This is a genomic window from Pseudomonas sp. NPDC087029 (assembly GCF_044745345.1).
GTDB lineage: Bacteria > Pseudomonadota > Gammaproteobacteria > Pseudomonadales > Pseudomonadaceae > Aquipseudomonas > Aquipseudomonas faucium.
The window spans coordinates 56,067-167,579 of record NZ_JBIVAB010000013.1 but is presented as its reverse complement, the minus strand read 5'-3'; the positions used below and the strand labels follow the sequence as shown (position 1 = coordinate 167,579).

General features: G+C 65.1%; 104 protein-coding genes and 1 pseudogene. 61 read left to right on the top strand and 44 right to left on the bottom strand.

Annotated features, from left to right (window positions below; translation table 11 throughout):
• Positions 1–200, bottom strand: a pseudogene (locus ACIPG5_RS19930) (muconate cycloisomerase); the annotation flags it as partial.
• A gap of 134 nt (positions 201–334) precedes the next feature.
• On the opposite strand from ACIPG5_RS19930, the gene ACIPG5_RS19925 reads away from it, so the two are divergent.
• The 3 genes from ACIPG5_RS19925 (at position 335) to dsdC (ending at position 3,562) form a co-directional block, all read left to right on the top strand.
• Complete coding sequence (locus ACIPG5_RS19925) at positions 335–1,231, top strand: LysR family transcriptional regulator (protein ID WP_176518165.1); 897 nt, start codon at positions 335–337, stop codon at positions 1,229–1,231.
• An 80-nt stretch (positions 1,232–1,311) separates the two neighbouring features.
• Positions 1,312–2,646, top strand: a complete 1,335-nt coding sequence (locus tag ACIPG5_RS19920; protein WP_401377415.1) for a D-serine ammonia-lyase — start codon at positions 1,312–1,314, stop codon at positions 2,644–2,646.
• Between the two features lie 4 nt (positions 2,647–2,650).
• Positions 2,651–3,562, top strand: coding sequence for a DNA-binding transcriptional regulator DsdC (dsdC, locus tag ACIPG5_RS19915; protein ID WP_401377413.1), 912 nt, complete (start codon positions 2,651–2,653; stop codon positions 3,560–3,562).
• Positions 3,563–3,566: 4 nt separating this feature from the next.
• Here the strand turns inward: dsdC and ACIPG5_RS19910 are convergent, their stop codons facing one another.
• Positions 3,567–4,469 carry a LysR family transcriptional regulator gene (locus ACIPG5_RS19910; RefSeq protein ID WP_176518168.1) on the bottom strand — a complete coding sequence of 301 codons (903 nt, stop codon included), beginning with the start codon at positions 4,467–4,469 and terminating at the stop codon, positions 3,567–3,569.
• Positions 4,470–4,593: 124 nt separating this feature from the next.
• Here ACIPG5_RS19910 and ACIPG5_RS19905 point away from each other — a divergent pair, with 124 nt between their 5' ends.
• Complete coding sequence (locus ACIPG5_RS19905) at positions 4,594–5,658, top strand: AbrB family transcriptional regulator (RefSeq protein ID WP_401377408.1); 1,065 nt, start codon at positions 4,594–4,596, stop codon at positions 5,656–5,658.
• Positions 5,659–5,954: 296 nt separating this feature from the next.
• Here ACIPG5_RS19905 and ACIPG5_RS19900 read toward each other — a convergent pair whose 3' ends face one another.
• Positions 5,955–6,434, bottom strand: coding sequence for a VOC family protein (locus ACIPG5_RS19900; RefSeq protein ID WP_286912767.1), 480 nt, complete (start codon positions 6,432–6,434; stop codon positions 5,955–5,957).
• Between the two features lie 234 nt (positions 6,435–6,668).
• Between ACIPG5_RS19900 and ACIPG5_RS19895 the strand changes: the two genes are divergently transcribed.
• Together ACIPG5_RS19895 and ACIPG5_RS19890 are read left to right on the top strand one after the other, a co-directional pair.
• Positions 6,669–7,898, top strand: a complete 1,230-nt coding sequence (locus ACIPG5_RS19895) for a hypothetical protein (protein ID WP_401377405.1) — start codon at positions 6,669–6,671, stop codon at positions 7,896–7,898.
• Positions 7,899–8,114: 216 nt separating this feature from the next.
• The gene (locus ACIPG5_RS19890) at positions 8,115–8,765 is read left to right on the top strand and encodes a TIGR04211 family SH3 domain-containing protein (protein ID WP_176514898.1); all 651 of its coding nucleotides are present in this window, start codon (positions 8,115–8,117) and stop codon (positions 8,763–8,765) included.
• A 67-nt stretch (positions 8,766–8,832) separates the two neighbouring features.
• Here ACIPG5_RS19890 and ACIPG5_RS19885 read toward each other — a convergent pair whose 3' ends face one another.
• Both ACIPG5_RS19885 and ACIPG5_RS19880 read right to left on the bottom strand, forming a co-directional pair.
• Positions 8,833–9,096 carry a hypothetical protein gene (locus ACIPG5_RS19885; RefSeq protein WP_176514900.1) on the bottom strand — a complete coding sequence of 88 codons (264 nt, stop codon included), beginning with the start codon at positions 9,094–9,096 and terminating at the stop codon, positions 8,833–8,835.
• Positions 9,097–9,169: 73 nt separating this feature from the next.
• Positions 9,170–10,084 (bottom strand): LysR family transcriptional regulator, encoded by a 915-nt coding sequence (locus ACIPG5_RS19880; RefSeq protein WP_401377401.1) that lies wholly within the window; start codon positions 10,082–10,084, stop codon positions 9,170–9,172.
• Positions 10,085–10,209: 125 nt separating this feature from the next.
• On the opposite strand from ACIPG5_RS19880, the gene ACIPG5_RS19875 reads away from it, so the two are divergent.
• Positions 10,210–10,944 carry an SDR family NAD(P)-dependent oxidoreductase gene (locus tag ACIPG5_RS19875; RefSeq protein WP_401377398.1) on the top strand — a complete coding sequence of 245 codons (735 nt, stop codon included), beginning with the start codon at positions 10,210–10,212 and terminating at the stop codon, positions 10,942–10,944.
• 18 nt (positions 10,945–10,962) lie between these two features.
• Positions 10,963–11,169 (top strand): 4-oxalocrotonate tautomerase family protein, encoded by a 207-nt coding sequence (locus ACIPG5_RS19870; protein ID WP_176514906.1) that lies wholly within the window; start codon positions 10,963–10,965, stop codon positions 11,167–11,169.
• Positions 11,170–11,284: 115 nt separating this feature from the next.
• Here ACIPG5_RS19870 and ACIPG5_RS19865 read toward each other — a convergent pair whose 3' ends face one another.
• Positions 11,285–12,166, bottom strand: a complete 882-nt coding sequence (locus ACIPG5_RS19865) for a LysR family transcriptional regulator (RefSeq protein ID WP_176514908.1) — start codon at positions 12,164–12,166, stop codon at positions 11,285–11,287.
• A 115-nt stretch (positions 12,167–12,281) separates the two neighbouring features.
• Between ACIPG5_RS19865 and argC the strand changes: the two genes are divergently transcribed.
• Entirely contained in the window at positions 12,282–13,220 is a 939-nt protein-coding gene (argC, locus tag ACIPG5_RS19860; protein ID WP_286912386.1) for an N-acetyl-gamma-glutamyl-phosphate reductase, read from the top strand.
• A gap of 81 nt (positions 13,221–13,301) precedes the next feature.
• Complete coding sequence (locus tag ACIPG5_RS19855; RefSeq protein WP_176514912.1) at positions 13,302–13,988, top strand: GNAT family N-acetyltransferase; 687 nt, start codon at positions 13,302–13,304, stop codon at positions 13,986–13,988.
• A 96-nt stretch (positions 13,989–14,084) separates the two neighbouring features.
• On the opposite strand, the gene ACIPG5_RS19850 is transcribed toward ACIPG5_RS19855, so the two are convergent.
• From ACIPG5_RS19850 to ACIPG5_RS19830, 5 genes are read right to left on the bottom strand one after another with little or no spacing between them, the layout of a single operon-like run.
• Positions 14,085–14,840 carry an ABC transporter permease gene (locus ACIPG5_RS19850; RefSeq protein ID WP_176514914.1) on the bottom strand — a complete coding sequence of 252 codons (756 nt, stop codon included), beginning with the start codon at positions 14,838–14,840 and terminating at the stop codon, positions 14,085–14,087.
• Complete coding sequence (locus ACIPG5_RS19845) at positions 14,840–16,045, bottom strand: ABC transporter substrate-binding protein (RefSeq protein ID WP_286912388.1); 1,206 nt, start codon at positions 16,043–16,045, stop codon at positions 14,840–14,842. Before ACIPG5_RS19845 ends, ACIPG5_RS19850 begins: the two co-directional genes overlap by 1 nt.
• Positions 16,032–16,853 carry an ABC transporter ATP-binding protein gene (locus ACIPG5_RS19840; RefSeq protein WP_236237886.1) on the bottom strand — a complete coding sequence of 274 codons (822 nt, stop codon included), beginning with the start codon at positions 16,851–16,853 and terminating at the stop codon, positions 16,032–16,034. The genes ACIPG5_RS19845 and ACIPG5_RS19840 overlap by 14 nt, the downstream gene beginning before the upstream one ends.
• Entirely contained in the window at positions 16,850–17,914 is a 1,065-nt protein-coding gene (locus ACIPG5_RS19835) for an acyl-CoA dehydrogenase family protein (RefSeq protein ID WP_176514919.1), read from the bottom strand. Before ACIPG5_RS19835 ends, ACIPG5_RS19840 begins: the two co-directional genes overlap by 4 nt.
• Before the next feature lie 47 nt (positions 17,915–17,961).
• Entirely contained in the window at positions 17,962–18,522 is a 561-nt protein-coding gene (locus ACIPG5_RS19830) for a carboxymuconolactone decarboxylase family protein (RefSeq protein ID WP_176514921.1), read from the bottom strand.
• A 102-nt stretch (positions 18,523–18,624) separates the two neighbouring features.
• Here ACIPG5_RS19830 and ACIPG5_RS19825 point away from each other — a divergent pair, with 102 nt between their 5' ends.
• Complete coding sequence (locus tag ACIPG5_RS19825; protein ID WP_176514923.1) at positions 18,625–19,536, top strand: AraC family transcriptional regulator; 912 nt, start codon at positions 18,625–18,627, stop codon at positions 19,534–19,536.
• Between the two features lie 79 nt (positions 19,537–19,615).
• Here ACIPG5_RS19825 and ACIPG5_RS19820 read toward each other — a convergent pair whose 3' ends face one another.
• Together ACIPG5_RS19820 and ACIPG5_RS19815 are read right to left on the bottom strand one after the other, a co-directional pair.
• Positions 19,616–20,134 (bottom strand): RrF2 family transcriptional regulator, encoded by a 519-nt coding sequence (locus tag ACIPG5_RS19820; RefSeq protein ID WP_401377389.1) that lies wholly within the window; start codon positions 20,132–20,134, stop codon positions 19,616–19,618.
• 82 nt (positions 20,135–20,216) lie between these two features.
• The gene (locus tag ACIPG5_RS19815) at positions 20,217–21,596 is read right to left on the bottom strand and encodes an NAD(P)-binding domain-containing protein (RefSeq protein WP_401377386.1); all 1,380 of its coding nucleotides are present in this window, start codon (positions 21,594–21,596) and stop codon (positions 20,217–20,219) included.
• 538 nt (positions 21,597–22,134) lie between these two features.
• On the opposite strand from ACIPG5_RS19815, the gene ACIPG5_RS19810 reads away from it, so the two are divergent.
• Both ACIPG5_RS19810 and ACIPG5_RS19805 read left to right on the top strand, forming a co-directional pair.
• On the top strand, positions 22,135–23,334 hold the full coding sequence (locus tag ACIPG5_RS19810) for an NAD(P)/FAD-dependent oxidoreductase (RefSeq protein ID WP_401377384.1): 1,200 nt from the start codon (positions 22,135–22,137) through the stop codon (positions 23,332–23,334).
• Positions 23,335–23,567: 233 nt separating this feature from the next.
• Entirely contained in the window at positions 23,568–25,193 is a 1,626-nt protein-coding gene (locus tag ACIPG5_RS19805; protein ID WP_401377381.1) for a methyl-accepting chemotaxis protein, read from the top strand.
• 101 nt (positions 25,194–25,294) lie between these two features.
• On the opposite strand, the gene ACIPG5_RS19800 is transcribed toward ACIPG5_RS19805, so the two are convergent.
• On the bottom strand, positions 25,295–26,701 hold the full coding sequence (locus ACIPG5_RS19800; protein ID WP_401377378.1) for a purine-cytosine permease family protein: 1,407 nt from the start codon (positions 26,699–26,701) through the stop codon (positions 25,295–25,297).
• A 317-nt stretch (positions 26,702–27,018) separates the two neighbouring features.
• Between ACIPG5_RS19800 and ACIPG5_RS19795 the strand changes: the two genes are divergently transcribed.
• From ACIPG5_RS19795 to ACIPG5_RS19750, 10 genes are all read left to right on the top strand, one after another.
• Positions 27,019–27,504: a flavin reductase family protein gene (locus ACIPG5_RS19795; protein WP_176514935.1), complete on the top strand. Its 486-nt coding sequence runs from the start codon at positions 27,019–27,021 to the stop codon at positions 27,502–27,504.
• Positions 27,505–27,570: 66 nt separating this feature from the next.
• Positions 27,571–28,614 (top strand): LLM class flavin-dependent oxidoreductase, encoded by a 1,044-nt coding sequence (locus ACIPG5_RS19790; protein ID WP_236238434.1) that lies wholly within the window; start codon positions 27,571–27,573, stop codon positions 28,612–28,614.
• 473 nt (positions 28,615–29,087) lie between these two features.
• Positions 29,088–29,684 (top strand): amino acid synthesis family protein, encoded by a 597-nt coding sequence (locus ACIPG5_RS19785; RefSeq protein WP_003256068.1) that lies wholly within the window; start codon positions 29,088–29,090, stop codon positions 29,682–29,684.
• 66 nt (positions 29,685–29,750) lie between these two features.
• Positions 29,751–30,584 (top strand): alpha/beta fold hydrolase, encoded by an 834-nt coding sequence (locus ACIPG5_RS19780; protein ID WP_236235691.1) that lies wholly within the window; start codon positions 29,751–29,753, stop codon positions 30,582–30,584.
• Positions 30,581–32,062, top strand: a complete 1,482-nt coding sequence (locus tag ACIPG5_RS19775; RefSeq protein ID WP_401377373.1) for an aldehyde dehydrogenase — start codon at positions 30,581–30,583, stop codon at positions 32,060–32,062. Before ACIPG5_RS19780 ends, ACIPG5_RS19775 begins: the two co-directional genes overlap by 4 nt.
• Before the next feature lie 13 nt (positions 32,063–32,075).
• Positions 32,076–32,561, top strand: coding sequence for a flavin reductase family protein (locus tag ACIPG5_RS19770; RefSeq protein ID WP_176514943.1), 486 nt, complete (start codon positions 32,076–32,078; stop codon positions 32,559–32,561).
• Positions 32,562–32,736: 175 nt separating this feature from the next.
• Entirely contained in the window at positions 32,737–33,126 is a 390-nt protein-coding gene (locus ACIPG5_RS19765; RefSeq protein ID WP_176514945.1) for a carboxymuconolactone decarboxylase family protein, read from the top strand.
• Between the two features lie 88 nt (positions 33,127–33,214).
• Positions 33,215–33,967 carry a GntR family transcriptional regulator gene (locus tag ACIPG5_RS19760; protein ID WP_176514947.1) on the top strand — a complete coding sequence of 251 codons (753 nt, stop codon included), beginning with the start codon at positions 33,215–33,217 and terminating at the stop codon, positions 33,965–33,967.
• Between the two features lie 2 nt (positions 33,968–33,969).
• Entirely contained in the window at positions 33,970–34,533 is a 564-nt protein-coding gene (locus ACIPG5_RS19755; RefSeq protein ID WP_176514949.1) for an NUDIX hydrolase, read from the top strand.
• A gap of 176 nt (positions 34,534–34,709) precedes the next feature.
• The gene (locus tag ACIPG5_RS19750) at positions 34,710–36,893 is read left to right on the top strand and encodes a response regulator (protein ID WP_401377368.1); all 2,184 of its coding nucleotides are present in this window, start codon (positions 34,710–34,712) and stop codon (positions 36,891–36,893) included.
• Between the two features lie 10 nt (positions 36,894–36,903).
• Here the strand turns inward: ACIPG5_RS19750 and ACIPG5_RS19745 are convergent, their stop codons facing one another.
• Entirely contained in the window at positions 36,904–37,518 is a 615-nt protein-coding gene (locus tag ACIPG5_RS19745) for a LysE family translocator (protein WP_401377365.1), read from the bottom strand.
• 112 nt (positions 37,519–37,630) lie between these two features.
• Between ACIPG5_RS19745 and ACIPG5_RS19740 the strand changes: the two genes are divergently transcribed.
• Positions 37,631–38,083, top strand: coding sequence for an Lrp/AsnC family transcriptional regulator (locus ACIPG5_RS19740; protein ID WP_236235686.1), 453 nt, complete (start codon positions 37,631–37,633; stop codon positions 38,081–38,083).
• Between the two features lie 39 nt (positions 38,084–38,122).
• Here the strand turns inward: ACIPG5_RS19740 and ACIPG5_RS19735 are convergent, their stop codons facing one another.
• The 4 genes from ACIPG5_RS19735 to ACIPG5_RS19720 all read right to left on the bottom strand — a co-directional run bounded on the left by ACIPG5_RS19735 (position 38,123) and on the right by ACIPG5_RS19720 (position 42,090).
• Positions 38,123–38,629 (bottom strand): DUF3304 domain-containing protein, encoded by a 507-nt coding sequence (locus tag ACIPG5_RS19735; protein WP_401377428.1) that lies wholly within the window; start codon positions 38,627–38,629, stop codon positions 38,123–38,125.
• A gap of 65 nt (positions 38,630–38,694) precedes the next feature.
• Positions 38,695–39,222, bottom strand: a complete 528-nt coding sequence (locus tag ACIPG5_RS19730) for a DUF3304 domain-containing protein (protein WP_401377362.1) — start codon at positions 39,220–39,222, stop codon at positions 38,695–38,697.
• On the bottom strand, positions 39,209–41,482 hold the full coding sequence (locus ACIPG5_RS19725; RefSeq protein WP_401377359.1) for a T6SS phospholipase effector Tle1-like catalytic domain-containing protein: 2,274 nt from the start codon (positions 41,480–41,482) through the stop codon (positions 39,209–39,211). The genes ACIPG5_RS19730 and ACIPG5_RS19725 overlap by 14 nt, the downstream gene beginning before the upstream one ends.
• 68 nt (positions 41,483–41,550) lie before the next feature.
• Positions 41,551–42,090, bottom strand: a complete 540-nt coding sequence (locus ACIPG5_RS19720; RefSeq protein WP_314616087.1) for a DUF3304 domain-containing protein — start codon at positions 42,088–42,090, stop codon at positions 41,551–41,553.
• Positions 42,091–42,643: 553 nt separating this feature from the next.
• Here ACIPG5_RS19720 and ACIPG5_RS19715 point away from each other — a divergent pair.
• The 3 genes from ACIPG5_RS19715 to ACIPG5_RS19705 all read left to right on the top strand — a co-directional run bounded on the left by ACIPG5_RS19715 (position 42,644) and on the right by ACIPG5_RS19705 (position 45,228).
• Positions 42,644–44,053: a cytosine permease gene (locus ACIPG5_RS19715; RefSeq protein WP_176514961.1), complete on the top strand. Its 1,410-nt coding sequence runs from the start codon at positions 42,644–42,646 to the stop codon at positions 44,051–44,053.
• An 88-nt stretch (positions 44,054–44,141) separates the two neighbouring features.
• The gene (locus ACIPG5_RS19710) at positions 44,142–44,792 is read left to right on the top strand and encodes an isochorismatase family protein (RefSeq protein ID WP_401377356.1); all 651 of its coding nucleotides are present in this window, start codon (positions 44,142–44,144) and stop codon (positions 44,790–44,792) included.
• Positions 44,793–44,955: 163 nt separating this feature from the next.
• Positions 44,956–45,228: a stress-induced protein gene (locus tag ACIPG5_RS19705; protein WP_286912416.1), complete on the top strand. Its 273-nt coding sequence runs from the start codon at positions 44,956–44,958 to the stop codon at positions 45,226–45,228.
• A gap of 31 nt (positions 45,229–45,259) precedes the next feature.
• On the opposite strand, the gene ACIPG5_RS19700 is transcribed toward ACIPG5_RS19705, so the two are convergent.
• On the bottom strand, positions 45,260–46,132 hold the full coding sequence (locus ACIPG5_RS19700) for a LysR family transcriptional regulator (protein ID WP_401377353.1): 873 nt from the start codon (positions 46,130–46,132) through the stop codon (positions 45,260–45,262).
• Between the two features lie 110 nt (positions 46,133–46,242).
• On the opposite strand from ACIPG5_RS19700, the gene ACIPG5_RS19695 reads away from it, so the two are divergent.
• Both ACIPG5_RS19695 and ppnN read left to right on the top strand, forming a co-directional pair.
• A complete protein-coding gene (locus ACIPG5_RS19695; protein ID WP_176514970.1) occupies positions 46,243–47,304 on the top strand; it encodes a YeiH family protein in 1,062 nt (353 codons plus the stop codon).
• Positions 47,305–47,354: 50 nt separating this feature from the next.
• Positions 47,355–48,728, top strand: coding sequence for a nucleotide 5'-monophosphate nucleosidase PpnN (gene ppnN / locus ACIPG5_RS19690; RefSeq protein WP_176514972.1), 1,374 nt, complete (start codon positions 47,355–47,357; stop codon positions 48,726–48,728).
• A 104-nt stretch (positions 48,729–48,832) separates the two neighbouring features.
• Here ppnN and ACIPG5_RS19685 read toward each other — a convergent pair whose 3' ends face one another.
• Together ACIPG5_RS19685 and pssA are read right to left on the bottom strand one after the other, a co-directional pair.
• On the bottom strand, positions 48,833–49,999 hold the full coding sequence (locus ACIPG5_RS19685; protein ID WP_176514974.1) for a GGDEF domain-containing protein: 1,167 nt from the start codon (positions 49,997–49,999) through the stop codon (positions 48,833–48,835).
• Positions 50,000–50,080: 81 nt separating this feature from the next.
• A complete protein-coding gene (gene pssA, locus ACIPG5_RS19680) occupies positions 50,081–51,394 on the bottom strand; it encodes a CDP-diacylglycerol--serine O-phosphatidyltransferase (RefSeq protein WP_401377425.1) in 1,314 nt (437 codons plus the stop codon).
• A 172-nt stretch (positions 51,395–51,566) separates the two neighbouring features.
• On the opposite strand from pssA, the gene ACIPG5_RS19675 reads away from it, so the two are divergent.
• The gene (locus tag ACIPG5_RS19675; RefSeq protein ID WP_236235681.1) at positions 51,567–52,559 is read left to right on the top strand and encodes a GlxA family transcriptional regulator; all 993 of its coding nucleotides are present in this window, start codon (positions 51,567–51,569) and stop codon (positions 52,557–52,559) included.
• Positions 52,560–52,641: 82 nt separating this feature from the next.
• Here ACIPG5_RS19675 and ACIPG5_RS19670 read toward each other — a convergent pair whose 3' ends face one another.
• The 3 genes from ACIPG5_RS19670 to katG form a co-directional block, all read right to left on the bottom strand.
• Positions 52,642–53,976, bottom strand: a complete 1,335-nt coding sequence (locus ACIPG5_RS19670; protein ID WP_236235680.1) for an MFS transporter — start codon at positions 53,974–53,976, stop codon at positions 52,642–52,644.
• A 111-nt stretch (positions 53,977–54,087) separates the two neighbouring features.
• Entirely contained in the window at positions 54,088–55,299 is a 1,212-nt protein-coding gene (locus tag ACIPG5_RS19665; protein ID WP_176514980.1) for a M24 family metallopeptidase, read from the bottom strand.
• Positions 55,300–55,538: 239 nt separating this feature from the next.
• On the bottom strand, positions 55,539–57,785 hold the full coding sequence (gene katG, locus ACIPG5_RS19660; protein WP_401377346.1) for a catalase/peroxidase HPI: 2,247 nt from the start codon (positions 57,783–57,785) through the stop codon (positions 55,539–55,541).
• A gap of 332 nt (positions 57,786–58,117) precedes the next feature.
• Here katG and ACIPG5_RS19655 point away from each other — a divergent pair, with 332 nt between their 5' ends.
• Both ACIPG5_RS19655 and ACIPG5_RS19650 read left to right on the top strand, forming a co-directional pair.
• Entirely contained in the window at positions 58,118–58,435 is a 318-nt protein-coding gene (locus tag ACIPG5_RS19655) for a DUF2388 domain-containing protein (RefSeq protein WP_176514983.1), read from the top strand.
• Between the two features lie 146 nt (positions 58,436–58,581).
• Entirely contained in the window at positions 58,582–59,814 is a 1,233-nt protein-coding gene (locus tag ACIPG5_RS19650) for a M20/M25/M40 family metallo-hydrolase (RefSeq protein WP_176514985.1), read from the top strand.
• A 68-nt stretch (positions 59,815–59,882) separates the two neighbouring features.
• On the opposite strand, the gene glcC is transcribed toward ACIPG5_RS19650, so the two are convergent.
• Positions 59,883–60,647 (bottom strand): transcriptional regulator GlcC, encoded by a 765-nt coding sequence (gene glcC, locus ACIPG5_RS19645; RefSeq protein ID WP_401377342.1) that lies wholly within the window; start codon positions 60,645–60,647, stop codon positions 59,883–59,885.
• A 182-nt stretch (positions 60,648–60,829) separates the two neighbouring features.
• Between glcC and glcD the strand changes: the two genes are divergently transcribed.
• Genes glcD through ACIPG5_RS19620 form a run of 5 tightly spaced genes read left to right on the top strand, consistent with a single transcriptional unit; the run spans position 60,830 to position 67,232 of the window.
• On the top strand, positions 60,830–62,329 hold the full coding sequence (gene glcD, locus ACIPG5_RS19640) for a glycolate oxidase subunit GlcD (RefSeq protein WP_176514989.1): 1,500 nt from the start codon (positions 60,830–60,832) through the stop codon (positions 62,327–62,329).
• A complete protein-coding gene (gene glcE, locus ACIPG5_RS19635; RefSeq protein WP_401377339.1) occupies positions 62,329–63,381 on the top strand; it encodes a glycolate oxidase subunit GlcE in 1,053 nt (350 codons plus the stop codon). The genes glcD and glcE overlap by 1 nt, the downstream gene beginning before the upstream one ends.
• Positions 63,382–63,390: 9 nt before the next feature.
• Entirely contained in the window at positions 63,391–64,626 is a 1,236-nt protein-coding gene (glcF, locus tag ACIPG5_RS19630) for a glycolate oxidase subunit GlcF (protein WP_401377336.1), read from the top strand.
• Positions 64,619–65,017, top strand: a complete 399-nt coding sequence (locus tag ACIPG5_RS19625; protein WP_176514996.1) for a heme-binding protein — start codon at positions 64,619–64,621, stop codon at positions 65,015–65,017. Before glcF ends, ACIPG5_RS19625 begins: the two co-directional genes overlap by 8 nt.
• Positions 65,018–65,066: 49 nt before the next feature.
• On the top strand, positions 65,067–67,232 hold the full coding sequence (locus ACIPG5_RS19620) for a malate synthase G (RefSeq protein WP_401377333.1): 2,166 nt from the start codon (positions 65,067–65,069) through the stop codon (positions 67,230–67,232).
• A 107-nt stretch (positions 67,233–67,339) separates the two neighbouring features.
• On the opposite strand, the gene ACIPG5_RS19615 is transcribed toward ACIPG5_RS19620, so the two are convergent.
• Entirely contained in the window at positions 67,340–67,921 is a 582-nt protein-coding gene (locus ACIPG5_RS19615; protein ID WP_236193476.1) for a flavin reductase family protein, read from the bottom strand.
• Between the two features lie 204 nt (positions 67,922–68,125).
• Between ACIPG5_RS19615 and ACIPG5_RS19610 the strand changes: the two genes are divergently transcribed.
• Positions 68,126–68,464 carry a hypothetical protein gene (locus ACIPG5_RS19610; protein ID WP_176516784.1) on the top strand — a complete coding sequence of 113 codons (339 nt, stop codon included), beginning with the start codon at positions 68,126–68,128 and terminating at the stop codon, positions 68,462–68,464.
• A 16-nt stretch (positions 68,465–68,480) separates the two neighbouring features.
• On the opposite strand, the gene ACIPG5_RS19605 is transcribed toward ACIPG5_RS19610, so the two are convergent.
• Positions 68,481–69,401 (bottom strand): LysR substrate-binding domain-containing protein, encoded by a 921-nt coding sequence (locus ACIPG5_RS19605; RefSeq protein ID WP_401377328.1) that lies wholly within the window; start codon positions 69,399–69,401, stop codon positions 68,481–68,483.
• A 160-nt stretch (positions 69,402–69,561) separates the two neighbouring features.
• Here ACIPG5_RS19605 and ACIPG5_RS19600 point away from each other — a divergent pair, with 160 nt between their 5' ends.
• The 7 genes from ACIPG5_RS19600 to ACIPG5_RS19570 all read left to right on the top strand — a co-directional run bounded on the left by ACIPG5_RS19600 (position 69,562) and on the right by ACIPG5_RS19570 (position 74,900).
• Entirely contained in the window at positions 69,562–70,344 is a 783-nt protein-coding gene (locus ACIPG5_RS19600) for a YqcI/YcgG family protein (protein WP_236235671.1), read from the top strand.
• A 2-nt stretch (positions 70,345–70,346) separates the two neighbouring features.
• Positions 70,347–70,976 carry a LysE family translocator gene (locus ACIPG5_RS19595; protein ID WP_286912435.1) on the top strand — a complete coding sequence of 210 codons (630 nt, stop codon included), beginning with the start codon at positions 70,347–70,349 and terminating at the stop codon, positions 70,974–70,976.
• Positions 70,977–71,001: 25 nt separating this feature from the next.
• Positions 71,002–72,096, top strand: a complete 1,095-nt coding sequence (locus ACIPG5_RS19590; RefSeq protein ID WP_176516778.1) for a hypothetical protein — start codon at positions 71,002–71,004, stop codon at positions 72,094–72,096.
• Positions 72,097–72,184: 88 nt separating this feature from the next.
• Entirely contained in the window at positions 72,185–72,889 is a 705-nt protein-coding gene (locus ACIPG5_RS19585) for a sel1 repeat family protein (RefSeq protein WP_176516777.1), read from the top strand.
• Between the two features lie 99 nt (positions 72,890–72,988).
• Positions 72,989–73,690: an AzlC family ABC transporter permease gene (locus tag ACIPG5_RS19580; protein WP_236235668.1), complete on the top strand. Its 702-nt coding sequence runs from the start codon at positions 72,989–72,991 to the stop codon at positions 73,688–73,690.
• Positions 73,687–74,001 (top strand): AzlD domain-containing protein, encoded by a 315-nt coding sequence (locus ACIPG5_RS19575; RefSeq protein ID WP_176516775.1) that lies wholly within the window; start codon positions 73,687–73,689, stop codon positions 73,999–74,001. The genes ACIPG5_RS19580 and ACIPG5_RS19575 overlap by 4 nt, the downstream gene beginning before the upstream one ends.
• Entirely contained in the window at positions 73,998–74,900 is a 903-nt protein-coding gene (locus ACIPG5_RS19570; protein ID WP_401377321.1) for an AraC family transcriptional regulator, read from the top strand. Before ACIPG5_RS19575 ends, ACIPG5_RS19570 begins: the two co-directional genes overlap by 4 nt.
• Here the strand turns inward: ACIPG5_RS19570 and dinB are convergent.
• From dinB to speD, 5 genes are read right to left on the bottom strand one after another with little or no spacing between them, the layout of a single operon-like run.
• On the bottom strand, positions 74,848–75,933 hold the full coding sequence (gene dinB, locus ACIPG5_RS19565; protein ID WP_401377318.1) for a DNA polymerase IV: 1,086 nt from the start codon (positions 75,931–75,933) through the stop codon (positions 74,848–74,850). The genes ACIPG5_RS19570 and dinB overlap by 53 nt on opposite strands.
• Entirely contained in the window at positions 75,926–77,923 is a 1,998-nt protein-coding gene (locus ACIPG5_RS19560; RefSeq protein ID WP_401377422.1) for an ornithine decarboxylase, read from the bottom strand. Before ACIPG5_RS19560 ends, dinB begins: the two co-directional genes overlap by 8 nt.
• A gap of 31 nt (positions 77,924–77,954) precedes the next feature.
• Positions 77,955–79,172, bottom strand: a complete 1,218-nt coding sequence (locus ACIPG5_RS19555) for an MFS transporter (protein WP_401377315.1) — start codon at positions 79,170–79,172, stop codon at positions 77,955–77,957.
• Positions 79,173–79,186: 14 nt separating this feature from the next.
• Entirely contained in the window at positions 79,187–80,593 is a 1,407-nt protein-coding gene (locus tag ACIPG5_RS19550) for a coproporphyrinogen-III oxidase family protein (RefSeq protein WP_401377312.1), read from the bottom strand.
• Positions 80,577–80,966: an adenosylmethionine decarboxylase gene (speD, locus tag ACIPG5_RS19545; protein ID WP_176516767.1), complete on the bottom strand. Its 390-nt coding sequence runs from the start codon at positions 80,964–80,966 to the stop codon at positions 80,577–80,579. The genes ACIPG5_RS19550 and speD overlap by 17 nt, the downstream gene beginning before the upstream one ends.
• A 513-nt stretch (positions 80,967–81,479) precedes the next feature.
• Here speD and ACIPG5_RS19540 point away from each other — a divergent pair.
• Positions 81,480–81,707: a hypothetical protein gene (locus ACIPG5_RS19540; protein WP_003250422.1), complete on the top strand. Its 228-nt coding sequence runs from the start codon at positions 81,480–81,482 to the stop codon at positions 81,705–81,707.
• A 44-nt stretch (positions 81,708–81,751) separates the two neighbouring features.
• On the opposite strand, the gene ACIPG5_RS19535 is transcribed toward ACIPG5_RS19540, so the two are convergent.
• The 5 genes from ACIPG5_RS19535 to ACIPG5_RS19515 form a co-directional block, all read right to left on the bottom strand.
• Entirely contained in the window at positions 81,752–82,231 is a 480-nt protein-coding gene (locus tag ACIPG5_RS19535; protein WP_176516766.1) for a copper chaperone PCu(A)C, read from the bottom strand.
• Positions 82,232–82,840, bottom strand: a complete 609-nt coding sequence (locus tag ACIPG5_RS19530) for an SCO family protein (protein WP_176516765.1) — start codon at positions 82,838–82,840, stop codon at positions 82,232–82,234.
• A 199-nt stretch (positions 82,841–83,039) separates the two neighbouring features.
• Positions 83,040–83,624, bottom strand: a complete 585-nt coding sequence (gene nfuA / locus ACIPG5_RS19525; RefSeq protein WP_176516764.1) for a Fe-S biogenesis protein NfuA — start codon at positions 83,622–83,624, stop codon at positions 83,040–83,042.
• A 58-nt stretch (positions 83,625–83,682) separates the two neighbouring features.
• A complete protein-coding gene (locus ACIPG5_RS19520) occupies positions 83,683–84,717 on the bottom strand; it encodes an acyltransferase family protein (RefSeq protein WP_401377307.1) in 1,035 nt (344 codons plus the stop codon).
• 179 nt (positions 84,718–84,896) lie between these two features.
• A complete protein-coding gene (locus ACIPG5_RS19515; RefSeq protein ID WP_314616045.1) occupies positions 84,897–87,197 on the bottom strand; it encodes a fatty acid cis/trans isomerase in 2,301 nt (766 codons plus the stop codon).
• Positions 87,198–87,363: 166 nt separating this feature from the next.
• Here ACIPG5_RS19515 and metH point away from each other — a divergent pair, with 166 nt between their 5' ends.
• Positions 87,364–91,071: a methionine synthase gene (gene metH, locus ACIPG5_RS19510; RefSeq protein WP_176516759.1), complete on the top strand. Its 3,708-nt coding sequence runs from the start codon at positions 87,364–87,366 to the stop codon at positions 91,069–91,071.
• Positions 91,072–91,227: 156 nt separating this feature from the next.
• Positions 91,228–91,446: a DUF2970 domain-containing protein gene (locus ACIPG5_RS19505; protein ID WP_012271636.1), complete on the top strand. Its 219-nt coding sequence runs from the start codon at positions 91,228–91,230 to the stop codon at positions 91,444–91,446.
• Between the two features lie 268 nt (positions 91,447–91,714).
• Here the strand turns inward: ACIPG5_RS19505 and ACIPG5_RS19500 are convergent, their stop codons facing one another.
• Positions 91,715–92,791: an ABC transporter substrate-binding protein gene (locus ACIPG5_RS19500; protein WP_401377303.1), complete on the bottom strand. Its 1,077-nt coding sequence runs from the start codon at positions 92,789–92,791 to the stop codon at positions 91,715–91,717.
• 211 nt (positions 92,792–93,002) lie between these two features.
• Between ACIPG5_RS19500 and ACIPG5_RS19495 the strand changes: the two genes are divergently transcribed.
• From ACIPG5_RS19495 to ACIPG5_RS19475, 5 genes are all read left to right on the top strand, one after another.
• Positions 93,003–94,655 carry a nitrite/sulfite reductase gene (locus ACIPG5_RS19495; RefSeq protein WP_401377300.1) on the top strand — a complete coding sequence of 551 codons (1,653 nt, stop codon included), beginning with the start codon at positions 93,003–93,005 and terminating at the stop codon, positions 94,653–94,655.
• Positions 94,639–95,133: a DUF934 domain-containing protein gene (locus ACIPG5_RS19490; RefSeq protein WP_176516753.1), complete on the top strand. Its 495-nt coding sequence runs from the start codon at positions 94,639–94,641 to the stop codon at positions 95,131–95,133. Before ACIPG5_RS19495 ends, ACIPG5_RS19490 begins: the two co-directional genes overlap by 17 nt.
• 118 nt (positions 95,134–95,251) lie before the next feature.
• Positions 95,252–96,829, top strand: coding sequence for a hypothetical protein (locus ACIPG5_RS19485; protein ID WP_401377297.1), 1,578 nt, complete (start codon positions 95,252–95,254; stop codon positions 96,827–96,829).
• Positions 96,830–97,011: 182 nt separating this feature from the next.
• Positions 97,012–97,815 carry a 2,5-didehydrogluconate reductase DkgB gene (dkgB, locus tag ACIPG5_RS19480; protein ID WP_401377294.1) on the top strand — a complete coding sequence of 268 codons (804 nt, stop codon included), beginning with the start codon at positions 97,012–97,014 and terminating at the stop codon, positions 97,813–97,815.
• A gap of 52 nt (positions 97,816–97,867) precedes the next feature.
• Positions 97,868–99,049, top strand: a complete 1,182-nt coding sequence (locus ACIPG5_RS19475) for an MFS transporter (RefSeq protein ID WP_401377291.1) — start codon at positions 97,868–97,870, stop codon at positions 99,047–99,049.
• A 30-nt stretch (positions 99,050–99,079) separates the two neighbouring features.
• Here the strand turns inward: ACIPG5_RS19475 and ACIPG5_RS19470 are convergent, their stop codons facing one another.
• Positions 99,080–99,553 (bottom strand): sn-glycerol-3-phosphate transporter, encoded by a 474-nt coding sequence (locus tag ACIPG5_RS19470; RefSeq protein ID WP_176516745.1) that lies wholly within the window; start codon positions 99,551–99,553, stop codon positions 99,080–99,082.
• A gap of 154 nt (positions 99,554–99,707) precedes the next feature.
• On the opposite strand from ACIPG5_RS19470, the gene ACIPG5_RS19465 reads away from it, so the two are divergent.
• From ACIPG5_RS19465 to ACIPG5_RS19455, 3 genes are all read left to right on the top strand, one after another.
• A complete protein-coding gene (locus ACIPG5_RS19465; protein ID WP_236193478.1) occupies positions 99,708–100,076 on the top strand; it encodes a hypothetical protein in 369 nt (122 codons plus the stop codon).
• Positions 100,063–100,797: a zeta toxin family protein gene (locus ACIPG5_RS19460; RefSeq protein ID WP_401377287.1), complete on the top strand. Its 735-nt coding sequence runs from the start codon at positions 100,063–100,065 to the stop codon at positions 100,795–100,797. The genes ACIPG5_RS19465 and ACIPG5_RS19460 overlap by 14 nt, the downstream gene beginning before the upstream one ends.
• Positions 100,798–100,921: 124 nt before the next feature.
• Complete coding sequence (locus ACIPG5_RS19455; protein ID WP_176516741.1) at positions 100,922–101,386, top strand: DUF1348 family protein; 465 nt, start codon at positions 100,922–100,924, stop codon at positions 101,384–101,386.
• Positions 101,387–101,392: 6 nt separating this feature from the next.
• Here ACIPG5_RS19455 and ACIPG5_RS19450 read toward each other — a convergent pair whose 3' ends face one another.
• Positions 101,393–102,748, bottom strand: coding sequence for an ATP-binding protein (locus ACIPG5_RS19450; protein ID WP_176516739.1), 1,356 nt, complete (start codon positions 102,746–102,748; stop codon positions 101,393–101,395).
• Positions 102,745–103,455, bottom strand: a complete 711-nt coding sequence (locus ACIPG5_RS19445; protein WP_401377283.1) for a response regulator — start codon at positions 103,453–103,455, stop codon at positions 102,745–102,747. Before ACIPG5_RS19445 ends, ACIPG5_RS19450 begins: the two co-directional genes overlap by 4 nt.
• A 219-nt stretch (positions 103,456–103,674) precedes the next feature.
• On the opposite strand from ACIPG5_RS19445, the gene ACIPG5_RS19440 reads away from it, so the two are divergent.
• From ACIPG5_RS19440 to ACIPG5_RS19420, 5 genes are all read left to right on the top strand, one after another.
• On the top strand, positions 103,675–103,920 hold the full coding sequence (locus tag ACIPG5_RS19440) for an MlaA family lipoprotein (protein WP_236193479.1): 246 nt from the start codon (positions 103,675–103,677) through the stop codon (positions 103,918–103,920).
• Positions 103,921–103,926: 6 nt separating this feature from the next.
• Complete coding sequence (locus ACIPG5_RS19435) at positions 103,927–104,163, top strand: hypothetical protein (RefSeq protein WP_176516733.1); 237 nt, start codon at positions 103,927–103,929, stop codon at positions 104,161–104,163.
• A gap of 235 nt (positions 104,164–104,398) precedes the next feature.
• A complete protein-coding gene (locus ACIPG5_RS19430; protein ID WP_176516731.1) occupies positions 104,399–105,634 on the top strand; it encodes an MFS transporter in 1,236 nt (411 codons plus the stop codon).
• Between the two features lie 36 nt (positions 105,635–105,670).
• Positions 105,671–106,444 (top strand): helix-turn-helix transcriptional regulator, encoded by a 774-nt coding sequence (locus tag ACIPG5_RS19425; protein ID WP_176516729.1) that lies wholly within the window; start codon positions 105,671–105,673, stop codon positions 106,442–106,444.
• A gap of 138 nt (positions 106,445–106,582) precedes the next feature.
• Positions 106,583–108,496 (top strand): tyrosine-protein phosphatase, encoded by a 1,914-nt coding sequence (locus ACIPG5_RS19420; protein WP_401377279.1) that lies wholly within the window; start codon positions 106,583–106,585, stop codon positions 108,494–108,496.
• 80 nt (positions 108,497–108,576) lie between these two features.
• Here ACIPG5_RS19420 and ACIPG5_RS19415 read toward each other — a convergent pair whose 3' ends face one another.
• Entirely contained in the window at positions 108,577–109,521 is a 945-nt protein-coding gene (locus ACIPG5_RS19415) for an AraC family transcriptional regulator (RefSeq protein ID WP_401377276.1), read from the bottom strand.
• A 162-nt stretch (positions 109,522–109,683) separates the two neighbouring features.
• Positions 109,684–111,441, bottom strand: a complete 1,758-nt coding sequence (locus ACIPG5_RS19410) for an FAD-dependent oxidoreductase (RefSeq protein WP_401377273.1) — start codon at positions 111,439–111,441, stop codon at positions 109,684–109,686.
• Positions 111,442–111,513: the final 72 nt, after the last annotated feature.

Below are 111,513 nucleotides of genomic sequence, written 5' to 3'. Positions count from 1 at the left end.
ATGCCCTCGGGGCTCTCGTAGCCGTAGGCCAGGCCGCCGATGGTGGTGGCCTCGCCGAGGCCTTCGATGCCGTCGCTGCATTGGAGGCGCAGAACTACCAAAGTCTGCTGCTGCATCGTATGCATGGCCAGCTTGTGCGGGCGGATGGTCGGCAGGTCGACGATGATCGCGTCGATACGCTCGATCAGGGCGTTTGTCATGGTTGGAAAGTCCCGTTAAATCGGGCTGCAGGGCGCAGATCCGATACTACATTTACTTGATTATTCAAGCATTGCGCGAGAACCTGAGGGCCGTCCAATATCAAATGAATCTCCCACCATACCCAGGAGGTCTCGTGGAGCTGCGCCACCTTCGCTACTTCAAGGTCCTGGCCGAAACCCTGAACTTCACCCGCGCCGCCGAGCTGCTGCACATGGCCCAGCCACCGCTGAGCCGGCAGATCGGCCAGCTCGAGGAACAGCTGGGTACCTTGCTGGTGGTGCGCGAGCGGCCGCTGCGCCTGACCGAGGCCGGGCGTTTCTTCCATGAGCAGACCTGCACCCTGCTGCAGCAGCTGGACAACATCAGCGAAAACACCCGGCGCATTGGCCAGGGCCAGCGCCAGTGGCTGGGCATCGGCTTTGCCCCCTCGACCCTGTACACCGTGCTGCCGGAGCTGATCCGCGAACTGCGCCAGGACAGCGAACTGGAGCTGGGCCTGAGCGAGATGACCACCCTGCAGCAGGTCGAGGCGCTGAAAAGCGGGCGCATCGACATCGCCTTCGGCCGCATCCGCATCGACGACCCGGCGATCCAGCAGCAGGTGCTGCGCGAAGACCCGCTGGTGGCCGTGCTGCCCAAGGGCCACGCCCTGGCCGGTGCGCCCCTGTCGCTGGCGCAGCTGGCGCGCGAGGCCTTCGTGCTCTACCCGGCCAACCCCAGGCCCAGCTATGCCGACCACATCCTCGCGCTGTTCGCCCACCACGGCATGAGCCTCAAGGTCAGCCAGTGGGCCAACGAGCTGCAGACCGCCATCGGCCTGGTTGCCGTGGGCCTTGGCGTGACCCTGGTGCCCGAATCGGTGCAGCAGCAGCACCGCACCGATATCGAATACGCAAGCCTGCTCGACACCGGCGCGGTCAGCCCGATCATCCTCAGCCGGCGCAAGGGCGACATGAGCCCGATGGTGCAGCGCTGCCTGGCGCTGATCGCCCAGCAGGCTGCACCTGACGCAGCATCATCCATGGCCTGAGCAGCCGTCGTTTGTCAGCCTTGGCGCAGTGTTTTCTAATGCCTGCGAACAACCCGACCCCAGCACAGGAAACGCCTGCGATGATTCACGGAAAAACCCTCGATGCATGGTGCGCCTCCCACCCGTTGATCGAAGACCTGGTCGCGCTGCGCGAAACCCAATGGTTCAACCCGGCCATCGCCCCGGCAGCCGAGGCCCTGGGCGACGTCGGCCTGGGCGCTGCCGATGTGCAGGCTGCCAGCGCCCGCCTGCAGCGCTTTGCGCCATACCTGGCCACGGTGTTTGCGGACACCGCCGCCAGCGCCGGGATCATCGAGTCGCCCTTGCGCGCGCTGCCCAACCTGCAGCGCACCCTGCTGCAGGAAGCCGGCCTTGAGCCCGCCGGCAAGCTGTGGCTCAAGGCCGACAGCGAGTTGCCGATTTCCGGCTCGATCAAGGCCCGTGGCGGTATCCACGAAGTGCTCAAGCATGCCGAGGACCTGGCCCTGGAGGCGGGCCTGATCACCCTGGGCAGCGACTACCGCGTGCTGGCCGAGGAACCGGCGCGGCAGTTCTTCAGCCAGTACAAGGTGGCGGTCGGCTCCACCGGCAACCTCGGCCTGTCGATCGGCATCATGAGCGCCAAGCTGGGCTTCCAGGCCACCGTGCACATGTCGGCCGATGCCCGCCAGTGGAAGAAGGACAAGCTGCGCGCCAACGGCGTGAGCGTGGTCGAGCATCCGTCCGACTACAGCGTGGCCGTGGCCCAGGGGCGCCAGCAGGCTGCGGGCGATCCGCTGTGCTACTTCGTCGATGACGAGAACTCGCCGCACCTGTTCCTCGGCTATGCCGTGGCGGCCGAGCGGCTGGCGCTGCAATTTCAGGCGCAAGGCATCGCGGTGGACGCCGAGCACCCGCTGTTCGTCTACCTGCCCTGCGGCGTGGGCGGCGGCCCTGGTGGCGTGGCCTTCGGCCTGAAGCTGGCGTTCGGCGACCACGTGCATTGCCTGTTCGCCGAGCCGACCCACTCGCCTTGCATGCTGCTGGGGGTGTACACCGGGCTGCACGACGAGGTGTGCGTGCAGGATTTTGCCATCGACAACGTCACCGCCGCCGACGGCCTGGCGGTGGGCCGCCCGTCCGGCTTCGTCGGCAAGGCCATGCAGCGTTTGCTCGATGGCTACTACACCGTCAGCGACGAACAGCTGTACCGCCTGCTGGTGCTGGCCCACGACCAGGAGCAGGCGCGCCTGGAGCCCTCGGCGCTGGCCGGTGTGCCGGGCATGCTGCGGGTGCTGCAGGCCGCCCCCTACCTTGAACGCATGGCGCTGACAGCGGCGCGCATGGCCAATGCCACGCACCTGGTCTGGGGCACCGGCGGCAGCATGGTGCCGGCCGAGGAATACGCCGCCTACCTGGCCAAGGGCCGGGGCTGAGCACATGCGCGAGCTCAGCGGTGCCCACCTGGCCAACCTGCATACCTTCCTGGTCGCGGCGCGGCACCTGAGCTTCGCCCGCGCCGCCGACGAACTGTGCCTGACGGCCAGTGCGGTCAGCCACCGCATCGCCCGGCTGGAGGCCGAGCTTGCGCTGAAACTGTTCCAGCGCCTGCCGCGCCAGGTGCTGCTGACCGAGGACGGCGAGCGCATCTACCGCAGCATGCAGCAGGCCATGGACACGTTGAGCGAAGCGCTGCAGGCGCGCTCGGACGAGCAGGTGGCCGGGCAACTGACCTTCCATGTACGGCCGTCGGTGGCGCAGTGCTGGCTGGTGCCCAAACTTGCCGACTTCAGCGCCCGCTACCCGGATATCCAGCTGGATGTGCGCGTGGGCAACGAGCGCATCGACTACCGCACGCGGCAGGTCGACCTGCTGCTGTGCTATTCGGATGGCGATCACCCAGGCCTGGTCAGCACCCGCCTGATGGCCGAACGCATTGCCCCGGTCTGCTCGGCGCACTACGCCCGGCAACAGGGCCTGAGCAACCGGCCAGACGCCCTGCGCGGCAGCACCCTGCTGCACGATGTGGCGGCCTGGGACAACGCCGCCTTCGATGCCGAGTGGCAGTTATGGCGGCGTGCGACCGGCTGGCCCGAGGTGCAGGCGGCGCGCTTTCTGACCTTCGACCGCTCCGACCTGTGCAGCCTGGCGGCCGTGCACCATGCCGGTATCGCCATGGGCCGCGAGCAGCTGGTGCGCGAACAGCTGGCCGATGGCCAACTGGTGCTCCCCTTCGGCGACTTCCTGACGGTGGGCAAGCACGGCTACTACCTGGTGCACCCGGCCCATGCACCCATGCCGCGGCGCCTGCAGGTGCTGATCGAATGGCTGCTGGGCATGGCCGCGCGCTGAGCCGTCAATCGCGCTCGAAGAAGCTGCGACCCTGCTCCTTCAACAACACGACCAAGGCCTGCGCCGCCGGCGACAGGTAGCCATCGGTGCGCACCGACACGGCCACGGTCCTGCGCATGGTGGTCTGCGGCAACGGCACTTCGCGCAACCACGATGCGCCCAGGCCATGCTCCAGGGTTTCCCGGGCGGCAAAACTCAGCAGCTGGGTGCGGGCGATCAGGCGCGGCAGCAGGGAAATCGCGTTGGTCTCGACCTGCACCTGCGGCGCCGGCAGCTGGTGCTCGATGAACACGTTGTCGATCCAGCGCCGGGCGGTCACGGTCGGGCCGGCCAGCACCCAGCGGTACTGGCACAGGTCCTTGAGGGCGATGGGGCCGGCGAACACCGGGTGTTCGGCGCTGGCCACCACCACCGCCTCGTCTTCGAGGATGGGGTGGCTGGTGAACTGCGGGTCGTCGGCGATCTGCGGCGCAATGATCACATCCAGCCGGCCGGCGCGCAGCGACTCCTTGAGCACATCGTCCTGGGCGATGGACAGCTTCAAGGTCACCTGCGGCGCCCGCTCCAGCAACGCCGCCGTGAGGTGCGCCAGCAAGTGGTCGGCCATGCTCGCCGCGCAGCCCAGGCGGATGTTGCCAACCAGCCCGTTGGCGAAGTCGCGCACCTCGCGCTCGGTTTCGGCGATGTTCAGCTGCAACTGCTTGCCACGGGCCAGCAGCAGCTTGCCGACATCGGTGAGCTTGATGCGCCTGCCATCACGCTGGAACAGGCGAGTGCCCAGCGACTCTTCCAGGCGCTGAATGCTCTTGGTCAGGGCCGGCTGGCTGCGGTTGAGGCGCTCGGCGGCGCGGCCCAGGTGGCCGAGTTCGGCGATGGTTTCGAAGTAGGTGAGGTCGCGCAGGTCCATGATCGATGAATTTCAGTTATGGATTTATCAAAAGTAGAAAATAGACTTGATCGATTGGCCCGTCGATAATTTTCTCCGCTGGCGCTGCCAGCCCCGCGTTATCGCTGCGCAAGGAGTATCGACATTGCCCAACGCCCTCTCCACCTGCTCCAGACCCTCTCTGCAATGGCTTGCCCTGTTGCTCTGCGCCGGCGCCGCCGGCCAGGCGCTGCATGCCCTGGCCGTGCCGGCAGGGTTGTTTCTCGGCCCGATGCTGGTGGCCATCGTCTTCGCCGTGTGCGGTGCGCGCCTGAGCCTGCATCGCCAGGTGTTCCGCTTCGGCCAGGGCTGCGTCGGGCTGCTGGTGGCCCACTCGGTGAGCTGGGCGGTGCTGGTGTCGATGGCCCAGTCCTGGCACCTGATGCTGCTGGCCACCTTGATTACCGTGCTGCTCAGTGCCTTGGTCGGCCTGGGCACCGTGCGCCTGGGCGGCATCCCCGGCAGCACCGCGGCGTGGGGCACGGCGCCGGGCGCGGCTTCGGCGATGGTGTCGATGGCCGAGGAGAACGGCGCTGACGGGCGCGTGGTGGCCACCATGCAGTACGTGCGGGTGGTGTGCGTGGTGATGGTCGGCTCGCTGGTCAGCCACCTGCTCGGCGCCACCCCTGGCGCTGCGCCTGCTGCCAGCGCTGCGCTGGCACCTGCTGCCACGCCCTGGCTGGATACCTTGCTCAGCCTGGCGGTGGTGCTGGTTGGGCTGCTGGTGGGCAAGCGCATGCCGGCGGGTGCGCTGCTGATGCCGCTGCTGCTGGGGGCGGCCTTGCAGTTGAGCGGGCTGCTGACCATCCACCTGCCGGAACCCTTGCTGGCGTTCGCCTATGCAGCGATTGGTTGCTACATCGGCTTGCGCTTCGACCGGCAGACGGTGCGCTATGTGTGGAAGCGGCTGCCGACCATGATTGCCGGGGCGTTGGCGCTGATCGTGCTGTGCGCGGTGTGCGCCTGGGGCCTGGCCTGGGCGATGGGGGTGGATTTTCTGTCGATGTACCTGGCCACCAGCCCGGGTGGGCTGGATGCCATGGCGATCATTGCGGTGGAGACCCATGCCGATGTGGGGCTGGTGCTGGCGATGCAGACGTTGCGGTTGTTCGGGGTGATTCTGACTGGGGCGTTTTGTGCTCGGCAGATCATTCGCTTGAGCAGGGTTTGAGGCGCTTGGCTTGAGCCTTTGGGTGTTCATGAGATCGAGCGCCGCCCGCGCGGCGCATCGCGGATAAATCCGCTCCCACATTTGTTGCAACGTACCTATGTCTGATAGGCCATGGTTGTCAGCCTTGTTTGTACGACGCGGTTTCTCGGCGGGCACCAAGAGCGGACAACCATGGCCTGACAGGCCATGGCACGTTGCAACAAATGTGGGAGCGGATTTATCCGCGATGCGCCGCGCGGGCGGCGCTCGATCTCAAGGCCCCCACCAAACCCCAGACGAGCCGCAAAAATCCCCACTCACCCACGCAACGCCGCCTCGATCGCCGCCACATCGATCTTGCCCATGTTCATCATCGCCTCGAACGCGCGCTTGGCTGCGGCCCGGTCCGGGTTGCCCAGCGCCTCGATGAGAATCCGTGGGCAGATCTGCCAGGAAATCCCCCACTTGTCCTTGCACCAGCCGCACACGCTGGCTTCGCCACCATTGCCGACGATGGCGTCCCACAAGCGGTCGGTTTCGGCCTGGTCCTCGGTGCTGACCTGAAACGAAAACGCCTCGCTGTGCTTGAACGTCGGGCCGCCATTGAGCCCCACGCAGGGGATGCCCATGACCGTGAACTCGACGGTGATCACATCGCCGGCCTTGCCCGAGGGGTAGTCGCTGGGCGCGGGGTGCGCGGCGATCACCCGGCTGTCGGGGAAGGTTTTGGCATAGAAGTTTGCCGCCTCTTCAGCGTCCTGGTTGAACCACAGGCAGATCGTGTTCTTGGCAGTCATGATCAAAGGCTCCAGGGATGAACAGTGAGCCTTTGAGTCTAGTGCCTGTGCCCGGGCAGGCGACGCCGAGGGCCTGCCCTTCGTCGCGTTCGCGGCGGCACATATTTCACGTTCGGAGAAGTACTACGATTTTCAGCGATTTATCCTACAGCCTAGCCACTTCACAGCATGCTCTGGCAGCCAGCATGATCCCTGACGTACTCAACAGGCGACTTTACGCAGGGAGAATCAGGTTTGTCCGAATTCGAAGCGAAGCTGCAACACCTCACCGCTGAACAGGTCGAGGCGTTGTACAGCGAATACATCAGCGGTGAAAAAATTGCCCTCTTGATCAAGCGTTACGACATCGACGTGGCGCCCAGCAGCCTGATCAAGACCTTCCCTCCCGTGCCCTGCCCCGCGCTGGCCTGCCCGTACTGCGAGGCCAGCCTGTTCGAACGGCGCAAGAGCAGGACGACCCACAGCTGGAACGAGAACCTGGCGTTCTGCAAGACCTGCGCGCACCGCCACTACTTCCCCGACCGCTCGCGCTGGCGCCGTGATTGCACCTGCCGGCCGTGCCTGGATGCGCGCGAAGCGGCGAGGCAGGCGCAGGCCGTCGACCAGCGCAAGCGGGTCAAGGCGCACTGGTCGCTGGCAAAACGCAAACCGCTGCTGCTGCACACCCTCTCGTTCACCCGCAAGCTGCAGTTGCTGGCCATGCTCGAAGTGCGCATGGACACCCAGCGCAATTGCCTGATGCCCGCAGAACAGGCTGGCCATGAGGCCCGGGTCAGCCCTTCGAAGGCCATGGACACCGAGATACTGCAGGTGCTGCACGAAGAATCGGTGCTGCTGGTCGACCCCGACTCGCCCCTGGATGCCTTCAGCAACGACCTGGCGCCCAAGGCCTGGCAGAAAAAGGTGCACTGGGTCGCCAATGTCAGCCTGGACGGCTATCAGCGCACGAACCTGGCGCAGCTGTACCGGGTGATGCACAAGGAGCTGTCGGCGGGCCCGCTGCCGCAGTGGCGGGTGCAGATCATCGCGCTGATCGAGGCGCTCTCGGCCGAGGAGGTCTACGCCCACCTCGCCACCCGCTGCACGGAACACGGGCTGCCCTTCGACACCCGGACAAAGGCCCTGGAGATGGCCGCCCAGTTGCTCATGGCGCACCCGGTGCGCCATGCCTGGCTGCTGGCCGACAGCGCCATACGCGGTGCGCTGACGTACATCACCCGCACCCACGTGACCAAGCGCCACGCCAGCAGCACGCTGGCCGCCAGCATGTTGTCGATGGGCGAACGGGCGCTGAGGCAGCAGTGGCAGTTCAACCTGCCGAACGAGGAAACGCTGGCGCCGCGCTCCAGCCTCAGCCAGCTGCTGTTCGACGTGCTGCTGCAGCAGGACGACCACGGCCTGGGGCGCAAGCTGGGTGACTACATCGCCGATCTGCCCCTTCACGCCGGCGCTTCGCGGCAGTGACGTTGCCCCGGGCAAGCCCACCGCGCCGAGCCGGGTGGGCGCTCGCCGGCCGAGGCGCTCTAGCTCGCCACTTGCAACATCCTGCAGACAATTCCTGCCTCCGTCAGTGAACCTGCCTACAAAAATACGGTCTTTCGCTGACGGTCAATTCACCGACCAGTTCGCCGGCCCGTGCCATCACCGGGCCTATATTTCCTGTTGCAGCGAAGACCCAACATGCCTGAATCCCGCCCAGCCTCCCTCGCCCTCCCAGCCCTGCGCGGCACCTTGCTCGCCGCCCTGGTGGCCCTCGCCGCCCCCGTGCATGCCGAAGAGCCGGCCAGCGATGCGCGCTGGGTCAGTGACAGCCTGAGCACCTACGTGCGCAGTGGCCCGACCGACGGCCACCGCATCGTCGGCACGCTCAAGTCCGGGCAGAAACTCACCCTGGTCGGCAGCCAGGGCAACTACAGCCAGGTGCGCGGGCAGAACGGCGACCTGGTGTGGATCCTCACCAGCGACCTGCAGTCGGTGCCAGGCCAGGGCGATCGCCTGCCGCAGCTGGACGCCCAGGTGGCCGACCTTTCCGGGCAGTTGAAGAGCATCGATGACAGTTGGAAGAACCGCGTGCAGGGCATGCAGGAAACCCTGGATTCGCGCAAGCAGCTGATCGATGAGCTGCAAGCGCGCAACAAGGCGCTCAACGAGCAGCTCGACCAGAGCCAGTCGAGCCTGCGCGATACCCAGGCGCGCCTGGGCGATGAGAACAAGCAGGTGATGATGCGTTACATGGTGTATGGCGGCAGCATTGCCGGGGCGGGGTTGCTGGCCGGGCTGATCTTGCCGGCGCTGACCCGGGGGCGCAAGAAAAGCGATCGGTGGTTCTGAGGCGCGCAAAACCCGATAACTTGCGCGCCCCACTGTGGGAGCGGGCTTGCCCGCTCCACAGCCTTGCCTACTTGTTGCGCGCCTTGTTGTAGATGGTCAAAGCCTGGTCAGCCGAGGCTTGGCACTGAGCCATGTCGCCTTTTTCGCGAGCCGCCTTGGCCGTTTTCAGGTGCTCTTTGAAGTCATGGGCCATGCCGCCATGCAGCGCTTGGCCACTGGCCTTGTGGATGTCTTCCAGGTTCTTGATCTTCGCGTCGCAATTGCTGGCAGGGTCAGCATGGGCGGCAACACTCAGCACAGAAGCAATCACCAGCAGTGTCATGGATTTCATGAAGCGTCCTCCTGGGAAATCGGAAAGTTCATCGAGAAACAGGGGCTCGATGCAGCAAAAAGCATAGCTGCGCTTAGCCCGAATGCCCCTCATCAACCAGAAAGTCGATGAACACCCGCACCCGCAACGGCATATGCCGCGCCTGCGGGTAGATCAGCATGAACGGCCGTGAAGTCCCGCCATACTCGGCAAGCACCTCCACCAACTCGCCGCTGTCCAGCGCATCCTGCACGGTGAAGCGGTACGCCTGCATCAGCCCGCCGCCATGGCGCACCAGGGTCGCCGTGGCGAGGAAGTCGCCCAGGCAGGTGAATCCGCCCTGGGTCTCGATTTCCCACTCGCGCCCTTCGCGGCGAAAACTCCACGGCGGGCGACGGCCCGTGCTGGCCAGCTCGAACTGGATGCACTCGTGCTGGGAAAGCTCTTCGGGCACCTGCGGCGTGCCCATGCGGGCCAGGTAGCCAGGGGTTGCCACCACCACCAGTTCGGCATCCTCCAGGCGCCGTGCCACCAACCGCGAGTCGGCCGGCTCGCGGCCACGGATGGCCAGGTCGAAGTGTTCTTCGGCGAAGTCCACGTTGCGGTTGCTGACATGCACGTCCACCTGCACCTGCGGGTAGAGCGCTCGAAAACGCGGCAGCAGCGGCAGCAGGCGATGGTGGGCGTAGGGCGTCGGCGCGCTGATGCGTAAGCGCCCGCTGGGCGCGGCCTGGCCCCCGGTGACCTGGCGTTCCGCCTCCACCAGCTGCCCGAGCGCCTGGCGGCACTGCTGGTAGTACGCCTGCCCCGCGTCGGACAGGCGCATCTGCCGGGTGGTGCGCACGAACAAGCGCACCCCCAGGCGCTCCTCCAGGCGCGCCACGCTGCGGCTCACCGCCGCCGGGGTGACACCCGCCTCGCTGGCGGCGGCGGTGAAGCTGCCGTGGTCGGCGGCAAGGCAGAACAGCTCCAGGCTGCCCAGTTGAAGGTCATCGAAATGGCGGGTCATGGTGGCTCGATTGATTACACGGTGTATCGATTGAAATGCCATCCACCTCATTTTTCAAGCGCTGGTTGCGACCTAAAGTGGTCACCACACCGAGCCGACCGGCTCATCTACCGGAGTACGCCAGCATGACCCAGCCAAGAACCGTCATCATCACCGGGGCCTCGAGCGGCCTTGGCTTCGCCCTCGCCGAGGCGTTTCTCGAGCGTGGCGACAACGTGGTCGGCAACGCCCGCAGCGAGGCACGCCTCGACCAAGCAGCCGCCCGCCTCGGCCAGCCCCAACGTTTCATCGGCGTGGCCGGTGACATCGCCCAGGCCGACACCGCACAGCGGTTGTTCGCCGCAGCGCTGGAACGCTTCGGTGGCGTCGACATCCTGATCAACAACGCCGGGATCTTCATTCCCAAGCCCTTTACCGAGTACAGCGAGGAGGACGTCGACGCCTTGGTCGGCACCAACCTCAAAGGCTTCTTCTACCCATCCCAGGCGGCGGCACGGATCATGGCCGCGCAAGGGCACGGGCATATCATCGCCATCACCGCCTCGGTTGCCCTGCAGCCGGACACCCGCGTACCGGCGCTGCTGCCGGTGCTGGTCAAGGGCGGCCTGAACCAGGCGGTCAAGGGCCTGGCCCTGGAGCTGGCGGCCCGCGGCGTGCAGGTCAACGCGGTGGCGCCTGGCATCATCGATACGCCGCTGCATGGCAGCAATGTCCAGGGCCTGGGCGCCTTGTCGCCCAGCGGCCGCACCGGCGCGCCGCAGGATGTGGTGGACGCCGTGCTGTACCTGACCGACGCACGCTTCGTCAGCGGCGTCATCCTGCCGGTGGACGGCGGCAGCACCGCCGGTACCTGGCACTGAACAGAGGAGATTGCAGCCATGCCATATGTTCATATCCGCGTGACTGAAGAAGGCGTCAGCGCCGAGCACAAGCGCCAGTTGATCGAAGGCACGACGCGGCTGCTGCAGGAAGTGCTGGGCAAGCCGCCGGCGAGCACCTTCGTGGTGATCGAAGAAGTGCCGACAGATAACTGGGGGGTTGGCGGCGAGACCGTGACGGCCGTGAGGCTGCGAGAGCGGGGTTGAGAACTGGGGCCGCTTGCGGCCCAATCGCCGGCAAGCCGGCTCCCACAGGGGATCGCGCCAGCTTTCAGTCCTTGTGGGAGCCGGCTTGCCGGCGATGGGCTGCACAGCAGCTCCCTTACTGGCGCAAGCGCTCCAGCGCCTCCAGCACATGCCCGGTGGCCTTCTCCACCTCCCCTTCCCTGCAAGCAATGCCCAGCTGCCGCCACAACCCCGGCCGCAACGGCCGGCGCAGCACCCGCCGGTCCAGCTCCGCCGCCTCGCCTTCCTGAGGCAGCAAGGTGGCGCCGTAACCGGCGCCCACCAGGCTCTTGATCGCATCGTTGTAGTTCAGCTCGATCCGCGCCTCGGGGTACAAGCCGGCGGCGGCGAACCATTCACCGATCACCCGCGACAGCTGGGTGCTGCCGTCATTGAGAATCAGCGCCCGCTGCCCCAGCCAGGCCGGGGTGACCTTGGCCGGCGGCTGCCAGTCGGCAGGCACGTAGGCCAGGATCGGGTCGCGCCGCCAGGGGGTGAGCCGCACGCCCTTGCCTGCCACTTGCGGCAAGGCCACCAGGCCGATGTCCAGGGCGCCTTCGCGCAGGCGCGCCAGCGACGCCTGGGAGGTCAGTACCTGCACTTGCACGTCGATGCCCGGGTGCGCCACCCGCAAGTGCTCCAGCGCCTTGGGCAGCAGGTGGGCAATGGCACCGGTCGAGGCGCCCAGGCGCACCCGGCCGGTAAGGCCCTGCACTTGCCGGCGCACTTCGTCCAGCGCCTGGTCGGCATCGGCCAGCAGGCGCCGGGCGCGGGCCAGCAGGGTGTCGCCGGTGGGCGTCGGGCGCACCTGGTTGCGGTTGCGGGTCAGCAACGGCGCCCCTACCCGCGCCTCGAGCTCGGCCACGTGCAGGCTGATGGTCGGGGGCGCCAGGTTGAGCTGGCGGGCGGCCTCGGCGAACGAGCCGAGGTCAGCGATGACGACCAGCGTGCGTAGGCGGTCGAGGCTGATTTCGCGCATGGAGGCAGGGTCCTGTTGGTTCAGAAAAGATGAACGTCAGCGTCATGATATTCAAATTTCCATTATCTGGGCGACAAGCGAGCATAGGCCATCTTCTTCGCACCGGACCCCGACCATGCACACCCCTGTAGTTTTCATCGATGGCGACCAAGGCACCACCGGCCTGCAGATCCACGCACGCCTGCACGGGCGTGACGACCTGCAGCTGCTGACCCTGCCCGAAGCCGAGCGCAAGGACCCGCAGCGGCGCAGCGACGCCATCAACAGCGCCGACATCGCCCTGCTCTGCCTGCCCGACGACGCTGCCCGCGACGCCGTGGCCGCCATCCGCAACCCTGCGGTGCGGGTGATCGATGCAAGCTCTGCGCACCGCACCACGCCAGGCTGGGTGTATGGCCTGCCGGAGCTCGATGCACAGCAAGCCGAGCGCATTGCCCAGGCCACCCGCGTCAGCAACCCCGGCTGCTACCCCACCGGCGCCATCGCCCTGTTGCGCCCGCTGGTCAACGCCGGCCTGCTGCCGGCCGACTACCCGCTGAGCATCCACGCCATCTCGGGTTACTCCGGCGGCGGCCGGGCGGCGGTCGAGCGCCATGAGCAGGGGGGCGACGAAACGGCGCCGACCCTGCAGATGTATGGCCTGGAACTGGCCCACAAGCATGTGCCGGAAATCGAGCTGCACGCCGGGCTGTCGGCGCGCCCGGTGTTCCTGCCAGGGTATGCCGCCTACCGCCAGGGCATCGTGCTGAGCATCCCGCTGCAATTGCGCCTGCTGCCGGGCGTCAGCGCCGAGCAGCTGCAGGCCTGCCTGCAGCGTCACTACCAGGGTGCCCGCCATGTGCAGGTCATGCCCCTGCACCAGCACGGCGCGGCCACCGCCCTGGACCCCGAGGCCCTGAACGACAGCAACGACCTGCGCCTGGCGCTGTACGCCAACCCCGAGCACGGCCAGGTGCTGCTGACGGCGGTGTTCGACAACCTCGGCAAAGGCGCCTCGGGCGCGGCGGTGCAGAACCTCGACCTGATGCTCGCGGGCCTGCAGGCAAGAGGCTGACACGGCAAAAAGGGTTTAGACTGTGCACCCCGCGCCACCCCGGCGCGGGGTGATCCACCTGCAGCCGGAGCCCGCCCCCCGATGTTCATCCTGAGCCGCCTCGACAGCGTGCCGCCCGAATCTTTCCAGAACCAGATCCGTGAGCTGGTGATCCACCACGTCGGCGACCTGAGCAGCGTTGCCATACGTGCCGACAACCCGCTGTATCCGCTGTACCAGTACGGCGTCGGCATGGAGGTGCATCAGTACCTGCAGGCCATGGACGGCACCCGCGGGCTGGCCGTGCAACTGACCCTGGCGCTGGATGCCGAAGCGCCGGACCAGCTGCTCGGCTTCGCCCTTACCCTGCCCGCCCAGGACAACCCCCAAGCCTGTGCCCTGGCCTTCCTTGCCGTGGTGCCCGAGCGCCGCCGCGAGGGTGTCGCCCGCGCCCTGCTGGGCGATGTGCAGGCACGCTTTGCCAGCGTCGAGCTGAATGCCTTTGCGCACCAGGTGCCGTGGTTCGAGGCCATGGGCATGCAGGTGGTGGCGGCCAGCGGGCCGCAGGTGTTGATGAGCAGTACCGGGGTGGCCAGCGGGGCGTTGATCGGGCGCTTGGACATTGCGCCGATCTACCAGGCCCAGGAGGTGCATCAGATTCACACCTACCTGCTCAATCAGCAGGGTGAAGAGGCGATGATCGAGGCCGAGCAGCAGCGCGATGAGCGCCTGGATGAGTTGGCCGTGCAGGCGCGCGAGTGTGTGAGGCAGCGCAAGACCGTGCATTGAGCCGAGCGCCCTATCGCCGGCAAGCCGGCTCCCACAGGATGCTCACCGCCCTCGATGTGGGAGCCGGCTTGCCGGCGATAGGGCCACACTGGCCCGTCAGGCATGCACCCAGCGCCGATGCAGCCCACGCGCCAGGGCATCGAGCATGAACCCCAGCACGCCGATCAGCAGCACCATGGCCATCAGCTCCGAGTACGCCAGCCGGTCGCGGGTATCCAGAATGAAATACCCCAGCCCCGCACTCACCCCCAGCATCTCGCACGGCACCAGCACGATCCACAAGATGCCGATCGCCAGGCGCACCCCCGTCAGCACATGCCCGATCACCCCGGGCACGATCACCTTGCACAAGGTTTCCCAGCGCGTGGCGCTGAGGCTGCGGCTCAGCTGCAGCCAGCGCGGGTCCAGCTGGCGCACGCCGGCGGCGGTGTTGAGCAGGATCGGCCACAACGCCGCGAAGGCCAGCAGGAAGTAGATCGGCTGGTCGCCCACCCCCATCAGCATCACCACCACCGGCATCCACGACAGCGGCGAAATCATCCGCAGGAACTGAAATGCCGGGGTGGTCGCCGCTTCCAGGTGTCGGTAGCTGCCCACCAGCAAACCCAGTGGCACACCGATCAGCAAGGCCAGCAGCAAGCCAATCAGGATGCGCTTGAGGCTGACCCAGACGTGCCCGTAGACCTCGCCCTGCCCCAGCAACTCGACCAGGCTGGCCAGGGTGGCCTGGGGCGAGAAGCGCGCCGACAGCCCGTCGGCCTCGCCGAATACCGCCACCCCAGCCCACCACAGCAGCAACAAACCCAGCAGGCCGGCCAAACCCAGGCCGGCATGTACGACGTGCTTGCGCATCAGACCACGAACTCCTCGCTGCGCTCGAAGTTGTCGGCAATGCCGAACACCGACGGCCCGCCGACGGCGGCGATGGCGTTGCGCACGAAGCGGTCATCGACCAGGTCGCGTGCGGTCTGCGCAGGGTCCAGGGCGGCCAGGAAGCCGTTGTCGCCTTCGATCAGGGTGTGCTTCAGGCGCTTGACCAGCTCCTCGGTGTAGCTGGGGAACGGGTACGGCTGGAAGTCGATGCGCTTCTCGTCCCATTGCTGGTGGCGGATGGCGCCGCTGGCGATGTAGCCGGCGCGGTCCTCGGCAGCCGGCGCCAGCACCTTGGCCAGCACCGCCGGGTCGTGCGGGGTGTACTTGTTGGGGCCGGCCTTGGACAGCAGCGCGGCGGCTTCGGCGCGGTGATCGCGGGTCCAGTGCTGGGCCTTGACGATGGCGTTGACCACTTTTTGCGACCACTCGGGACGGTTGTTCAGGTCATGCTCGTGCATGAACACCACGCAGCAGGCATGGTTGCGCCACACATCGCCGGTAAAGCGCTGCACGCGGCCGACCTTGAGGTTCTCGGCCAGGGCGTTGAACGGCTCGGCGACGATGTAGCCGGCAATGCGCTTGCTGGCCAGGGCCGGCGGCATGTCCGAGGGCGGCAGCACCAGCAGGTTGACCTCGTTGGCCGCCAGTTGCGCGTTGGCGGGCTTGGACACCGGCGTCAGGCCGTTGTCGTTGAGCATCTGCTGCAGCACCACGTTGTGGATCGAATACCAGAACGGGATGGCCACGGTCTTGCCGCCCAGCTGCTTCATTTCGGTGATGTCCGGCGCCACGGTCAGCCCTGAGCCGCCGACGTGGTTCCACGCCACCACCTTGGCCGGCACCTTGCTGCCATAACGCGCCCACACGGTCATCGGCGACAGCAGGTGAATAACGTTGACCTGCCCGGAGATGAACGCCTCGATCACCTGCGCCCAGCTGCGCAGCAGTACCGGGCGCTCGGCCTTGATGCCTTCGGCCTCGAACAGGCCATTGTTGTGCGCCACCAGCAACGGCGTTGCATCGGTGATCGGCAGGTAGCCGATGCGCACCGGCGCGTCAGGCTCGGCGGCGGCGCGCGCCTGCAGGCTCGACAGCAGCGGCACGGCACCGGCGGCGGTGAGCATGGCGCTGAGCTTGAGAAAATCACGACGCGAGGTGGTGGAACAGCAGTCATCCATGCACATGGACAGGCTCCGAAGGCAACGAGGTGGGGGAAGGCTCGGCTGTGCGGCTGGCCCGCCGTAGGGTTTTCAGAATCTCGATGCGCAGCGCGCCCAGCTCCTCGACCCGCTGCGCACGCGGCTGTGGCAGGTCGATGGGCCATTGGCCGAGGATGTGCGCTGGGTGGTCACCCAGTAGCAGCACCCGGTCGGACAACAGCAGGGCTTCGTCGATATCGTGGGTGATCAGCACCGCGGCCGTGTTGTGCGTGGCGATCAGTTGCAGCAGCAGTTGCTGCATGTCGGCGCGGGTCACTTCGTCCAGCGCGCCGAACGGCTCGTCGAGCAGCAGCACTTCAGGCTGGCGCGCCAGGCAGCGGGCCAGCGCGGTGCGCTGGGCCATGCCGCCGGACAGCTGCGCCGGGTACTGGTTGCGCGCATGGGCCAGGCCCACGGCGCTGATCGCATGGTCGATGCGCGCGCGGCGCTCGGCCGCGGCGAGCTTGGGCTGGCGGGCGAAGTCCAGGCCGAAGGCGACGTTCTTTTCCAGGCTCAGCCAGGGCAGCAGGCTGGGGTCCTGGAAGGCCACCGCCAGGCGCGGGTGCGGGCCTTGCAGGGCTTCACCGTGCAGGGTCACGCTGCCGCTGCGCGGCTGCTGCAAACCTGCCAGCACCCGCAGCAGGCTGGACTTGCCGACCCCACTGGGGCCCAGGATGGTGACCACCTCCCCGGGCGCCAGTTGCAGGTCGAAGCGCGCCAGCACTTCCTGCCAGCCGCCCTCGCGCGGGTAGCCCAGGCTGATGTCGCGGGCTTGGAGTAACGCGTGGCTCATGCGGCGGTCGCCTGGCGGTGCAGTTCGGCGCGCAGTTGCACCAGGCTCGGGGTGACGATCGGCACGAACGCCGACTCGCGCCAGCGGCGCGCAAAGCCTGCGCCGAATTCATCGAGGTAGGCCTTGCCGCCACTGGCCTGCAGCTCCAGTTGCACCGCGTCGGCGGCGCTTTCGGCGAGGGTGATGCGCAGCTTGAACAGCGCCGCCGGCTGGCTTTGGAAGCGCCCGTCGAGCAGGCCCTGCTTGAGCTCGGCCACGGTGTTTTCCAGGCGCTCTTTCAGGACCTGGCGGTGCTCTTCGAGGAACGACAGGCGCCCGTGCAGGTGCGCGTGCACTTCATCCAGCGAACGGCGCGCCAGGCCGATGGCCATGCCGCACTGCAGCGCGAGGAACGCCGGGCGCACCTTGGGCAGGAATTCGCGGGCGTTTTCATGCAGCAGCCAGTCGCGGCTCAAGGCCACCTGATGGAACGCCAGGGCTGCAGTGTTGCTCGACTGCAGGCCCATCAGCTGCAGGTCGTCGGAGCGCTCAAGGCCTGCGCTTTGCGAGGGGATCGCCAGCACGAACGGCGCACCGCCGGCGTCATCCTCGATGGCCGCGGCCACTACGAAGCCGCTCTTGCGCAGGTTGGTCACCCAGTGCAGGCGCCCTTCCAGGGCCCAGCCGTCGGCCTCGGGGCGGGCGCGCACTTGCAGCGCCTCGATGCCGGAGAGGAACTTCATGGCATTGGACAACCCGGTTGCACCGGCCAGCTCGCCGGTCAGCAGGCCCGGCAGCAGGCGCTCGCGCAAGGCCTGGTTGGGGCTTTGCAGCAGGTACTCGATAAAGGCGCGCTGGCCCCAGCAAACGAAGGCGCTGGCCAGCGAGCGGCTGGCGATGGCCGCGATGGCTTCGACGGCGTCGGTCACCGCACCGCCACTGCCACCCAGCGCCGGATCGACGCCAACGCGCAGCAACTGCGACTCGGCAATCTGCGCCAGCACCTGCTGGGGGTCGCACTGGCCCTGGTCGATGGCCTCGGCATTGGCATCCAGCCACTTGGCAAATGCAGCATCAAGCATATCCCTACTCCTTTTGGTAACGCAGGCGCCACGGCGCCTTGCGCGGTTTATGCAGAAGGCTGCCAGCGGTACTTGCTCAGCTCGTCGTTGAGCGGCGTCTGGGCGAACACATTAGCAAAGTTGCACAAGGTTGCGAGGCTCACGCCGAGAATCACTTCCAGGGCGTTGCCCTCGGTGAAACCGGCCTCGCGGAAGGCGTTATAGGTGGCTTCGCTGACGTTGCCGCGGGTGGCGATGACTTCGCGGGCGAACTCGGCCAGGGTCTCGTAGCGCGCATCGGGCAGCTCGCCACGGGCGCGCAGGGCATCGACCACGTCCTGTGGCAGCTTGGCCTTGTTCAGCGCCACGGCGGTGTGGCCGGCCACGCAGAAGTCGCAACCGTGCTGGGTGGCGGCAATCAGCTGGACCACTTCGCGCTCGGCCAGGGTCAGCTCGGCCTTGCCATTCAATGCCGACACGGTGACGTAGGTTTCCAGCGCAGCCGGAGCGTTGGCCAGCACGCCCAGCAGGTTGGGGATGAAGCCGGAATTCTTCTGGGCGTTCTCGAGGAACGGGCGGGCCGCTTCCGGGGCGCTCTGCAGAGTGTGTAGAGTAATGCGCGAGGACATGGAGTGGTCTCCTTCGGTGTGTGTGCATACAGTCTGTTGGTTATAAGAAATACCCTCCATATTCGTCAGTCGCCTTTCCTTGCTCCTGAGTCTTTACATTAGATGATTTCGTCCAGCCCACTTGTCGATTGGTTATTAGAGGGCCTAGAGCTCGATGCCAGCCTGTTCCACGTCGGCCGCTACTGCGGCGGCTGGCATGCCAGCACCCAGGGCATGGGCCGGGCCAGTTTTCACCTGGTGGTGCAGGGGCATTGCTGGCTGCATGTCGATGGCCAGGCCGAGGCCGAGCGGCTGGAGGCCGGGGACGCGGTGTTTCTGCTGCGCGACATGGGCTATCGGCTGTCCAGCGACCAGGACCCGCTGAGCGCCTGCGCCCAGCCGCGCCAGGTGATGCAGGCGCTCGATAGCCAGGCGGCGGACGGCGTGGGGCTGGTGTGCGGGTTCTTTCACTTTCGCCCGGGGTTGTCGTCGTTGATCGTCGAGGGGCTGGCCGACCGTATCCTGTTGCGCGCCGATGAGCCTGCCGGGCACGCGGCGCGGGCGCTGTTCCAGTTGATCCTGGACGAATGCCAGCGCCTGCCGGCGCCTTCGCAGACCTTGCTGGAGCGGCTGACGCACTTGTTGTTCCTGTATGTGCTGCGCCAGCAGGTGCATGCCGGGCGTTCCCTGGGCGGTTTGGTGGCGCTGGCCCGGCAGCCGGCATTTGCCGGGTTGCTGGAGCGGCTGATCGAGGAGCCCGGGCAGGCCTGGACGCTGGAGAGCATGGCGGCGGTCACGGGGTTGTCGCGCTCGGCGTTTTTCAAGCGCTTCAACGAACTGGCCGGGCAGTCGCCGGGGCAGGTGCTGCTGGCGCTGCGCATGCGCCATGCCTGCCAGTTGCTGCAGGCGGGCAACACCGTGGAGCAGGTGGGCGCGCAGGTGGGGTATCAGTCGGTGGCGGCGTTTACCCGGGCGTTTGCCAAGGCGGTGGGGGTGCAACCGGGGGCGTATCGGCGCCAGCACGAGGGGCGCTGAAGGTCTGCTGCCTGTGAGGGCCCTATCGCCGGCAAGCCGGCTCCCACAGGTACTTCGCAGATTTGCGGGGCTGCGCAGGTCAAGCCTGGCTCGCCGGGATACGCCGCTCGCCCATCCACTCACCGACCTGCCGGCCAAACTCCACCGGGGCCTTGCGCCCGACGCGGCGGGCCAGGTCGAGAATGGTCTGCTGGGCCAGGGCGTCTTCCATGCGCTTCTGCGCCCCCTGCATCACCGCGTGGATCGCGCAGGTGCCTTCGGTCGCCCAGCCCGGCGCCGAACCCTCGAACAGCGAGCAGCGTTCGCGAATCTCGCGGCAGTCGAAGATCTTCTTCGGCCCGTCGATGGCGTTGACGATGTCCAGCACGGTGATTTCGTCCGACGGCCGGGCCAGGCGAAAGCCGCCGCGCACGCCTTCGGTGGCCACCACCAGCTTGGCGCGCGCCAGCTTGGTGAACACCTTGGCCAGGTATTCCTGGGGCACGCCTTGCAGCTCGGCAAGATCACGCACGCTGGACTCGCGCGTGTCACCGCGCTCGTCCACGAGGTAGAGCAGGCAATGGATGCCGTATTCGACGCCAGCACTGTAAAGCGACATTTCAATCTCCGACCAACTTTGTCGCAAATAATACGCCGGTCGCGCCGGGTCGCCAACCTCGCCGTGCTGCAACCGCGGGCGGTTACCGGCGCAGAGCCTTGACCTGGGCTTGCTTGCCGTCCGTTTCGCGCAGGTATTCCTGCAGCGAGTCGTCCATCGCCTGCAGCCAGCGGGTGTGGTGGGGCACCGCCTGGGTGCCGGTGATCACCGAGCGGTAGGACTTGTCGCGATAACCCATGATGTCGTGCTTCTTGTCCTGCTTCCATTGCAGGAAGATGCGATTGACCGCGTCGATGTCGAAGCTTGGGTAGTCGGTCTGCTCGATCAGGTGGCAGATGTAGCGGCCCTGGAATTCATACATCGAGGCCGTGGTCTGCAGGCCCTCCTCGTCCTCGCGCCAGCGCTTGCTGTCGGCTTGCATGGCCGCCTTGGCCGGTAGCTCGATGCGCCCGAGCATGTAGTCGCGGGCGAACCAGGCCTGGGCGTCGAACAGGTTGAAGCTGTACCACAGGTCCTGCATGCCCAGGTACAGCAACTGCGGGTTGCGCTCCCAGACCACGCCCTGGTACAGGCCCGCAGGCCACAGGCGGTTGTTGGTCTTGAGGGTCAGCTCATCGGGCAGGAACGGGAAGTGATGCTGGTAGCCGGTGCACAGGATGATGGCGTCCACGCGCTTGTGCGAGCCATCGGCGAAGTACGCCAGGTCATTCTCCACCCGCACCAGCTGCGGGCGCTCTTCCCAGCCTTTGGGCCATTTGTAGCCCATCGGCTGGGTGCGAAACGCCGTGGTGATCGAGCGCGCACCGTACTTGTAGCACTGCGAGCCGATGTCTTCGGCCGAGTAGCTGCTGCCAACGATGAGCAGGTCCTGGCCCTTGAATTCCACCGCTTCGCGAAAATCGTGGGCGTGCAGGATGCGCCCGGTGAAGCGCTCGAAGCCTGCGAATTCCGGCACGTGCGGCGTAGAGAAGTGGCCGCTGGCGACCACCACGTAATCGAACACCTGCTCGATGCTGGCCCCTGTGCCGTAGTCGTGGGCGCTGACGGTGAACGTGCGCGTCTGCTCATCGAAGCTGACGTGCTTGACCACGGTGTTGAAGCGGATGAAATCGCGCACCCCAGCTTTCTGCACACGGCCTTGGATGTAGTCCCACAGCACCTCGCGCGGCGGATACGAGGAAATCGGCCGGCCGAAATGTTCATCGAAGCTGTAGTCGGCGAACTCCAGGCACTCCTTGGGGCCGTTGGACCACAAGTAGCGGTACATGCTGCCGTGCACCGGCTCGCCATGCTGGTCGAGCCCGGTGCGCCAGGTGTAGTTCCACATGCCGCCCCAGTCGGCCTGCTTTTCGAAGCAGACGATGTGCGGCATGGGGGCGCCCTGGGCATGGGCGGACTGGAAGGCACGCAGTTGCGCAAGGCCGGACGGGCCGGCACCGATGATAGCTACACGAAGAGTCATAGTGATTCCTGAACAGTTGAACGCTGAAAAAGATGCAAAGGCTCCCCAACCCCAAACGGCAAATGGCCGGGGGTGGTGGAATTCAGGCGTTACGGCGCAGGTGGAGGGACGGGGCGTTTGCGCATCTGGCTGAGCAGGATGTTGGCGGGCGGAATCGACAACACGTGGAACAGGCTGGAAAGCGGGGAGAGGGGCATGGGGGTGGGCCCGTATCCATCAGCACAGGGTGCGTAATGGGGGCCTGAGGGGCGCAAGATACGTGTGATCTCGTACATGGGGGCTGAAATGGCCTCTTTTCTTTGTGGTTTCCTTTTTATCTATAACGGATGGGGGGGGTGAGATCAAGGCTTGCGCCCCGCCGCCCTGCCCGCCTGCGAAGCAGAAATTGCCTACAGCCCACCGATCAGTTGCCTGCACGGTACGAAGAAAAAACTTGCAAAGAGAAACTACGACCAATAGAGTCGTAGTTATTCGAGAGACACCTGCCGTGTGATCGAAGCCTTCTTCATTCCCTGTACGACATCTGCGGAGCAGCTGCATGAAATCCAACATCCTGATCATCGGTGCCGGTTTCGCCGGCGTATGGAGCGCCCTGAGTGCCGCGCGCCTGCTCGACCAGGCCCAGCGCGACGACCTGAGCATCAGCGTGCTCGCGCCACAGCCGGAGCTGCACATTCGCCCCCGCCTCTACGAAGCCAACGCGCACACCTTGAAGGCGCCCGTGGGCGAGCTGTTCGAGGCCGTTGGCGTGCGTTTCATCAGCGGCAGCGCCGAGGCCATCGACGCCGACGCCCGCAGCGTGCGCTACATCGACAGCCACGGCCAGCCACAGCAAATCAGCTATGACCGGCTGATCCTGGCCGCCGGCAGCCAGGTTGCACGCCCGGCAGTCCCGGGCCTTGCCGAGCACACCTTCGATGTCGACCAGATGGCGTCGGCCGTGCGCCTTGAGCAGCACCTGGCGAGCCTGGCCGCCCTGCCCGACTCGCCTGCACGCAACACCGTGGTGGTGTGTGGCGGTGGCTTCACCGGCATCGAAACCGCCACTGAAATGCCCGCACGCCTGCGCGCCGTGCTGGGAGACAGCGCTGTGCGGGTGTTGCTGGTCGACCGTGGCGCCAGTGTTGGCGCGGCCTTGGGCGCGGGGATCAAGCCATCGATCGTCGCCGCCTCCAAGCATGCAGGCGTCGAGTGGCTGACCGGCAGGTCGGTGGTTGCGGTCGATGCCGGTGGCGTCACCCTGGACAATGGCGACTACATCGCCAGCAAGACCGTGATCTGGACCGTCGGCGTCAAAGCCAGCCCGCTGACTGCGCAGGTTGCCGGCGAGCGCGACGCGTTCGGCCGGCTCAAGGTCGATGACCACCTCAAGGTGGTGGGCCAGCCGCATATCTACGCCACCGGCGATACCGCCTGGGCGGCCGTGGACGAGGTCGGCAACCACGCCCTGATGACCTGCCAGCACGCCATCCCCATGGGCCGCCACAGTGGCAACAACGCCATGGCCGACCTGCTCGGCGTGCAGCCGGTGGTGTACCGCCAGCCCAAGTACGTCACCTGCCTGGACCTCGGTGACTGGGGCGCGGCCTACAGTGAAGGCTGGGAGCGCGAACTGAAGCTGCATGGCCAGGAAGGCAAGGACCTGAAACGCCAGATCAACACCGTCTGGATCTACCCGCCAGCCGCCGACCGCGCCGTGGCGCTGGCAGCGGCAGACCCGCAGATCGCCATCGTTTAAGCGCAATATCCTGGCATATCCGTCAAGTAATGACGGATATGCCTTTTTATGTCCTTTTATTGAATAACTGGTCAATCATGATGGCCATATGGCATCATCTAAATCAAAAAGCATGCACGAGGGTGAGACACACACTTAAATCCGCAGCGCATCGAGAGCCCGGCATCCCCCGCTGACCCGGCCTCCCGCCCATGCTCTTGACGCCCTGCACGCCAACGTCAAGGAGCAATTCCATGCAACTCCGGAATATGAAGATCGGCATTCGCGCTGCCAGCGTATTCGCCCTGTTGGGCGTACTGGTCCTGTCCATGGGCCTTATCGCACTGTATGAAACCCGCCAGATGGACAAGGCCACCGACGAAATCCGCATCACCTGGATCCCGGCCGTGGTCGCCCTCAGTGAAATCGGCAGCAACCTCGGCCGCGCCCGTGCGGTCACCCTGCGCGCCGCGCTGGATGACGACGCCAGCGAACGGGCACGCAGCATCGAGATGCTCAACGGCATCAAGGCCCAGCTCGAAGAGGGCCTGAAGGACTACGAAGACACCATCATCGCCGCCGATGACCGCGCCCTGTTCGACGCCTTCAACAGCGCTCGGCAGCAGTATTTCGGCCTGCAGGCCAAGGTGCTGCAGGACCTTGCCGCCGGCCGCGAGGCCGAGGCCAGGCACCAGATCACCGGCCCGCTGTCGCAGCACGCCGACAGCATGATGAAGGCCATGAGCGCACTGATCGCCTACAACGGCAAAGGCGCCGAAGGGGCGTCCGAGCGCAGCAGCCATGTGGCCGAACAGGCCTTTGTCGCCGTCATCGGCTCGCTGCTGGTGATCATGCTCGCCCTGGCCAGCATCGCCATCCTGCTCACCCGCAGCATCGTGGTGCCGCTGGCCGACGCGGTGGCCGTGGCCGAACGGGTGGCCACCGGCGACCTGACCCAGGACATCCAGGTCAGCGGCCGCGACGAACCGGCCATGCTGTTGCGCGCGCTGAGCCGCATGCAGGCCAGCCTGCGTGACACCATCCGCAAGATCGCCGCCTCCTCCGACCAGCTGGCCTCGGCCTCCGAAGAGCTGCACACGGTCACCGAAGACACCAGCCGCGGCCTGCACCAGCAAAGCGCGGAAATCGACCAGGCAGCCACTGCCGTCAACCAGATGACCGCTGCCGTGGAAGAGGTGGCGAACAACGCGGTCAGCACCGCCGACGCCTCCCAGGGCGCCGACCGCACCACCCGTGACGGGCGTGACCAGGTCAACCAGGCACTGGCTTCGCTGCAGCACCTGGTCACGGATGTGACCGGCACCTCTGCCGAAATCGAACAGCTGGCCAGCAACGCCAACGAGATCAGCCGCGTGCTCGATGTGATCGGCGCCATTGCCGGGCAGACCAACCTGCTGGCCTTGAACGCCGCCATCGAGGCGGCGCGGGCCGGCGAAGCGGGCCGTGGCTTTGCCGTGGTGGCCGATGAAGTGCGCGCCCTCGCCCACCGCACCCAACAGTCGACGGCGGAGATCGAGCAGATGATCGCCGGGATCCAGAACGGTACCGAGCGGGCGGTGACGGCCATGCACAGCAGCCAGGGGCGCGCCACCGGCACGCTGGAAGTGGCCGAGGGTGCCGGGCAGGCGCTGGAGGTGATTGCCGAGGCGATCGCCTCGATCAACCAGCGCAACCTGGTGATTGCCAGTGCCTCGGAGCAGCAGGCGCAGGTGGCGCGGGAGGTGGATCGCAACCTGGTCAACATTCGTGACCTGGCGATGCAGACGTCGGCGGGGGCCAATCAGACCAGTGCGGCGGCGCAGGACTTGTCGCGCCTGGCGGTGGACCTGAATGGGATGGTGGCGCAGTTCAAGGTCTGAGCTGAAACAGCTGGGGCCGCCTTGCGGCCCATCGCGGGCAAGCCCGCTCCTGTAGGAGCGGATTCATCCGCGATGGGCTGCAAAGCAGCCCCTTTCACGCATCACTCGTTGACACTGACCGCCCGCACCAGCTTCTCGGCAGCCTTGCCCCGGGTAGCCAGGCAGTAGTACAGCGGCACCGTCACCACCAAGCCGAACAGCCACGACAGGTCAGCCCCTTCGACGATGTTCGAATACGGCCCCACGTACAGCGACGTATTGGCAAACGGCAGCTGCACCAGGATCCCGCAGGCATAGGCAATGATCGCGTGATGGTTGAAGCGCCCATAAATGCCGCCATCGGCGCTGAAGATCGAAGCGATGTCGTACTGCCCCTTCTTGATCAGGTAGAAGTCGATCAGGTTGATCGACGCCCATGGCACCAGCACCAGCAGCAGCGCCAGGATCAGCCCGATGAACTGGCCGATGAAGCCCGCCGAGGCATTCAGCGCGACCATGCAGCACGCCAGCAGAATCACCGATGCCAGGATCACCCGCACCTTGATGCTCGGCGTCCACTGGGCGACGAAGGTCTGGATGGCGGTGACGATCGACAGCACCGCGCCATACAGGTTGAGGGCGTTGTGGCTGATGATGTTGAGCAGGAACAGCACCATCAAAATCGGCCCCAGCCAGCCGGTGGCCTGCTTGACCGCATCCATCGCGTCGGTGCCCTGCGGCACGCACAGCACCGCCACGGCACCGAAGCTGAAGCACAGGATGGTGCCCAGGGTGGCGCCAAAGTAAGTCGCCCAGAACGGCCTGGCGATGCCCACTTCCTTGGGCAGGTAGCGCGAATAGTCGGAGGTGTAGGGCGAGAAGCTGATCTGCCAGATGGTGCCCAGCGACACCGTGGCGATGAAGCCCGACAGGTTGAACGCGCCGCGGCTGAAGAAGTCGGCCGGCAGTGGCTGCACGAACATCATGATGAAGCCGGCCAGCAATGCCGAGCCCATCACCCAGGTGCCGATGCGGTTGAGGATATGAATGAAGCGGTAGCCGATCACGCCGATGGCCGTGGCGCTCAGGGCACCGATGACGATGGCGCCCGGCATCGGCACGCTGGGCGCGATGCCATGGATGGTCTTGCCCGCCAGGACGATGTTGGAAATGAAGAAGCCGACATAGATCAGCGCGGTGAAGAACACGATCAGCAGCGCGCCATACCGGCCGAACTGGCCCCGGCTCTGCACCATCTGCGGAATGCCCAGCTGCGGTCCCTGCGCAGAGGCCAGGGCGATGACCACGCCCCCCAGAAGGTGACCCAGCACGATGGCGATCAGGCCCCACAACAGGTTCAGGTGGAACACCTGCACCACCATGGCGCCGGTGACGATGGGCAGTGGCGCGATGTTGGTACTGAACCAGAGGGTGAACAGGTCGCGCGCCTTCCCATGGCGCTCGGCAGGTGGAACGTAATCGACCGTGTGATTCTCGACAAACTGGTGTTGCGATGACGGTTGGGACATGGTTTTCAGCTCGAAAGGTCGTTTTTATCTTTGTAAGGAAACCGCATCTAGGCGGCCTCTCAGCTGCGGACCATATTATGGTATTCCAAACTTTTGACAACACTGCTGCGGTCTAAAAATCGCCAACTGATCCGGTTCAGCAGCCGGGGCCAAGGCCCGTCGCTTTGGTCAAAGCCCCTGTTCATGCGGCTTTGCGCCATTCATCGTGAATTTTCGCGTTGGCGAAATTCCGCTTGCAAATCGAGTATTACGGTATACCATCAGACACATCAACGATAAAAACCGCGGACCACCGCAGCCCTTTCGAGGTACTCGCCATGATCGACGCAACCGTCTACAAGAACGTCCTGGGCTCCTTCCCGTCCGGCGTCACCGTCATCACTACCCTGGACGACGACGGCTCGATCGTCGGCCTCACCGCCAGCGCCTTCTCCTCCCTGTCGATGGACCCGCCGCTGGTGCTGTTCTGCCCCAACTACAGCTCCGACTCCTACCCGGTGCTGATCAAGCACAAGCGTTTCGCCATCCACCTGCTCTCTGGCGAACAGCAGGCCGAAGCCTATGCCTTCGCGAAAAAGGGCAAGGACAAGGCCAGCGGCATCGCCTGGACCTTGAGCGCACTGGGCAACCCCATCCTGGCCGGTGCCACCGCCGTGATCGAATGCGAGCTGTGGCGCGAGTACGAAGGTGGCGACCACGCCATCATGGTCGGCAAGGTGCACAACCTGATCGTCCCCGAGCAGGCGCCACGGCCGATGGTGTACTGCCGCGGCAAGATGGCCAGCCTGCCCGCCTTTGCCTGATACGCCCAGCTTTATTACTGACGCCTGGCGCGCCAGGCGAGACTTCCAAGCTTTGAGGAAAGCCCCATGAAATTTTCGTTGTTCGTGCACATGGAACGTTGGGATGAACAGGTCAGCCACCGCCAGCTGTTCGAAGACCTGACCGAACTGACCCTGATGGCCGAGAACGGCGGTTTCAGCACCGTGTGGATTGGCGAACACCACGCCATGGAATACACCATTTCGCCAAGCCCGATGCCCCTGCTGGCCTACCTGGCCGCGCGCACCGAGACCATTCGCCTGGGTGCCGGCACCATCATCGCGCCGTTCTGGAACCCGATCCGGGTGGCCGGCGAATGCGCCCTGCTCGACGTCATCAGCAACGGCCGCATGGAAGTGGGCCTGGCCCGCGGCGCCTACCAGTTCGAGTTCGACCGCATGGCCAATGGCATGCCGGCCACCGACGGCGGCAAGGCCCTGCGCGAGATGGTCCCGGCGGTGCGCCAGCTGTGGCAAGGCGACTACGCCCACGAAGGCGAAGTCTACAACTTCCCCACCTCCACCAGCGTGCCCAAGCCGGTGCAAAAAGGCATGCCGCCGATGTGGATCGCCGCCCGCGACCCGGATTCGCACAACTTCGCGGTGAAGAACGGTTGCAACGTGATGGTCACCCCGCTGATGAAAGGCGACGAAGAAGTGCTGGACCTGAAGAACAAGTTCCAGGCCGCGCTCGACAACAACCCCGAGGTGCCGCGCCCGCAACTGATGGTGCTGCGCCACACCCACGTGCACAGCCCGGCCGACCCGGACGGCTGGAAGATCGGTGCCCAGGCCATTTCGCGCTTCTACCGCACCTTCGATGCCTGGTTCGGCAACAAGACCACCCCGGTCAACGGCTTCCTGGAGCCGAGCCCGGAGTCGAAGTTCGCCGAGGTGCCGGCCTTCGCCCTGGAGAACATCCGCAAGAACACCATGATCGGCACCCCCGAAGAGATCATCGCGCGCATCAAGTACTACCAGGAACTGGGCGTCGACGAATTCAGCTTCTGGTGCGACAACAGCCTGCCCCACGCCGAGAAGAAGAAGTCGCTGGAGCTGTTCATCAAGGAAGTGGTGCCGGCGTTCGCCTGAATTCCCATTGCCTGAACCTGTTGCGGGACAAGCCCGCTCCCGGCGGCCCGCGTGGCCCTCGCGAGCGGGCGTTTTTTTGGGGCTCGTCGGGGTGGATTCGGCGCCAAGCAGATCGAGCGCCGCCCGCGCGGCGCATCGCGGATAAATCCGCTCCTACATTTGTTGCAACGTGCCTAAGCCTGATAGGCCATGGTTGTCAGCCTTGGTGGCACGACGCGATTTCTCGGCGGGTGCCAAAAGCGGACAACCATGGCCTGACAGACCGTGGCACGTTGCAACAAATGTAGGAGCGGATTTATCCGCGATGCGCCGCACGGGCGGCGCTGGATCTCAAGAGCGACACATCTCTCAAGCCCTGCACTCCCCACCTTTCGTCCCCCTCCCAAGAGAAATTTCAGCCCCCCTCTTGCACAACAAATATTATGGTATACCATCAGACAACAAGAGCTGATAACCCTCACCAGGAGCCCCCCATGAGTTTCGAAATCCGCAAGATCGTCACCTACTCCGAAGAGACCCGCATCGAAGGCGGCAAGGCCACCGACAAGCCGGTGACCATGGTCGGCCTGGCCGTCGTGATCAAGAACCCATGGGCCGGTCGCGGTTTCGTTGAAGATCTGAAGCCGGAAATCCGCGCCAACTGCTCCGAGCTCGGTGCCCTGATGGTCGAGCGCCTGACCGCCGCCATCGGCGGTGCCGACAAGATCGAAGCCTATGGCAAGGCAGCCGTGGTCGGCGCCGATGGCGAAATCGAGCACGCCTCCGCCGTGATCCACACCCTGCGTTTCGGCAACCACTACCGCGAAGCCGTGCAGGCCAAGAGCTACCTGAGCTTCACCAACAAGCGCGGCGGCCCGGGCACCTCGATCCAGATCCCGATGATGCAGAAGGACGACGAAGGCCTGCGCTCGCACTACATCACCCTGGAAATGCAGATCGAAGACGCCCCGCGTGCCGACGAAATCGTCGTGGTACTGGGCGCTGCCGACGGCGGCCGCCTGCACCCGCGCATCGGCAACCGCTACATCGACCTGGAAGAACTGGCGGCCGAAAAGGCCAACGCTCAATAACAACAACCAAGACGGGCCGGGGCGTTGCGTGCAAGCGCCACGCCCGACCTTCAAGGAGCGCCCTCCATGATTCAGCCTGTCGCTGAACGTACACCGGCCGGCACCAGTTACCTGGTCCAGGGCCAGGGCCAACCCGTGGTGCTGATCCACGGCGTGGGCCTGAACAAGGAAATGTGGGGCGGGCAGTTCGTGGGCCTGGCCAACGACTACCGCGTCATCGCCTACGACATGCTCGGCCACGGCCACAGCGCCTTGCCAGCGGCCGACATCGGCCTGGAAGGCTACGCCGCGCAACTGGCTGAACTGCTCGACCACCTGCAGATCGCCCAGGCCACCGTGATCGGCTTCTCCATGGGCGGCCTGGTGGCACGCGCCTTTGCCCTGCACTACCCACAGCGCCTGGCTGCGCTGGTGGTGCTCAACAGCGTGTTCAACCGCACGCCAGAGCAGAGCGCCGGGGTGATCGCCCGCGCCGCGCAAGCGGCCGAACAGGGCCCCGACGCCAACGTCGACGCCGCCCTGGACCGCTGGTTCAGCCGTGAATACAAGGCGGCCAACCCCGCGCAGGTCGCCGCGATCCGCCAGGTGCTGGCAAGCAACGACCCGCAGGGCTACCACACCACCTATTCGCTGTTCGCCACCCAAGACATGTACCGCGCAGGCGACCTGGGCAGCATCCAGGTGCCGACGCTGATCGCCACCGGCGAACTCGACGCCGGCTCCACCCCGGCCATGACCCGCCAGCTTGCCGCCAGCATTCCCGGCGCGCAGAGCGTGGTGCTGGCCGAGCAACGGCATATGATGCCGGTAGAGGCACCACGGGAAGTCAACAAGATGCTGCTGGACTTCCTCAGCCAAGCCCGCACCCTCACCGAATCCGCCAAGGGGATTGTTGCATGACCCTCGTTCGTTTCCAGATGTGCATCGACGGCCAATGGCTCGATGCCCACAGCGGCAAGACCTTCGACAGCCTCAACCCGGCTACCGCCCAGGCCTGGGCGCAACTGCCCGACGCCGACGAAACCGACGTCGAGCTGGCCGTGCAGGCCGCCCAGCGCGCCTTCGACAGCCCGGCCTGGCGCAGCATCACCGCCACCGCGCGCGGCAAGCTGCTGCGCCGCCTGGGTGACCTGATCGCCGAGAACAAGGAACACCTGGCCCAGCTCGAAAGCCGTGACAACGGCAAGCTGATCCGCGAAACCCGCGGCCAGGTCGGTTACCTGCCGGAGTTCTTCCACTACACCGCAGGCCTTGCCGACAAGCTCGAAGGCGGCACCCTGCCGCTGGACAAGCCCGACCTGTTCGCCTACACGGTGCACGAACCGATCGGCGTGGTAGCCGGGATCATCCCCTGGAACAGCCCGCTGTACCTGACCGCGATCAAGCTGGCCCCGGCCCTGGCGGCAGGCAACACCATCGTGCTCAAGCCGTCCGAACATGCCTCGGCGACCATCCTCGAACTGGCGCGCCTGGCCCATGAAGCCGGCTTCCCGCCGGGTGTGGTCAACGTGGTCACCGGCTACGGCCCAAGCACCGGCGCGGCCCTGACCCGCCACCCGCTGGTGCGCAAGATCGCCTTCACCGGCGGCGCCGCCACCGCCCGCCACGTGGTGCGCAGCAGCGCCGAGAACTTCGCCAAGCTGTCGCTGGAGCTGGGCGGCAAGTCGCCGAACATCATCTTCGCCGACGCCGACCTTGACAGCGCCATCAACGGCGCCGTGGCCGGCATCTATGCCGCTTCCGGGCAGAGCTGCGTGGCCGGCTCGCGCCTGCTGGTGCAAGACGAGATCTTCGACGAGTTCGTCGCCCGCCTGATCGAGCGCGCCAAGCGCATCCGCATCGGCAACCCGCAGGACGACGCCAGCGAAATGGGGCCGATGGCCACCGCCCAGCAACTGGCCGTGGTCGAAGGCCTGGTGGCGGCGGCCAAGGCCGAAGGCGCCAAGCTGCACCTGGGCGGCAAGCGTGCCGAGGTCGAAGGGGATGGCTGGTTCTACGAGCCGACCCTGTTCGAGTGTGACAGCAACTCGATGAGCATCATGCAGGAAGAAGTGTTCGGCCCGGTCGCGGCGGTGATCCGCTTCAAGACCGAGGAGCAGGCCCTGGCCATGGCCAACGATTCGCAGTTCGGCCTGGCGGCCGGCATCTGGACCCGCGACCTGGGCCGTGCCCACCGCCTGGCCCGCGATGTGCGCTCGGGGATCATCTGGGTCAACACCTACCGCGCAGTGTCGGCCATGGCGCCGATCGGCGGCTTCAAGAACAGCGGCTACGGCCGTGAAAGCGGCATCGATTCGGTGCTGGCCTATACCGAGCTGAAGACCGTGTGGATCAACCTGTCCACCGCGCCGATGCCCGACCCGTTCGTGATGCGTTGAGAGGTAGCACAAGATGATCGAACCCGGCATCTACAAAGACGTGATGGGCTCCTTCCCGTCCGGCGTCACGGTGGTCACCACCCTGGACGCCGACGGCGGCATCGTCGGCATCACCGCCAGCGCCTTCAGCGCGCTGTCGATCGAGCCGGCGCTGGTGCTGTTCTGCCCCAACTACGCCTCCGACACCTACCCGATCCTGCGTGACAGCAAGCAGTTCGCCATCCACCTGCTGTCCGCCGACCAGACCGCCGAGGCCTATGCCTTCGCCGGCAAGGGCAAGGACAAGGCCAAGGGCATCGACTGGCACCTGAGCGAGCTGGGCAACCCGCTGCTGGCCAAGGCCACGGCGATCATCGAGTGCGAACTGTGGCGCGAGTACGACGGCGGTGACCACGCGATCATCGTCGGGGCGGTGAAGAACCTGGTGCTGCCGGCCGACCCGGCGACACCGATGGTCTACCACAAGGGCAAGCTGGGCGCCCTGCCGCCCTTGGGTTGATGTTGAGAGGGGCTGCTTTGCAGCCCAATCGCCGGCAAGCCGGCTCCTACAGGTTTTGTGGGAGCCGGCTTGCCGGCGATCGGGCCGCGCAGCGGCCCCGTGCCACCCCCTTTCCAGGGGCCGCGCTACCCCTCACCACTCGGTTGCGGCCCCTGTTTTTATTCGGAGCGATGCCATGAGCAACGAAAAGTACGAAAAAGGCCTGAAGATCCGCACCCAGGTGCTGGGCGAGGACTACGTCAACCGCTCCATGCAGAACGCCGACGACTTCACCAAGCCCTTGCAGGAACTGGTCACCGAGTACTGCTGGGGCCACGTCTGGGGCCGCGAAGGCTTGTCGCTCAAAGAGCGCAGCATGATAAACTTGGCAATGATTTCCGCGCTCAACAGGCCCCACGAGCTCAAATTGCACATTCGCGGCGCATTGCGTAATGGCCTGAGCCGTGAACAGATTCGCGAGATCCTGCTCCAGGTCGGTATTTATTGCGGCGTGCCCGCGGCGGTGGACAGTTTCCGCCTGGCCCGCGAAGCGTTCGCCGAAGCCGACACGGAGTCAACCCGTTAACAACGGGCTGTTCGAACCACTGCAAGGAGTGCCCAGGTTCGGGGTGCTCCGTGATGTTGGCGCAACAGCCTCATAAAGAGCGCACCTGATGAAACGCCAGCCACTCGACGACAGCTTCAAGGTCAACCGTAACCCCGTTACCCTGCGTGAAATCGTGCTCGACAAGCTGCGGGGCGCGATCATGAACTTCCACCTGCTGCCGGGCGACCGCCTGGTCGAGCGCGACCTCTGCGACCGCCTCGGCGTCAGCCGCACCTCGGTGCGCGAAGCCCTGCGCCACCTGGAGTCCGAAGGGCTGGTGGAGTTCGCCGACGCCAAGGGCCCGCGCGTGGCCATCATCACCCTGGAAGATGCCCGCGACATCTACGAGCTGCGCTGCGTGCTCGAAGGTTTGATCGTGCAGCTGTTCACCCTCAACGCCAAGGCCAAGGACATCCGCGCCCTGGAGCGGGCGCTGGAGGTCAACCGCGAGGCGCTCGAGGAAGGCGAGCTGCAACAGGTGCTGGATTCGGTGCAGGGCTTCTACGACGTGCTTCTGGAAGGCTCCGGCAACCAGGTCGCGGCGCAGCAGCTGCGCCAGTTGCAGGCACGCATCAGCTACCTGCGCGCCACCTCGGTGTCGCAGGAGAACCGCCGCGGCGCCAGCAACCGCGAAATGGAAAAGATCGTCGAGGCGATCAAGAGCGGCGACCCGCTGGCCGCCCACCAGGCCTCGGTCGATCACGTGCGCGCCGCCGCCAAGGTGGCCCTGGACTACCTGCGCCAGAAGCAGGACGACAACGCCAAGGTGCGCGAAATCGTCGAGCCCCTGGTCCTCAAAGAACCACGCATAGGCCGCTGAACATGCCCACCGCCCCGCGCTACTGTCCGCACTGCACCACGGAACTGGCCCGGGGCGTTCCCACCGGCGACACCCACGAGCGCCTGCACTGCCCCGGCTGCGGCTACATCCACTACATCAACCCGAAGATCATCGCCGGCTGCATCATCGAGCGCGAGGGCAAGTACCTGCTGTGCCAGCGCGCCATCCCGCCGCGCCCCGGCACCTGGACCTTGCCGGCCGGGTTCATGGAAGCGGGTGAAACCACCGAGCAGGCGGCCCTGCGCGAGGTGTGGGAGGAAAGTGGCGTGCGCGGAGAGATCGTCTCGCCGTATTCGATCTTCAGCGTGCCGACCATCTCCGAGGTGTACATCATCTTCCGCGCCATCGCCACCGAAGAGACCGGGCAGTACGGGCCGGAAACCCTGGCCTACAAGTTCTTCGCGCCCGATGAGATCCCTTGGGACGAGATCTACTACCCGGCGATCCGGCAGATCCTCGAGCGCTACATTCTCGAGCGCCAGGCGGGGGTGTATGGCATCTACATGGGCAACGACGATACCGGCAAGGTGCATTTCATCCGCTGAGCCTGGGATGGCCCTATCGCCGGCAAGCCGGCTCCCACAGGTAACCCACTGCCCTCAGGCCTGTGCATCACCTGTGGGAGCCGGCTTGCCGGCGATGAGGCCAGGCACAATCCCCTCGCCAATTCGCCATTCTCAGTGCACCCTTGTCATCCCGGTCTAAAGGAATGGCAAAACACATGGCGAAATGGCTAGAGGGCGGCGGGCAGATGGCCGAGCGCATCCGCCAGCACGATTGGAGCAACACCCCCCTTGGCCCCCTGGAGGCCTGGCCCGACGCACTGAAACTTTCGGTCGCCCTGTGCCTGGGCTCGCGCTTCCCCCAGGCGGTGCTCTGGGGCCCCGAGCTGATTACCCTGTACAACGACGCCTTCACCCCGATCCTGGGCCGCAAGCCGCTGGCCCTGGGCCGCCCGTTCAGCGACGTGTGGCAGGAAGCCTGGGGCGAAATCGCCGAGATGGCCGCGCGCGCCATGGCCGGCGAAGCGGTGTACATCGAAGACTTCCCGCTGGTCATCGACCGCAACGGCGGCCCCGAACGCGCCTACTTCACCTTCTGCTACAGCCCGATACGGGGCGTCGACGGCCGCGTGCTGGGCATGCTCGACACGGTCACCGAAACCACCACCAACGTGGTCAACAGCCAGCGCCTGAGCTTTCTCGACAGCCTGAGCCGCGAAGTGGCCAACGCCACCGACCCCGAGCGGATCATGGCCATCACCACGGCCATGCTGGTGGAGCACCTGCAGCTGTCCAGCTGCGCCTATGCAGTGATGGACGCCGACCAGGATGGCTTCAACATCTGCGGCGATGCGGTGGCGCCTGGCTCGCCCCGGCTGATCGGGCAGTACCGCCTGGCCGATTTCGGCCGCCTGGCCGTCAGCCGCCTGCGCGCGGGCGAGGCGCTGGTGATCAACGACAACCTCAGCGAACTGCCCCGCGAAGAAGCCGCGACCTTCCAGGCCATCGGCATTACCGCGACCATCTGCATGCCGCTGATCAAGGATGGGCGCCTGACCGCGCTGATGGCCATCCACGACAAGGCGCCGCGGGTGTGGACTGGCTACGAGCTGCGCATGATCCGCGAAGTGACCGAGCGTTGCTGGTCGCATATCCAGCGGGTGCAGGCCCACGCCGAGGTGCGCGAGGCGATGGCGGCCCTGGAAGTGCTCAATGCCACCCTGGAGCAGCGCGTCGAAGAGCGCACGACCCAGCTGCTGCACACCGAAGCCGTGCTGCGCCAGGCGCAGAAGCTCGAAGCCATCGGCCAGTTGACCGGCGGCGTGGCCCATGACTTCAACAACCTGCTGACCATCATCCGTTCGTCGCTGCACTTTCTGCAGCGCCCCGGCCTCGACGAAGGCCGCCGCGAGCGTTACCTCAAGACCATGGCCGACAGCGTCGACCGCGGCGCCAAGCTGACCGGCCAGTTGCTCGCCTTCGCCCGCAAGCAGGCCTTGAGCCCGCAAGTGTTCGAGGCCGGGCCGCGCCTGCAGGCCATGGCCGACATGCTCGACACCGCCACCGGCGCGAGGATCCAGGTGGAGCTGCAGCTGCCCACGCAGCCTTGCCATATCCGCGCCGACCTCGGCCAGCTCGAAACCTCGGTGATCAACCTGATGCTCAATGGCCGCGATGCCATGGCCGGCGAAGGCACCTTGCGCCTGCGCCTGCAGGCCGGCCAGCGCATGCCTGGCCTGCGCGGGCAGCCGGCGCCAGGCGGGGTATTTGCCGCCATTTCGGTGACCGACACTGGCGTGGGTATCGCCGCCGGGCTGCTGGAACGCATCTTCGATCCGTTCTTCACCACCAAGGCGCCTGGTGAGGGCACCGGCCTGGGCCTGTCCCAGGTGTTCGGTTTCGCCAAGCAGTCCGGCGGCGACATCGAGGTGGCCAGCGTCGAGGGCCAGGGCACCACCTTCACCCTGTACCTGCCGCAAGAGGCGCCGCCTGCCGCAGCCGAGGCTGGCGCTGCGCTGCCCGCCGCGCCCCATGCGGCAGGTGCACGGCGGCGGATATTGGTGGTGGAGGACAACCCCGACCTGGGCACCTTCACCACGCACATCCTGCAAGATCACGGCTACCAGGTCAGCTGGGCGCACTCGGCCGAAGACGCCCTGGCCCAGTTGGCCGGCCCGGCGGGCGAATTCGATGCGGTGTTTTCCGACGTGGTGATGCCGGGCATGGGCGGCCTGGCACTGGCCCGCGAACTGCGCCGCCAGCGGCCGCAGCTGCCGGTGATCCTGACCTCGGGTTACAGCGAGGCGATCGCCGAGGGCGGCCACGACGGCTTTGCCTTCCTGGCCAAACCCTATTCGGCGGAGCAGGTGTGCCAGATGCTGGCCAAGGTGCTGGGTAGGTGAGCGATTGCCGTCAGCGCATTTGCCCGATGATCAACCCCGTGGCCACCAGTATCATCGCCAACCCCGACACCCTGCCTACCAGCTTCGCCGCCCCCGGCCGGGTGCTGAGCACCGCCTTGGCGCCATAGCCCACCAGCGAATAGATCACCAGCGAGCTGCACAGGTGCACCAGCCCCAGCAACAGGATCTGCAACGGCACCGGCCAGCTGGATTGCGGGTCGGTGAACTGCGGCAGCAAGGCCAGGAACAACAAGAACACCTTGGGGTTGAGCCCGCTGACGCAAAAGCCCTTGAAGGCCCAGCGCGACCCCGTTTCCCCGGCACCGCCCTGCCCCGCCTCGGGCAATGCCGGGCTCAGCAGCAGGTTGCCGCCCAGCCACAGCAGGTAGGTGCTGCCAGCCAGGGTCAGCAAGGTCAACGCCAGCGGGTGCCCGGCCAGCAGGCTGCCGACCCCCGCCGCCACCACCAGGGTGGCCAGAAAATGCCCCGACAGCATCCCCGCCACCGCCGGCATCACCCAGCGCCCGCGCATGCCCGCCGAGATGGCGTAGGCCCAGTCGGCGCCGGGGGTAATCACGAACAACAAGGACACGGCCCAGAACGCCGTCAGCACACTGATCGCCACTTCACGTCTTCCTTCACAAGGTTTGCGGTTGCTGGAAAGCGTAAAGATTTCGCCTGAGGATTTTCTTCCGTATATTTCCCCGAAACCTCTATTTACTGGAAGATTCTCCCCAATGGACCGCACAGACAGGAAGATCCTTGCCGAGCTGCAAAAAGATGGTCGCCTGTCGGTGACCGAGTTGGCCGACCGCGTGGGCCTGAGCCTGTCGCCGTGCCACCGGCGGCTCAAGGCGCTGGAAGAGAGCGGCGCCATCCTCGGCTACCACGCCCGCCTGGCGCCGAGCGCGCTGGGGCTCAATTTCGCCGCGTTAGTGTTCGTCACCCTGCGCGAAGTGACCCGGCAGCCGGTGGCGGACTTCGAGGCGGCCGTCAGCGCAATACCGCAGATCGTCGAGGCGCAGCGGCTGTTTGGCGACCCGGATTACCTGCTGCATGTGGTGGCCAAGGACTTGCCGGCGTTTCAGAAGCTGTATGACGAGCAGTTGACCAGCATTCCCAATGTGAAGCGGCTGAGTTCGACGCTGGTGATGAAAGAGGTGATTCAGGACCGCATGCTGCCGATGTAGGCTTTTCGACCGGTCCCAACAGTTGTGACGAGCGAGCTGTCATTTGGGGCAAGACCGTGGCTCCGGCATTTCGAGCGGGGCCTTGATCGGGTATTCAGGGCTACCGTAGGCGTAGCAGGAGGTAGTGACCTGTACGTCGTCACAGGGCAGGAAGTGCACTGTGAGGCCGCAAACTTTTTGGCCGGTATAGTCTGGCACTGGAACTAGTTTGCTGTGCTGACGTTTTTGGGCTCTCGCAGCATCTCGCCAAGCAAAGTATTTTTCGCGATCCGCAAACCCCGGAAAACCTGCAGAACTCCACACTCCTGTTTCACATTCTATCTGCACATTCATGCCTGGATACCACTGCTCAGGGGCGATGAAACAACAGCCCCCACCGCCCCCTTGGTATGCCCCGATGATGTCGATACCCGAGCGCCCATCCACACTGAACCTATTGATCGCCCAGTGGGTGTGGTTAATCGCTTCGATAGTGCTGGCCTGCACATGCGAAACAGTCCAAACGATAGAGGCGAGCAACAGCGCTGCACGCCCAGTAAGCGACATGACTGCATCGGTTTTGCACATCGGTTGATCTGATACAGGTACTGTGGAGCAAGCGTGCCTCTTGTTCATTTCGGGCATGACTTCGACTCCGGCATCTCTAGCGGGGCCTTGATCGGGTATTCAGGGCTACCGTAGGCGTAGCAGGAGGTAGTGACCTGTACGTCGTCACAGGGCAGGAAGTGCACTGTGAGGCCGCAAACTTTTTGGCCGGTATAGTCTGGCACTGGAACTAGTTTGCTGTGCTGACGTTTTTGGGCGCGAATTGCCCGAATCCAAGCAAGGTACTTCGCATGGTCTGCATAACCGGGAAACCCTTCCCAACTCCACACTCCAGTTTCCCAGTCGATACGCACAGTCATGCCGGGCTTCCAATGCTCAGGGACAATGTAGCAACAGCCCCCACCGCCCCCTTGGTATGCCCCGATGATGTCGATACCCGAGCGCCCATCCACACTGAACCTATTGATCGCCCAATGGGTGTGGTTAATCGCTTCAATAGTGCTGGCCTGCAGATGCGAAACAGTCAAAACATTGGTGGTCAAAAGCAGTGCTGTCAGCCAGGTTAGCCTCACGCTTGCATTAGCTTTGACCATCGTGGCCTCCCCCTGATTCGGCATAGTGCGCGGCCCACATATCGGCGATATCCCGTTGGATTCGTGCAGCGCGTTCCGCGTCCAGCGGATTCAGGTTGATATCGGCACGGGCTATGGATGCATCGCTATCAATCGCTTCGACCGGCACTGTCATCAGTGCCAAATCCCTGCGATTGGCATCACCGAAAAACACCATGCGCTCAGTGAAATAGCTGCCAAGTGGTTCGCGACCGCCCGCAATGGCCATGTTCAAGTAGGTGTCGTTGAGCGATGCATGGAGGAACCAGGCGCGCGAATCGTGAACATGATCGTCGAACAATGCCCGCAGCAGCCCTGCAGGCTGATCACGGTTGCGCGCTTCGTCCACCTCGCCTCGCAGAGATTCCGTGGTGTGGTTCTGCTGGCCTGCGGGTGGTGGGAACAATTGGCTGACCTTGGCTCTGCCACCCGCTTTCATCCGCTTGTGCTCGGCAAGGCATTGCTCAAGTGACGAGCTGCTCAGCCAATAGATGATCAAGGCCGGTCGATAAACCTTGTTTGCACGCCTGAAAAAGAGCAGGTAGGGGTCACTCTCCAGGTTGCGGTAGATTCGGCCGAACTCCTGGGCGGCTTCACGGAGTTGGGTCTTGGACTTGTCGGGGTCGTAGGACGGGATGCCCGGCTCCGAGGGTAACTTCGGAGCCCCACGGCGTTCGCGGTCTTGCTGGAGGGCACGGCGATTCATGACTTGTGCTTGTTTATTGTCACGGTCGACCTTGCCACGTGCACGCGCCTCCGGGGTCGCGTGCTCATCCGTTGCCCGGAGATAGAAATCAGTGTCTTTCAGGCTTTCGAAGGCGTAACGGTCGATACGCCAGGCGGTTAGCCAATCCATCTGGGTGCGCAAGGCATCTTCAAGGGAGATCTTCGCGGGCGCTGGTTGATAACTTTCAGATCGCTCGGACAGCGAAAACCTCGATTCAAGTTGCGCCCCTAAAGTTAACTGACGCCATGCATTGAAGCGACTGATGATTAACGGTGATACGAACAAATCATGCGCTGCTTCTGGTGCCAATGCCCTCCAATGATGATACTCGCTTTTCAACGCACTATTAGGAACCTTCAAAGGCGCACCATGGGCATATGCATCTGCATACATGTCTTGCAAGGCGATTTGCGATAGTAAAAGACCATCTCCGTCTTCGTTGTCCTGACTCCACGCCTTTCCCTGATCCCCAGGTACATACCCTCCTCCCTGATCACTATGCACCCCCGGGTAAATAACCTCGACACTATTATCCGGATAAGTCCCATCCTCCCGTCGAATCGACTCCAGCGGAAAACTCAGCCGCTGCTCATGGCTGGCGACGATATGCAGACACCGCTTGACCAATGCCCCACGGGGCAGCTCCTGGCTACCATCCCCCCACCCCATATGCCCATTGGCGACCGGTACCAGATCGGCCAGGCCAACCGATACAACGGTATCCAGCAGGCCCAGGTAATCCACACTGACCGGCAGCCTGGAACCTTCGATCGGCAGTGCCGGCGCCGCCTCATCGGCCACCAACAGCTCGTTCAACCAGCTGACGAAAGCCCGAGCCGCCGCGGCGCCCCGGGAGAAGCCGTAGACATACAGCTTGATGCCCACCAGCTTGGGATGTCCCGGCGATGGCTGCGCCAGCGCAAGGCGTAAGGGCTGCTCTATCGCCTTGAGCTGCTCGCGGAACACCTTGCGCCGGTAGCTGCGCCCCAGGATCCATTCGGTCCCGCGCCAGGTCCCCATGGCTTCGACCGCTGCCATCAGCTGGGCATTGTCCAGCCTGGGCAGATTCAACGAGCGGCGCAGGGCATCGATGACCATCAGCAGCGCCCAGTTGATCCGACGCTCCCCGCCCTGCGCAAACGCCAAGCCAGCCGTGTTGTAGTCCAGATCGCCAACTTCTGGGAATGGCGTCCCCACTCCAGGCATGTAGTACTTGTAGTACTGGCCATAGCCAATACCCGAGGCATCGGTCAGCCCACTTGCCAGGGGATTATGCGCGGTGCCCCCAGCGTGACCGGCGCCAATGGTGGCGCGAAACAGTCGAGCGATATTGGTGGGATGCGCCACTGTCGACTCGTACAGATCATGATTGAGGTTGTTGCCGGTGCCGTCGAAGAACAAGCTGATATGCAAGGTCTTGCAACATGGGGGCATGACTCGAAAGCCCGCAGCCAGCGACAAGTCATCCTGCAGCTTACGCTCCAGTTCGGTTTGCTGGCGCAGGTTCTGATTCACCTGCCGAGCACTTGGAGATAGGCGCCCTTCAAGCGGGAACGAGGGTGGGAAGCAGACGGGAGACTTGCTTATTTTGGGCATGACGGTGGCTCCGGCAGTTGGAGAGGTGCTTTGACTGGGTACTCAGGGCTGCCGTAGGCATGGCATGAAGTAGTGACCTGAACTTCATCACAAGGCAGGAAATGAACCGTGAGGCCGCAGGCCCCTTCGCCGGTGTAGTCAGGCACTGAAACAATCTTGCTGTGTTGCCGCTTTTGGAGTTCACCGGCGTCAACCCAAGCTTGAAACTTCGATTCATCAGCGAAACCCGGAAAGCCTGCTGAACTCCAGACTCCTGTTTCCCAGTCGATCCGAACATTCATATCTTGCTGCCATCGCTCAGGGACGATATAGCAACACCCTCCACCCCCTCCTTGATAAGCCCCAATGATGTCGACACCCGAACGCCCATCCACACTGAAGCGGTTGATCGCCCAGTGGGTGTGATTAATGGCTTCGATAGTGCTGGCGTGACTCGTTTGACCTAACAATGTGCCGGCGAAACTGGTCAGAAAAAAGATTGAGCAGGCGACAGGCCGGCGATCATGAAATAGCGGCAAGTTGAACATCGTGGCGCTCCACACCGGGAAGTCAGGCACCATGACGCACGTTGCCGATGTGAGCTAGACGCTGGGAAAAATAGAGAACCGTCCTACATTGACGGTGCTGTAGGCCTACAAAAAGATCGTACAAACAGCAGCTCTGACATGACTTTCAATAGCCCTACGAGATCAACTAAGGCTGCATTGAGGGCAGTTTCTATTCGATAGAACACTTTACCGATCGAGCGCCGACAAGCCGTTTTCTCATGGCAGGGCCTCAACAGACACCCATTTCCCCTGCCCCGCAATCGCGCACCACGCACCATCCCGGCACATCCGTTTGGATCCATTCCCACCCCAACCGCCCAAGCTCGGGCCTTGCCGCCCGATGGCCCGCTCCTTGCAACCACTCGTCCCTTAACCTTTTGTCAGCCTTAGCTTTTTTAACGTTTATGGGCACATATTTACTTATTTCTCCTAACCCCCGCACCCCGCATCATCGCTCCAACAAGAACGCGTCGCCCATCGCCGGCACGTACCCGGGCAGCCCTCGTTGCCCAACCTTGCCTTGGAGTCAGTCATGACCAGTGCAGCCAACTCGGCACCCCTCATAGAAAAACACACGATCGGCTACGTGCCCCCGCAAGACCGCCATGGAAAGGTAAGGGATCTGTTCACACTGTGGTTCGGCGGCAATATCGCGCCGCTACCCATCGTCACCGGCGCGCTGGGCGTGCAGCTGTTTCACCTGAACCTGGTGTGGGGCATCGTCGCCATCCTGGTCGGCCACCTGGTCGGCGGGGTGCTGATGGCCTTGCACTCGGCCCAGGGCCCGCAGATGGGCATCCCGCAGATGATCCAGAGCCGCGCCCAGTTCGGCTCGCTCGGCGCGCTGCTGGTGGTGGTGATCGCCGGGGTGATGTACATCGGCTTCTTCGCCTCCAACATCGTGCTGGCCGGCAAGTCGCTGCATGGCGTGGTCGATTCGGTGCCGGTACCGGTCGGTATCGTCGTCGGCGCGCTGGGCTCGGGGATCATCGGCATCATCGGCTACCGCTTCATCCACGTGCTCAACCGCATCGGCACCTGGGTGCTGGGCATCGGGATCGTGGTCGGCTTCGGCTACATCTTCAGCCACGTGCAAAGTGACGACTTCCTCACCCGCGGCGGCTTCAACCTGGCCGGCTGGCTGGCCACCGTGTCGCTGGCGGCGCTGTGGCAGATCGCCTTCGCCCCCTATGTGTCGGACTACTCGCGCTACCTGCCGGCCGACGTGAAGGTCTCCTCGACCTTCTGGACCACCTACCTGGGCTCGGCCCTGGGTTCGAGCCTGTCGTTCATCTTCGGCGCCGTGGCGGTGCTGGCGATCCCGGCCGGCATGGACACCATGGACGCGGTCAAGCTGGCCACTGGCACCCTCGGCCCGATCATGCTGGTGCTGTTCCTGCTCAGCGTGATCAGCCACAACGCCCTCAACCTGTATGGCGCGGTGCTGTCGATCATCACCCTGATCCAGACCTTCGCCTACCGCTGGATCCCCACCGCCAAGAGCCGTGCGGTGCTGTCGCTGGTGGTGCTGGCGGGCTGCTGCGTGGTGGCGGTGTGCGCCTCGGCGGACTTCATCGGCCACTTCGTCGACATGGTGCTGGTGCTGCTGGTGGTGCTGGTGCCGTGGACGGCGATCAACCTGATCGACTTCTACGTGATCCACAAGGGCGACTACGACATCCAGTCAATCTTCAAGGTCGACGGCGGTATCTACGGCCGCTACAACCCGCAGGCGCTGATCGCCTACGCGGTGGGCATCGTGGTGCAGATCCCGTTCATGAACACGCCGCTGTACGTAGGGCCGATTTCCGCGCACATCAACGGCGCCGACCTGTCCTGGTTGGTGGGCCTGGTGATTACCTCGCCGCTGTACTGGTGGCTGGCCAGCCGCGACAGTGCCTATCGTCGCCGGCAGATGAGTGCCAAGATGGCGGCAGCCTAAGCCGTTGGGCCGCCAGGTGCATGCCTCGAGCATCGGGCCGTGGTCGAGACCCTCGGCATGCACCTGACAACCCTGCGAGGTATGCCCCATGAAGATCGCCAGTTTCGATGTCGACGCGCAAAACGGTTTCACCGCCAACGCCCCACAGGAACTGCCGGTACCAGAAGGCAACGAAATCGCGCCCGACCTCAATGCCATGGCCCAGCGCGCCGACCTGCGCCTGGGCAGCAAGGACGCCCACCCGGCCAACGCCGCGTGGGTGGTCGCGCAAGCGGGGCAGATGCTGCAACCGTTGGGCCTGGCCAACGCCGACCTGACCTGGGTCAGCCACTGCGTGCCCGGCACGCCTGGCTTCGAGCTGCTGCAAGGTCTGCCCGCCCCCATCGACTATGACTTCTTCGTGTGGAAAGGCGTCGAGCCCGACCTGCACCCCTATGGCGCCTGCTACCACGACCTCGCCGAGCGCCGTTCGACGGGCGTGATCGAGTTTCTCAAGGTGCAGCAGGTGGGCGCGGTGATCGTCGGCGGCCTGGCCCTGGACTACTGCGTCAAGACCACCGCCCGCCAATTGCGCCAGGCCGGTTTCCAGGTGCTGCTGTACCTGCCGGCCTGCCGCGCCCTGACCCAGGAAGGCGCCATCGCCGCGTGCGGCGCCCTGGCCGCCGAGGGCGTGATCCTGTGCGGCGACGAGATGGCGCTCGATCACCAGGTCGCCCAGTTCAGGCAAGCCCACCCCTGAGCCCCGCCTGTTAGCCAAGCGGCATTTACGACGCAACACGTCCAGCTGCCAATACTTTCGTGCACCCCGTCCGGTAATACGAAAGTACTGGGAGCAACCCGAAGGCCACCAGCGTCGGAAGTGAACACAGCCTTTCTGTGTGAATTTCACGAGGTGCAAGATCATGGCTAACGACCAAGGCAAAGGCGGACAACAAGGCACCAGCAATCCTCAGCAGACCCCGGAGCACGTCACCAACGACCCAGGCCAGAAAGGTGGCCAGATGCCGGACGATCAATGGAAAAACGATCAGCAGCGCTCCGGTGGCGGCGCGCAACGTGGCGCAACGGGAGGCCATGGCGCCGGCAGCAAGTCGGAGGGTGAACGTGAGCAAGGCATGGACACGCCGCAGCTCGATGAGGACGACGACAGCGGCAAAAGCGACGAAAACCGTTGATTGCAGCTGGCCAGGGCAAGGGACTGCCCTGCTACACCCGGCACAGTTCGACGAACCGCGCCGCGGCCCGCGAAGGGGTCGCGGCATGCGGCAAGAGGATCGAGAAGTGCCTGACCAACGGCTCGGGCGCAATGTGCAACATCCGCAGCGCACCATCCTCGTGCCTGATCGACATCGCCGACACGAAGCCGATGCCCATTCCCGCCCTTACCGCTTCTTTCACCCCTTCCACCCCGGCGATCTCCAGCGCCACGCGCATCGCCACGCCGTGGCGGGCGAACGCCCGCTCGATGATCTGCCTCACCCCCGAACCGCTCTCGCGCAGCACCAGCGGGTAGCTGCCGAGTGCCTCAAGGGTCTGTTGCTCGTTCACCAGCAGCGGATGGCCGCTGGGCACGATGGCGACGATCTCATCCTCGCGCCAGGGCGTCACCCCCGTACCTAAAGGCAGCTCCTGCCCGGGCGGGCCTTCGATCAGGGCGATATCGACGCTGCCCAGGTTGGCGACGATCTCCGCCGTGTTGCCGTGGGTGGTGCTGACCAGGATGTCCGGGTAGCGGGCATGGAAGTCGGCGATCAGGTACGGCAGCAGGTAACTGGCCGGGGTGGTGCTGGCACCGATGCGCAAGGTGCCGCGCTCCAGGCCGCGCATGGCCTCGCGCAGGGCCTGGGCTTGGCGGAAGGTGTCGCGCAGGCGTTCGGCATGGGCCAGCAACTGCTCACCGGCCGCCGTCAGGCGCACGCCGCGGCCGGCGCGCTGGTACAGCGGCTCGCCGAAGGCTTCCTGCAGCAACTTGAGCTGGCCCGACACAGCCGGCTGCGACAGATGCAGGGCCTGGGCCGCATGGCTGATGTTGCCGTGCTCGGCAACGGTGGCGAAGGTTATCAGCTGTTCCGGGGTCATGATTTAAAAGTATCAGCTAAACGGATATTTCACATCCTAAATTACGATTTTTTATAAGCTTATAACCGGATTAACGTAGGCCATATCGAAACATGTCCCGGAGGACTCACATGGCCACGGTTCCGTCCAACCCCGCGTTTGCGCCCACCCTCTCCACCCGAGGGCAGCTCAACGGCATCCTGTTCGTCGCGTTGTTCGCCATCGCCGTCACCCAGCTGGCGTCGTTGCCGGCCATCGCCAACCTGGGCATCAGCCCGCTGATCGTCGGCATCGTCGCCGGCGCCTTCTACGGCAACGTGCTGCGTGATGGCGTGCCGGCCAGCTGGGCGGCGGGCATCAACTTCTCGGCGCGCAAACTGCTGCGCATCGCCGTGGCCTTCTTCGGCCTGCGGGTGAGCCTGCAGGAAATCGCCGAAGTGGGCTGGTCGGGCCTGACGGTGTCGCTTCTGGTGGTCGCCAGCACCCTTCTGATCGGCCTGTGGGTCGGCATGAAACTGTTCAAGCTGGACCGCGACACCGCCCTGCTGACCGCTGCCGGCAGCGCCATCTGCGGCGCCGCCGCGGTGCTGGCCTTCGAGTCGGCGCTGCGCAGCGCGCCGCACAAGAGCGCCATGGCGGTGGGCAGCGTGGTGCTGTTCGGCACCCTGTCGATGTTCATCTTCCCGCTGGCGATCAACGCCGGCTGGCTGCCGCTGGACACCGTCAGCGCCGGCCTGTTCCTCGGCGGCACCGTGCACGAGGTGGCCCAGGTGGTGGGCGCGGCCAGCAACATCAGCCCCGAAGCCACGCACATCGCCACCATCGTCAAGATGACCCGGGTAATGCTGCTGGTGCCGGTGCTGCTGGTGGTGGGTGTGTGGATCAGCCGTGCGCGCCAGCCAGGCCAAGGCCAGGGCAAAGGCCGCATCGCCCTGCCCTGGTTCGCCTTCGGCTTCCTCGGCCTGGTGCTGGTGAACTCGCTGCAGATCCTGCCGGGCAACGTCACCGGGGTGATCAACAGCCTCGACACCTTCGCCCTGACCATGGCCATGACCGCCCTGGGCATGGAGACGCGCTACAGCCAGATCCGCCAGGCAGGGCCGCGTGCACTGGCTACCGGGGCGATCCTCAACCTCTGGCTGCTGGGCGGTGGGCTGGCGATTACGCTGGGTGTGCAAAAGCTCTTCGCATGACTTATGGTGGTGACAGAGAAGGATGTTTTACCTGCACAGGAAAGACTTAGATGCCCCAACGCCATGTCATCAATGCATCCGTCAGCCCCAAAGGCAGCCTGGAGACGCTGTCGCAACGTGAAGTCCAGCAACTGAGCGAAGTCGGTACCGGTAGCCTCTACACCCTGTTCCGCCAGTGCGCCCTCGCCATCCTCAACACTGGCGCGCATGTCGACAATGCCAAGACCATCCTCGAAGCCTACAAGGACTTCGAGGTGCGCATCCACCAACAAGACCGCGGCGTGCGCCTGGAGCTGCTGAATGCTCCGGCGGACGCCTTCGTCGATGGCGAAATGATCGCCAGCACCCGCGAAATGCTGTTCAGCGCCCTGCGCGACATCGTCTACACCGAAAGCGAGCTGGCCAGCCAGCGCATCGACCTGGAAAGCTCCCAGGGCATCACCGACTACGTCTTCCACCTGCTGCGCAACGCCCGCACCCTGCGCCCGGGCGTGGAGCCGAAGATGGTGGTGTGCTGGGGCGGCCACTCGATCAGCACCGAGGAATACCAGTACACCAAGAAGGTCGGCCACGAACTGGGCCTGCGCAAGCTGGACATCTGCACCGGCTGCGGCCCGGGCGTGATGAAGGGCCCGATGAAGGGCGCAACCATCGCCCACGCCAAGCAGCGCATGCACGGCAGCCGCTACCTGGGCCTGACCGAACCGGGCATCATCGCCGCCGAGGCGCCCAACCCGATCGTCAACGAACTGGTGATCCTGCCGGACATCGAAAAGCGCCTGGAAGCCTTCGTGCGTGTCGGCCACGGCATCATCATCTTCCCGGGCGGCGCCGGCACCGCCGAGGAATTCCTCTACCTGCTGGGCATCCTCATGCACCCGGACAACCGCGACCTGCCCTTCCCGGTGGTGCTCACCGGGCCGCGCAGCGCCGAGCCGTTCCTGCTGCAGCTGCATGCCTTCGTCGGCGCCACCCTGGGCGAGGCTGCCCAGCGCCACTACCAGATCATCATCGACGACCCGGCCGAAGTGGCCCGGCAGATGGTCGAGGGGCTCAAGGAGGTCAAGCAGTTCCGCCGCGAGCGCAACGACGCCTTCCACTTCAACTGGCTGCTGAAGATCGACGAGGGCTTCCAGCACCCGTTCGACCCGACCCACGCCAACATGGCCGAACTGGCATTGCGCCGCGAACTGCCGCCGCATGAACTGGCGGCCAACCTGCGCCGGGCGTTTTCCGGGATTGTCGCGGGCAACGTCAAGGACAAGGGCATCCGCCTGATCGAGGAACACGGGCCGTACCAGATCCGCGGTGACAGTGCGGTGCTGGAGCCGCTGGGGCGCCTGTTGCAGGCGTTTGTCGACCAGCACCGGATGAAGTTGCCTGGTGGGGCGGCATATGTGCCTTGCTATCAGGTCGTGACCTGAGTCTTGAGGGCTGCCTTGCAGCCCTATCGCCGGCAAGCCGGCTCCCACATTGAAAGCTGCGCTGTACCTGTGGGAGCCGGCTTGCCGGCGATGAGGCCAGCCCGCTAGCGGCCCGAACTCACCATCGTGCGGTCCACCAGCCGAATGCTGTCCCGCCCCCCGCGCTTGGACTGATACAGCGCCACATCCCCCTGCTCGATCAACGCCGCCAGGCTCGCCGGCGGCTGGTCGAACACATTGGCACCGATACTCAAGGTAACCGCTTGCGGCGTCGGCACGGCCTGCTCGGCAAAGGCCTGGAACGCCTGGCGCAACTGCCCGCCCAGCGCCACCACCTGCTCGGTGCTGGCATCGCTGAGCAAGATGACGAACTCATCCCCGCCCAGCCGCGCCGCCAGCGAGCGCTCCGGCAGCACCGCGCGGATCATCTCGGCCAGCGCCACCAGCAGCCGGTCGCCGGCGGCATGGCCATGCAGGTCGTTGACCAGCTTGAAGTTGTCGATATCGATCAGCAGCAGCGCCCCAGGCCGGGCCGCGCTGACTTCCTTGCACAGGTGCGTGGCCCGTACTTCCAGGGCGCGGCGGTTGTACAGCGCGGTCAAGGGGTCGCGTGCAGCCAGGCGGGCGATACGTTCCTCGCGCCGGTAACGCACGGTACCGGTCATCGACAAGGCGATCAGCATGATCGCCATCGCCCCTTCGACCAGGGAAATCTGGATGATCAGGCCGCCGAAGGTCGCCAGGTCGATCAGGGTGCCGGGGGTGATCGCGATGACCGCCTTGGCCACATAGAACAGGCCATGGATCAGCAGCACATAGCGCAACTGCACCGCGCCCACGCTCAACGACTTGCCGTGCGGGCGCAGCAGGAAGCTGGCCTGGAGCGTCAGCAGCGCCACCAGGAGCGAGTTGACCATCAGCATGACCTTGGACCACTGCGGCCCCGCCGGCAGCAGCAGCAAGGCGAACCACACCGGCACGATCAGCAGCCAGGCCCGTGACAAGCGCGCCTGGGTAAAGCGCAACACGCCCATCAGGAAAAACCCGTGCGCCACCACCAGCAAGCCGTTGGCGAACCAGATGCCGATCAGCAACAGGCCGATGCCGCGCAGCAGGGCCAGGGTCGAACCGACGGTGATGGTGGCGAACCCCGCGCTCCAGAACAGCAGCGAGGGTTCGCGGACACTGCGCCATTCGATCGCCAGGTACAGGGCAGCGGCGGCTGCCAGGGCGATGGTGATGGTCAGCATCGTGGGTGGGTCGAGCGCCATGAAGGGTTTGGCCTATCTGGTTAACGTGGAAAACGCCAGATTGTATTCCTTTGCCATGACTTTTCAGAGAGGTGCAACGCTTCAAAGTACCCGTTTGATCAATGGCTCCAGGCGGCTGTAGCGCAAGCGTCGAAGGAACTTGCGCACTTCCTTGGGATGCTCGGCCTTCACCCCCAGGTCGTGGGCCGAGGCGATCTGCGGTGCATGCCGGCGGATGCCCTCAAGCTCCTCGGCGCGCGGCGCCAGCCACTGGCCCTGTGGGTCGTCGATCAGCAGGCCGTTTTCCAGGTCCAGGTTGAAGCCACGGGGGTTGAGGTTGTTGCCGGTGAGCAGCGAATAACGCTGGTCGACCCATATCCCCTTGGCATGGAAGGTGTGGCCCGGGTCGTTCCAGATGCGCACCACCAGCTGCCCGCTGGTGATGGCCGCGTGGCGGCGACGGGCGAAGGCGCGCAAGTTGTCCTCATAGAGGTACGGCAAGGCGCCGCTGGCACTGAACGGCTCGCCCGGGGCGATATAGAAGTCGTTGGCGGTACGGTCGCCGACGATCAGTTCGACCTGCACGCCGCGATCCAGGGCGTGGTCCAGCTCGCGCATCACCACCCGCGGCGGGTTGAAGTACGGCGTGCTGATGACCATCTGCGTACGCGCCGCCGCCAGCAGCGCACAGACGGCCCGGTTGAGCGGGTTGCCGCGGCCCACGCCCAGCAGTGGCACCACCCGCAGGCCCTGCCCTGGCACGGGCGCCGGGGCGTCATAGGCCATGCGCCGCAGGCGTGCGCGCAGGCGGCGGATGTCGCCACGCAGGTTGCGCGTGGAAGGTGGCTCGGGCAGGTCCAGGCGCGGCGTGGCGGTGTCGTGCAGCAGGCGCTGCACCAGGCCGACCATGGCGTCGGCCAGCGGCGCGCTGTCGAACAGGTGGTAGCGGTCCAGGCGGTAGCGGTCGAAGCGGTGCAGGTAGACGTTGTTGAGGCTCGCGCCGGTGTAGATCACGCAGTCGTCGATGACGCTGCCTTTAAGGTGCAGCACGCCAAACAGCTCGCGGGTTTGCACCGGCACCCCGTGGATCGCCACGTCCAGCCCGCGCAATTGGCGCTGGGCCTGGTACCAGGCGGCGTTGCCCGGCTGGCGCCCGGCGCCCAAGAGGCCACGGCGGGCGCGGAACCAGTCGACCACCACGACGATTTGCAGCTCTGGCCGGGCGGCCTTGGCCTGGTACAGGGCATCGAGCACTTCCTGCCCGGCCTCGTCTTCCTGCAGGTACAGCGCGACGATGACGATGCGCCGGGTCGCGGCGGCAATCCGCTCGAGCAGGCACGTGCGGTAGGCCGCGGCGTCGGGCAGCACCTGGATCGCGTCCGGGGCGATGGCGAAGCCTGGCAGCGCCGCCAGCATGGAATCGGGGTTCACGTAGGTCACCTTCTGTCTGCAATCAGGTCCATTCCTGGCCGCTGCCTGCGGGGTGTAAGATCGACCCGGCAACGACCCATAACAACAAGAAACATGCGAGGCCTGTTTTCCCACTGCCCCTGACGAATTCAGCCTCAGCTTGCACAGGAAGATCGCAATGGTCCACCCCGCTTCTGCCATCCTAACGCCTTCGCGCACCAAGACCTTCGGTTTTCTGGTTTTGCCCAACTTCACCACCATCGGCCTGGCCTCGGCGGTCGAGACCCTGCGCATGGCCAACCTGGCCGCCCGGCGCACCTTGTACCGCACCGTGCTGCTGTCCACCAGCCAGGCGCCGGTGATGGCCAGCAATGGCATGCGCATCTTGCCCGACCACGGCATCGCCGACGCCCCGGCGCTGGATGCCTTGTTCGTGGTGGGCGCCAACCCGATCGACCGCAGCCGCGGCACCCGGCCGCTGACCGACTGGCTGCGCCAGCTGGCCCGCCAGCAGGTGCCGCTGGGTGGTATCTGCACCGGCAGCTACCTGCTGGCCAAGGCCGACCTGCTCAAGGGATACCGCTGCACCATCCACTGGGAGGACATCCAGGCGTTGCAGGAGCACTTTCCCGGCATCGTCATCTCCAGCCAGCTGTTCGAACTGGACCGCGACCGCTACACCTGCTCCGGCGGCGTGGCGGCCATGGACATGATGCTGCAGCTGGTCGCCCGCGAGGCCGGCGGCCAGGACATTGCCGCCAAGGCCGCCGAGCTGCTGCTGTGCGACCGCGTGCGTGGCGAGCGCGAGCGCCAGCGGGTGCCGCTGCGCACCTTGCTGGGCAGCGCCCAGCCGAAGTTGAGCCAGGTGGTGGCGATCATGGAGGCCAACCTGGAGGAGCCTTTGGGGCTCGAAGAGCTGGCCAGCCTCAACGAAGTGACCGTGCGCCAGCTGGAGCGCCTGTTCCACAAGTACCTGCAGCGCACGCCCAGCCAGTATTACCTGGAGCTGCGCCTGTCGCGGGCGCGGGAGCTGTTGCTGCGCAGCGATGTGCAGGTGCGCGAGGTGGCGCTGGCGTGCGGGTTCAGCTCGCCGGCGCACTTTTCCAAGAGTTACAGCCGGTTCTTTGGCTTGTCGCCTCTGGGGGAGCGACGCCAGGCGTCCTTGCATTGATTGCGCTGGCCCCCACACCGATCGGGTCAACCCTGAAGATCGATGTGGGAGCCGGCTTGCCGGCGATGGGGCCAGTACTGGCTCAGTCCTTCAATGCCCCATGCGCCGTCTCCCGGCACATCAACATCGCCACCAGCGCCACCAGGGCCGCCGCCAGCAGGTACCCCGCCGGCGCCAGCTTGCTGCCGGTGGCCTGGATCAGCCAGGTGGCGATGAACGGCGCCGTGCCGCCAAACAAGGCATTGGCCAGGTTGAAGCTCAAGGCGAAGCCGCTGAAACGCACCCGGGTCGGGAAGATCTCCGCCAGCAGGCACGGCAAGGTGCCGTCGTTCATCGCCAGCATCGCGCCGAACAGGATCTGGATGGCCAGGATCACCAGCAGCGGCTGCCCATCGAGCAACTTGAACAGCGGCACGGTCAGCCCCAGGAACAGCAGCGAGGCGATCACCAGCATGGTCTTGCGCCCGAACTGGTCCGACAGCCGCCCCATCAGGAAAATCAGGCCGATATAGGTAGCCAGCGACACCGTCGAGGCAATGAACGAGTCACGCTCGCTCATGCCCATTTCGGTCGACAGGTAGGTGGGCATGTAGCTGAGCAGCAGGTAGAAGGCCACGGCATTCAGGCAGGTGACGCCAATGCCGATGCCCAGGCTGCGCCGGTGCCGTGTCAGCAGTTCGCGGATCGGTGCCGGGGTCATGCACGCCTTGCTTTCCAGGCGCTGCTCCATCTCCAGGAACTTCGGCGTGTCCTGCAGGCTCATGCGGATGTAGCGCCCGACCAGGCCGAACGGCGCGGCCAACAGGAACGGCAGGCGCCAGCCCCAGCTGTGCAGGTCTTCGCTGCTGAGCAGTTCATGCAGCACGGCGACGAACGCCGCGCCGAACAACAGCCCCGCCGCCGTGCTCGCCGGCACGATGCTGGTGTACAGGCCACGCCGCCCGGGCGGCGCGTATTCGGCGAGAAACGCCGAGGCGCCAGCATACTCGCCCGAGGCGGAAAAGCCCTGCACCAGGCGGATCAGCAACAACAGGCACGGGGCCCACAGGCCGATCTGCGCATGGCCAGGCAACAGGCCGATGCAGAAGGTCGAGATCGACATGATCAGGATCGACAGCGACAGCGCGTTGCGCCGGCCATGGCGGTCGCCGAAGTGGCCCCAGACCACGCCGCCCAGGGGGCGGACCAGAAATGACAGGGCGAACACCGCGAACGTCGCCAGAAGGCCGGTGGTCTTGTCGGTTTGCGGGAAGAAGGTGGCGGCGATGATGGTGGCGAGGTAGCCGTAGGCGGCGTAGTCGAACCATTCGACGAAGTTGCCCATGAAGCTGGCCCGGGCGGCCTTGCGCAAGGCCTGGCGTTCGGCGCTCGGGGTGGCGCCTTCGAGGGTGGGAGCGTTAAGGGTGGTGCTGGACATGACGGGTACCCTCTGATTGTTCTAATTGGAGGCAGGGTCTGGTGGTCATTCGGTGGTTTCTTGTTATGTCTGTGCCGGCCTCGCACAACGAGACCGGCACCGCACCGCGGCTTATTTGCGGATGATGTTGTGCTCCGGGCCATACGGGAACTGGGTGATGTTCTCGGCACCCGTCTCGTTGACGATGAGGATGTCGTGCTCGCGGTAGCCGCCCGCCCCCGGCCGCCCTTCGGGCAGCATGATCATCGGCTCGATCGACACCACCATGCCCGGCTCCAGCACCGTGTCGATGTCCTCGCGCAGCTCCAGCCCCGCCTCGCGGCCGTAGTAGTGGCTGAGGGTGCCGAACGAGTGGCCGTAGCCGAAGGTGCGGTACTGCAGCAGGTCGTGGCGCAGGAAGATCTCGTTCAGCTCGCGGGCGATGTCGCTGCAGCGCATGCCCGGGCGCACCAGCTTGAGCCCCGCCTCGTGCACCTCGACGTTGGCCTGCCACAGGCGCAGGTGGTCGTCCGGGCAGTGGTCGAGGAACAGCGTGCGCTCAAGGGCTGTGTAGTAGCCGGCGATCATCGGGAAGCAGTTGAGGCTGAGGATGTCGCCCTTGTTGACCTTGCGGCTGGTGACCGGGTTGTGCGCGCCGTCGGTGTTGAGGCCGGACTGGAACCAGGTCCAGGTGTCCATCAGTTCGCCGTCGGGGAAGCTGCGGGCGATTTCACGGACCATCGCCTGGGTGGCATGCAGCGCCACCTCGTACTCCGGCACCTGGTCACGCAGCGCCTCAACCACGGCCGCACCGCCGATATCGGCAACGCGGGCGCCGTGGCGGATCAACGCCTGCTCCTCGGCAGACTTGATCATGCGCATGCGCATGCACGGCGCGCCGATGTCCAGCAGCTCGGCCCGTGGGTAGCAGGCCGCGAGCTTGCTGTGGTTCTGCAGGTTCAGGTGGTCGAATTCGACGCCGATGCGCGAGGCCAGCGGCAGTGCCTGCTGGATGGCGACGAAGTAGTTGTCGCGCTGCCAGTCGGTGTAGACGATGTTGTCGGTACCGACCGTGCGCCGCCAGGGCTGGCCACCGTCGATGTTGGCGCTGATCGAGACCACCTTGTCCTGGGTCACCACCAGGGCGTAGGGGCGGCCGAACGAGCAGTAGAGGAAGTCGCTGTAGTAGTTGACGTTGTGGTAGGAGGTGAAGATCGCCGCTTCGATGTCCTGCTCGGCCATGTAGGCACGCAGGCGGGCATGGCGGGCGGCGTATTCCTGTGCGGAAAAGGTCGGCTTGACCTTGTCGCCGTTGCGGATCTTCAGGGTCTGGGGCATTTGCATGGTCGGTGTTCCTTGTCGTTGTGAGCACGCTGTTCAGGCCGGCCGCCTGGGAAGCATTGCAACAGAACCAACGAGGACGCTTTTGTATCTATCCGACCTGGAATTGGCGCGATGGCACCGAAGGCGGGGCAGCTGCGCTGCCCAATCGCCGGCAAGCCGGCTCCCACAGGGACCGCACCATGGTCAATGTGGGAGCCGGCTTGCCGGCGAAAGGGCTGCAAGGCAGCCCTGATGCACAGTTACTTCAGATCGAACCGATCCAGCTCCATGACTTTCACCCAAGCCGCCACGAAGTCCCTGACGAACTTGGCCTGGCCATCGCTGCTGCCATACACCTCGCTCAACGCCCGCAACTGCGCATGCGAGCCAAACACCAGGTCGACCCGGCTGCCCGTCCACTTCACCTGCCCGGTCTTGCGGTCACGGCCTTCGAAGGTTTCGTTGTCGGCCGAGGTCGGCTTCCACTCCACGCCCATGTCCAGCAGGTTGCGGAAGAAGTCGTTGCTCAGGGTGCCTGGCCTGTCGGTGAACACGCCGTGCTTGCTACCGCCATGGTTGGCGCCCAGCACGCGCAGGCCACCGATCAGCGCGGTCAGCTCGGGTGCGGTCAGGGTCAGCAACTGCGCCTTGTCCAGCAGCAGCTTCTCGGCCTTGACGCTGTAGCGGGCCTTGCTGAAGTTGCGGAAACCATCGGCCAGCGGCTCCAGCACGGCGAACGACTCGACATCGGTCTGCGCCTGGGAGGCATCCACACGGCCCGGGCGGAAGCCCACGCTGCCAGTGAAGCCGGCCTCCTTGGCGGCCTTTTCCACGGCGGCGGTACCAGCCAGCACGATCAAATCGGCCAGGGACACCTTGTTGCCACCCTCGGCGCGGATTTTCTCCAGTGCCGCCAGCACCTTGTCCGTGCCCTGGTTGGCCGCCCAGCCTTTCTGCGGCTCCAGGCGCAAGCGCCCGCCATTGGCACCGCCGCGCTTGTCGGAGCCGCGGAAGGTCGAGGCTGCGGCCCAGGCAGTGGACACCAGCTCGCCCACGGAAAGGCCCAAAGCCAGGACCTTGGCCTTGAGTGCGGCAATGTCCTGCTCGCCCAGCGCTGGCTGGTCGGCCTTGGGCAGCGGGTCTTGCCAGAGCAGTTCCTCGTTGGGCATTTCCGGCCCCAGGTAGCGCGCCAGCGGGCCCATGTCGCGGTGGATCAGCTTGTACCAGGCACGGGCGAAAGCGTCGGCCAACTGCTCGGGGTTGTCCTTGAAGCGCCGGGCGATCGGCTCGTAGATCGGGTCGAAGCGCAGCGCCAGGTCGGAGGTGAGCATGGACGGCGCATGCTTCTTGGCCGGGTCATGGGCATCCGGCACGGTGCCTGCGCCCTTGCCCTCCTTCGGCCGCCACTGGTTGGCGCCGGCCGGGCTCTTGGTCAGTTCCCACTCGAAGTTGAACAGGTTGTTGAGGTACTCGTTGCTCCATTTCGTCGGGGTCGAGGTCCAGGTCACTTCCAGGCCGCTGGTGATGGTGTCGCCACCCTTGCCGGTGCCGAACTTGTTGGCCCAGCCCAGGCCCTGCTGCTCCAGGCCCGCCGCTTCCGGCTCGGCGCCGACGTTATCGGCGGGGCCGGCGCCGTGGGTCTTGCCGAAGGCGTGGCCACCGGCGATCAGCGCCACGGTCTCTTCGTCGTTCATGGCCATGCGGCCGAAGGTTTCGCGGATGTCCTTGCCCGAGGCCACCGGGTCGGGGTTGCCTTCCGGGCCTTCGGGGTTCACGTAGATCAGCCCCATCTGCACGGCGGCCAGTGGGTTTTCCAGGTTGCGCTCGGCCTGCAGGTCACGGCTCTGTTCTTCGCCGTGCTTGGCAGGTTCGGCCACCAGGTCACCCTGGCCGGGGGCTTCGGTCGGGCCCTGGTCCTTGCCATAGCGGGTGTCGCCGCCCAGCCAGACCTTTTCCGAACCCCAGTACACGTCTTCGTCCGGTTCCCACACGTCGGCGCGCCCGCCGGAGAAGCCGAAGGTCTTGAAGCCCATGGATTCCAGGGCGACGTTGCCGGTGAGCACGATCAGGTCGGCCCAGGAGATCTTGTTGCCGTACTTCTGCTTGATCGGCCACAGCAGGCGCCGGGCCTTGTCCAGGCTGACGTTGTCGGGCCAGCTGTTGAGCGGGGCGAAGCGCTGCTGGCCGGAGCCGGCGCCGCCGCGGCCGTCGCCGATGCGATAGGTGCCGGCGCTGTGCCAGGCCATGCGGATGAACAGCGGGCCGTAGTGCCCGAAGTCGGCCGGCCACCAGTCCTGGGAGTCGGTCATCAGGGCGGTGAGGTCGCGCTTCAGGGCCTGGAAGTCGAGGCTCTTGAAGGCCTTGGCGTAGTCGAAGTCCGGGTCGGGACTGGACTTGGCAGAATGCTGGTGGAGGATTCTCAGGTTGAGCTGGTCAGGCCACCAGTCACGGTTGGTGGTGCCGCCACCTGCGGTTTGATGGAACGGGCATTTCGATTCGTTCGACATCTGCGGTTACCTTTGGGTCGGTTATCCAGATTTCCGGTCTATGCCAGGTGTTCTTTCCAGCCGAGCACATGGGCTCATGCCTACCCCTTATCAGGTCTGGTCGGTCACGTTCCGACACGGGGGCGCACGCACTTGCTGCGGGGCCAGGGGAAAGACTAGTCGAGCTTGGGCAGACTTCTAATAGAGTGGCTATTGGGGGGCGATAGGCTGGCTCTACGGCTGCCACGATCCATTGCCGGGAGCAGATGCCTAGGGAACTACCACCACTGTCCCGCTTTCTTACATTCTGAGTGGTACTTTCCTTTGGGCTTCACGCTACTGGAGAACACGACATGCGCCGCATAATCCTTGCCCCTGCCCTGCTGCTGTTGTTGCCTGCCGGTGTTGCCCTGGCCGGCGTCGATGCAGGCGACGTCGCCACCTCAGCGGGTGTTTCCGCCTCGCTGTACTCGACCTTCAAGGATCACAAACTGATCATCCCGGCCCGAGACGACCTTTCCGCGTTCGTCGCCAGCAACGGTGCCATCCGTGGCGCCTACGTGGAATCGGCGCTGGAACAAGTGCGCAAGCAGCACCCTGGCCTGCAGGCCAGCGACGAAGAATTGGCCAAGGCCATCCTGTCCCAGGAAGACCCGGTGGCCAATCACTAGGGCCCACTCGCGGGCGAGCCTATGCCTGCTGCATGCGCAGGCGCCGGGCTCGCCCGCGAAGGGCCGCCATCTTCTACACGGTATTGCCCCACACGGCTGTAGCCAGGAACCCGGCTCGGCCGTTCACGTAAAACAAGGAAGACTACATGCCATTGCTCCGCCCTCCCCACGCCATCGCCATGGCGCTGTTGCTCGCCTGTAGCCAGGCAAATGCCGCCGACGCCTCCCCCGAAGCCTTGCTCAAACAGGCCCAAGGTGAGCAGCCGGCTTACCTGGACACCCTCAAGGCGCTGGTCTCGGTGGACACCGGCACCGGTACCGAGCCAGGCCTGACCCAGGTCAGCGCCGAGCTGGTCAAGCGCCTCAAGGCCCTGGGCGCCGAGGTGCAGACCCACCCTGCCACGCCTTCGGTGGGCGACAACATCGTCGGCACCTTCAAGGGCACGGGCAGCAAGGACTTCCTGCTGATGGTGCACTACGACACGGTGTTCGTCCCCGGCACCGTGGCCAAGCGCCCCTTCCGGGTCGACGGCCCGCGCGCCTATGGCCCGGGGGTTGCCGACGCCAAGGGCGGGGTGGCGATGATCCTGCACGCGGTGAAGCTATTGCAGGACCAACAATTCAAGGGTTACCGCACCCTGACCGTGCTGTTCAACCCGGACGAGGAAATGGGCTCGGCGGGCTCCCGGCAGATCATTGCCGAGTTGGCCCGCAAGCATGACTACGTGTTCTCCTACGAGCCACCTGACAAGGACGCGGTCACCGTCGCCACCAATGGCATCAACCGCCTCAAGCTCGAGGTCAAGGGCCGCGCCTCCCATGCCGGCTCCGCGCCCGAGGAAGGCCGCAACGCCCTGACCGAACTGGCCCACCAGATTCTCCAGCTCAAGGACCTGGGCGATGCGAGCAAAGGCACCACGGTGAACTGGACCCTGGCCAAGGCGGGTGAAAAGGCCAATATCATCCCGGCATTGGCCACGGCCGAAGCCGACATGCGCTATTCGGATCTAAGCGAAACCGAGCGGGTGCAGGCCGATGCCCAGCGCATCGTGAAGACGCCGCTGGTGGCCGATACCCAGGCCACGGTCACCGTGGAAAAGGGCCGCCCGCCCCTGGCGCGCAACGAGGCCTCGACCAAGCTCGCGCAAACGGCGCAGCAGCTGTATGGCGAGGTTGGCCACAAGATCGAGCCGATCGCCATGCGCTTCGGCACCGATGCCGGCTATGCCTATGTGCCGGGCAGCGACAAGCCAGCGGTGCTGGAAACCATGGGCGTGGTAGGGGCTGGGTTGCATGGTGATGATGAGTACATCGAACTGGCCAGCATTGCGCCGCGGCTGTATCTGACGGTGGCGATGATTCAGCACCTGGCCAAGTGATGCAGTGCCTGGGCGGGCCCTATCGCCGGCAAGCCGGCTCCCACAAATGTAGCCCGCGATAGGGCCCTTCAGCCCCACCCGTCCATGCGCATCGTTGCCCGCACCAGGCGCTGCTCTTCCTGCTCGATCTCGCGCAGGCTGTCGCGAATGCCGTTGATGTGCTCGCGCGCCGCGCGCTGCGCCTGCTCGGGCAACTGCTCCATCACCGCGTGATACAAGCGGGCATGCTGGCGGTCGATCTGGCGCTTCTGCGGTGGCCGGCAATACAGGTTGTTCACCGACGCGAACACCGTGCTCAAGGTCAGGTCGCTGAGCGACTGCAAGGTGTGCACCAGCACCGGGTTGTGCGAGGCCTCGCTGATCGCCCGGTGGAACGCATGGTCGCGCCGGGCATGCTCGCGTGGGTCCAGCGCCTCGCCTGCGGCATGGGCCGCGAGCATGTCTTCGTAGCGCCGACGGATCAGCAGCCGGTCCACGTCGGTGGCGCGCAATGCCGCCAGGCGCGCCGATTCGGCTTCGAGCAAGGCGCGCACTTCGAGCAGGTCGAACAGCGTGCGCGGTTGCGAGCTGAACAGGTGCATCAGCGGCGTGGCGCCCGGCTGCCCGGTCAGGTCGGCGACGAACGAGCCGCGCCCTTGCTCGGTGTCGATGATGCCGCGCCCGCGCAGGATGCGCAGGCCCTCGCGCAACGCCGAGCGCGAGCAGCCGAGTTTGTCCACCAGGCGCCGCTCCGATGGCAATGCCTGGCCCACCTTCAGCACGCCCTCGACGATCAGCCGTTCGACCCGTTCGGCCACCTGGTCCGCGACCTTGGCTTTGCCTTCCGCACCCATCAGCACTCTCCAACTGGTAGGACCACTGCTGCAATGCCACCCAATGTAGCCGTTCAATGCCGCGAATGAATAGCGTCATATCGAGAAACTGGTAGGACCAGTTGCCAACCCCCTCGACCTGGCAGCCCACCCCGGCGCAGGCTGCGAGCAGAGGCAAACAACAACAAGAATCGAGTGAGCCCATGAACATTCTGTACGACGAACGCGTCGACGGTGCGTTGCCGGCCGTGGACCTGCCGAGTTTGCTGCAGGCGCTGCGTGATGCCCTGCCAGATCTTGAAATTCTGCACCGCGCAGAAGACCTCAAGCCCTACGAGTGCGATGGCCTCTCCGCCTACCGCACAGTGCCAATGCTGGTGGTGCTGCCCGAGCGCCTGGAGCAGGTGCAGACGCTGCTCAAGCTCTGCCACCAGCGCGGCGTGCCGGTGGTGGCCCGTGGCGCCGGCACCGGGCTGTCCGGTGGTGCACTGCCACTGGCCAAAGGCATCCTGCTGGTGATGGCGCGCTTCAACCGCATTCTCGAGGTCAACCCCCAAGGCCGTTTCGCCCGGGTGCAGCCGGGCGTGCGCAACCTGGCGATTTCCCAGGCCGCCGCGCCCTTTGGCCTGTACTACGCACCCGACCCCTCCTCGCAGATCGCCTGCTCGATCGGCGGCAACGTCGCTGAAAATGCGGGCGGCGTGCACTGCCTGAAGTACGGCCTGACCGTGCACAACCTGCTCAAGGTCGAGATCCTCAGCGTCGAAGGCGAACGCCTGACCCTGGGCAGCGACGCCCTCGACAGCCCGGGCTTCGACCTGCTGGCACTGTTCACCGGCTCCGAGGGCATGCTCGGCATCGTCACCGAAGTGACCGTGAAACTGCTGCCCAAGCCCCAGGTGGCGCGGGTGCTGCTGGCCAGCTTCGACAGTGTCGAGGACGCCGGCCGGGCGGTGGCCGAGATCATCGCCGCCGGCATCATCCCCGGCGGCCTGGAAATGATGGACAACCTGGCGATTCGCGCCGCCGAAGACTTCATCCACGCCGGCTACCCGGTGGACGCCGCGGCCATCCTGCTGTGCGAGCTCGATGGCGTGGAGGCCGACGTGCAGGACGATTGCGAGCGAGTGGCGGCGGTGCTGCAGCAGGCCGGCGCGCGCGAGGTACGCCTGGCCTGCGATGAAGCCGAACGCGTGCGCTTCTGGGCCGGGCGCAAGAACGCCTTCCCGGCGGTGGGGCGGATTTCGCCGGACTACTACTGCATGGATGGCACCATCCCGCGCCGCGAGCTGCCACGGGTGCTCAAGGGCATCAGCGCGCTTTCCGAGGAATACGGCCTGCGCGTGGCCAACGTGTTCCACGCCGGCGACGGCAACATGCACCCGCTGATCCTGTTCGATGCCAACCTGCCCGGCGAGCTGGAGCGCGCCGAAGCCATCGGTGGGCGCATCCTCGAACTGTGCGTGGCGGTGGGCGGCAGCATCACCGGCGAGCACGGCGTGGGGCGCGAGAAGATCAACCAGATGTGCGCCCAGTTCAACAGCGACGAAATCACCCTGTTCCATGCCGTGAAGGCCGCCTTCGATCCGCAAGGGCTGCTCAACCCGGGCAAGAACATCCCCACCCTGCACCGCTGCGCCGAATTCGGCGCCCTGCACGTGCACCACGGGCAGCTGCCCTTCCCCGAACTGGAGCGCTTCTGATGAGCCTGGACCGCGACATCAGCCAGGACCTGCTGGAGCAGGTCAACCAGGCCCTGAACCTGGGCACGCCACTGCGCATCCAGGGCAGCAACAGCAAGGCCATGCTCGGCTGCCCGGTGGCCGGCGAAGTGGTCGATACCCGCCGCCACCGCGGCATCGTCAGCTACGACCCCACCGAACTGGTGCTCACCGCCCGCGCCGGCACGCCGTTGCTGGAGATCGAGGCAGCCCTGCACGAGGCCGGGCAGATGCTGCCTTGCGAGCCACCGCACCTGGGCCCCGAGGCGACCCTTGGCGGCATGGTGGCGGCAGGCTTGTCCGGGCCACGCCGGCCCTGGGCCGGCGCGGTGCGCGATTACGTGCTGGGCACGCGGGTCATCACCGGCCACGGCAAGCTGCTGCGCTTTGGCGGCGAGGTGATGAAGAACGTCGCCGGCTACGACGTGTCGCGCTTGATGGCCGGCAGTTTCGGCTGCCTCGGGCTGCTGACCGAGGTGTCGCTCAAGGTGCTGCCACGCCCCCGCCAATGCCTGAGCCTGCGCCTGGAAATGGACCGCCACCACGCCCTGGCCGAACTCGCCGAATGGGGCCAGCAGCCGTTGCCGATCAGCGCCGCCTGCCACGACGGCCAAGCCCTCTACCTGCGCCTGGAAGGCGGCGAAGGCTCGGTGCAGTCGGCCCGCCAGCGCCTGGGTGGCGAGGTGCTCGACAGCCGCTTCTGGAGTGACCTGCGTGAACAGCGCCTGGCCTTTTTTGCTGACCCGGCGCCACTGTGGCGGCTGTCGCTGCCCATCGCCACGGCCGAGCTGGACCTGCCCGGCCAGCAACTGATCGACTGGGGCGGCGCGCAGCGCTGGCTGAAGGCGAACGCGCCGGCGCAGCACATCCGCGAGCAGGTGGCCAAGGCCGGCGGCCACGCCACCGGCTACGCCCCAGGCGAGGCCAGCAGCGCCCCCCTGCCCGCCGCGCTGATGCGCTACCACCGCGCGCTCAAGCAGCAACTGGACCCCCAGGGCCTATTCAACCCTGGCCGCTTTTACCCCGACCTGTGAGGCCCCGCCATGCAAACCAACCTGAGCGATAGCGCCAAGGGCCTGGCCCGAGCCGAGGAGGCCGAAAGCATCCTGCGCAGCTGCGTGCACTGCGGCTTCTGCACCGCCACCTGCCCCACCTACCAGCTGCTCGGCGATGAGCTGGACGGGCCGCGCGGGCGCATCTACCTGATCAAGCAGGTGCTCGAAGGCGCGCCGGTCAGCGCCAGCACGCAACTGCACCTGGACCGCTGCCTGACTTGCCGCAACTGCGAAACCACCTGCCCGTCGGGGGTGAAATACCATGACCTGCTGGACATCGGCCGCGCCGTGGTCGAGCAGCAGGTGACCCGCCCGCTCGGCCAGCGCCTGCTGCGCCAGGGCCTGCGCGCCGTGGTCCCGCGCCCGGCGTTGTTCAAGGCCCTGGCCCGCACCGGGCAAGCCCTGCGCCCGGTGCTACCGGCTACCCTGAAGAACAAGCTGCCGGCCCAGGTGGCTGCCCCCGGCGAACGCCCGACGCCGCGCCACCCACGCCGGGTGCTGCTGCTCGAAGGCTGCGTGCAACCTGCCCTGTCGCCCAACACCAATGCCGCAGCGGCGCGCCTGCTGGACCGGCTGGGCATCAGCGTGGAGCCTGCGCGCGAAGCGGGCTGCTGCGGCGCGGTGGACTACCACCTCAATGCCCAGGCGCAGGGCCTGCAACGTGCAAGGCGCAACATCGACGCCTGGTGGCCGGCGATCGAGGCCGGGGCCGAGGCCATCGTGCAGACCGCCAGCGGTTGCGGCGCCTTCGTGCGCGACTATGGCCACCTGCTGGAAAACGACCCGCACTACGCCGCCAAGGCCGCTCGTGTCAGCGCGCTGTCACGCGACCTGGTGGAAGTGCTGCGCGACGAGCCGGTCGAGCAACTGGGCCTGTGCGCCGAGCAGCGCCTGGCCTTCCACTGCCCGTGCACCCTGCAACATGCCCTCAAGCTCGGCGGCCAGGTGGAGAGCCTGCTGACGCGCCTGGGCTTCACCCTCACCGCAGTGCCGGACGGGCACCTGTGCTGCGGCTCCGCCGGCACCTATTCGCTGACCCAGCCGGCGCTGTCGCGGCAGTTGCGCGACAACCGCCTGAACGCGCTGGAAAGCGGCAAACCGCAAGTGATCGCCACCGCCAACATCGGCTGCCAGACCCACCTGGGCGGTGCCGGGCGCACGCCGGTGCGGCACTGGGTTGAAATCGTCGAAGCAGCCTTGAACCAGGAGAACCGCCATGCATAACAAGCCCGTGATCGGCCAGGACGAGGTGGCCCGGGTAATCGCCGCCGCCCGCCAGGAGGCCGAGGCGCAAACGTGGAGCGTGACCATCGCCGTGGTCGACGACGGTGGCCACCCGCTGGGCCTGCTGCGCCTGGACGGCTGCGCCCCGGCCAGCGCCTACATCGCCGTGGAAAAGGCCCGCAGCGCCGCGCTCGGGCGCAAGGAAACCCGCGATTACGAACAGATGGTCAACAACGGGCGCACCGCGTTCGTCACCGCCCCGCTGCTCACCAGCCTGGAAGGCGGCGTGCCCCTGCGCATCGATGGCCAGGTGGTGGGCGCCATCGGCGTGTCCGGGGTCAAGCCCGAGCAGGATGCCCAGGTGGCCAAGGCGGGCGCCGGGGCTTTGTGATCGGCAGTGCCGGCCTTTTTTTAAAATGAACATGAACAGCGAGACACCCATGAACCCACTCAAGGTCGCCCCCATTCTGCAGCGCTTCATCGAAGACGAAGTGCTGCCCGGCACAAGTATCGACGCCACAGCCTTCTGGCAAGGCTTCGCCAGCCTGGTCCACGACCTCGCCCCGCGCAACCGTGAACTGCTGGCCGAACGCGAACGCCTGCAAACCGAGCTGGACAGCTGGCATCGCCAGCACCCCGGGCCAATCGCCGACATGCCCGCCTACCAAGCCTTCCTGCGCAGCATCGGCTACCTGGTCGACAGCCCCGAAGGCGTGCAAATCAGCACCGCCAACGTCGACCGCGAAATCGCCGAGCAGGCCGGCCCGCAGCTGGTGGTACCGCTGAGCAACGCCCGCTATGCCCTCAATGCCGCCAACGCCCGCTGGGGTTCGTTGTATGACGCGCTGTACGGCACCGACGCGATCGCCGACAGCGACGGCGCCGAGCGCGGGCAAGGCTACAACCCGCGCCGCGGTGCCAAGGTGATCGCCTTCGGGCGGCAGTTCCTCGACCAGGCCGCGCCGCTGGCGGGCGCTTCCCATGCCGATGTCGCGGCCTATGCGATCGAGCAAGGCGCACTGCGCGTCACGCTCAAGGATGGCCGCCAGGTCGGCCTGCAAAGCGCTGCGCAATTGCGCGGTTACCAGGGTGAGCCGAAGCAGCCCACCGCCATCCTCCTGCAACACCACCGGCTGCACTTCGAAATCCAGATCGACGCCAGCAGCGCGATCGGCCAAAGCGACCTGGCCGGGGTCAAGGACATCCTCCTGGAGGCCGCGCTGACCACCATCATCGACTGCGAAGACTCGGTGGCGGCCGTGGATGCCGAGGACAAGGTCAACGTCTACCGCAACTGGTTTGGCCTGATGAAGGGTGACCTCAGCGAGCAGGTCAGCAAAGGCGGCAAGACCTTCACCCGGGCACTGGCCGAGGACCGCCAGTACCAGGGTAGCGATGGCCAGCCACTGACCCTGCCGGGGCGCTCGCTGCTGTTCATCCGCAACGTCGGCCACCTGATGACCAACCCGGCGATCCACGACCGTGACGGCCACGAAATCCCCGAAGGCATTCTCGACGCGGTGGTCACCAGCCTGATCGGCCTGCACGACCTCAAGCGCCGCGGCAATTCGCGCCAGGGCAGCCTGTACATCGTCAAGCCGAAGATGCACGGCCCGGCCGAAGTGGCCTTCGCCGACCAGCTGTTCGGCCGCGTCGAAGACTTGCTGGGCCTGCCCCGCCATACCCTGAAGATGGGCATCATGGACGAAGAGCGGCGCACCAGTATCAACCTGCAGGCGTGCATCGCCAGTGCCTCGGCGCGGGTGGTGTTCATCAACACGGGCTTTCTCGACCGTACCGGCGACGAGATGCACAGCGCCATGCAGGCTGGCGCCATGCTGCGCAAGGGCGACATGAAGCACAGCGCCTGGATCCAGGCCTACGAACGCAACAACGTGCTGGTGGGCCTGGCCTGCGGCCTGCGCGGCAAGGCGCAGATCGGCAAAGGCATGTGGGCCATGCCCGACCTGATGGCCGCCATGCTCGAGCAGAAAATCGCCCAGCCCAAGGCCGGCGCCAACACCGCCTGGGTGCCCTCGCCCACGGCCGCGACCCTGCATGCGCTGCACTACCACCAGGTGGATGTGGCGGCGGTGCAGCAGGCCCTGGAGCAAGCCGACCCGGCCGCCGAGCGCGAGGCGTTGCTGCATGGCCTGCTGAGCATCCCGGTCAGCCCGGACCGGCCGTGGAGCGCAGCGGACATCCAGGCCGAGCTGGACAACAACTGCCAGGGCATCCTGGGTTATGTGGTGCGCTGGGTGGAGCAAGGGGTGGGCTGCTCCAAGGTGCCCGATATCCATGACGTGGGCCTGATGGAAGACCGCGCCACCCTGCGCATCTCCGCCCAGCACATCGCCAACTGGTTGCTGCATGGGGTGGTGACGGCAGATCAGGTAGAGGCGACGCTGCAGCGGATGGCCAAGGTGGTCGACCAGCAGAATGCCGGCGATGCGGCCTACCGGCCGATGGCCGGGGACTTTGCCGGGTCGTATGCGTACCGGGCGGCGCAGGCGCTGGTGTTCGAAGGGCGGCAGCAGCCGAGCGGGTATACCGAGCCGCTGCTGCATGGGTGGCGGTTGCGGTTCAAGCAGCAGGTTTTGGGGTGAAGCACTGAGGGGCCGCTGCGCGGCCCCATCGCCGGCAAGCCGGCTCCCACAGATGCCCCGCAGCACTCCCTGTGGGAGCCGGCTTGCCGGCGATGGGGCCGGCAGGTTCAGCCCTGCGCGTCGACCACCACCGCCTCGCCGATCGCGTAGAAATGCCCACCGGCCACATAGTGCAGGCTGCGCCACTGCGGGTCGGCATGCTCATAGGCCCAGTGGCCGTCCTTGAACACCCGGTCATCCGCCCACGCCGCCACCACTTCGCCTATGAACAGGTCGTAGGTGCTCTGGTTGTGCGGCTCGTCGATCACCCGGCACATCAGCCACGCTGAGCAGCCTTCCACCAACGGCGCCGCATGCCCTTCCACCCGTGCCAGCTCGACGCCGATGCGGGCCAGCTTGTCGGGCTGGTCGAGCAGGCTGCGGGTACCGACCTGATGGGTCAGCTGCGCCTGGGCCGCGGTGGGCACCTGCAGCGCGAACCCGCCACTGCCTTCGACCAGCTGCCGGGTGCGGGTGCCCTTGTCCAGCACCACGGTGACCTTGGGCGGGTCGAAGTCCAGCGCGCAGGCCCAGGCCGCGGCCATCACGTTGTCCACGCCCTGGTGGCTGGCCGATACCAGCACGGTCGGGCCGTGGTTGAGCAGGCGGTAGGCCTTTTTCAGGTCGACGGCTTGGAAGTGGCTGTTCATCGAAGTCCTCAGGTCAGGGTGCACAGGAGCGGGCAATTGTGCAGTATCAGCAGGGCTGGAAGCATCCTTTCAGCACCTTCAGATATTTCCTACGCACCGCTCGGAAGTTTCTTAATTGCCGCCGCCCTCTGCGGAAAACACCATCGCCCCTGGACCGCGCCAGCTACAGCCCGGCGCCCGCGCTCGATCGACAGGAGGCTCCGCATGCACCCGCACCTCAGCACCACCGCCGAACTGCGCAAGACCCTGCGTGAACTCATGGCCCACAAGGTCAGCAACCCGGACGACGACCCGCACCTCTCGGGGGTGTTGTTTTTCTGCGTGACCGATGAGCGCACGCGCCAACTGGTCGAGCGCATCGAGCTGCTGGCCAGCGAGGCGTTCTTCGACCCCTGCGGGCGCGCCATCGCCCAGCAGATGCGCGCGGCAGCCATCGAGGGGGTGTGCATCAAGCAGAAGCGCAAGGCGAGCGTCGAGGAAACGGTGATCCGCATCGCCCTGCTCGACAAGGGCTACATCACCGTCAGCAGCGCACGCCTGTGAGGCCTGGCGGGCGGCTTCAGCCGTACAGGTAGTCGATGTCCTTGTAGGCCAGCGCCGGCACCTGGCCGAGCAGGAAGTCGCGCAACTTGTGCATCTGCCGGGCCTTGGGGCTGGATTTGAGCCAGGTCATGTAATAGCCATCGCCGGTGGAAACGGCATGCTTGAACGGCGTGACCAGGCGCCCGGCGCCAAGGTCGGCGGTGGCCAGCACCAGGTCGACCACGGAAATGCCCAGGCCCTGCTGGGCCGCCGAGATGCCCTGGTCGAGGGTGTCGAACACCTGGCCCTGGTGGATGCTGATGTCCAGCGCATCCATGCGCGCCAGCCAGCGGCGCCAGTCGCGGCGGTCCGGCGACGGGTGCAGGAACTCGCAGTGGCGCAGGTCCGCCAGCTCCGGCTGGGCGCGCGGCATGTAGTCGGGGTGGCACACCGGGATCAGCCACTCATCGAACAGCTTGAAGCTTTCGACGTCGGCCGGAAAACGCCCGTTGGCCAGCAGGATCGCGCAGTCGTAGGGCTCGGAATAGAAGTCCACGGTGTCGATGTCCATCCACACGCTCGACAACTGCACGCTGCAGGCATCGTCGGCCTTCTTGAAGGCATCCAGGGCCCGCAGCAACCAGCGCACGGTGAGCGTGGAAGGCGCCTTGAGGCGCAGGCCGTAGCGGTCCTGGCGCAGCAGCGCACAGGCATTTTCGATGATCTTGAAGCCGACCTTGAGCTCTTGGGACAGCACCCGGCCGTGTTCGGTCAGGCTCAGCTTGGGGCCGCGGCGCTCGAACAGGTCGCAGCCGAACATGGCTTCGAGGGTCTTGATGTGATGGCTGACCGCGCCCTGGGTCAGCGCCAGCTCTTCGGCCGCCCGGGTGAACGACCCATAACGCGAAGCGACCTCGAAGGCGCGTAGCGCGTGCAAAGCCTGGATTCGTTCCGACATGAAGCCCCCGAAGCATGAGTAAGACTAATAGTAGGTCATAGTTCCACGCGTTTTACAACGTTAAGTGCGTCTCAGAAAATGCAGGTAAATAACAAAGATAAGCCAACAACCTGCCTGCATATGACTGGAACTTTCTATTAATTAAACGCCTGGGGATATCATGTTTACGGGTTATGGAAATTGCTTACGCCTGGATGCGCTAGAGCTGACCGCCGAACATGAGCGGAACACGCATCACTGGACTTACCAGACACTACAACACTTTCGCAGCATTCTCGCCAACCCCGAGTTTCCGTGCCTGTTCGGGCGCAAGGCGGTCAATGGCGCCACCTGCCACATCCTCTTCGCCCGCGCCGAGCAACTGGCCGACGACATTGCCCAGGGCCTGGCCGACTACGTGCGCCACATCGCCCCGGTACCGGTCAAGCAACGCATCGGCAGCCCGCTGGTGGTGTTTCTCGAAACCCCCAGCGACATCACCCTTGCCGAACAACAGGCACTGGCCTGGAAGGTGCTGCGCGGCGTGCACGCGCGCGACCCGCAGCCCTGGCCACCGTCGATTCCCACCGACCCGGACGACAACGGCTGGTCATTCTGCTACGCCGGCATGCCGCTGTTCATCAACATGAACTTCCCCGGCCACCGGCAGATGAAAAGCCGCAATCTGGGCAAGCACATCACCTTCGTCATCAACCCGCGGGAAAACTTCGACGAGGTGGCCAACGCCGGCACCGAAAGCGGCCAGCGCATCCGTGCGCGCATTCGCGACCGCGTGCGCCACTACAACGACGGCGTCATGCCGGACAGCCTGGGCTTCTTCGGCGACGACGACAACTTCGAATGGAAGCAATACCAACTGCAGGAAGCAGGCTCGCTCAAGCCCTCGCGCTGCCCCTTTCATGCCCACGCCCACGCCACACCTGACACACTGATCGAGAACTGACCGTGAATACCGCACTCACCCTCACCTACGCACTGACTGTCCTGCTGCTGATCGCCACCCCGGGCCCGGTGGTGGCACTGATCGTCAACACCGCCGCCGCTTCCGGCTCGCGCAAGGCCATTTTCACCGCCGTCGGCACCAACTGGGCGTCGTTGGTGCTGATCGGTGCCGCCGCCTGGGTCATCCTCACCAGCGCGGCCATCGACAAGGCCTGGCTCAGCGGCATGAGCCTGCTCGGTTGCCTGTTCATCGGCTACATCGCCGTGGGCACCTTGCGCGAATGCCTGCAGGCGCCGGCCGCCAGCGAAACCGCCGAGCCCGCGCCCAAGGCCGGCCGCGGCGGCCTCTGGCAAGGCTTCATGGTGGGGATCTCCAACCCCAAGGACATCATCTTCTTCATCGCCTTCTTCCCGCAGTTCATCCAGATCACCGAATCGTTCGGCAAGAGCATGGTGGTGCTGTCGCTGCTGTGGGTGTTCATCGATTTCGCCGTGCTCAGCCTGTACATCTTCGCCATCGGCAAGATCAGCTCGCCACGCAGCAACCGCATCATTTCCCTGGCCTCGGGCGTTGCCCTGCTGCTGATCGCCGCCGGTGGCCTGGCCTACAACCTCAAGGCACTGGCGGGCTGAACCGGCCAGTGAAACGGGAGCGCCCATGACCACCCTCGATACCGCCGCACGCGGCCAGGGCCTGCCCTCGCCGCTGCAGCAGGATTACCAGCGCTTCCTGCAACTGGGCAGCCGCCGCGCCCCGCAAACCTTGCACGTTCATGAGCGCGGCTACCGCTCCGGCACCATCAACACCGATGCGCTGGGGCTGCGCTACAGCCATTGCGCCGGCAAGCGCTTCTCGGCCGCCGAGCGCGGCGGTGCCGGGCGCATCAACCTGCTGGTGGGTGGCTCCACGGCCATGGGCATCGGTGCCAGCAGCGATGAACACACGGTGGCCTCGCACCTGTCGATGCTGACTGGCGAGGTGTGGCTGAACCTCGCCGGCTGCGGGCTCAATGCCAGCCAGGAGCTGCTGCTGTTTCTCACCCACCAGCACCGCCTGGGCGAAATTGGCCACGTGGTGCTGCTCAGCGGGCTCAACAGCCTGGCCCACGAAGCCCTCGGCGAGGTGCTGGCCGGCCCGCACGCTGCACAGTACGCCAAAGCCCATCAGGCCTACCTGAACAGCTTCAACGAAGGCATGCCGGCCCAGGGCGCAGCGCGCCAAGCGTCGTGGTTGCAGCGCCTTGCCCAGGCACTCGCCCCGCGCCGGCCGGAGCCCCTGGCAGACTGGCCGCTGTGCGCGCCAGAGAAGCGCCTGGCACGCGCCGCCGACAGCATCGGCCGCACCCTGCGCCAATGGGAGCGGATGCTGGCTGACAGCCACGCCACCCTCACCTTCATCCTGCAACCCTTGCTGCCCTGGTGCCGCGAGGCCCTGCCGGCCGGGGAAGTCGCCATGCTCGCGGCCCTGGACCGGCAACCCAGCAATTTCGATCGCCTGCTGCAGGGCACCTTCGACAGCCAGCTGCACATGGCCTTCTTCCGCCGCATCAAGAGCCAGGCCGACCCGGTGCCGTGCTACGACATGAACAGCATGCTCAGCAGCTCGCCGGTGTTCGGCGCCGACCTGTTCATCGACCGCCTGCACCTGAACGACCTGGGCAACAATGCGCTGGCCAAGGTAATCACCGCCAAGCTTGGCCTGGCCCAGGAAAAACACGCCCAGCGCAAGGTCACGCCGATCAAGCTTGTCTGACAATTGCACGCCGCGCTTTCGGTCTGGCCACAGGCTTGGCTAGAATACGGCGTCGTTCCGATACGCCCGAGGCGCAGCTGCAATTGTCATGAACACCCGAGCCATCCCCCCGTACCTGGCTGCGCTGCTCATCACACTGGTGCCGCAGGCATCGCTTGCGCTCGATGTGCGCATCGACCCGCATGCCGACCTGCTCTACCGCCAGGCCCTGCCGCTGCTGGAGCAAGCCGACCACCCGGACGACAGCGCCAGCCCTCTGCGCACCGCCGTAGGCGGCGACCCGGAGCTCAATCGCCAGGGCCAGGCCCTGGCCCGTACCCTGCCAACCGCGGTGGCCTTGCTGGAAAAGTCGGTGGAACTCGGCCACCCCGTGGCGCAGTACCGCCTGGCGCTGTACTACACGACCTACCTGCCCGCTGCGCAGATCGCCGATGCCGCCTGCCCCTTGCTCGAAGCGAGCCTGCAGCAGGGCTTTGCCCCGCCGGCAACGGCGATCGCCAGCTGGTGCCCGCCGTACAACGTCAGCAGCGCCTACCGCGAAGCGCTCGAAGCGGTGCCGAGCATGGCCACCCTGTATGCCGCCTATTACCCGCAACCGGCCACCCGCCTGGCTTGCAGCCGCAGCCAGCCGCAGGGGCTGGAAATGCAGTGGGGCCGGCAACGGGATTACCAGGCCGAGGTGTACCGGCTGCTCGGCGACCTCGACCCACTGCATCGCCAGGCCCTGCTGCAGAAGGCCGTGGACATCAACGGCTGCGTTGCCGCCCAGCAGCGCCTGACCAGCCACCGCTGAGCCTGCGGCGCCTGCCTCAGGCAAACCAGCAAGATCGTTCAAGCCAGCCGCGCTGCACTCTGGCAAGCTGCTCTACCGTGTAACCGTGTCGCAGCCATCATGCCCAACCATCCGCCCATCGCCCGCCAAGCTTTCCTCCACGGCGCCATCGCCATCCTTCCGCTGTCACTTGCCGTCGCCCCCTGGGGCCTGCTGGCCGGCTCCATGGCCATCGAAGCCAACCTCAGCGCCTGGGAAGGCCAGGGCCTGTCGGCGATCGTCTTCGCCGGCGCGGCGCAGCTGGTGGCCATCGGCATGCTCAAGGGCGGCGCCAACCTGCTGTCGATCCTTTTGACCACCCTGCTGCTGACCTCGCAGCACCTGCTGTATGGGCTGTCGATGCGCCCGGTGCTTTCCAGCCAGCCTTTGCGCTGGCGGCTGGGGCTGGGCTTTCTGCTCACCGACGAATTCTTCGCCCTCACCAGCCACTACGACCAGCAGCAGTTCAACCGCTGGTACGCGCTTGGCGTCGGCCTGACCTTCTACGTGGCCTGGAACCTGTTCACCCTGGCCGGCATCGTGCTGGGCCAGAACATCCCGCACCTTGACCAGCTGGGCCTGGACTTTTCCATCGTCGCCACCTTCGTCGCGCTGATTGCGCCACTGGTGCGCAACCTCGCCACCGTGGTGTGCGTGGCGGTGTCGCTGTTCTGCTCGGTGCTGTTCAGCCACTGGCACTGGGAGACCGCGCTGGTGGCTGCCGGCCTGCTGGGCATGGCCGCCGGTTTCATCTGCCAGAAGTTTTCGGGAGCACGCGCATGACCTGGCTACTGATTTTCGCCATGGGCGCCGTGGTGTTTCTCAACCGCTATGCCTTTCTCGAGCCACGCCTGCCGCTGCGCCTGAGCTCCAATGCACGCCAGTTCCTCGGCTTCGCCGTGCCCGGCATGCTCACCGCCATCTGCGGGCCGATCATCTTCCTGCCCGGCCACCAGCTCGACCTGAGCCCGCTCAACCCTTACCTGCTCGGCGCGCTGGTCGCCATCGCCCTGGTGCTGTTGACCCGCAGCGTGTTGCTGAGCATGCTGGTGAGCATGTTGATCTTCTTCCTGCTGCGCAGCTGGCTGGCATGACCAGGCCCCTGCGCGAACAAGCCCACCTCTGGCAGGCGCCCGCCCTGGGCGATGTCGAGATGCTGCACGCGCGCTACATCCAGCAGCGCTTCGCGCCCCATGTGCATGAAGGCTACGTGTTCACCGTGATCGAGTCCGGCGCCCAGAGCTTCTGGCACCGCGGCAGCGAGCACCTGGCGCCGGTCGGCAGCATGGTGCTGATCAACCCCGACGAACTGCACACCGGCGCCACCGCCCACGAGGCCGGTTGGCGCTACCGCGGCTTCTACCCCGAGCATGAACGGGTCACCGGCGTGCTTGACGAGCTGGAACTGGGCCGCCACGGCATGCCGCGCTTTCGCGAAAGCGTGATCCAGGACCCTGCGCTGGCCTCGGCCTTCAGCCAGCTGCACCGCTTGTCCGAGCTGGGCGCCAGCGCCCTCGAACAACAGACCGCCTGGCGCCAGGCGGTGCTGGCGCTGGTGCAGCGCCACGGCCATTGCCCCGAACCCACGGCCCCCGGCAACGAGCCCGTGGCCGTGGCCCGCGCCCGCGAGCTGCTGGAAAGCCAACTGGCCGACCCACCTTCGCTGGAAGCGCTGGCGGCGGCGGTCAACTTGTCGCCCTTCCATTTTGCCCGCGTGTTCCGCCAGGCCACCGGGTTGCCGCCGCACGCCTGGTTGAAACAGCGGCGCCTCACCCACGCCCGTGATCTGTTGAAAAGGGGCCAGGCAGCCTCTGAGGTGGCGTTCGCGCTAGGGTTTGCCGACCAGAGCCATTTGAGCCGGCAGTTCAAGCAGGCCTACGGGGTGACACCGGGGGCCTATCGCAAAGCATGCGTCGACGCAGCGTTGCCTGCCCGGCTGCTCACAATCCCAACTCAAGTTGCAATGGGTCCGGCAGGTTTCTGCGGATCTTGACGGCAATACCGACCAGGCGCACGGCTCGCCCCTGCCGCTTGGTATTCCAAAGCATGCGGCACAGGCCATGCACCACCTGCGGCTCCAATGCCAGGGCGCCCGCCTCGGCACTGGCCATGGTGAAATCGGCAAACTTCAGTTTGACCTGGTTCCTGACAATCGGCGGCCCATCGCCAAGCGCCTCCATGCGCAGCGCCAGGGCCGCCAGCAGTCCATCCAGTTCGCTGGCGCAGCGCGCAAAGTCATGGCAGTCGCTGGGCAAGGTATGCTCGACGCCCAGTGACTGCACACCGCCCGCCTTGCCTTCGTAGCCCTCCTGCCCGCGGCAACGCTCCCACACATAGAAACCATGCGCCCCGAGCTGGCGCAGCAGCGCAGGGATCATCTGCTCGGTGACATCAGCGCATTTGACGCACCCCATGGCCTGCAGCACAGCCCAGGTCTTGGGCCCCACCCCGGGGATCTTGCGAATGTCCAGGTTCGCAAGAAAGGCCTGTACCTGATCCGGTGCAACCACGAACTGGCCATTGGGCTTGTTCACTTCAGAGGCCATCTTCGCCAGGTACTTCAAAGGTGCGATGCCCGCCGAAGCCGTCAACTGCAGCTCACGCTCGATCGTTGCCCGGATGCGGCTGGCCATGTGCGTTGCCGAACCGTTGCAGTGCGGCTGGCCTGTGACCTCCAGCGTGGCTTCATCCAGCGAAAGAAACTCCACGGTCGGCGTAAAGCGCCGGAAAATTTCCTCCAGCCTGCCAGTGACTGCCTCGTAACGTTCGAAGCGCACCGGCAACAGCACCAGGTCCGGGCACAGGCGCTGCGCGGTGGCGGTTGCCATGCCGCTTCTGACGCCAAACGCCCTGGCAATGTAGTTGGAGGTACTGATCACGCCCCGCTCCAGCGCCGTGCCGCCCACAGCGACCGGCCGATCGCGCAACCAGGGCGCATCCAGGAGCTCGACGGCGACAAAATAGCAGTCCATGTCGACGTGAATGAACTTGCGCGCACCGCCAGGCCGCTGAGGGTGTTCAGTCAAGCACGAATACCCCGAGAGAGGCAGAGCCATCGGCATTGCGCACTTCATGGACACCCTGGATATGCGGGGCGAACTCGCAGTACTGCGCGGCCAACGCCTCGACGGCTTGCAGATAGTCGACCAACGCAGCCGTCCAGCGCTCGCCGGGGGCGATGCACATGATCCCGGGTGGGTACGGGATCACCCCCTCGGCCGCCACTTGGCCCAGCACCTCCTTCACACAGCGCAAGCGGGCCTCGCCACGCACGAACTGCTGGTTGGCCTGGTAAGGCGAGCGATCGCACTGCGCCGCCCCGATTGCGCTGAAAATCTCGCTTTGCCGCTGCTCAACCTGATGCGTGCGATAAAGCGCATTGATGCGCTCGCCCAGCTCAGCAATGGACAGCCCCTCGTAAGTAGCTGCAGCTCCACGCAACGAAGGCAGCACCTGCAGCGCCGCAGTCCCCGTGTGCCAATGCGCTTCGAACGCTTCGAGCGCGTCCACCAGCCGGCTCAACGCGGCACTGTCACTGGAGGGCGTCATCAGCAGGGTGAAGGTGTAGAAGTCGGTTTTTTCCGGCGTGAACTCGCAGTCCTGCAGGTAGCGGGTGAGCAGGCAGGCCGGGATATCCAGCGGCCCGCGGGTGAGGAAAATGACTTTGCACGGGTCGACATGGTGCAGGCCAGGCTCGATCGCCAAGGCACCTTGTGGCTGATACTGGCTCGAGGCATTCGAGACGGTCGGCATCAGCGGCCGGATCAAGCGACAGCGGCGCGCCACCTGCTCGCGCAACCACTGCGCAGCCGCCAACGCCTGGCGCCAGTGGCGCTCGCCCTCACCCTCGGCGAGCATGGCCGCATTCACTTCCAGCGACATGAACAGCGGATAGGAAGGGCTGGTCGAGGCGTGCTGCATGAAGGCGGCGTTGAACACCGGCCAGCTGCAGTAGCGGCGCAGGTGGCTGATATGCCGGTCCTTCTTGTGAATCTGCGAGGTTTGCGAGAGGCCGGACATCTGCTTGTGCACCGACTGGGTCACGACAATGCCCGGCGAGGCGTCCGTCAGTTGCACATTCAGCGGCGATAACCCGGCCAGCGCCGGCACAAAAGGCTCATACCCCGCCCAGGCGCCATCGAACAGCACGTAATCACACAGATGGCCGATGCGCGCCAACAAGGCTGACGCATCGACCACCACCCCATCGCACGTTGCCTGCTGGATCACCGCCAGGCGAAAGGGCCTGGGCTCACGCGCCCGGCGCTCACAAACCTGCCCCGCCCAGCTGCGCAGATGGGCTTCATCCAGGGCACCGACGCGATAGCCGCCCAGCAACCCACGCTCATCGCGCACATTGTCCAGGTACACCGGCAAGGCGCCGCACTGCACCAAGGCGCCAAGAAATACCGACTTGTGGCTGTTGCGATCCAGCAAAACCAGGTCGCCGGCCGCCAGCAGCGCGCTGGCAACCACCTTGTTGGCGGTGGACGTGCCATTGAGCACGAACCACGTCTCGTCGGCACCAAACACCCTTGCGGCCAGTTGCTCCGCCTCCAGCACCGGGCCTTCATGGCTCAGCACATCACCCAGCTCGGGCGCGGCATGGGGCACATCCACCTGGAACACGCCCTGCCCCAGCAAGCTCATGAAACGCGCCCCGGCAGGGTGCTGCTGCAAACACGCGCCACCTTGGTGCCCAGGGCAGGCGAAGGTAGGCCGGCGCTTGCCGACGAAAGACGCAACCGTGCGTGTGAAAGGGGGCAGCGCCTGGTGTTCGAAAGCGAGCGCGGCAGCCATCAACCGAGCCCTGTCGTGTGCCGACAAGGGTATGTCCACTCGCTGCTCATCGCCTGCCTCTAGCGGGCTATGCCGATGTTCCGAGGCGATGAACAGCGGCAGGCCCCAACGCTCCACCGCTTCACGCACTGCGGGTTGCAGCGCATCTTCAGGCCTCAATAGCAAAACGCAAGCGAGCGCGAGGTTGGCTGACGAATTGAAAACGCTCGCCTGCATGCCCTCCCATGCAGCCATGGGCAGCCCCGCGCTATAGAGGATGGTCGGTGTCATGGGCAGTTCCTTTGAGGTTCCAGCGCACGGGCGCGATGAACAGCATGAGCGTCATCCAGATGAACGTTGCCGGGCCCGCAAGTACGAAGACCAGGCTGGCAACCAACCCTGAAACGGCGTCACCAATGACGGCCGTGAAGTAATAGAGGGAAAAGTTGCGGCCAACTTCATGCTCGCTCGACAAGCATTGGATGTTGGTGACGATGGCGATATCGACGAATGCACCAATGAAGCCGACCAGAAACAGCACCAGCAGAAACAGCCAGCTGTTGAATTGCAGCGCCACTGCAGCCGCAAAGAACAGTGCGCCGTACAGCACCCAGTAACGCAGCACCAGGCGCGCAGTTGTGCGCGGGTTGAAGCGTGTGTAGAGCACGCCACCCAATACGGTGCCTGCCGCCAACAGTGAGAACACGTAACCGACCGCCGCTTCAGAGGCAAAGTGCTCCAGCACCGAAGCCGGAAGAATGAAGCGAATCACCGACGTCGCGAACATCGCACAGAGCGTGGTGCAGCCGATGACAGCAAACAACGGCGCATTGCTGGCCCTGAGCTGGCCAACACTGCGCGCCGCATCGCGGATGATGGCGCGGCCTTCGAATGCCTGTCGGGCGCCTTGCCTGGCAGGCCCCAACGTTGCGATGGAAATGGCCGACAACACCAGGCATATGGCAAAGAACAGGAACGTTGCATCGCGAGACAGCAGCAACACGCACACCGAGAAAACCAGCGGGCCGATAATCGAGGCAGCATCCTCGATCACCTGGATTCCGCTGTTGACCGAGGCCAGCTGGTCCTTTTCGACAAGGTCGGGAAAGTACGCGCGAAACGTCGGCACATACAAACACTCGAGCGCGGTCATGACCATCGCCAGGCCAATCAGCACGGGCAGTACTGGCGCGAACAAGCTGAACGCCATGAAGAAGGCAAGTGCCAGGATGCCTTTGGCGGCCTCTACCAGAAACAGTGTGCGTTTCTTGTCGGCGTTATCCGCAAGCCACCCCCCCAAGGGCGAAAACACCATGCTCGGCAAGTAGCGGAAAAAATAGGCAATGCCAATCAACAGCAGATCCGCATCGGTCATGGACACGATTGCCACGGCAAAGGCCGCTTCGAAGGCAAACTCACCACATTTGGAAAAGCAGTAGCCCAACGTCAGGGAACGTGTGCCGCTGTTAAGACTCAACGCCTGCATATTTCATGCTTTCCTCAGCCAGCGGCATAAATCAATTCATGTTCCGTGATGTCCCGCCCAGGGACATCGAGCCGTTCGAACACCAGCTTTCGGAGAATGTCCTGTTCGCTCGCAGGCATCAGGTAGAACATGATGTTGCTGTACCAAAGCCAACCAAGCCGGGTCAGCCGGTAGTAATGGTTGTCCTCCACCACCAGGCCGGACTGGACCAATGCATCGAGCCGCTGCATCAGCGCCTTGGGCACACGGCCCAGCTCGACCAGCCGCTTGTCGACCGAACCGTGGTAGGCCAGGCGCAGTACAAGGGGCTTGACCACATCCAGCACCGGGTCGTGCCGGCTGACCTGGCACAGGTGCTCGCCTGCCGTCATGCGTTGGGTATATTTTTCACGCAGGGAGACATTGGTAATGACGTGCCCTGCCACCGAAGAGATAGCGCCTACACCAAAGCCCAATAGGTCGTGATCGGCATAGCCGTAGACATGTTCGTGATAAATGAACGCGTAATCATCGCTGAACAGTTCACCGGCCTGTGCGGGCCTGTGCACATAGCCATGGCCGTTGTACGGCACATAACCATATTGGCGCAGGTGCGCATCGAGCATGAACTTCATGTTGAGCTTGCGCATGGCGGGCATTACCTGCGTGGAGCGTGCCCTGATCTGCTTGTGCAACTTGACGGAGGTGGCGGCATTGTTGATGGGGTAGATATCGACATTGCTGACACCCATGGCGACGGCCTTGTCGATGTCGGCGAGTGTCTGTTGTTCGTTGCTGCCGTTCATGCCGTAGAGAATGTCACACAGCACATGGCCGAAATGGGCGCGCAACTGTTCAACGGCACGCTCGATCTTGCCAATGTCGGGGTCGAGGTTAAATAGCTGGCGCCATTCGCTGTCTACCGTTTGCAGACCAAAGCGCGCATGGGTCACCCCGATATCGGCCAGCGCCCGCGCACGCGCTTCGGTGACACTGGTGACATTGAATTCGAATGAAAACTCCTTGACTTCGCTCATGTCGAAGTGACGATGCAATGCCTCGCCAATGTCCTGGATATTGCGCGGCGACAACAGCGAAGGGGTGCCGCCGCCAAAAAATATTGCCCTGACGGGTACCGCTTTCAAATCGATCATCTGCGCCTTGTATTCGATCTCCCGGATCAGCGCCTGCGTATACCGGTCAATCTCGTCGGCACTCTTGTACAGCCCCCGCGTGAAAGGGCAGAACGAGCAGATGGCTTCGCAAAAGGGCACATGAAAATACAAGGCACGCGAACGTGCCGATTGATTGGCGCCGGCCATGATTTCTGAAAATTGACTTTTGTCGGGCGCATAGCAGTTGTGCGTCTGAGCCGGGAAGAAGAAGTTATAGAGCGGAAATTGATAATCGAACTTTACCAGGCCTTTATCGAGCAGTCGCATATCGCCCCCCCGACAAGCCAGTCACCACACTGCCGCGCAACAGCGTCCTTCTGTTGACCTGGACGTCCTCACCAAAAAACGCTGCAATCCGTTCATTGATCGAGTGGTTGCCTTTGCCGCAGGTGTAGACATCGATACTGATATACCCACGCTCGGGGTAGGTATGGTAGGAAAGGTGCGACTCCGACAATAGAAAGATCCCCGTCACACCCTCCCCGCCTGAAGAAAACTTGTGGATCATATCGCTGATGACGGTGAACCCGGATGCCTGCAATACAGTCAGAAAAAAGCGATGCAATGTCTTATCGTTGGTCAGCAACTTTGCGCTGGCACCGGTTATATCCCAAAGGGTGTGGTAGCCACGATCATCCATAAACCATGCTCCTTTCAAGAGGTAGAGAGGGGCGGCACTAGGCCGCCCCCTTGCTTACCACATGCACACACCTTGGGTAGTAACGCCCGTTACATCGGTGCGGAACAGTTCGATTGCAGATTTCATAAGAGAACTCCTTTCAGATTATTGAAATCGCCCTTGGTTGGTGCGGGCAATATCAATCTAGGACGATTTTCAGGTTTTGCTCAATGCCCAAATTCTAAAAACCCGGATACTGACCGCAGGCACAGGCCCGCGCGTAGGAATATTCCTACGCACAATTTCTCTCTATATTTCGACTGTCATACCGTTCAATCAGGCGCTACAACGATTTAATTTCAGCTGCCGAGCATCATCCAAAGTCAACGCACTATCAGAAACTTTAAACATGCTGTTTATAAGTAACGAGTTGTTTCTACGCGTTGAGAGCACGCCCTTGATGCTTCTTGGCAAAGCCAGCAGAGCCCGGCCAATCCTCTGCTACACTCACAGGGCTGAATGGAGGATCCCGCCATGTCCGAAAGAGAGCTCACCACCCTGCTGTCGCTGATGAACCAGCGCCAAGCCTGCCTGAGCAGTGCCTGCAAGGAGATTGCCGACTGGATTGACCGGCAGGGCGATGTGCCCGCCGCTGGCAAGATCCGCGCAAGCCTCAAGGCCTTGGAGGCCGACGAAGCCCAGGTGCGAAAGACCTTGACCTCGTTGACGCTCGACAGGCCTTTGCCACGCTTTCGTAGCTGAACGAACAGGGGCCGCATTGCGCGGCCCCCGGTGCATCAGTTGAATCAGTGCTTCATGTGCATGTGGTCATGCCCGCCGGCCTCGGCGGTCAGGGCCTTCACTTCTGCCTGCACGTTCAACGTTTCCTTCCCGCCCTTGGCATCTTCGATGGTCAGGGTCAGTGGCACTTTCTCGCCTTCCTTCACCTGCTGGTTAAGGCCCATCAGCATCACGTGGTAGCCGTTGGGGTCCAGGCTCACCGGCTTGCCCGCCGGCAGCTCGACGGCCTTCACTTCCTTCATGCCCATCACGTCACCGTTCATGGTCATCTCGTGCACCTGCACGGTCTTGGCCACGGGCGAAGCCACGCCCACCAGCTTGCTGTCGCTGCTGGCGGTGAGGGTCATGAAGGCACCGGTGGACTGCTGGTGCGGCACGCTGGCACGCACCCAGGCATCGCTCACGGTGGTTTCGGCCAGGGCCGGCAGGGCCAGGCCCATCAGTGCCAGAACGGCCAGGCCGCGCTTGATTGGTTGCATCGACATTCAGCAGATCTCCATCAGGGTACGCAGGTCTTCGGCACATTCCTGGGCGTTCAGGGAATGGCCCAGGCTCAGGCGCAGGGTGCCACGCGTGTCGTAGACGTAGCTGGTGGACGAATGGGAAATGGTGTAGGTGTCACCGGCAGGCACCTTCTCGTAGAAGACCTTGAACTCCTTGGCCACCGCGGCAATTTCCTCGGGGGTACCGGTGAGCGCGGTGAACGTCGGGTCGAAGGCCTTGACGTAGGCATCGAGTACTTCGGGGGTGTCGCGCTCCGGGTCCAGGGTGATGAATACCACCTGGAACAGGTCGCGGTCGCGGCCTCTGAGCAGCTTGCGGATTTGCGCCGCGCGCGCCAGGGTCGTCGGGCACACCGCCGGGCACTGGGTGAAACCGAAGAAGATCATCGGCATGCTGCCGTAGAAGCTCGACAGGGTGCGTTCGTTGCCCTGGGGGTCCTTGAGGCGGAACTTGCGCCCGAGGATCTCGTTGCTCATGTTCTTGCCGTACTTGAAATCAAGCCCCCGGGCCGGGCTGCAGCCGGCCAGCAGGCCGAGCCCGAGAACGCCCATCCCGGCGACTACGGCGCGCCGGGTCAACAGATCATTCATGAAACCATCCTTTACAGGGAAGGTGCCCGCCCCAGAAGCGGGCCGGCCGAAAAACCGGGGCATTCTTGCATGACGCCCCGAGGGCTTCTACCCGACCAAGGCCAAGATGGCCCGCAGCCCTTTAAACACGGGCTGCGGCCTGTTGTCGCAGGGGTTGAAACCGTAACAGTTTGTTGCTAGAGACCCGCAAAAAACCCTATCAGTAGTAGGCGTTTTCTTTCTGGGTGTGGTCGGTCACGTCACGCACGCCCTTGAGCTCTGGAATGCGCTCGAGCAGGGTGCGCTCGATGCCTTCCTTCAAGGTCACGTCGGCCTGGCCGCAGCCCTGGCAACCGCCACCGAATTGCAGCACCGCGATGCCATCGTCGACCACGTCGACCAGGCTCACCTGGCCGCCGTGGCTGGCCAGGCCCGGGTTGATCTCGGTCTGCAGGTAGTAGTTGATGCGCTCGTTGATCGGGCTGTCTTCGTTGACCATCGGCACCTTGGCGTTAGGCGCCTTGATGGTCAGCTGGCCACCCATGCGGTCGGTGGCGTAGTCGACCAGTGCATCTTCCAGGAACGGCAGGCTGACCGCGTCGAGGTAGGCGGTGAAGCTCTTCAGGCCCACCGGCTCGTCGTCGGGCTTCTCTTCGCCCGGCTTGCAGTAGGCGATGCAGGTTTCGGCGTACTGGGTGCCCGGCTGGGTGATGAAAATGCGAATGCCGATGCCAGGCGTGTTCTGCTTGGAAAGCAGATCGGCCAGGTAATCATGGGCGGCGTCGGTAATGGTTATAGCGCTCATGGAAGTTCCTCACAGACTTGCGGCCAAGTGTACGCCAACCTGGCCCTTGAACAAAGTCCTAGTATTTGACTCGGGATAGCGCCAATGCCGGGCTCTGGCCCCGTGGCGCCGCCAGCCAGGCCTGCATTCGGCGGTACAGGCCACGTTCCAGCCATTGGTAGCTGAACCACGACATTAGTCCAATGGACGGCACGCACAGGGCGAACACCAGGTAGGGGTTCAGGTGCAGGCGCTGGCTGGCGAACCAGCCGGCATACAGCACCAGCACGTGCACCAGGTACACCGAGTACGAGCAGTCGCCCAGCGCCTTGAGCACTCGGTTGCCCTGGAAGTACGGCTCCAGGGCGACGAACGCCAGCACCACCAGCGCGCTGGGCAAGCCCCAGTGCAGCAGGCGCTGGGAAGCGTCGAGGTGATACAGCGCGTAGCCCGCCAGGCTCAGTATCGCCAACGGCAGCCACACACCCTCGCGGATCAGGCCACGGCGGTACAGCACACCCAGGCCGATGCCGAGCAGGAACTCGTAGATGATGTCGTTGTTGTAGAAGCGGCTGAGCACGCCCAGGCGCCCCAGCACTTCGCTGACCAGCAGCAAGGCGAACGTCACCAGCAGCAGGTGATGGCGCTGGCGAACCAGGAACGCCAGGCCGAACAGCAGGTAGAAGAACATCTCGAAATTCAGCGTCCAGCCCACGTTCAGGGTCGGGTACAGGCCATAGCCGCCGGGGTTCTCCGCCGGGATGAACAGCAGCGACAGCAACAGATGGTGCCAGGCGAATTCCTGATGCGGCATCCACTGGCTGAAGGCCAACAGCAGCGCCGCCATCAGCGCGGTGTAGAACCAGTAGGCAGGGACGATACGCAGGGCTCGGTTGAGCAGGAACTGACGCGGTTCGATGGCCTTGTCACGGGTCGAGAGGTAGATCACCAGCCCGCTGATGACGAAGAAGATGTCGACGCCCACCGCGCCGCGGTCGGTGAGCAACTGGCCGATGGGGCCGGTGGCGTGGAAGTCGAAGAAGATCTGCATGAAGTGGTGGCAGACCACCACCCAGGCGGCGAACGCCCGCAGTGCCTGAAGCGAATACAGCATGAAATACCCTGCAATTGCCGGTGCATTGAGGCCCGGCGAGCGCGTCGCGCTCGTTCGCCGGCAAGCCGGCTCCCACAAAGCTCAGGTACAGCATCGATCCTTGTGGGAGCCGGCTTGCCGGCGATTGGGCCACCCACCGTTTCCGACCGCAGGGCCTTCGGAAAGGTCAGCCAACCCGATCAGAGGTTCTCGTAGCGGTTCATGTCCAGCACACCCGCCTCGACCGGGGTGGTTTCCTTGATGTAGCTGTTGAGGTCATGGAAGTAGCGCCAGAACTCTGGATGGCTGCGGCGCACACCCCAGCGCATGACGATGCGCTCGAACTTGGCGGCATCATCGCGGGCGTACTCCATGTCTTCGACGAACTCCGGCACATCCTTGGTCGGGATGTTGAAGATGAAGTTCGGGTAGCTGCTGAGCACCCCCGGGTACAGGGTCAAGGTATCCAGCCCCGGCTGGTAGCGCGAGGCTTCGCCGAGCAGGAACGCCACGTTGCTGTGCGCGCGGTTGCGCAACAGGCTGTAGACCTGGCGCTGGCCGCCCTCGCCTTCGATGCGCAGCATGGTCGCCTCGGGCAGCTGGTTGATCACCTTAAGGCCCGCGGCCGGGCGCGACACCAGGCGGCTGAGCGACTGCTCGGCATTGCGGAACTCTTCGCTGACCTGCGGCCGCGAGCAGTAGGCGCCCTGGCAGCGGTTGATCGGGTCAGGCGCGGCATTGAGGCTGCCGGTGCGCTGTAGCAGCTTGAGGCCGAAGTCGCGCTTGGGGTCGCGCGGGTCGAGCGCGATGCCGGTCGGGGTGTCGGTGTCGATGTCTTCGTAGTCGAGCCACATCTTCACCTTGCCGCTGTTCTGGTACCAGTTGCTGAGGATCGCCCCGCGCTGGCCGGCCGGCATCAGGCGCAGGAAGTTGACCTCGGCGCCGTTGCGGATCAGGTCGAAGTACAGGCGCGTCTGCAACTGGTGCGAGACGTTGCCGAACACATCGAAGTTGACCGCCAGCTGGTAATAGGTGCGCTCGAACAGCGGGTAGTCGAACAGCCACACGGTCAGCGGCACGTCGCCGATCAGGCCCTTGGTCACCGAGGCGCTGTCGAAGTGGCGGAAGATGCTCAGCAAGGCGTTGTCGTTGCCGGCCCACAGCGTGGCCCAGCCCGGTGCCGGCATTTCGGCGTAGGCTTCGCGGCGCAGCTTTTCATAGTCGTTGCGTTTGTCGCGGTAGGCATGCCACAGCGACAGTACGCTGCCCACGTCGTCGATCTGGCCTGGCATCGCCAGCAGCGGCGTGGCCTCGCCCCGGTACTTGGCGTCGGTGATGTAGCGGTCGTGGGCCGGCTCCTGGAACAGCGCCCAGAAGTTGTCGCGGATCACGTCGGTGGCGATCTGCCCGCGGCACACCGGGCCGCGGATGAAGGTGCGCACGAAGTACTCGGCGTTGTCGAGCATGAACTGGTAACGCGCCACCGCCGGGATCGCCTCGAAGGTCTCGAACGGGTTGGCCCGGTGGCGCGGGCCATAGCCCGGCAGTGCCGTGGCATGCCAGTCGCCGGCATAGAACAGCTGCTTCACCCGCTTGAGCTTCTGCGGCCCCATGGGGTAGGTGATGTGGGTCTTGTGCACGATCACGCCCTGCACCGGAATCAACCGATAGTAGAAATCGGTGCCGGGTGGGTCGTTGGGGCGCCGCGTGGCGATCAGGTCGACCGGCTGGCCGCTTGGCGTGCGCGAGCGCACCCACTGGAAGAAGTGGCCCTGCTCGCCGCCGACGAAGTAGATGTGCGCCAGGAACAGGTGCTCGTACAACCAGCGGCCGACCAGGGCTTCGGTCGAGCCCGGGCGGTTGAGCAGCTCTTCCCAGTCGGCAATCTGCCGGGCTTCGGCGTCGCTGGGCTTGATCGGCTGGTACTCCACCGGGGCACCGGCGGCCAGCCAGCGGCGCATGGTGTCGTATTCCTTGTCGGTCAGGCCGGTCACGGCCAGCGGCATGCCCTCTTGCGGGTGGGCGCCGGCGTAGGCGTCGAACTCGTGGGGCAACGGGCACATGTTGGTGCGGTTCAGGCCCAGGACGATGTCATCGGGCAGCTTGGCATTGGGGGTGATCGGCGTCTTGTGCCCCAGCTCGAGCATGCGCGCCATCAGCGCGGCCTGGCTGCCCTGGTTGTCGAGCACCGAATAGAAGCCTTTCTTGCGCCACTCCTGTTCGCTGTGGGCGTCGTAGAACAGCCGCGTGGTGGGCACCGCCTTGCTCCGGTCACCCTGGTACACCGGTACCTTGGTGGCGCCGCGCACCGCCCCTTCGGGGCTTTCCAGCTTGAGCTGGCAGGCGGCGTCGTTGCACGCGTGGCAAGCCACGCACTTCTCGGTGAAGATCGGCTGGATATCCCGGGTGTAGGAAATTGCCGGGCTCGATTGGGGGGGCTGCGCGAACGCCATGCTGCTGGTCAGCAAGGCGAAAGCGGCAACCATAAGGCGATGCACCATGTGCCGTAAGTCCTGGTTCTTGAAAGCTATCACGATATGCCTGGTCGTCCTGGGTGCTTGCGCCTGAACATGAACAGAATTCATGCAAATGGCCGATGCGCCTAAAAACCGCGCAGCTTTGTTATGATTCCGCACCTTCTGATATTTGCCCGACCAGGTAGTTCCTATGTCCGACCGCAGCGCTCGTCTCCAAGCACTCCAGCACGCACTCAAAGAGCGCATCCTGATCCTCGACGGCGGCATGGGTACTATGATCCAAAGCTATCGCCTCGAGGAACACGACTATCGTGGCACGCGTTTCGCCGATTGGCCAAGCGACGTCAAGGGCAACAACGACCTGCTGCTGCTCAGCCGCCCGGATGTGATCGCCGCGATCGAGAAAGCCTACCTCGATGCCGGCGCCGATATCCTCGAAACCAACACCTTCAACGCCACGCAGATTTCCCAGGCCGACTACGGCATGGAATCGCTGGTCTACGAGCTGAACGTCGAGGGCGCGCGCGTCGCCCGCCAGGTGGCCGATGCCAAGACCCTGGAAACGCCCGACAAGCCGCGCTTCGTCGCCGGCGTGCTCGGCCCGACCAGCCGCACCTGCTCGATCTCCCCGGACGTCAACGACCCAGGCTATCGCAACGTCACCTTCGATGAGCTGGTGACCAACTACATCGAAGCCACCCGCGGCCTGATCGAGGGCGGCGCCGACCTGATCCTGATCGAGACCATCTTCGACACCCTCAACGCCAAGGCCGCGATCTTCGCCGTGCAGCAGGTGTTCGAGGACGACGGCGTCGAACTGCCGATCATGATCTCCGGCACCATCACCGACGCCTCCGGGCGCACCCTGTCGGGCCAGACCACCGAAGCGTTCTGGAACTCGGTGCGCCATGCCAAGCCGATTTCCGTGGGCCTCAACTGCGCCCTGGGCGCCAAGGACCTGCGCCCGTACCTGGAAGAGCTGTCGACCAAGGCCGACACCCACGTCTCGGCCCACCCCAACGCCGGCCTGCCCAACGCCTTCGGCGAATACGACGAAACCCCGGCCGAGATGGCCGCGGTGGTCGAAGAATTCGCCGCCAGTGGCTTCCTCAACATCATCGGCGGCTGCTGCGGCACCACCCCGGGGCACATCCAGGCCATTGCCGAAGCGGTCGCCAAGTACAAGCCGCGCGAGATCCCGGAAATCGCCAAGGCCTGCCGCCTGTCGGGCCTGGAGCCGTTCACCATCGATCGCCAGTCGTTGTTCGTCAACGTCGGTGAGCGCACCAACATCACCGGCTCCGCCAAGTTCGCCCGGCTGATCCGCGAAGAGAACTACACCGAGGCCCTGGAAGTCGCCCTGCAGCAGGTCGAGGCCGGCGCCCAGGTGATCGACATCAACATGGACGAAGGGATGCTCGACTCCCAGGCCGCCATGGTCCGCTTCCTCAACATGATCGCCGGCGAGCCGGACATCTCCCGCGTGCCGATCATGATCGACTCCTCCAAGTGGGAAGTGATCGAGGCGGGCCTCAAGTGCATCCAGGGCAAGGGCATCGTCAACTCGATTTCCATGAAGGAAGGCGTCGAGCAGTTCAAGCACCACGCCCGCCTGTGCAAGCGCTATGGCGCCGCCGTGGTGGTGATGGCCTTCGACGAGGTCGGCCAGGCCGACACCGCCGCGCGCAAGAAGGAAATCTGCCAGCGCAGCTACGACATCCTGGTCAACGAAGTGGGCTTCCCGCCGGAAGACATCATCTTCGACCCGAACATCTTCGCCGTCGCCACCGGCATCGAAGAGCACAACAACTACGCCGTCGACTTCATCGAGGCCTGTGCCTACATCCGCGACCACCTGCCCCATGCCCTGAGCTCGGGCGGCGTGTCCAACGTGTCGTTCTCGTTCCGCGGCAACAACCCGGTGCGTGAGGCGATCCACTCGGTGTTCCTCTACCACGCCATCCGCAACGGCCTGACCATGGGTATCGTCAACGCCGGCCAGCTGGAGATCTACGACGAGATCCCCGCCGAGCTGCGCGAGAAGGTCGAGGACGTGGTGCTCAACCGCACCCCGGAAGGCACCGACGCGCTGCTGGCCATCGCCGACAACTACAGAGGCGGCGGCGCCACCAAGGAAGTGGAAAACGAAGCCTGGCGTTCGCTGCCGGTCGGCAAGCGCCTGGAGCACGCGCTGGTCAAGGGCATCACCGCACACATCGTCGAGGACACCGAAGAGTGCCGCCAGCAATGCGCGCGCCCCATCGAGGTCATCGAAGGCCCGCTGATGAGCGGCATGAACGTGGTCGGCGACTTGTTCGGCGCGGGCAAGATGTTCCTGCCGCAGGTGGTGAAATCCGCCCGCGTGATGAAGCAGGCGGTGGCCCACCTGATTCCGTTCATCGAAGCCGAAAAAGGCGACAAGCCCGAAGCCAAGGGCAAGATCCTCATGGCCACGGTCAAGGGCGACGTGCACGACATCGGCAAGAACATCGTCGGCGTGGTGCTGGGCTGCAACGGTTACGACATCGTCGACCTCGGCGTGATGGTGCCGGCCGAGAAAATCCTGCAGACCGCCCGCGACGAGAAGTGCGACATCATCGGCCTGTCGGGCCTGATTACCCCGTCGCTGGACGAGATGGTCCACGTCGCCCGCGAAATGCAGCGCCAGGGCTTCAACCTGCCGCTGATGATCGGCGGCGCCACCACCTCCAAGGCGCACACCGCGGTCAAGATCGAGCCCAAGTACAGCAACGATGCGGTCATCTACGTCACCGACGCCTCGCGCGCGGTGGGCGTGGCGACGCAGCTGCTGTCCAAGGAACTCAAGCCGGGCTTCGTCGAGAAGACCCGCCAGGACTACGTCGAAGTGCGTGAACGCACCGCCAACCGCAGCGCCCGCACCGAGCGCCTGAGCTATGCCCAGGCGGTGGCGACCAAGCCGCAATACGACTGGGCCGGCTACCAGCCGGCGGTGCCCTCCTTCACCGGCGTCAAGGTGCTGGAGAACATCGACCTGCGCACCCTGGCCGAATACATCGACTGGACCCCGTTCTTCATCTCCTGGGACCTGGCCGGCAAGTTCCCGCGCATCCTCACCGACGAAGTGGTCGGCGAGGCAGCCACCGCGCTGTACCAGGACGCCCGCGAGATGCTCGACAAGCTGATCGACGAGAAGCTGATCAGTGCCCGTGCGGTGTTCGGCTTCTGGCCGGCCAACCAGGTGGCCGACGACGACATCGAAGTGTACGGCGACGATGGCCAGCCACTGGCCACCCTGCACCACCTGCGCCAGCAGACCATCAAGCCCGATGGCAAGCCGAACCTGTCCCTGGCCGACTTCGTCGCGCCCAAGGGCAGCGGCGTGACCGACTATGTCGGTGGCTTCATCACCACCGCCGGCATCGGCGCCGAGGAAGTGGCCAAGGCCTACCAGGACAAGGGTGACGACTACAGCTCGATCATGGTCAAGGCCCTGGCCGACCGCCTGGCCGAAGCCTGCGCCGAATGGCTGCACGAACAGGTGCGCAAGGAGCACTGGGGTTATGCCCGCGACGAGCACCTGGACAACGAGGCGCTGATCAAGGAGCAGTACAGCGGCATCCGCCCTGCCCCGGGCTACCCGGCCTGCCCGGACCACACCGAGAAGGAAACGCTGTTCCGCCTGCTCGACGGCAGCGCGATTGGCGAGACCGGGCCAAGCGGCGTGTTCCTCACCGAGCATTTTGCGATGTTCCCGGCGGCAGCGGTCAGCGGCTGGTACTTTGCCCACCCGCAGGCGCAGTACTTTGCCGTGGGCAAGGTGGACAAGGACCAGATCGACAGCTACAGCGCGCGCAAAGGGCAGGATGTGAGCGTCAGCGAGCGCTGGCTGGCGCCTAACCTTGGGTACGACAGCTAAGACTGTTTGGGCCCCCATCGCCGGCAAGCCGGCTCCCACAGGGACAGCGCAGGCCTTGAGTGCTCTGCGCTACTTGTGGGAGCCGGCTTGCCGGCGATAGGTCTGGTACATTCACCTACACTGTCCCTGATTGCCTCCGATTCCCCAGGAGCCCCCATGGACGATTCCAGCCAAGGCAAGCCCCCAACCTTCTGGCAAATGCTGCACAGCATCCTCGCCGCCGCCTTCGGCGTGCAGAGCGGCAAGAACCGCGCGCGCGACTTCACCCACGGCAAGGCCAGCCATTTCATCGCATTGGGTACGTTATTCACCCTGGTGTTCATCGCAGTGCTGATCGGCCTGGTGCAGCTGGCCCTGCACCTCACCGCCCGCTAGAACGCAACCCGCCCGCGGAAATCCCTTCCGCGGGCGGCTCAGGTGGCATCACGGTCTGAAAACAAGGTGCTACTGGTGGCTGACCCAATACACGGCAGTGACCACCACCAGGACGATCAAGCAGAGAATCGCCCAGGCATCGACGCTGCTGTCAGCTTTGCGGACCTTGGTAGAGTTTCCCATTGCATTGCCTCTTGTAGTGTTTATGGGAATGCACTTCACCACCAGCAGTTAAGACGAGCCATGCCCTTTGCTCAAGCAGGGTCTTTCAATAGTCGACGGGTGACGCAAGAAAAGGATACTGGTAGCTCGAAGGCCGCCCTTGGGCACTGTAATGCTGGAAATCGACGCCGTAATCGTCCTCTTCCAGCAGCTTGAGCCAGCGCCTGGCCTTGGCCGGGTCGATCGACTGCAACACCGGCAAGCTGTGCTCGTCGCGCCCGTCGCGGTTCATCGCCAGGCCCTGGGCGTCATCATGCAGCATCACCATGGCCCAGCCACCCAAACTGAAATGCCCGCCCATCAGCACGCCCAGGCGCCCGTCGATACGTGCGCGCAGCGCTTCGGGCGAGCTGTTGACCGCGCTGAACACCACGTCGCGCCCCGGCTTGCGCCCGGCGGCCTCGAAGGCCTGCATGGCGCCGAAGGCCATTTCGTCATTGGCCGACCACACCAGTTTGGTTTGCGGGTAACGCTGCAGCAGCTGCTGGGCCTGTTCGAAGGCGCGTTGCCGGCTCCAGCCGCCGTACACCACCTGGCGCAAGCGCACCCGCGGGAAATCGGCCAGGGCGCGGCGCATGCCCTGCTCGCGCAGCTGCGAGGCCGGCGTGGTCTTGACCCCGGAAAAGGCCACCAGGTCGATGAAGTCGTCGCTGGGCGGCAGCAACGCAACCATCTGGTGCAGCATCTGGTAGCCCGCCTGTTCGTCGTTGCCGGTCAGGGTACCCAGCAACTGCCCGTACTTGCCCGGTTGCGCCTCGATGCTTTCGGCCTGGCCTGCGGTCAGGCCATTGTTTACCAAGAACAGCTTGACCCCGGTGCCCTTTGAAAGCCGGATGATTTCCGGCGCCACGTACTGCTCGTTGACCAGCACCAGGTAGTCGGGCCGCTGCGGCCCTTCGAGCACCGCCCGCGCCTGGGTCAGCGCCCGCTCGGCATTGCGCTCGCCATACTCCACGCGCAAGGTCATGCCCAGGTCGTCGGCGGCCGCCTGCATGAAGCGCGAATAGCTGAGCCAGAAGGTTTCGGTGGATTGCCCGGGGTTGAGGAACACCACCGAAGCAGCCTGGGCCGTGGCTGCCAGCGGCAAGCTCAGGCACAAGCTTTGGCACAGCGCCTTGAGCATGCGGTCCCCCTTGGGCAAACCGCGGAGTATAAACGCCAGAGGGCCAATCACGAACAAATGCCAGTCAGTCTCAGTTAGTTCGTTTGGTTCTTTTCATATGCAAAAACATCACTTTAGCGCATAACCCCAACCTGATATCGTTCCTCGGCTCCGAACCGGAGTGCGCGGCCGTGCGCGCGAATAGCTGCATGCAGCCTGAGACAGGACTTTTATGTACGTATACGACGAGTACGATCAGCGGATCATCGAGGACCGCGTCAAGCAGTTCCGTGATCAGACCCGCCGCTACCTGGCCGGTGAGCTGAGCGAAGAAGAATTCCGCCCTCTGCGCCTGCAGAACGGCCTCTATATCCAACGTTTCGCACCGATGCTGCGTGTCGCCGTGCCGTATGGCCAGCTCAACGCCCGCCAGGTCCGCACTCTGGCCAAGATCGCTCGCGACTACGACAAAGGCTACGCCCACATTTCCACCCGCCAGAACGTGCAGTACAACTGGCCGGCCCTGGAAGACATCCCGGACATCCTCGCCGAACTGGCCACCGTGCAGATGCACGCGATCCAGACCAGCGGCAACTGCCTGCGCAACACCACCACCGACCAGTTCGCCGGGGTTGCTGCAGATGAGATCATCGACCCACGCCCGTGGTGCGAGATCGTCCGCCAGTGGACCACCTTCCACCCCGAATTCGCCTACCTGCCGCGCAAGTTCAAGATCGCCATCAACGGTTCCAAAGAAGACCGCGCGGCCATCGAAGTGCACGACATCGGCCTTGAGCCGGTGCGCAACGCCGCAGGCGAGCTGGGCTTCCGCGTGCTGGTCGGCGGCGGCCTGGGCCGTACCCCGGTGGTCGGCTCGTTCATCAACGAGTTCCTGCCCTGGCAGGACCTGATCAGCTACCTGGACGCCATCCTGCGCGTGTACAACCGTTACGGTCGCCGTGACAACAAGTACAAGGCGCGGATCAAGATCCTGGTCAAGGCACTGACCCCGGAAGTGTTCGCCGAGAAGGTCGAGGCCGAGATGGCCCACCTGCGTGGCGGCAGCACCACCCTGACCGAAGACGAAGTGCAGCGTGTTTCGCGCCACTTCATCGACCCAGAGTACCTGGCCCTCGACAACGTCGACTACAGTGCCCAGGACGCCGAAAACCCAGGCTTCGCCCGCTGGCGCTCGCGCAACACCCGCGCCCACAAGCGCCCTGGCTACGTGGCCGTGACCCTGTCGCTCAAGCCCACCGGCGTTGCCCCGGGCGACCTGACCGACAAGCAGCTGGACGCCGTGGCGGACCTGGCCGAGCGCTACAGCTTCGGCTTCCTGCGTACCTCCCACGAGCAGAACATCATCCTCGCCGACGTCGAACAGCGCCAGCTGCACACGCTGTGGCTGGAGCTGCGCGAAGGCGGCTTCGCCACGCCGAACATCGGCCTGCTGACCGACATCATCTGCTGCCCGGGCGGCGACTACTGCTCGCTGGCCAACGCCAAGTCGATCCCGATCGCCGAATCCATCCAGCGCCGTTTCGACGACCTCGACTACCTGTTCGACATCGGCGAAATCGACCTGAACATCTCCGGTTGCATGAACGCCTGCGGCCACCACCACGTCGGCCACATCGGCATCCTCGGCGTGGACAAGAAGGGTGAAGAGTTCTACCAGGTGTCGCTGGGCGGCAACGCCGCGCGTGACGCGAGCCTGGGCAAGATCCTCGGCCCATCCTTCGCCCAGGACGCCATGGCCGATGTGATCGAGAAGCTGATCGCCGTGTACGTCGAGCAACGTACCGAGGAAGAGCGTTTCATCGACACCTACCAGCGTATCGGCATCGACCCCTTCAAGGAGCGCGTCTATGCAGCGAATCATTAAGAACAACCAGATCGTCGACGAAACCTGGCACCTGCTGCCCAAGGAAACCAGCCTCGACGAGCTGACCAACTGCGACGACTACATCGTCCCGCTGCAGTTGTGGCGCGACCATGCCCACGTGCTCAAGGCCCGCGACGGCGGCCTGGGCGTGTGGCTGGACAGCGACGAGCAGGCGGAAGAGATCGGCGACGACGTGCAGCACTTCCAGGTCATCGCCCTCAACTTCCCGGCCTTCACCGACGGGCGCAACTACTCCAACGCGCGCCTGCTGCGTGACCGCTACCAGTTCAAGGGCGAGCTTCGCGCCATCGGCGACGTGCTGCGCGACCAGCTGTTCTTCATGGCCCGTTGCGGTTTCGATGCCTTCGCCATCCGTGCCGACAAGGACCCGGAAGACGCCCTGCAAAGCCTGAAAGACTTCTCGGTGACCTACCAGGCCGCCACCGACGAACCGCTGCCGCTGTTCCGCCGCCGCTGATCGTCCCCTGCATGGCCCACCCACCGGTGGGCCATGTGCATTTCACATGCGCATTCAGGTTTACTGCTGGCCTGCCGATATCAAGGTTTACCCTTGATGATCAGTAAGGATGCTGGCGATGACCACCATTACCTCTGCGGTACGCCTGACACCCGTCGTTCAATTCGCCCCACGCGCCCCCCAGGTCGCGAGCACCAGCCTGCCCCAGGCACAGACCGTGCGCCCCAGCACCGTGGTCAGCCTTGGCCAGCAGACCTCCAGCATCGACGCCCAGACCTACACCGCCAAAGGCACGCTGCAAGAGCCGCAGGGCCAATACGTGTGGGAAAAGAGCGGCCTCGACAAGCTCAGCATGTACATGCACACCGCAATCCAGTCCTCCTCGCCTGCCGCCCGCTTCCAGGGGCTAGGCGCCGCCCTGCTCGAGCAGTTGGCAGCCAACGGCGGTCAGCGGATTTCCCAGTCGGGGCTGGCGGTCAACGACAGCACAGGGACCGACCCCTTGCTGCTGGGCATGCAGCAGGCCCGGTTGCGTGAACATGCGACCAATACCGTGACCTTCCAGCTCACCAGCGCCTCGGGGGCCACCATTTCCCTGGGCCTGTACAGCAGCGAAGCAGGCCTTGCGGTGGATGCCGATGTGCAGGGCGGCACCTTGACCGATGAAGAGCTCAAAGGCCTGGCAGCCTTGGCCGACAGCTTCCAGTCCACCATCAACGGCCTGACCCGCGACCCCCCTCAACTGCAACTGGGGGCGCTGGTCAAGCTCGACCCAAGCCTGTTCACCGGCCTGCAGCTCAATGCCAAGCTGGACACCGCCAGCGGCGTGCAGCAGACCTTCGACCTGAACCTGGGCGAAAGCACCCGCAGCCTGTTGCTCAAGGGCGCCAGCGGCGAAGTGAAGATGAACCTCGACACCCAGGGCGGTACCCTGCTGGGCAGCCAGGCGCAGCGCCAGGCCGCGGTGGCCAATTACCTGACCCAGTTCGATACTGCGCAGAAACGCGGCCAGGGCGATGCGCAACTGATGGCCCTGTTCAAGGATGCCTTCAGCCAACTCAACAGCGTGGACGACACCAGCACTCGCCCGGCCAACCATGACACGGCGCTGAACAAGGTCAGCCGCACGCTGTTGAGCGGCCTGGCCGACTTCGATGCCTCGATCACCCAGGCCGTCGGCCAGAGCAACCCGATGCGCCCTGAAGAAGCCGACCACTTCGACTACAAGGTCTCGCAGTCCACCAGCCGCAAAGGCAATGCCGCCAATCTGGAGCTGCAGCAGGACCAGCAAGCCAGCCTCAAGGCCGCGTGGCACAAGGGCCTGAACCCGCTGGTGGATTTGATCCTGACCGGCGACAGCAAATCGCAGAACTACCGCTACCACGAAGTCGAGGACGTTTCGCGCAGCAGCACGCGCCTGGCGTTCGCCAACAACACCCTGGTAGAAGCCAGCGCTACCCAGGAAGCCAGCCAGAACGAGCGTGTGCGCACCTATCAGGATGGGGTGCTGAAGTCGGATGAAACCCAGCGCGCCTCGGCGGACCAATCGCGCAACCTGCTGAACATGCTCGAAAAGTTGCTCGGCCAGGACCAAGCCGCCCGCCGCACCGGCGCGGCGTCGACCCTGGAAGCCCAGCTCGAAGGCCAGCGCCACCTGTGGCTGTTGCAGTCGGTGCCGGGGCAGATCGCGGCCTGACCTTCATTACCCGCCTGAAATCACGAGCCAGGCATTGACTCGTGATTTCAGGTCAAAAGACCTTGGCCCCGCCCCGCCTTAATCAATCACTACGAAACCCGCACACTGCTGCCCATGCCAACGAGCCTGGAACCCGAGCAACTAAGCTCTAGTTCTCTCGATCACCTCAGCAGGAGCACCACATGAGCATTCCATCCTTCGGCCTGGGCACCTTCCGCCTCACCGGCCAAACCGTCATCGATTCGGTCAAGGCCGCCCTGGAACTGGGCTACCGGGTCATCGACACTGCCCAGATCTACAAGAACGAAGGCGAAGTCGGCCAGGCCATCGCCGAAAGCGGCGTGCCGCGCAGCGAGCTGTTCATCACCACCAAGATCTGGGTCGAGAACTACGCCGCCGACAAGCTGGTGCCGAGCCTGCGCGAGAGCCTGGCCAAGCTGCGTACCGACCACGTCGACCTGCTGCTGATCCACTGGCCGGCACCGGGCAATGGCGTCGAACTGCGCGAATACATGACTGCGCTGGCGCAAGCCAAGCAACTGGGCCTGGCCCGCCAGATCGGTGTTTCCAACTTCAACATCGACCTGACCCGGCAAGCGATCGAGGTGGTCGGCAAAGGTGAAATCGCCACCAACCAGGTCGAGCTCAGCCCCTATCTGCAAAACCGCAAACTGGCGGCGTTCCTTCAGGAACAGGGCATCACCGTGACCTCCTACATGACCCTGGCCTACGGCAAGGTGCTCAATGACCCGGTGCTCACCGCCATCGCCAGCAAGCACAAGGCGACCGTCGCCCAGGTGGCACTGGCCTGGGCCCTGCAGCTGGGCTATGCGGTGATCCCGTCCTCGACCAAGCGCGAGAACCTGGCCAGCAACCTGCTTGCCCAAAGCCTGCGCCTGGACGCCGAGGACATGGCGCAGATCGCCACCCTGGAGCGCAACGGGCGGGAAGTCAGCCCGGCCAATCTCGCCCCAGCCTGGGACTGATGGGCCCAGCCTGCACGGCAGCCCCCCTTCCACCTTTAGACCGGAGCTCCTGATGAGCACGCTTTCTCCCAAACGGGTCCTCTTCGCCCTGGCCATCGGCGCCTTCGGCATCGGCACCACCGAGTTCACCCCGATGGGCCTGTTGCCGGTGATCGCCCAAGGCGTGGATGTGAGCATCCCCAGCGCCGGCATGCTGATCACCGCCTATGCCGTCGGCGTGATGGTCGGCGCGCCGATCATGACCCTGCTGTTCAGCCGCTTCGGCAAGCGCGCCGCGCTGATGGCGCTGATGGCCATCTTCACCCTTGGCAACCTGTTGTCGGCGCTGTCGCCGGACTACTACACCCTGCTCGCCTCGCGTCTGGTCACCAGCCTCAACCACGGCGCCTTCTTCGGCCTGGGCGCGGTGGTGGCGGCCAGCGTGGTATCCAAGGACAAGCAGGCCAGTGCCGTGGCGACCATGTTCATGGGCCTGACCATCGCCAACATCGGCGGCGTGCCGGCGGCCACCTGGGTCGGCCAGCAGGTCGGCTGGCGCATGGCCTTCGCCGGCACCGCAGTGCTCGGCCTGCTGGCCATGGCCGCGCTGTGGTACGCCCTGCCCAAGGGTGAGCGCGGCAGCGTGCCACAGGTGCGCAAGGAGCTGGCGGTGATCGCCCGGCCCAATGTACTGCTGGCGATGGCCACCACCGTGCTCGGTGCCGGGGCCATGTTCACCCTGTATACCTACGTGGCACCGGTACTGGCCGAGCTGACGGGGGCTTCGGACAGCTTCGTCACCCTTGGCCTGGTGCTGATCGGGGTCGGCTTCACCCTGGGCAACAGCCTCGGTGGGCGCCTGGCGGATTGGTCGCTGGACGGCGCCGCACGCATTTTCCTCGGCACCCTGGCGCTGATCATGCTGCTGATGCCGCTGGTGCTCGGCAGCCACATCGGCGCGGCCATCGCCCTGCTGGTGTGGGGCGTGTTCACCTTCGCCGTGGTGCCGCCGCTGCAGATGCGGGTGATGACCGCCGCCGCCGAGGCGCCGGGCCTGGCCTCGTCGATCAACGTCGGCGCGTTCAACCTGGGCAACGCCCTGGGGGCGGCCCTGGGGGGCGGCGTGATCAGCCTGAACCTGGGCTATGCGGCGGTGCCGATGGCCGGCGGCGTGCTGGCCGCAGCCGGCCTGCTGCTGGTGTGGCTGGGCGGGCGCGGCAAGGTGGCCGACAAGGCCCTGCCCAACGCGGCCTGAGGCACAACGCACTGAGGCTGCCCTGCAGCCTCAGAACCTCAACCCCACATTGACCATCCCCGCGGCTGCACCCAGTACCACGAACTCCGCCCCCACCGGCCCCCAATGGGCGCCAAACGATGGAATGATCACGGGCGCAACGCCAAAGTGGTTGAGCGGGATCTTGTCGTCGTATTCGCCCTTGTAACCCTCGATCAACCCGGCGCTCAACTTGGCGTAAACGGGATACTGCGGATTTTCCCAGACCTTGCCCAGGTAGCCGTAGTAGGAGCGCTGGTAGAACGAGTTCTTGAAGGTCGCCGCGCCCCACAGCAGCCCGTCGGTGTACACCCGCTCGATGCCGATCAGCTCCTGGTGGTTGTTGTGCTCGGGGTCATGGCTCCAGTGCCGGGTGTAGGCGCTGGTCTGCACGTACCAGTAATCCCCTTCTCGCTCAGTTTCCGCCGCCGATGCGGCAAGGCTCGCGATCAGCAAGCCGATCGCTGCGCTGGACGTCCTGTTCATGCTTCGCGCCTCGCGGGACAATTCCTTGACACTAGCCGGGGCGCCGAGAAACGCCAACGGACGATAGTCAGAAATGGACTACAGGGAAAGGCGAAAACGCGATGCTCATTCTGTGCGAGGCTCTTTTGCGCCGCCTTTCTCGAGGATTACCGCAATGCTGCTCTCTAATGTGATTTTGCCTCTCCAGCGCTATGATGCCCTCAATGTCTGTAACCTGTTACAGCATGCTCGGAGGTCCATCATAGTGGCTAAAAAAGCTGATACCCCTTCAGAAGCTCAAACCGATGCACTGGAGCAGCAAGTGCCTCGCTGGGCCAGTGATGCCACCTACTGCGCGCATGTGCGTGCCCTGCAGATACGCGAGCAAGGCGTACTGTGCACCGACGATGGCAATCTTGTACGCGTTTCCAGCGACGGAGAAAAAACCGTAGTGGCCAAGGCCAAGGCCCGCCGCAAGGTCAAGTTGGGCGAAGTCATCACTGTGCGCAAGGCCAAGGAGAGCTCGACGGGTGAAGGTGCCTAGGCTGAGGGTTTTTGCAGGTCCGAATGGTTCCGGCAAAAGTACTATCAAGGCCGAAATGCCACCTACCTTGACGCAGCTATTCGTGAACGCGGACGAATTGGAAAATGAAGCGAGGACCACTGGCTTCATCGACCTTTCGCCCTTTGAAATCAAAACCACCTTGCACGAACTGCTCAGGTTCCATATCGACCATTACCTGATCAAGCAAAAACACCTGGCCGAACAGTCCGTAAAGCTCAGAATGCTTGGCAACCGGATTGATTACCGAGCAGTCGAAGTCGACTCTTACCTTGCTTCGGTCGCATCGGACTTTATTCGCCACCAGCTGTTGGAAAAAGGTATCAGCTTCAGTTTTGAAACAGTCATGTCGCACCCGAGCAAGATCGCGTTCATGCAACAGGCGCAATCGCGAGGCTACCGCACCTATCTCTATTTCGTGTCCACAGAAAACCCCGACATCAACATCGATCGCGTCGAAATCCGAGTTCAGCAAGGCGGCCATCCAGTCAGGCCTGACCTGATACGCAAACGCTACACAAGAGCGTTGGCTTTGCTGCCGAATGCCATTGCATGCAGCGATCGCGCTTATGTTTTCGATAACTCGGGGGAACGTGCCATCTGGCTAGCGGAGATCACTGACGGTACCCAGCTCGAGTATCGTTGCGAAGAAATACCCGAGTGGTTCTTCGGCGCCTATATGGCTGAAGTGGGCGCCGAGTGACGCTCTGAGGGCATTGCAGCATTGTTCCGCCAGGCGCAATTTTGAAGTGCTCTACGCCCACCTTCACACTTCGACCCTCCCGGCACTACGCTCCTTGATATTCATCCTGCCAAGGAGCGTACCCATGTCCCGCCCCCCGCTGCCCCCCTTCACCCGCGAAAGCGCCATCGAAAAGGTCCGCCTGGCCGAAGACGGCTGGAACAGCCGCGATGCCGCCAAGGTGGCACTTGCCTACACCGCCGATACCGTGTGGCGCAACCGCGTGGAGTTTCCACGGGGCCGTGCGCAGGTGGAGGCTTTTTTGCAACGCAAGTGGAACCACGAACTGGAATACCGCCTGATCAAGGAGCTGTGGGCGTTCACCGGCAACCGCATTGCCGTGCGCTACGCCTATGAGTACCACGACGACAGCGGCCAGTGGTTCCGCGCCTATGGCAACGAGAACTGGGAGTTTGCCGACGATGGCCTGATGCAGCATCGCCATTCGAGCATCAACGAGCACCCGATCGCCGAGGCCGAGCGCAAGTTCCGCTGGCCCCTGGGCCGGCGCCCGGATGACCACCCCGGGCTCAGCGACCTGGGCCTCTGACCAACATCAGCCGACAGGCAGCGTGACCTTGACCTCGAGCCCGCCCACCGGGCGGTTGGCCAGGGTCATGCTGCCGCCCTGTTCGAGCACGATGGCGCGTGCCGCCGGCAGGCCCAGGCCCACGCCACCGGTGTCCTTGTTGCGCGAGCCTTCGATGCGAAAATACGGTTCGAACACCCGCGCCTGCAGGTGCTCGGCGATGCCCGGGCCGCGGTCGAGCACACGAATGACGATCTGCTCGGCCTCCACCGTGAGCTGCACTGCAGGCTCGCGGCCGTACTTGGCCGCGTTGTCGAGCAGGTTCACCACCACCCGCTTGATGCCGATCGGCCGCCCGACATAGACGCAGCGCTGCGGCCCGCTGTAGCCCACATCCACCCCCGCATCCTTGAAATCGTCGATGGCCGTGAGCAGCAGCCCGCCCAGGTCGAACGCCGTCACCGGCTCCAGCCGCGCATCATCGCGAAAGAACTGCAGCGCAGCGTCGACCATCGCCTGCATCTCGTCCACGTCCTTGAACATCTTCGCCTGCAGTTCGGCGTCTTCGATGAATTCGCCGCGCAAGCGCATGCGCGTGAGCGGCGCGCGCAGGTCGTGGGAGATCGCCGCCAGCATTTGCGTGCGGTCGTCGATGAAATGCTTGAGCTGGGCCTGGGTGGCGTTGAACGCAAGGATGGCCTGGCGCAGGTCGTGGGGGCCGACCACCGGGATCGGCGGGGCGTTGAAGTCCTTGCCGAAGCGCCGTGCGCCTTGGGCGAAGCGCTCCAGCGGGTCGGCCAGGTAACGCGCGGCGAACCAGGCCACCGCCAGGCTGGAGATCAGCATCAGGGTCAGGATGATCAGGTTGCGCGGCAGCTCATCCAGCCCCCAGCTGCGGTCGAGCACGTGAAACTGTATCCACGAAGCGTCCGCAAGCTGGATCAGCAGGGCATAACCGCGTGGCGTGGCCTGGGCGGGGAAGTCCGCAGGGCCGAACACCTCGATCTGCACCTGCTGGCGGTTCAACAGCGCGCGCAGCATGGTCGCGCCTTTGTGAAAGTCCTTTTCGACCCGCACGGGCAAGCCAGATTCCTCACGCTGGCGCAGCCACTGCACGCTGTACGACGCATCGCCTGCGGCGCGGGCGATGGTCGAACGCTGCGCTACCGGCGCTGCATCGACCATGCGCGTCACGGTGGCGATCTTTTCGATCAGCCCGCTTTCGAGCAACGGCGGCTGCGCCCACACGCTCAGCAGCAGGCTGAACAAGCCCTTGAGCAACAGCAGGCTGAGCATCGCCGCCAAGGTGGTCAGGGCGATCCAGCGGGCGATGGTGATGCGTGGCCGCGGCAAGGCCTTGCGCGCCCAGGCCAGCCAGCTCATCGCTTGTTCACGTTGGCAGTGAACAGGTAGCCGGCATTGCGCAAGGTGCGGATCAACGGCTCGCTGCCGCCATCGGTTTCAAGCTTGCGGCGCAGCCGGCTCACCTGCACATCGATGCTGCGGTCATACGCCTCGTGCGCCTCTCCCCGGGCCAGGTCCAGCAGCTGCTGGCGGCTGAGCACCCGCCGAGGGTGCTCGGCGAACACCAGCAACAGCTCGAACTCACCGTTGGACAAGGGGATCATCACGTTTTCCGGCGAACGCAGCTCGCGCCGCAGCACATCCAGCTGCCAGCCGGAAAACTCAAGCACAGTACGTGGGTTGCCCACAGGCCCGGACGCCGTTTCGCCCGCCCGGCGCAGCACGGCGCGTACCCTGGCCAGCAGCTCGCGGGCGGCGAAGGGTTTGGTCAGGTAGTCGTCCGCGCCCAGTTCCAGGCCCACCACCCGATCGCTCAACTCGCCCATGGCGGTCAGCATGATCACCGCCACCTGGTATTCGGCGCGCAGGCGCTGGCACAGCACCAGGCCACTGTCGCCGGGCAGCATCACATCGAGAATGACCAGGTCCGGCACGCGCCGCTCCAGCGCCTGCCAAAGCCCGTCGCCATCGGCGGCCACATCGACGTCATAGCCGTGTTGGCGGAGGAATTTCTGTAACAGATCGAGCACTTCGACATCATCGTCGACAATCAGCAAATGACTCACGCCGGGCACCGCGAACAGAGGTAAATAAGGCGTACTGTAAAGCCAACTTCAGGCATCCGTCATATATTTCAACAACGCAATAAAGTGTCCACGCGGAGATATTTCGGACATTCGCGGGCAATCAATCACCTGCAGCATTGGCAGCAGTTCTTGCCTGGAATGAGCCTTATGCCTCTGTCATTTTCTGCTTGGTTTTCAGCCCGCAACTCGGTACTTGCCTTGACCCTCCTGGCGGCCGGAGGCTACCTGCAGCGGCCACCGTCCAATGGCTACGGGCAAACCGCCTACCAGACCAGCGACCCGGCCGAACCGGCCAACCGCGCCATCTTCGCCTTCAACCGCAGCGTCGACGCCCAGGCACTGGCGCCAGCCACCCATGGCTGCAAGCACGTGCCGGACTTCACGCCCCCCTGCATGCACAACTTTACCGCCAGCCTGAATGGCCACCGCATTATCTGGAGCTGAACCGCGATGAATGACGTACTACAGCCTCCAGTGCTGCTGTTCCGCCGCCTTGAGAGTGGCGCAGAGCAAGCGCTTTTGCATGAACTGGAGGCGCGGGTGTCGGATGATGGTCGCGATCTGATCGTCAGCCGCTACCGCGAGCGCTATGGCAACGGCGATGCACTGCAACGTCACGAAGTGCACCGCCGCGTGCCGATCGCCGCGCTGCTCAAGTGGATGGGCAGGAAAGGCTTGCCGCTCTAGCCGGTGCCGATACCGCTACGATCTGCAAGGCAGGTGCGGCCCTATCGCCGGCAAGCCGGCTCCCACAAGCACAGCGCAGCACTTGTGGGAGCCGGCTTGCCGGCGATAGGGCGACACCGCACCCCGATGTCCGAAACGCGCTAGTGGGTGCCTGTTCGACGTGAGACAGACAAAAGCAGCGCTGGCTATCCTCCAGCCGCAATGCCTTGCCATCACTCGAAAAAGAGCCTCGCCCATGACGACTCCAGCCGCCACCTTGGCCTCGCCCTCCACAGCCACCGACCAGCCCCAAGGCTTTCTGGTCAGCATCGTCGGTGCCGCCGCCTTCGCCCACCTGCTCAACGACCTGATCCAGGCCGTGCTGCCTTCGATCTACCCGATGCTCAAGAGCGACTTCTCGCTGAGCTTCGCCCAGATCGGCTGGATCGCGCTGGTCTACCAGGTTACCGCCTCGCTGCTGCAGCCCTGGGTGGGCATGTACACCGACAAGCACCCCCAACCCTACCTGCTGCCCGCCGGCATGCTGGTCACCCTGGTCGGTATCGCCCTGCTCGCCTTCGCCGACAGCTACAGCATGCTGCTGGTGGCCGCGGCGGTGGTCGGCGTCGGCTCGGCCACCTTCCACCCCGAGGCCTCGCGGGTGGCGCGGATGGCCTCCGGCGGGCGCTTCGGCACCGCGCAATCGACCTTCCAGGTGGGCGGCAACACCGGTTCTGCGATCGGCCCGTTGCTGACCGCCGCCATCATCATCCCCCACGGCCAGTCGGCCATCGCCTGGTTCATGCTCGCCGCCGCATTGGCGGTGTGCGTGCTGCTGCGGGTCACCGGCTGGACCGTGCGCCACGGCCAGACCCGGCTCAAGACCTTCGCCGGCCAGCAGGCCCCGGGGCTGTCCAAGGGCGCCATGTGGCGCGCAGTCGGAGTGATCGCGGTGCTGATGTTCGCCAAGTTCGTCTACATCGCCTCGTTCACCAACTACTTCACCTTCTACCTGATCGAGCACTTCGGCCTGAGCGTGCAGCAAAGCCAGCTGTACCTGTTCGTGTTCCTCGCCGCCGTGGCGCTGGGCACCTTTGCCGGCGGGCCGGTGGGCGACCGCATCGGGCGCAAGGCGGTGATCTGGGTGTCGTTCCTGGGCGTGGCGCCCTTCGCCCTCGCCCTGCCCCACGCCAACCTGGCCTGGACGGCGGTGCTGGCGGTGCTCATCGGCCTGGTCATGTCCTCGGCGTTCGCAGCGCTGGTGGTGTATGCCCAGGAGGCGGTGCCGGGCCGGGTCGGCATGGTCTCGGGGGTGATGTTCGGCCTGATGTTCGGCATCAGCGGCATCGGCGCCGCCGGGCTCGGCGAGCTGGCCGACCGCCACGGCATCGAGTGGGTGTACCAGGCGATCGCCTTCCTGCCGCTGCTCGGGCTGGCCACGGCACTGTTGCCGGCGACCCGCTCCAAGGCGCGGCCGGCCACCTGCTGCTAAGATGCCGGCGCAGTATTGCGGCGCTACGGGAGCACCATGGTCAAGCCCTTGAAAGACATGCTGGTGGAGGTGGATGAGTGGTCCTGGGAGGTGGGCAGCCGCGCCACCGACTACCCACCGGACTGGTACATCGCGCCGCACTCGCATGCCAAGCACCAGCTGATCTACGCCATCAAGGGCCTGATGATCGTCGAGTCCCAGGCCGAACGCTGGACCGTGCCACCGAGCCGCGGCATCTGGATGCCCTGCGGCCAGGTGCACGCCATCCGCTGCGTTGGCGATGTGAAGATGCGCAGCGTGTTCGTGCGCCCCGACGCGGCCGCGCAATTGCCGCGCCAGAGCAAGGCCATCAGCATCTCGGCGTTGCTCAGCGAACTGATCAAGGCCTCGGTGGACTTCACCGGGCCTTTCGTCGAAGACTCGCGCGAGGCGCGCATCATGCGCCTGATCCTCGATGAAATCAGCGTGCTGCCGACCCTGCCGCTGAAGCTGCTGCAGCCCAGCGACCCGCGCCTGCAAGCGATCTGCACGGCGCTGCAGCACCGGCCGCACGACCCCTCCACGGTGGCCGACTGGGGCCTGCACCTGGGCATCGACGAAAAGACCATCCAGCGCCTGTTCCGCAAGGAAACCGGCATGACCTTCGGCCAGTGGCGCCAGCAGGCGCGGCTGATGCAGGCACTGGAACGCATCGCCCTGGGCGAGCGCATCATCGATGTGGCCGGCACCCTGGGCTATGACAGCCCCAGCGCGTTCGCCAGCATGTTCAAGCGCCAGTTCGGCATCACCCCGAGCCAATTCTTCAAGTAATTGCAGCCATTTGCAGACAGATCACGCACGCCCCGGACACATCGCGCAGGCTTTGCCATGGGGCCTCGCTTAGTAACATTAAGTTTCATCTAGCCTGGCGAGAGTAGCCACACCCACTCCCCTCTCGAGGCCAATTCCGTGTCGCAACGTCTGCTCTTTTCCCTGCCCCTGCTCACCCTCGCCGTCTCCGCCGCCCACGCCGCAGATACCCTCAACACCCCGCGCCTGGCCGGCATGGACAACTTCCGCGATGTGGCCGGCACCACCACCGCCTACCACACAAGCCACGACGGCGTGATGCGCGGCGGGGTGTTCTACCGCTCCAACGCCCTGACCCCGACTGCCGGCGACCTGGCTGTGCTCAACGGCCTGGGCATCAGCGATGTGTTCGACCTGCGCACCCCCAGCGAAATCGCCGCCACGCCCGATACCCTGCCGGCCGGTGCCCGCTACACCAACATCGATATCATCGGCAGCACCACCTCGGGTGCGAACATCACCGACATGGCGTTCACCAGCGCCGCCCAGGCGCGGGCCATGATGGAGGAAACCAACCGCGCCTTCGTCAGCGACGCCGGCATGCGCGGGGAATTCACCAAACTGTTCAACGAATTGGCCAACGCCGACGGCGCGGCGGTGTTCCACTGCACCGCCGGCAAGGACCGCACCGGCTGGACGGCGGCGGTGCTGCAGAGCATCGCCGGGGTCGATGACGCCACGATCATGCAAAACTACCTGGCCACCAACGACTACACCGCCGCCCGCATGGCCGCGACCCTGGCGCACATGCCGCCGAGCATGGCCGCCATCTACGCGCCGTTGATCGGTGTCGACGCCAGCTACCTGCAGGCGGGCCTGGACCAGGTGACCGCCGAGTACGGCAGCATGGACAACTACCTGAAGCAGGGCCTGGGCCTGAGCCAGGAAACCATCTACGTACTGCGCGGCAAGATGGTGCGCTACAACACCCTGCCCGGCGAGGCCGGCCTGCAGGGCAACGCCGCTGCCGGTGCGCGCCTGCTCGGCCAGTTGCAGGACAGCGCACTGTCCGGCACCTACAGCGCCTACAACTACTACCTGCAATCGGCCATCGACGCTGGCACCCTGGGCGGCGTCGAGGCCACCGTCGGCGGCCAGGTGCACGCCGATGCCGCCAGCTTCCTGCTGCGCCAGGCGAGCATGATCGACCGCGCAGCGGCGCCGTTTGCCGATGGCAGCGACCTCAAGGCCGGCCAGTCGCGCCTGTGGAGCACCGCACTGGCCGGCTACCTGGGCACCGACGGCTCGGCCCACGCCGCCAGCAGCAACGAGCACAGCCAAGGCCTGATGATCGGCATGACCCAGCGCTTCTCCGAACAGTTCAGCGCCCATGCCGGCGTCGGCTACAGCCAGGGCAACGTCGGCGGTGCCGGTGGCGAGGCCGACACCGACCTGACCTTCCTGCGCCTGGGTGCGCGCTTCGCCCCGGGCAGCCTGGAGCAAGGCCTGTTCATCGACGCCAACGCCAGCGTCGGCTACCTCGACTACAGCAGCAAGCGCGAGCTCGGCGGCGGCCTGGGCACGGCCAAGGGCGACAGCCACGGCACCCTGGCCGGTGGCAGCCTGGCGCTGGGCTATCGCATGAATACCAGCGCCCTGGTGCTGGAGCCGAGCCTGGGCGTGCGGGTCAGCCGCGTCGACCTTTCCGGGTTCACCGAAAAAGGCAGCGAGTTGGCGCTGCAGGTGGACGACCTGAAAGAAACCCGGCGCAGTGCCTTCACCAACCTCAAGGCATCCTTCGCCGCGATTCCCATGGGTAGCTGGCAACTGGTGCCGGGCATCGAAGTGGGCTACGACCACGCCCTGGGCGACCACCAAGTCGACAGCGATGGCCATCTGCTGGGGCTGGATATCGAACAACGCGCCGCCTTCGACAACCGCGACCAGTTCAACGCCGGCGTGAACCTGATGGCCAACCTCGGCGCGCTGAGCGTCGGCGCCGAAGTGGCGGCATTGAGCGGTGGCGACAGCCATGGCGTGAGCGGCAGCCTCAAGGCCAGCTACGCCTTCTGATCTTGCACGCCCCTGTAGGAGCGGATTTATCCGCGATAGCGCCGGTAGATTCACCGACGCCATCGCGGATAAATCCGCTCCTACAAGTGCCCGCGTCTGACCTGCGCCGGGCTCACCCCGAAGGCCTGCTGGAAATACTGGGTGAACCGCCCGGCATTGCTGAAGCCATGCTGCAAGGCCACCTCCGCCACCGACCCACCCGCCTCGCTTGCCAGCACCTTGCGCGCCTGTTCAAGGCGCACCTGGCGCTGAAAGCCGACGATCGAGGTACCGGCAAAACGCCGAAACCCTTCCTGCAGCGCGCGCAAGCTGACATTGGCCAACGCCGCCAGCTCAGTGCCACTGACAGGGCTGGCAGGATGCTCGCGGATATACCCCATCGCCAGCTTCACATGGCGCGGCGCAAGCGATGGCGTGGGCCTGCGCAGCGCCTCGCTGTAGTTGTGCGGCCAGGCTTCGAGCAGCGCATCCACCAGCATGTCCTGCAAGCGCTGGGGCATCAGCAAACCGCTGTTGAGCAGCTGATCGAACGCGTTGCCGGTGGCCATTTCGAGCAACGCGCGGATGCCCTGGAACGCCGGCAACCTGAGGTCCACCACCGGGGTAAAACGCACCGGCTCTGCCAACGGTCGCTCCAGCAACGCCACCAGCCGCTCCACGAACAACCCGCGGCGCAGCGACATGCCGCACTGGGCATGGCCCTCGGCAAAGCGCATGGAGCGCAGCTCCTGCTTGTCGACGGCCAGCCCCACCTGGGCACCACCAATCGACTCGCCGCGGTGATCGAAAACGATCTTGCCGGCCGTGGGCAGCACGAAGGTGATTTCATCCTGCGGGGTGGGCAGCACGAAGGTGAAGTCGCCCTGGTACTGCATGCGCCGCACGCTCATGCCTTCATAACGGCCGTAGACACCGCTGATGACGATGTCGTGCGCCAGGCGTGGTAGGTCGCTGTAGAGGTTGCCGTGCAGCTGGGTGAACAGCGCGGCGAAGTCGTCGCTGCGCATGTTGGCGGAGCGGAGCATGAATGACTTGCGGGTTGTGCCTGGGTACACCGTTTGGCTTTCCTTTATCGCCGCGAGACGGGACCAGCAAGCTAGCAGGCGGGCATGACAGCGCCGTGACGATCAGGCCGGCACGGCGCTGCCGCGATCACGCACCAGGCCCGTGATCGGGGCGCACAAGGTTCAGTGCAGGCCCGCTTCGGCGGCCACTTCAGGCTGCCCCTGCCCTATCGCCTGCGCCAGATGATTGGCCGCGATGTAGCCAAAGGTCATGGCCGGCCCAATGGTCGAACCCGGGCCGGGATAGGTCTTGCCCATCAGCGCCGCACTGGTATTGCCGATCGCGTACAACCCTTCGACCCGCGAACCGTCCGGGCGCAGCACCCGCGCTTGCGCATCGGTGCGCAAGCCGCCTTTGGTACCCAGCTCGCCCGCATCGACGCGCAGCGCGTAGTACGGAGCCCGCTCCAACGGGCCGAGGCAGGGGTTGGGCCGGCAGTGGCTGTCGCCGTAGTAGCGGTCGAACAGGCTGTCCCCTTTGCCAAAGTCGGTGTCCACGCCCTTGGCGGCCTGCTGGTTGAGGCGCTGCACGCTCTGCGCCAGCCCCTGGGCATCTACGCCGATCTTGGCGGCCAGCGCGGCCAGGCTGTCGGCGCGGTAGATCACCTTGTCCAGCCAGCCATCAGGGATCTTGCTGTCCGGCTGCACCGTGCCTGGCAGCAGCACGCCGCACGGGTAGCGCTTGCGGTACTCGGCATCGAAGATCAACCAGGCAGGCACGTTGGCGCCGTTGCGCGCCTGGTCGGCGTACATGGCATAGATGATGTCCGGGTAAGGCGCCGCCTCGTTGACGAAGCGCTGGCCTTGGCCATTGACCATGATGCAGCGCGGGAACGCCCGCTCGACGAACAGCGCCCGCTGCTTTTCCTCGCCGGGAACGTGCACGGTCGGCGCGCCCCAGGTGTGGCTCATCAGCGCCACATCGGCACCCAGCTCAAGGCCTGCGCGGATGCCGTCGCCGCTGTTGATTGGCGGCGCTGCCGTCCATTGGGCGCTGGTGGGGCCGGGCAAATACTGCTCGCGCATGAGCTGGTCGGCCTCGAAGCCGCCGCAGCCGAGGATCACACCGGCAGTGGCCTGCACGTTCACCGCCCGGCCCTGGCGTTCGAGCACCACCCCGGTGACCTTGCCGCCCTGGCTGCACAAGCTGCGCATCGGTGTTTGCAGCCACAGCTCGATGCCCCTGGCCTGCATCGCTGCGCGCAAGCTCGCGACCAGGGCGTTGCCCAGCGTCAGGCGGCGGTCGCGCGGGGTGCGCCGGCGCCAGCGCAGGTCAGCGAGGTAACGCAGGCCCAGGCGCGCCGTCAGCCACAGCCAGCCGGGCTCCTTGGTGACGATGGTGTGCGCCTCTACCTGGGTCATGGCGATGCGCCCGGCGATCAGGGTGGCTGGCGACGAGGCGCGCAGGCGCTGGAATTCATCGCCCAGGCGGGCCGCATCGAAGACGGCCGGCTCCATGGTGCGGTAGCCCGGCTTGCCGCCTTCGCGCTCGGGGTAATAGTCGGGGTAACGCGCAACGGCGTGAAAGTGCGTCTGGGCCCGGGCGGCCAGGTAGCCGACCATCCTCGGGCCGTGTTCCAGGTAGGCGTCGATGCGGGCGGGGTCGTAGTCCTCGCCAACCGTGGCGCGCAGGTAAGCCCGCGCCTGCTCGGGTGAATCGCTGCCGCCCAGGCCTTCGATCTGCGCGTTGCAGGGCACCCAGATGCCGCCGCCGGAGATCGCCGTGGTGCCGCCGTACTCGGCGGCCTTTTCCACCATCAGCACCGACAGGCCGTGGTCATGGGCGCGCAGCGCCGCGGTCATGGCGCCGGCGCCGGAGCCGACCACGACCACGTCGTAGGCGGCATCCCAGCGCACGGAATGGGTGTTGTCATTGTTCATTGATGCCCTTCTCCATGAGCGGCCACCGGCCGCGATTGCGACGATTGCAGGCCGGCCCGGCGGCTGCGGTTG

Bases quoted from the DNA above. Each gene is read 5' to 3' on its own strand.
- ACIPG5_RS19920 (WP_401377415.1), top strand. From the start codon at position 1,312: ATGATTCACGGAAAAACCCTCGATGCATGGTGCGCCTCCCACCCGTTG.
- dsdC (WP_401377413.1), top strand. From the start codon at position 2,651: ATGCGCGAGCTCAGCGGTGCCCACCTGGCCAACCTGCATACCTTCCTG.
- ACIPG5_RS19910 (WP_176518168.1), bottom strand. From the start codon at position 4,469: ATGGACCTGCGCGACCTCACCTACTTCGAAACCATCGCCGAACTCGGC.
- ACIPG5_RS19900 (WP_286912767.1), bottom strand. From the start codon at position 6,434: ATGACTGCCAAGAACACGATCTGCCTGTGGTTCAACCAGGACGCTGAA.
- ACIPG5_RS19890 (WP_176514898.1), top strand. From the start codon at position 8,115: ATGCCTGAATCCCGCCCAGCCTCCCTCGCCCTCCCAGCCCTGCGCGGC.
- ACIPG5_RS19885 (WP_176514900.1), bottom strand. From the start codon at position 9,096: ATGAAATCCATGACACTGCTGGTGATTGCTTCTGTGCTGAGTGTTGCC.
- ACIPG5_RS19880 (WP_401377401.1), bottom strand. From the start codon at position 10,084: ATGACCCGCCATTTCGATGACCTTCAACTGGGCAGCCTGGAGCTGTTC.
- ACIPG5_RS19875 (WP_401377398.1), top strand. From the start codon at position 10,210: ATGACCCAGCCAAGAACCGTCATCATCACCGGGGCCTCGAGCGGCCTT.
- ACIPG5_RS19870 (WP_176514906.1), top strand. From the start codon at position 10,963: ATGCCATATGTTCATATCCGCGTGACTGAAGAAGGCGTCAGCGCCGAG.
- ACIPG5_RS19865 (WP_176514908.1), bottom strand. From the start codon at position 12,166: ATGCGCGAAATCAGCCTCGACCGCCTACGCACGCTGGTCGTCATCGCT.
- argC (WP_286912386.1), top strand. From the start codon at position 12,282: ATGCACACCCCTGTAGTTTTCATCGATGGCGACCAAGGCACCACCGGC.
- ACIPG5_RS19855 (WP_176514912.1), top strand. From the start codon at position 13,302: ATGTTCATCCTGAGCCGCCTCGACAGCGTGCCGCCCGAATCTTTCCAG.
- ACIPG5_RS19850 (WP_176514914.1), bottom strand. From the start codon at position 14,840: ATGCGCAAGCACGTCGTACATGCCGGCCTGGGTTTGGCCGGCCTGCTG.
- ACIPG5_RS19845 (WP_286912388.1), bottom strand. From the start codon at position 16,045: ATGTGCATGGATGACTGCTGTTCCACCACCTCGCGTCGTGATTTTCTC.
- ACIPG5_RS19840 (WP_236237886.1), bottom strand. From the start codon at position 16,853: ATGAGCCACGCGTTACTCCAAGCCCGCGACATCAGCCTGGGCTACCCG.
- ACIPG5_RS19835 (WP_176514919.1), bottom strand. From the start codon at position 17,914: ATGCTTGATGCTGCATTTGCCAAGTGGCTGGATGCCAATGCCGAGGCC.
- ACIPG5_RS19830 (WP_176514921.1), bottom strand. From the start codon at position 18,522: ATGTCCTCGCGCATTACTCTACACACTCTGCAGAGCGCCCCGGAAGCG.
- ACIPG5_RS19825 (WP_176514923.1), top strand. From the start codon at position 18,625: ATGATTTCGTCCAGCCCACTTGTCGATTGGTTATTAGAGGGCCTAGAG.
- ACIPG5_RS19820 (WP_401377389.1), bottom strand. From the start codon at position 20,134: ATGTCGCTTTACAGTGCTGGCGTCGAATACGGCATCCATTGCCTGCTC.
- ACIPG5_RS19815 (WP_401377386.1), bottom strand. From the start codon at position 21,596: ATGACTCTTCGTGTAGCTATCATCGGTGCCGGCCCGTCCGGCCTTGCG.
- ACIPG5_RS19810 (WP_401377384.1), top strand. From the start codon at position 22,135: ATGAAATCCAACATCCTGATCATCGGTGCCGGTTTCGCCGGCGTATGG.
- ACIPG5_RS19805 (WP_401377381.1), top strand. From the start codon at position 23,568: ATGCAACTCCGGAATATGAAGATCGGCATTCGCGCTGCCAGCGTATTC.
- ACIPG5_RS19800 (WP_401377378.1), bottom strand. From the start codon at position 26,701: ATGTCCCAACCGTCATCGCAACACCAGTTTGTCGAGAATCACACGGTC.
- ACIPG5_RS19795 (WP_176514935.1), top strand. From the start codon at position 27,019: ATGATCGACGCAACCGTCTACAAGAACGTCCTGGGCTCCTTCCCGTCC.
- ACIPG5_RS19790 (WP_236238434.1), top strand. From the start codon at position 27,571: ATGAAATTTTCGTTGTTCGTGCACATGGAACGTTGGGATGAACAGGTC.
- ACIPG5_RS19785 (WP_003256068.1), top strand. From the start codon at position 29,088: ATGAGTTTCGAAATCCGCAAGATCGTCACCTACTCCGAAGAGACCCGC.
- ACIPG5_RS19780 (WP_236235691.1), top strand. From the start codon at position 29,751: ATGATTCAGCCTGTCGCTGAACGTACACCGGCCGGCACCAGTTACCTG.
- ACIPG5_RS19775 (WP_401377373.1), top strand. From the start codon at position 30,581: ATGACCCTCGTTCGTTTCCAGATGTGCATCGACGGCCAATGGCTCGAT.
- ACIPG5_RS19770 (WP_176514943.1), top strand. From the start codon at position 32,076: ATGATCGAACCCGGCATCTACAAAGACGTGATGGGCTCCTTCCCGTCC.
- ACIPG5_RS19765 (WP_176514945.1), top strand. From the start codon at position 32,737: ATGAGCAACGAAAAGTACGAAAAAGGCCTGAAGATCCGCACCCAGGTG.
- ACIPG5_RS19760 (WP_176514947.1), top strand. From the start codon at position 33,215: ATGAAACGCCAGCCACTCGACGACAGCTTCAAGGTCAACCGTAACCCC.
- ACIPG5_RS19755 (WP_176514949.1), top strand. From the start codon at position 33,970: ATGCCCACCGCCCCGCGCTACTGTCCGCACTGCACCACGGAACTGGCC.
- ACIPG5_RS19750 (WP_401377368.1), top strand. From the start codon at position 34,710: ATGGCGAAATGGCTAGAGGGCGGCGGGCAGATGGCCGAGCGCATCCGC.
- ACIPG5_RS19740 (WP_236235686.1), top strand. From the start codon at position 37,631: ATGGACCGCACAGACAGGAAGATCCTTGCCGAGCTGCAAAAAGATGGT.
- ACIPG5_RS19735 (WP_401377428.1), bottom strand. From the start codon at position 38,629: ATGTCGCTTACTGGGCGTGCAGCGCTGTTGCTCGCCTCTATCGTTTGG.
- ACIPG5_RS19730 (WP_401377362.1), bottom strand. From the start codon at position 39,222: ATGGTCAAAGCTAATGCAAGCGTGAGGCTAACCTGGCTGACAGCACTG.
- ACIPG5_RS19720 (WP_314616087.1), bottom strand. From the start codon at position 42,090: ATGTTCAACTTGCCGCTATTTCATGATCGCCGGCCTGTCGCCTGCTCA.
- ACIPG5_RS19715 (WP_176514961.1), top strand. From the start codon at position 42,644: ATGACCAGTGCAGCCAACTCGGCACCCCTCATAGAAAAACACACGATC.
- ACIPG5_RS19710 (WP_401377356.1), top strand. From the start codon at position 44,142: ATGAAGATCGCCAGTTTCGATGTCGACGCGCAAAACGGTTTCACCGCC.
- ACIPG5_RS19705 (WP_286912416.1), top strand. From the start codon at position 44,956: ATGGCTAACGACCAAGGCAAAGGCGGACAACAAGGCACCAGCAATCCT.
- ACIPG5_RS19700 (WP_401377353.1), bottom strand. From the start codon at position 46,132: ATGACCCCGGAACAGCTGATAACCTTCGCCACCGTTGCCGAGCACGGC.
- ACIPG5_RS19695 (WP_176514970.1), top strand. From the start codon at position 46,243: ATGGCCACGGTTCCGTCCAACCCCGCGTTTGCGCCCACCCTCTCCACC.
- ppnN (WP_176514972.1), top strand. From the start codon at position 47,355: ATGCCCCAACGCCATGTCATCAATGCATCCGTCAGCCCCAAAGGCAGC.
- ACIPG5_RS19685 (WP_176514974.1), bottom strand. From the start codon at position 49,999: ATGGCGCTCGACCCACCCACGATGCTGACCATCACCATCGCCCTGGCA.
- pssA (WP_401377425.1), bottom strand. From the start codon at position 51,394: ATGCTGGCGGCGCTGCCAGGCTTCGCCATCGCCCCGGACGCGATCCAG.
- ACIPG5_RS19675 (WP_236235681.1), top strand. From the start codon at position 51,567: ATGGTCCACCCCGCTTCTGCCATCCTAACGCCTTCGCGCACCAAGACC.
- ACIPG5_RS19670 (WP_236235680.1), bottom strand. From the start codon at position 53,976: ATGTCCAGCACCACCCTTAACGCTCCCACCCTCGAAGGCGCCACCCCG.
- ACIPG5_RS19665 (WP_176514980.1), bottom strand. From the start codon at position 55,299: ATGCAAATGCCCCAGACCCTGAAGATCCGCAACGGCGACAAGGTCAAG.
- katG (WP_401377346.1), bottom strand. From the start codon at position 57,785: ATGTCGAACGAATCGAAATGCCCGTTCCATCAAACCGCAGGTGGCGGC.
- ACIPG5_RS19655 (WP_176514983.1), top strand. From the start codon at position 58,118: ATGCGCCGCATAATCCTTGCCCCTGCCCTGCTGCTGTTGTTGCCTGCC.
- ACIPG5_RS19650 (WP_176514985.1), top strand. From the start codon at position 58,582: ATGCCATTGCTCCGCCCTCCCCACGCCATCGCCATGGCGCTGTTGCTC.
- glcC (WP_401377342.1), bottom strand. From the start codon at position 60,647: ATGGGTGCGGAAGGCAAAGCCAAGGTCGCGGACCAGGTGGCCGAACGG.
- glcD (WP_176514989.1), top strand. From the start codon at position 60,830: ATGAACATTCTGTACGACGAACGCGTCGACGGTGCGTTGCCGGCCGTG.
- glcE (WP_401377339.1), top strand. From the start codon at position 62,329: ATGAGCCTGGACCGCGACATCAGCCAGGACCTGCTGGAGCAGGTCAAC.
- glcF (WP_401377336.1), top strand. From the start codon at position 63,391: ATGCAAACCAACCTGAGCGATAGCGCCAAGGGCCTGGCCCGAGCCGAG.
- ACIPG5_RS19625 (WP_176514996.1), top strand. From the start codon at position 64,619: ATGCATAACAAGCCCGTGATCGGCCAGGACGAGGTGGCCCGGGTAATC.
- ACIPG5_RS19620 (WP_401377333.1), top strand. From the start codon at position 65,067: ATGAACCCACTCAAGGTCGCCCCCATTCTGCAGCGCTTCATCGAAGAC.
- ACIPG5_RS19615 (WP_236193476.1), bottom strand. From the start codon at position 67,921: ATGAACAGCCACTTCCAAGCCGTCGACCTGAAAAAGGCCTACCGCCTG.
- ACIPG5_RS19610 (WP_176516784.1), top strand. From the start codon at position 68,126: ATGCACCCGCACCTCAGCACCACCGCCGAACTGCGCAAGACCCTGCGT.
- ACIPG5_RS19605 (WP_401377328.1), bottom strand. From the start codon at position 69,401: ATGTCGGAACGAATCCAGGCTTTGCACGCGCTACGCGCCTTCGAGGTC.
- ACIPG5_RS19600 (WP_236235671.1), top strand. From the start codon at position 69,562: ATGTTTACGGGTTATGGAAATTGCTTACGCCTGGATGCGCTAGAGCTG.
- ACIPG5_RS19590 (WP_176516778.1), top strand. From the start codon at position 71,002: ATGACCACCCTCGATACCGCCGCACGCGGCCAGGGCCTGCCCTCGCCG.
- ACIPG5_RS19585 (WP_176516777.1), top strand. From the start codon at position 72,185: ATGAACACCCGAGCCATCCCCCCGTACCTGGCTGCGCTGCTCATCACA.
- ACIPG5_RS19580 (WP_236235668.1), top strand. From the start codon at position 72,989: ATGCCCAACCATCCGCCCATCGCCCGCCAAGCTTTCCTCCACGGCGCC.
- ACIPG5_RS19575 (WP_176516775.1), top strand. From the start codon at position 73,687: ATGACCTGGCTACTGATTTTCGCCATGGGCGCCGTGGTGTTTCTCAAC.
- ACIPG5_RS19570 (WP_401377321.1), top strand. From the start codon at position 73,998: ATGACCAGGCCCCTGCGCGAACAAGCCCACCTCTGGCAGGCGCCCGCC.
- ACIPG5_RS19560 (WP_401377422.1), bottom strand. From the start codon at position 77,923: ATGCAGGCGAGCGTTTTCAATTCGTCAGCCAACCTCGCGCTCGCTTGC.
- ACIPG5_RS19555 (WP_401377315.1), bottom strand. From the start codon at position 79,172: ATGCAGGCGTTGAGTCTTAACAGCGGCACACGTTCCCTGACGTTGGGC.
- ACIPG5_RS19550 (WP_401377312.1), bottom strand. From the start codon at position 80,593: ATGCGACTGCTCGATAAAGGCCTGGTAAAGTTCGATTATCAATTTCCG.
- speD (WP_176516767.1), bottom strand. From the start codon at position 80,966: ATGGATGATCGTGGCTACCACACCCTTTGGGATATAACCGGTGCCAGC.
- ACIPG5_RS19540 (WP_003250422.1), top strand. From the start codon at position 81,480: ATGTCCGAAAGAGAGCTCACCACCCTGCTGTCGCTGATGAACCAGCGC.
- ACIPG5_RS19535 (WP_176516766.1), bottom strand. From the start codon at position 82,231: ATGTCGATGCAACCAATCAAGCGCGGCCTGGCCGTTCTGGCACTGATG.
- ACIPG5_RS19530 (WP_176516765.1), bottom strand. From the start codon at position 82,840: ATGAATGATCTGTTGACCCGGCGCGCCGTAGTCGCCGGGATGGGCGTT.
- nfuA (WP_176516764.1), bottom strand. From the start codon at position 83,624: ATGAGCGCTATAACCATTACCGACGCCGCCCATGATTACCTGGCCGAT.
- ACIPG5_RS19520 (WP_401377307.1), bottom strand. From the start codon at position 84,717: ATGCTGTATTCGCTTCAGGCACTGCGGGCGTTCGCCGCCTGGGTGGTG.
- ACIPG5_RS19515 (WP_314616045.1), bottom strand. From the start codon at position 87,197: ATGGTGCATCGCCTTATGGTTGCCGCTTTCGCCTTGCTGACCAGCAGC.
- metH (WP_176516759.1), top strand. From the start codon at position 87,364: ATGTCCGACCGCAGCGCTCGTCTCCAAGCACTCCAGCACGCACTCAAA.
- ACIPG5_RS19505 (WP_012271636.1), top strand. From the start codon at position 91,228: ATGGACGATTCCAGCCAAGGCAAGCCCCCAACCTTCTGGCAAATGCTG.
- ACIPG5_RS19500 (WP_401377303.1), bottom strand. From the start codon at position 92,791: ATGCTCAAGGCGCTGTGCCAAAGCTTGTGCCTGAGCTTGCCGCTGGCA.
- ACIPG5_RS19495 (WP_401377300.1), top strand. From the start codon at position 93,003: ATGTACGTATACGACGAGTACGATCAGCGGATCATCGAGGACCGCGTC.
- ACIPG5_RS19490 (WP_176516753.1), top strand. From the start codon at position 94,639: ATGCAGCGAATCATTAAGAACAACCAGATCGTCGACGAAACCTGGCAC.
- ACIPG5_RS19485 (WP_401377297.1), top strand. From the start codon at position 95,252: ATGACCACCATTACCTCTGCGGTACGCCTGACACCCGTCGTTCAATTC.
- dkgB (WP_401377294.1), top strand. From the start codon at position 97,012: ATGAGCATTCCATCCTTCGGCCTGGGCACCTTCCGCCTCACCGGCCAA.
- ACIPG5_RS19475 (WP_401377291.1), top strand. From the start codon at position 97,868: ATGAGCACGCTTTCTCCCAAACGGGTCCTCTTCGCCCTGGCCATCGGC.
- ACIPG5_RS19470 (WP_176516745.1), bottom strand. From the start codon at position 99,553: ATGAACAGGACGTCCAGCGCAGCGATCGGCTTGCTGATCGCGAGCCTT.
- ACIPG5_RS19465 (WP_236193478.1), top strand. From the start codon at position 99,708: ATGCTGCTCTCTAATGTGATTTTGCCTCTCCAGCGCTATGATGCCCTC.
- ACIPG5_RS19455 (WP_176516741.1), top strand. From the start codon at position 100,922: ATGTCCCGCCCCCCGCTGCCCCCCTTCACCCGCGAAAGCGCCATCGAA.
- ACIPG5_RS19450 (WP_176516739.1), bottom strand. From the start codon at position 102,748: ATGAGCTGGCTGGCCTGGGCGCGCAAGGCCTTGCCGCGGCCACGCATC.
- ACIPG5_RS19435 (WP_176516733.1), top strand. From the start codon at position 103,927: ATGAATGACGTACTACAGCCTCCAGTGCTGCTGTTCCGCCGCCTTGAG.
- ACIPG5_RS19430 (WP_176516731.1), top strand. From the start codon at position 104,399: ATGACGACTCCAGCCGCCACCTTGGCCTCGCCCTCCACAGCCACCGAC.
- ACIPG5_RS19425 (WP_176516729.1), top strand. From the start codon at position 105,671: ATGGTCAAGCCCTTGAAAGACATGCTGGTGGAGGTGGATGAGTGGTCC.
- ACIPG5_RS19415 (WP_401377276.1), bottom strand. From the start codon at position 109,521: ATGCTCCGCTCCGCCAACATGCGCAGCGACGACTTCGCCGCGCTGTTC.
- ACIPG5_RS19410 (WP_401377273.1), bottom strand. From the start codon at position 111,441: ATGAACAATGACAACACCCATTCCGTGCGCTGGGATGCCGCCTACGAC.